The organism is Streptomyces sp. NPDC006435, from assembly GCF_040612315.1.
Classification (GTDB): domain Bacteria; phylum Actinomycetota; class Actinomycetes; order Streptomycetales; family Streptomycetaceae; genus Streptomyces.
The window spans coordinates 1-115343 of sequence record NZ_JBEXPY010000005.1 but is presented as its reverse complement, the minus strand read 5'-3'; the positions used below and the strand labels follow the sequence as shown (position 1 = coordinate 115343).

94 protein-coding genes and 3 tRNA genes are annotated in these 115343 nt (G+C 72.3%); 59 read left to right on the top strand and 38 right to left on the bottom strand.

Annotated features, from left to right (window positions below; translation table 11 throughout):
* The first annotated feature begins 227 nt into the window (after positions 1-227).
* The 3 genes from ABZZ04_RS08145 (at position 228) to era (ending at position 3738) form a co-directional block, all read left to right on the top strand.
* Positions 228-1625: a beta-xylosidase gene (locus ABZZ04_RS08145; RefSeq protein WP_356931367.1), complete on the top strand. Its 1398-nt coding sequence runs from the start codon at positions 228-230 to the stop codon at positions 1623-1625.
* A gap of 83 nt (positions 1626-1708) precedes the next feature.
* Entirely contained in the window at positions 1709-2677 is a 969-nt protein-coding gene (locus ABZZ04_RS08140; RefSeq protein ID WP_356931366.1) for a DUF916 domain-containing protein, read from the top strand.
* A gap of 38 nt (positions 2678-2715) precedes the next feature.
* Complete coding sequence (era, locus tag ABZZ04_RS08135) at positions 2716-3738, top strand: GTPase Era (protein WP_187438508.1); 1023 nt, start codon at positions 2716-2718, stop codon at positions 3736-3738.
* A gap of 117 nt (positions 3739-3855) precedes the next feature.
* On the opposite strand, the gene ABZZ04_RS08130 is transcribed toward era, so the two are convergent.
* Both ABZZ04_RS08130 and ABZZ04_RS08125 read right to left on the bottom strand, forming a co-directional pair.
* A complete protein-coding gene (locus ABZZ04_RS08130) occupies positions 3856-4122 on the bottom strand; it encodes a protealysin inhibitor emfourin (RefSeq protein WP_356931365.1) in 267 nt (88 codons plus the stop codon).
* 47 nt (positions 4123-4169) lie between these two features.
* The gene (locus ABZZ04_RS08125; protein WP_356931364.1) at positions 4170-5246 is read right to left on the bottom strand and encodes a M4 family metallopeptidase; all 1077 of its coding nucleotides are present in this window, start codon (positions 5244-5246) and stop codon (positions 4170-4172) included.
* 294 nt (positions 5247-5540) lie between these two features.
* On the opposite strand from ABZZ04_RS08125, the gene leuA reads away from it, so the two are divergent.
* The 4 genes from leuA (at position 5541) to ABZZ04_RS08105 (ending at position 9914) form a co-directional block, all read left to right on the top strand.
* Positions 5541-7328: a 2-isopropylmalate synthase gene (leuA, locus tag ABZZ04_RS08120; RefSeq protein WP_356931363.1), complete on the top strand. Its 1788-nt coding sequence runs from the start codon at positions 5541-5543 to the stop codon at positions 7326-7328.
* 241 nt (positions 7329-7569) lie between these two features.
* Complete coding sequence (locus tag ABZZ04_RS08115; RefSeq protein ID WP_356931520.1) at positions 7570-8241, top strand: TerB family tellurite resistance protein; 672 nt, start codon at positions 7570-7572, stop codon at positions 8239-8241.
* 68 nt (positions 8242-8309) lie between these two features.
* Positions 8310-9056 carry a DNA repair protein RecO gene (gene recO / locus ABZZ04_RS08110; RefSeq protein WP_356931362.1) on the top strand — a complete coding sequence of 249 codons (747 nt, stop codon included), beginning with the start codon at positions 8310-8312 and terminating at the stop codon, positions 9054-9056.
* Between the two features lie 36 nt (positions 9057-9092).
* Positions 9093-9914, top strand: coding sequence for an isoprenyl transferase (locus tag ABZZ04_RS08105; RefSeq protein WP_356931361.1), 822 nt, complete (start codon positions 9093-9095; stop codon positions 9912-9914).
* A 54-nt stretch (positions 9915-9968) separates the two neighbouring features.
* Here the strand turns inward: ABZZ04_RS08105 and ABZZ04_RS08100 are convergent, their stop codons facing one another.
* The 4 genes from ABZZ04_RS08100 to ABZZ04_RS08085 are packed head-to-tail and all read right to left on the bottom strand — an operon-like array spanning position 9969 to position 13172.
* Positions 9969-10403: a Fur family transcriptional regulator gene (locus tag ABZZ04_RS08100; protein WP_148835023.1), complete on the bottom strand. Its 435-nt coding sequence runs from the start codon at positions 10401-10403 to the stop codon at positions 9969-9971.
* Between the two features lie 59 nt (positions 10404-10462).
* A complete protein-coding gene (locus tag ABZZ04_RS08095; protein ID WP_356931360.1) occupies positions 10463-11371 on the bottom strand; it encodes a metal ABC transporter permease in 909 nt (302 codons plus the stop codon).
* Between the two features lie 2 nt (positions 11372-11373).
* Positions 11374-12156, bottom strand: coding sequence for a metal ABC transporter ATP-binding protein (locus tag ABZZ04_RS08090; protein ID WP_356931359.1), 783 nt, complete (start codon positions 12154-12156; stop codon positions 11374-11376).
* 38 nt (positions 12157-12194) lie between these two features.
* Positions 12195-13172 (bottom strand): metal ABC transporter substrate-binding protein, encoded by a 978-nt coding sequence (locus tag ABZZ04_RS08085; RefSeq protein WP_356931358.1) that lies wholly within the window; start codon positions 13170-13172, stop codon positions 12195-12197.
* Positions 13173-13393: 221 nt separating this feature from the next.
* On the opposite strand from ABZZ04_RS08085, the gene ABZZ04_RS08080 reads away from it, so the two are divergent.
* Positions 13394-14776, top strand: a complete 1383-nt coding sequence (locus ABZZ04_RS08080; RefSeq protein WP_356931357.1) for a glycine--tRNA ligase — start codon at positions 13394-13396, stop codon at positions 14774-14776.
* A gap of 254 nt (positions 14777-15030) precedes the next feature.
* A complete protein-coding gene (locus tag ABZZ04_RS08075) occupies positions 15031-15297 on the top strand; it encodes a DUF6243 family protein (RefSeq protein ID WP_356931356.1) in 267 nt (88 codons plus the stop codon).
* Between the two features lie 81 nt (positions 15298-15378).
* Here ABZZ04_RS08075 and ABZZ04_RS08070 read toward each other — a convergent pair whose 3' ends face one another.
* The gene (locus ABZZ04_RS08070; RefSeq protein ID WP_356931519.1) at positions 15379-16797 is read right to left on the bottom strand and encodes an MFS transporter; all 1419 of its coding nucleotides are present in this window, start codon (positions 16795-16797) and stop codon (positions 15379-15381) included.
* Positions 16798-16949: 152 nt separating this feature from the next.
* On the opposite strand from ABZZ04_RS08070, the gene ABZZ04_RS08065 reads away from it, so the two are divergent.
* On the top strand, positions 16950-17870 hold the full coding sequence (locus tag ABZZ04_RS08065; protein WP_356931355.1) for a helix-turn-helix transcriptional regulator: 921 nt from the start codon (positions 16950-16952) through the stop codon (positions 17868-17870).
* A 160-nt stretch (positions 17871-18030) separates the two neighbouring features.
* Here ABZZ04_RS08065 and ABZZ04_RS08060 read toward each other — a convergent pair whose 3' ends face one another.
* Entirely contained in the window at positions 18031-19512 is a 1482-nt protein-coding gene (locus ABZZ04_RS08060) for an MFS transporter (protein WP_356931354.1), read from the bottom strand.
* Between the two features lie 70 nt (positions 19513-19582).
* Here ABZZ04_RS08060 and dusB point away from each other — a divergent pair, with 70 nt between their 5' ends.
* From dusB to ABZZ04_RS08040, 4 genes are all read left to right on the top strand, one after another.
* On the top strand, positions 19583-20761 hold the full coding sequence (gene dusB, locus ABZZ04_RS08055) for a tRNA dihydrouridine synthase DusB (protein ID WP_356931353.1): 1179 nt from the start codon (positions 19583-19585) through the stop codon (positions 20759-20761).
* Positions 20762-21475: 714 nt separating this feature from the next.
* On the top strand, positions 21476-24214 hold the full coding sequence (gene ppdK / locus ABZZ04_RS08050; protein ID WP_356931352.1) for a pyruvate, phosphate dikinase: 2739 nt from the start codon (positions 21476-21478) through the stop codon (positions 24212-24214).
* A gap of 548 nt (positions 24215-24762) precedes the next feature.
* The gene (locus tag ABZZ04_RS08045) at positions 24763-25743 is read left to right on the top strand and encodes a winged helix-turn-helix domain-containing protein (protein WP_356931351.1); all 981 of its coding nucleotides are present in this window, start codon (positions 24763-24765) and stop codon (positions 25741-25743) included.
* Positions 25744-25956: 213 nt separating this feature from the next.
* The gene (locus tag ABZZ04_RS08040; protein WP_356931350.1) at positions 25957-26367 is read left to right on the top strand and encodes a VOC family protein; all 411 of its coding nucleotides are present in this window, start codon (positions 25957-25959) and stop codon (positions 26365-26367) included.
* 41 nt (positions 26368-26408) lie between these two features.
* On the opposite strand, the gene ABZZ04_RS08035 is transcribed toward ABZZ04_RS08040, so the two are convergent.
* Positions 26409-27338 carry an oxidoreductase gene (locus ABZZ04_RS08035; protein WP_356931349.1) on the bottom strand — a complete coding sequence of 310 codons (930 nt, stop codon included), beginning with the start codon at positions 27336-27338 and terminating at the stop codon, positions 26409-26411.
* 249 nt (positions 27339-27587) lie between these two features.
* Between ABZZ04_RS08035 and ABZZ04_RS08030 the strand changes: the two genes are divergently transcribed.
* On the top strand, positions 27588-28376 hold the full coding sequence (locus ABZZ04_RS08030) for a TSUP family transporter (protein ID WP_148834997.1): 789 nt from the start codon (positions 27588-27590) through the stop codon (positions 28374-28376).
* Positions 28377-28474: 98 nt separating this feature from the next.
* Here ABZZ04_RS08030 and ABZZ04_RS08025 read toward each other — a convergent pair whose 3' ends face one another.
* Both ABZZ04_RS08025 and ABZZ04_RS08020 read right to left on the bottom strand, forming a co-directional pair.
* Complete coding sequence (locus ABZZ04_RS08025) at positions 28475-29098, bottom strand: class F sortase (RefSeq protein ID WP_356931348.1); 624 nt, start codon at positions 29096-29098, stop codon at positions 28475-28477.
* A 101-nt stretch (positions 29099-29199) separates the two neighbouring features.
* On the bottom strand, positions 29200-29973 hold the full coding sequence (locus ABZZ04_RS08020) for a hypothetical protein (RefSeq protein ID WP_356931531.1): 774 nt from the start codon (positions 29971-29973) through the stop codon (positions 29200-29202).
* A gap of 738 nt (positions 29974-30711) precedes the next feature.
* Here ABZZ04_RS08020 and ABZZ04_RS08015 point away from each other — a divergent pair.
* The 4 genes from ABZZ04_RS08015 (at position 30712) to ABZZ04_RS08000 (ending at position 36504) form a co-directional block, all read left to right on the top strand.
* Positions 30712-31695, top strand: coding sequence for an ABC transporter permease (locus tag ABZZ04_RS08015; protein ID WP_356931347.1), 984 nt, complete (start codon positions 30712-30714; stop codon positions 31693-31695).
* Between the two features lie 97 nt (positions 31696-31792).
* Positions 31793-32632 (top strand): ABC transporter permease, encoded by an 840-nt coding sequence (locus tag ABZZ04_RS08010; RefSeq protein ID WP_356931518.1) that lies wholly within the window; start codon positions 31793-31795, stop codon positions 32630-32632.
* Positions 32629-34731 carry an ABC transporter ATP-binding protein gene (locus tag ABZZ04_RS08005; protein WP_356931345.1) on the top strand — a complete coding sequence of 701 codons (2103 nt, stop codon included), beginning with the start codon at positions 32629-32631 and terminating at the stop codon, positions 34729-34731. Before ABZZ04_RS08010 ends, ABZZ04_RS08005 begins: the two co-directional genes overlap by 4 nt.
* Positions 34732-34824: 93 nt before the next feature.
* The gene (locus tag ABZZ04_RS08000; protein WP_356931344.1) at positions 34825-36504 is read left to right on the top strand and encodes an ABC transporter family substrate-binding protein; all 1680 of its coding nucleotides are present in this window, start codon (positions 34825-34827) and stop codon (positions 36502-36504) included.
* A gap of 83 nt (positions 36505-36587) precedes the next feature.
* Here the strand turns inward: ABZZ04_RS08000 and ABZZ04_RS07995 are convergent, their stop codons facing one another.
* Complete coding sequence (locus ABZZ04_RS07995; protein ID WP_356931343.1) at positions 36588-37388, bottom strand: aminotransferase class IV family protein; 801 nt, start codon at positions 37386-37388, stop codon at positions 36588-36590.
* Between the two features lie 99 nt (positions 37389-37487).
* Positions 37488-41741, bottom strand: a complete 4254-nt coding sequence (locus ABZZ04_RS07990; protein ID WP_356931342.1) for an AAA family ATPase — start codon at positions 41739-41741, stop codon at positions 37488-37490.
* A 221-nt stretch (positions 41742-41962) separates the two neighbouring features.
* On the opposite strand from ABZZ04_RS07990, the gene ABZZ04_RS07985 reads away from it, so the two are divergent.
* Both ABZZ04_RS07985 and cutA read left to right on the top strand, forming a co-directional pair.
* Positions 41963-42589 (top strand): NAD(P)H-dependent oxidoreductase, encoded by a 627-nt coding sequence (locus tag ABZZ04_RS07985; protein ID WP_356931341.1) that lies wholly within the window; start codon positions 41963-41965, stop codon positions 42587-42589.
* 149 nt (positions 42590-42738) lie between these two features.
* Complete coding sequence (gene cutA / locus ABZZ04_RS07980; protein WP_356931340.1) at positions 42739-43080, top strand: divalent-cation tolerance protein CutA; 342 nt, start codon at positions 42739-42741, stop codon at positions 43078-43080.
* Between the two features lie 118 nt (positions 43081-43198).
* Here the strand turns inward: cutA and ABZZ04_RS07975 are convergent, their stop codons facing one another.
* A complete protein-coding gene (locus ABZZ04_RS07975) occupies positions 43199-43912 on the bottom strand; it encodes an ElyC/SanA/YdcF family protein (RefSeq protein WP_356931339.1) in 714 nt (237 codons plus the stop codon).
* Between the two features lie 154 nt (positions 43913-44066).
* Between ABZZ04_RS07975 and ABZZ04_RS07970 the strand changes: the two genes are divergently transcribed.
* On the top strand, positions 44067-45389 hold the full coding sequence (locus ABZZ04_RS07970; RefSeq protein WP_356931338.1) for a deoxyguanosinetriphosphate triphosphohydrolase: 1323 nt from the start codon (positions 44067-44069) through the stop codon (positions 45387-45389).
* Positions 45390-45527: 138 nt separating this feature from the next.
* Here ABZZ04_RS07970 and ABZZ04_RS07965 read toward each other — a convergent pair whose 3' ends face one another.
* A complete protein-coding gene (locus tag ABZZ04_RS07965) occupies positions 45528-46574 on the bottom strand; it encodes a helix-turn-helix domain-containing protein (RefSeq protein ID WP_356931337.1) in 1047 nt (348 codons plus the stop codon).
* A 272-nt stretch (positions 46575-46846) separates the two neighbouring features.
* Between ABZZ04_RS07965 and ABZZ04_RS07960 the strand changes: the two genes are divergently transcribed.
* The 3 genes from ABZZ04_RS07960 (at position 46847) to ABZZ04_RS07950 (ending at position 51560) form a co-directional block, all read left to right on the top strand.
* A complete protein-coding gene (locus ABZZ04_RS07960; protein WP_356931336.1) occupies positions 46847-48106 on the top strand; it encodes an FAD-dependent oxidoreductase in 1260 nt (419 codons plus the stop codon).
* 126 nt (positions 48107-48232) lie between these two features.
* Positions 48233-50143, top strand: a complete 1911-nt coding sequence (dnaG, locus tag ABZZ04_RS07955) for a DNA primase (RefSeq protein ID WP_356931335.1) — start codon at positions 48233-48235, stop codon at positions 50141-50143.
* Positions 50144-50396: 253 nt separating this feature from the next.
* On the top strand, positions 50397-51560 hold the full coding sequence (locus ABZZ04_RS07950) for an RNA polymerase sigma factor (RefSeq protein WP_356931334.1): 1164 nt from the start codon (positions 50397-50399) through the stop codon (positions 51558-51560).
* Between the two features lie 65 nt (positions 51561-51625).
* On the opposite strand, the gene ABZZ04_RS07945 is transcribed toward ABZZ04_RS07950, so the two are convergent.
* From ABZZ04_RS07945 to ABZZ04_RS07930, 4 genes are all read right to left on the bottom strand, one after another.
* Positions 51626-53557, bottom strand: a complete 1932-nt coding sequence (locus tag ABZZ04_RS07945) for an ABC transporter ATP-binding protein (protein ID WP_356931333.1) — start codon at positions 53555-53557, stop codon at positions 51626-51628.
* The gene (locus tag ABZZ04_RS07940) at positions 53557-55290 is read right to left on the bottom strand and encodes an ABC transporter ATP-binding protein (protein WP_356931332.1); all 1734 of its coding nucleotides are present in this window, start codon (positions 55288-55290) and stop codon (positions 53557-53559) included. The genes ABZZ04_RS07945 and ABZZ04_RS07940 overlap by 1 nt, the downstream gene beginning before the upstream one ends.
* 198 nt (positions 55291-55488) lie before the next feature.
* Entirely contained in the window at positions 55489-56934 is a 1446-nt protein-coding gene (locus ABZZ04_RS07935; protein WP_356931331.1) for an FGGY family carbohydrate kinase, read from the bottom strand.
* Between the two features lie 89 nt (positions 56935-57023).
* Positions 57024-57326, bottom strand: coding sequence for a YtxH domain-containing protein (locus ABZZ04_RS07930; protein ID WP_356931517.1), 303 nt, complete (start codon positions 57324-57326; stop codon positions 57024-57026).
* Positions 57327-57528: 202 nt separating this feature from the next.
* On the opposite strand from ABZZ04_RS07930, the gene ABZZ04_RS07925 reads away from it, so the two are divergent.
* The 4 genes from ABZZ04_RS07925 to ABZZ04_RS07910 all read left to right on the top strand — a co-directional run bounded on the left by ABZZ04_RS07925 (position 57529) and on the right by ABZZ04_RS07910 (position 61089).
* Positions 57529-57601 (top strand) — tRNA-Asn (locus ABZZ04_RS07925).
* 5 nt (positions 57602-57606) lie between these two features.
* Positions 57607-57679: transfer RNA gene (locus tag ABZZ04_RS07920), tRNA-Asn, on the top strand.
* 234 nt (positions 57680-57913) lie between these two features.
* Positions 57914-57987, top strand: a tRNA-Ile gene (locus ABZZ04_RS07915).
* A 207-nt stretch (positions 57988-58194) separates the two neighbouring features.
* Positions 58195-61089 (top strand): BTAD domain-containing putative transcriptional regulator, encoded by a 2895-nt coding sequence (locus tag ABZZ04_RS07910; RefSeq protein WP_356931330.1) that lies wholly within the window; start codon positions 58195-58197, stop codon positions 61087-61089.
* A gap of 15 nt (positions 61090-61104) precedes the next feature.
* Here the strand turns inward: ABZZ04_RS07910 and ABZZ04_RS07905 are convergent, their stop codons facing one another.
* On the bottom strand, positions 61105-61686 hold the full coding sequence (locus ABZZ04_RS07905) for a M23 family metallopeptidase (protein WP_356931329.1): 582 nt from the start codon (positions 61684-61686) through the stop codon (positions 61105-61107).
* Between the two features lie 711 nt (positions 61687-62397).
* Between ABZZ04_RS07905 and ABZZ04_RS07900 the strand changes: the two genes are divergently transcribed.
* The gene (locus ABZZ04_RS07900; protein WP_356931328.1) at positions 62398-64221 is read left to right on the top strand and encodes an ABC transporter ATP-binding protein; all 1824 of its coding nucleotides are present in this window, start codon (positions 62398-62400) and stop codon (positions 64219-64221) included.
* A gap of 156 nt (positions 64222-64377) precedes the next feature.
* Positions 64378-65643 (top strand): MFS transporter, encoded by a 1266-nt coding sequence (locus tag ABZZ04_RS07895; RefSeq protein WP_356931327.1) that lies wholly within the window; start codon positions 64378-64380, stop codon positions 65641-65643.
* Positions 65644-65680: 37 nt separating this feature from the next.
* Here ABZZ04_RS07895 and ABZZ04_RS07890 read toward each other — a convergent pair whose 3' ends face one another.
* The 3 genes from ABZZ04_RS07890 to ABZZ04_RS07880 all read right to left on the bottom strand — a co-directional run bounded on the left by ABZZ04_RS07890 (position 65681) and on the right by ABZZ04_RS07880 (position 69915).
* Complete coding sequence (locus ABZZ04_RS07890; protein WP_356931326.1) at positions 65681-67057, bottom strand: carboxyl transferase domain-containing protein; 1377 nt, start codon at positions 67055-67057, stop codon at positions 65681-65683.
* Positions 67050-68498 carry an acyl-CoA synthetase gene (locus tag ABZZ04_RS07885; protein WP_356931325.1) on the bottom strand — a complete coding sequence of 483 codons (1449 nt, stop codon included), beginning with the start codon at positions 68496-68498 and terminating at the stop codon, positions 67050-67052. The genes ABZZ04_RS07890 and ABZZ04_RS07885 overlap by 8 nt, the downstream gene beginning before the upstream one ends.
* A 208-nt stretch (positions 68499-68706) precedes the next feature.
* The gene (locus ABZZ04_RS07880; RefSeq protein WP_356931324.1) at positions 68707-69915 is read right to left on the bottom strand and encodes an MFS transporter; all 1209 of its coding nucleotides are present in this window, start codon (positions 69913-69915) and stop codon (positions 68707-68709) included.
* Between the two features lie 146 nt (positions 69916-70061).
* On the opposite strand from ABZZ04_RS07880, the gene ABZZ04_RS07875 reads away from it, so the two are divergent.
* Positions 70062-70493 carry an Lrp/AsnC family transcriptional regulator gene (locus tag ABZZ04_RS07875; RefSeq protein ID WP_073787381.1) on the top strand — a complete coding sequence of 144 codons (432 nt, stop codon included), beginning with the start codon at positions 70062-70064 and terminating at the stop codon, positions 70491-70493.
* Between the two features lie 74 nt (positions 70494-70567).
* Here the strand turns inward: ABZZ04_RS07875 and ABZZ04_RS07870 are convergent, their stop codons facing one another.
* From ABZZ04_RS07870 to ABZZ04_RS07860, 3 genes are all read right to left on the bottom strand, one after another.
* A complete protein-coding gene (locus ABZZ04_RS07870) occupies positions 70568-72133 on the bottom strand; it encodes a GAF domain-containing protein (protein ID WP_356931323.1) in 1566 nt (521 codons plus the stop codon).
* 20 nt (positions 72134-72153) lie between these two features.
* Entirely contained in the window at positions 72154-73191 is a 1038-nt protein-coding gene (locus ABZZ04_RS07865; protein ID WP_356931322.1) for a rod shape-determining protein, read from the bottom strand.
* Positions 73192-73492: 301 nt separating this feature from the next.
* On the bottom strand, positions 73493-73957 hold the full coding sequence (locus tag ABZZ04_RS07860; RefSeq protein ID WP_356931321.1) for a MarR family transcriptional regulator: 465 nt from the start codon (positions 73955-73957) through the stop codon (positions 73493-73495).
* Positions 73958-74157: 200 nt separating this feature from the next.
* Here ABZZ04_RS07860 and ABZZ04_RS07855 point away from each other — a divergent pair, with 200 nt between their 5' ends.
* From ABZZ04_RS07855 to ABZZ04_RS07845, 3 genes are all read left to right on the top strand, one after another.
* On the top strand, positions 74158-75177 hold the full coding sequence (locus ABZZ04_RS07855; protein WP_356931320.1) for an NADP-dependent oxidoreductase: 1020 nt from the start codon (positions 74158-74160) through the stop codon (positions 75175-75177).
* An 89-nt stretch (positions 75178-75266) separates the two neighbouring features.
* Positions 75267-75695 carry an organic hydroperoxide resistance protein gene (locus ABZZ04_RS07850; RefSeq protein ID WP_356931319.1) on the top strand — a complete coding sequence of 143 codons (429 nt, stop codon included), beginning with the start codon at positions 75267-75269 and terminating at the stop codon, positions 75693-75695.
* 129 nt (positions 75696-75824) lie between these two features.
* Positions 75825-76670: an EI24 domain-containing protein gene (locus tag ABZZ04_RS07845; RefSeq protein WP_356931318.1), complete on the top strand. Its 846-nt coding sequence runs from the start codon at positions 75825-75827 to the stop codon at positions 76668-76670.
* 22 nt (positions 76671-76692) lie between these two features.
* Here the strand turns inward: ABZZ04_RS07845 and ABZZ04_RS07840 are convergent, their stop codons facing one another.
* On the bottom strand, positions 76693-78648 hold the full coding sequence (locus ABZZ04_RS07840; protein ID WP_356931317.1) for an FAD-dependent oxidoreductase: 1956 nt from the start codon (positions 78646-78648) through the stop codon (positions 76693-76695).
* A gap of 118 nt (positions 78649-78766) precedes the next feature.
* Entirely contained in the window at positions 78767-79363 is a 597-nt protein-coding gene (locus ABZZ04_RS07835; protein WP_356931316.1) for a TetR/AcrR family transcriptional regulator, read from the bottom strand.
* 161 nt (positions 79364-79524) lie between these two features.
* Here ABZZ04_RS07835 and ABZZ04_RS07830 point away from each other — a divergent pair, with 161 nt between their 5' ends.
* Complete coding sequence (locus ABZZ04_RS07830; protein WP_356931315.1) at positions 79525-81996, top strand: glycoside hydrolase family 3 C-terminal domain-containing protein; 2472 nt, start codon at positions 79525-79527, stop codon at positions 81994-81996.
* A gap of 68 nt (positions 81997-82064) precedes the next feature.
* On the opposite strand, the gene ABZZ04_RS07825 is transcribed toward ABZZ04_RS07830, so the two are convergent.
* Together ABZZ04_RS07825 and ABZZ04_RS07820 are read right to left on the bottom strand one after the other, a co-directional pair.
* On the bottom strand, positions 82065-83063 hold the full coding sequence (locus tag ABZZ04_RS07825) for an aldose epimerase family protein (protein ID WP_356931314.1): 999 nt from the start codon (positions 83061-83063) through the stop codon (positions 82065-82067).
* An 11-nt stretch (positions 83064-83074) separates the two neighbouring features.
* The gene (locus ABZZ04_RS07820; protein ID WP_356931313.1) at positions 83075-83989 is read right to left on the bottom strand and encodes an SGNH/GDSL hydrolase family protein; all 915 of its coding nucleotides are present in this window, start codon (positions 83987-83989) and stop codon (positions 83075-83077) included.
* 349 nt (positions 83990-84338) lie between these two features.
* On the opposite strand from ABZZ04_RS07820, the gene ABZZ04_RS07815 reads away from it, so the two are divergent.
* Entirely contained in the window at positions 84339-84833 is a 495-nt protein-coding gene (locus ABZZ04_RS07815; protein WP_356931312.1) for a DUF3145 domain-containing protein, read from the top strand.
* Between the two features lie 199 nt (positions 84834-85032).
* Here ABZZ04_RS07815 and fabF read toward each other — a convergent pair whose 3' ends face one another.
* The 5 genes from fabF to ABZZ04_RS07790 all read right to left on the bottom strand — a co-directional run bounded on the left by fabF (position 85033) and on the right by ABZZ04_RS07790 (position 89937).
* On the bottom strand, positions 85033-86295 hold the full coding sequence (gene fabF / locus ABZZ04_RS07810) for a beta-ketoacyl-ACP synthase II (RefSeq protein ID WP_356931311.1): 1263 nt from the start codon (positions 86293-86295) through the stop codon (positions 85033-85035).
* Positions 86296-86373: 78 nt separating this feature from the next.
* The gene (locus ABZZ04_RS07805) at positions 86374-86622 is read right to left on the bottom strand and encodes an acyl carrier protein (protein ID WP_124717844.1); all 249 of its coding nucleotides are present in this window, start codon (positions 86620-86622) and stop codon (positions 86374-86376) included.
* A gap of 63 nt (positions 86623-86685) precedes the next feature.
* Positions 86686-87717, bottom strand: a complete 1032-nt coding sequence (locus ABZZ04_RS07800) for a ketoacyl-ACP synthase III (RefSeq protein ID WP_356931310.1) — start codon at positions 87715-87717, stop codon at positions 86686-86688.
* Between the two features lie 16 nt (positions 87718-87733).
* Complete coding sequence (locus tag ABZZ04_RS07795) at positions 87734-88648, bottom strand: ACP S-malonyltransferase (RefSeq protein ID WP_356931309.1); 915 nt, start codon at positions 88646-88648, stop codon at positions 87734-87736.
* Between the two features lie 89 nt (positions 88649-88737).
* On the bottom strand, positions 88738-89937 hold the full coding sequence (locus tag ABZZ04_RS07790) for a helix-turn-helix domain-containing protein (protein ID WP_283851443.1): 1200 nt from the start codon (positions 89935-89937) through the stop codon (positions 88738-88740).
* 118 nt (positions 89938-90055) lie between these two features.
* On the opposite strand from ABZZ04_RS07790, the gene ABZZ04_RS07785 reads away from it, so the two are divergent.
* On the top strand, positions 90056-90712 hold the full coding sequence (locus ABZZ04_RS07785) for a pirin family protein (RefSeq protein ID WP_356931308.1): 657 nt from the start codon (positions 90056-90058) through the stop codon (positions 90710-90712).
* A gap of 82 nt (positions 90713-90794) precedes the next feature.
* On the opposite strand, the gene ABZZ04_RS07780 is transcribed toward ABZZ04_RS07785, so the two are convergent.
* Positions 90795-91013, bottom strand: coding sequence for an EF-hand domain-containing protein (locus ABZZ04_RS07780; RefSeq protein ID WP_356931307.1), 219 nt, complete (start codon positions 91011-91013; stop codon positions 90795-90797).
* Between the two features lie 307 nt (positions 91014-91320).
* Between ABZZ04_RS07780 and ABZZ04_RS07775 the strand changes: the two genes are divergently transcribed.
* From ABZZ04_RS07775 to ABZZ04_RS07685, 19 genes are all read left to right on the top strand, one after another.
* Entirely contained in the window at positions 91321-92364 is a 1044-nt protein-coding gene (locus ABZZ04_RS07775) for a methyltransferase (protein ID WP_356931306.1), read from the top strand.
* Positions 92365-92397: 33 nt separating this feature from the next.
* Positions 92398-93894, top strand: a complete 1497-nt coding sequence (locus ABZZ04_RS07770; protein ID WP_356931305.1) for an FAD-dependent monooxygenase — start codon at positions 92398-92400, stop codon at positions 93892-93894.
* A gap of 20 nt (positions 93895-93914) precedes the next feature.
* The gene (locus ABZZ04_RS07765; RefSeq protein WP_356931304.1) at positions 93915-94241 is read left to right on the top strand and encodes a TcmI family type II polyketide cyclase; all 327 of its coding nucleotides are present in this window, start codon (positions 93915-93917) and stop codon (positions 94239-94241) included.
* Positions 94238-95518 (top strand): beta-ketoacyl-[acyl-carrier-protein] synthase family protein, encoded by a 1281-nt coding sequence (locus ABZZ04_RS07760; protein WP_356931303.1) that lies wholly within the window; start codon positions 94238-94240, stop codon positions 95516-95518. Before ABZZ04_RS07765 ends, ABZZ04_RS07760 begins: the two co-directional genes overlap by 4 nt.
* Positions 95515-96738: a ketosynthase chain-length factor gene (locus tag ABZZ04_RS07755; protein ID WP_356931302.1), complete on the top strand. Its 1224-nt coding sequence runs from the start codon at positions 95515-95517 to the stop codon at positions 96736-96738. The genes ABZZ04_RS07760 and ABZZ04_RS07755 overlap by 4 nt, the downstream gene beginning before the upstream one ends.
* Before the next feature lie 71 nt (positions 96739-96809).
* Positions 96810-97082, top strand: coding sequence for an acyl carrier protein (locus tag ABZZ04_RS07750; protein WP_356931301.1), 273 nt, complete (start codon positions 96810-96812; stop codon positions 97080-97082).
* A gap of 123 nt (positions 97083-97205) precedes the next feature.
* A complete protein-coding gene (gene fabG / locus ABZZ04_RS07745; RefSeq protein ID WP_356931300.1) occupies positions 97206-97991 on the top strand; it encodes a 3-oxoacyl-ACP reductase FabG in 786 nt (261 codons plus the stop codon).
* A 45-nt stretch (positions 97992-98036) separates the two neighbouring features.
* A complete protein-coding gene (locus ABZZ04_RS07740) occupies positions 98037-98996 on the top strand; it encodes an aromatase/cyclase (protein WP_356931299.1) in 960 nt (319 codons plus the stop codon).
* 3 nt (positions 98997-98999) lie between these two features.
* Positions 99000-100997: an SDR family oxidoreductase gene (locus ABZZ04_RS07735; protein ID WP_356931298.1), complete on the top strand. Its 1998-nt coding sequence runs from the start codon at positions 99000-99002 to the stop codon at positions 100995-100997.
* Entirely contained in the window at positions 100994-101779 is a 786-nt protein-coding gene (locus ABZZ04_RS07730; RefSeq protein ID WP_356931297.1) for an SDR family oxidoreductase, read from the top strand. Before ABZZ04_RS07735 ends, ABZZ04_RS07730 begins: the two co-directional genes overlap by 4 nt.
* 90 nt (positions 101780-101869) lie before the next feature.
* Positions 101870-103375 (top strand): acyl-CoA carboxylase subunit beta, encoded by a 1506-nt coding sequence (locus tag ABZZ04_RS07725; protein WP_356931516.1) that lies wholly within the window; start codon positions 101870-101872, stop codon positions 103373-103375.
* A 14-nt stretch (positions 103376-103389) separates the two neighbouring features.
* Positions 103390-103596 (top strand): acyl-CoA carboxylase epsilon subunit, encoded by a 207-nt coding sequence (locus ABZZ04_RS07720; protein WP_356931296.1) that lies wholly within the window; start codon positions 103390-103392, stop codon positions 103594-103596.
* A 55-nt stretch (positions 103597-103651) separates the two neighbouring features.
* Complete coding sequence (locus tag ABZZ04_RS07715) at positions 103652-104839, top strand: MFS transporter (RefSeq protein ID WP_356931295.1); 1188 nt, start codon at positions 103652-103654, stop codon at positions 104837-104839.
* Between the two features lie 38 nt (positions 104840-104877).
* A complete protein-coding gene (locus tag ABZZ04_RS07710; protein ID WP_356931294.1) occupies positions 104878-105471 on the top strand; it encodes an NAD(P)H-dependent oxidoreductase in 594 nt (197 codons plus the stop codon).
* 43 nt (positions 105472-105514) lie between these two features.
* Complete coding sequence (locus ABZZ04_RS07705) at positions 105515-106159, top strand: antibiotic biosynthesis monooxygenase family protein (RefSeq protein ID WP_356931293.1); 645 nt, start codon at positions 105515-105517, stop codon at positions 106157-106159.
* Positions 106160-106360: 201 nt separating this feature from the next.
* On the top strand, positions 106361-107044 hold the full coding sequence (locus tag ABZZ04_RS07700; RefSeq protein WP_356931291.1) for a hypothetical protein: 684 nt from the start codon (positions 106361-106363) through the stop codon (positions 107042-107044).
* A 156-nt stretch (positions 107045-107200) separates the two neighbouring features.
* Positions 107201-109048, top strand: a complete 1848-nt coding sequence (locus tag ABZZ04_RS07695) for a BTAD domain-containing putative transcriptional regulator (RefSeq protein ID WP_356931290.1) — start codon at positions 107201-107203, stop codon at positions 109046-109048.
* 177 nt (positions 109049-109225) lie between these two features.
* Positions 109226-110050, top strand: a complete 825-nt coding sequence (locus ABZZ04_RS07690) for an SDR family NAD(P)-dependent oxidoreductase (protein ID WP_356931289.1) — start codon at positions 109226-109228, stop codon at positions 110048-110050.
* Between the two features lie 95 nt (positions 110051-110145).
* Entirely contained in the window at positions 110146-111141 is a 996-nt protein-coding gene (locus ABZZ04_RS07685) for an alpha/beta fold hydrolase (RefSeq protein ID WP_356931288.1), read from the top strand.
* Here the strand turns inward: ABZZ04_RS07685 and ABZZ04_RS07680 are convergent.
* Both ABZZ04_RS07680 and ABZZ04_RS07675 read right to left on the bottom strand, forming a co-directional pair.
* Positions 111085-111732 carry a response regulator transcription factor gene (locus ABZZ04_RS07680; RefSeq protein ID WP_356931287.1) on the bottom strand — a complete coding sequence of 216 codons (648 nt, stop codon included), beginning with the start codon at positions 111730-111732 and terminating at the stop codon, positions 111085-111087. The genes ABZZ04_RS07685 and ABZZ04_RS07680 overlap by 57 nt on opposite strands.
* Before the next feature lie 462 nt (positions 111733-112194).
* Positions 112195-113655 carry a DHA2 family efflux MFS transporter permease subunit gene (locus tag ABZZ04_RS07675; protein ID WP_356931286.1) on the bottom strand — a complete coding sequence of 487 codons (1461 nt, stop codon included), beginning with the start codon at positions 113653-113655 and terminating at the stop codon, positions 112195-112197.
* Positions 113656-113800: 145 nt separating this feature from the next.
* Between ABZZ04_RS07675 and ABZZ04_RS07670 the strand changes: the two genes are divergently transcribed.
* Positions 113801-114454, top strand: coding sequence for a TetR/AcrR family transcriptional regulator (locus tag ABZZ04_RS07670; RefSeq protein ID WP_356931285.1), 654 nt, complete (start codon positions 113801-113803; stop codon positions 114452-114454).
* Positions 114455-114506: 52 nt separating this feature from the next.
* Positions 114507-115214 (top strand): SDR family oxidoreductase, encoded by a 708-nt coding sequence (locus ABZZ04_RS07665; protein WP_356931284.1) that lies wholly within the window; start codon positions 114507-114509, stop codon positions 115212-115214.
* Positions 115215-115343 lie beyond the last annotated feature (129 nt).

The window sequence follows — 115343 nt, the reverse complement described above, 5'->3', positions numbered from 1 at the left end:
ACCCGTACCGCAGAGCGGACCCGGACGCCCCGCGCCCACCCGGCGCGGGGCGTCCGTGCGTCCGGGGAGGCCGGGCCGACGGGGGCGGAACGCCGGATCTTGACAGTATCTGATGGTCCATCAGTCAACGTCCCCCGCTTGCCTTGACTTCTTTCGGGCCGGAGCCGTCAATGAGCCACCGCCGGCGCACACGAGCCGCTGCGCCGCATCCGGCAGGAGGGGGCTCCATGCGTCCGACCGTCCGAAGAACCGCCGTCCGAAGATCCGACTCCCGGGGAACCGCGGCCCGGGGGCGCCCCCGGACCGGCCGCCGCTGGGCCGCGGTGCTGGGCGCCGGGGCGCTCCTCGTCACCGGGGGAGGGGTGCTGGCGGCCCCGGCGCAGGCCATGCCGACCGCCTCGGTGCCGGTGGACTTCCCCACCCACTGCATCCCGCCGGACATCGCGGGCATCCCGCCGATCGACGGGACTACGAAGGCCGAGATTACCGTCGACAACTCCGCCCCCGAGGTGGGCGACACGGTCACGGTCACGTACACCGTCGTCGAACCGGCCGCGAGCAACCCGGTCGACCTGGCGCTGCCCGCCGACATCATGACGCCGACCGGCAAGGTCGTCGTCGGCGGTGCGCAGACCGCGAGCGTCACCGTCGCGGGCCCGAAGAAGAACGCCCCGGTGCCCGGCAAGGGAGCCTTCCCGTCGTTCTCGATGACCGGCACCTTCGAGGTCACCGCCCCCGGACGGATCACGCTCTCGCCCGGCGACTACAACATCCACACCAGCTACATCATGGAGCTGGACACCCCCTGCACGGTGACGAATCCGCCCGCCCCCGTCTCCCAGACGATCATCGCGACGGACGGCGGCGGACAGGTCAACGAGCGCGCCATCCGGCTCGGCGCCGCGTCCGGCGGCGCGGGCGAGGCGGTCACCGTCACCGGGTCGAAGTTCACCCCGGGCGCGGCCGTCACGCTCGCGGGCACGGCCGGTGACACCCGCACCGCCGACACCGCCACCGTCGAGGCGGACGGCTCCGGCGGCTTCAGCGGCCGGCTCACCGTCACCGACCCCGCCACCACCGGCATCGTGGCCTACGAAGGGGACGCCTGGGACCCCGCCCGGGGCGCGGGCCCGCAGCCGTACACCGTCACCGGTGGTGGCGGCGAGGGCCAGGAGGGCACCCAGCGGCTCGGCACGTCCGTCGAGGCGGGCACGCTCTCCATGGTCCAGGACGGGGACGCCGTCGAGATGTCGGCGGTCGACTTCGGCCGGGGCGGCGCCTCGCGCGGCAGCCTGCGCACGGTGACGGTCGAGGACTTCCGCGGCGGCCCCGCGGGCTGGTCCCTGACCGGAAGGGTCACCGACTTCACGGGTCCGGGCGGCGCCACGATCGACGCGTCCGCACTCGGCTGGACCCCGGTCTGCGCGACGAGGACCGGCAGCCCCAGCACCTGCGCGGCCGGCTCCGCAGGAACGGTCGGTTCCGGGGGCGCCACGCTGGCGTCCACACCCGACGGGCCCCTCACCGGCGGCGTGTTCACCGTCGACGCCCGGCTCGCACTGGACGTACCGGCGTACACCGCCCCCGGCGCGTACTCCGGCGTGCTCACCCTCACCCTCACGTGACCGAGCACTCCCGATCAACCGGTGGACCGGGCGCGCACCCGCCCGGACCGCCCCGTCCCGAGACCACCCGGGGGTTCCGAACCGTGCGCAAGCTGTCCGTACTCCTCCTGGCCGGCGCCCTCCTGCTGGCCGGCGCCCCCGCCGCCCACGCCGCGGACAACGGCAACTGGTCGGTCTACCCCGCCACCACCCGGGCCGGTCAGCGCCCGTACTTCTTCCTCTCCGCCGACCCCGGCGCCACGCTCACGGACAAGGTGACCGTCACCAACCGGACGGACCGGCCGCGTACCTTCCGGCTGTACGCCGCCGACGCCTACAACACCGCACGCGACGGCGGCTTCGCCGTCCGGTCCCCCGACGAGGGACAGCGCTCGACCGGGGCCTGGGCGAGGCCCGGCCGCGACCGGATCACCGTGCGGGCGCACGGTTCGGTCACCGTCCCGGTCACCATCACCGTCCCCGAGGACGCCGAACCGGGCGACCACCCCGGCGCGCTCGTCGCCCTGGACGAACACGTCGACCCCGCGGGCGGCGGAGCCGTCGCCGTGGGCATCCGGCAGGCCGTCGGCGCCCGGATCCACCTGCGGGTGAACGGGCCGACCATGCCCGCGCTCTCCGTGGAGGACGTCCGGATCGAGCACACCCGGCCGCTGGTGCCGGGCACCGGCCGGAGCCGGGCCGTCATCTCGTACACGCTCCGCAACCGGGGCAACGTCACCCTCGCCCCGAAGGTCGCCCTCCGGGCCGAGGGGCTCTTCGGCCGCACCCTGCTCGCCCGCGACCTCAAGAGGGTGCCCTCCGAACTGCTGCCCCGCCAGGAGGTCCGGCTGACCGAGCGGTGGGACGGTGCGCCGCAGCTGGAATGGGGCGAGGTCCGGCTGACCGCGAGCGCCCGCGACACCCGCGGATCGGCCGCCGCCGAGTACCTCGCCGTGCCCTGGGCCGTCGTCGGGGCCCTGCTGGTGGTCGTCGGCGCGGCGGCGGCGCTGTGGCTGCGGGCCCGTCGGCGCCGCGCCCGCACGGCCCGGGAGGAGGCCCGACAGGCCCCGTGACCTCCCTTGGTGCGGCGGGGCCGCCGGGATCGGGGACAATGGGCGCCATGAGCGTTCGACCTGACACAGAAGCCGCTGCGCAGAAGGGCGCGGACCGCGCCCCCCACCGGGCCGGTTTCGCCTGCTTCGTGGGCCGCCCCAACGCGGGCAAGTCCACCCTCACGAACGCTCTGGTCGGCAAGAAGGTGGCGATCACCTCCAACCGCCCCCAGACCACCCGGCACACCGTGCGCGGCATCGTGCACCGCGAGGACGCGCAGCTGATCCTGGTCGACACCCCCGGCCTCCACAAGCCGCGCACGCTGCTGGGCGAGCGGCTCAACGACGTCGTGCGCACCACCTGGGCCGAGGTCGACGTCATCGGCTTCTGCCTGCCGGCCGACCAGAAGCTCGGCCCCGGCGACAAGTACATCGCCAAGGAACTGGCGGCGATCAAGAAGACGCCGAAGATCGCCATCATCACCAAGACCGACCTGGTCGACTCCAAGCAGCTCGCCGAGCAACTGCTCGCCGTCTCCCGCCTCGGCGAGGAGCTCGGTTTCGAGTGGGCCGAGATCATCCCGGTCTCCGCGGTGAAGGCGGAGCGGGAGGGCGGCGCCGGCACCGCCAGGGACGGGGGCAGGGGAGCCGGACAGGTCGCCCTGCTGGCCGACCTGATCGCCCCGCTGCTCCCGGAGAGCCCGCCGCTCTACCCGGAGGGCGACCTCACCGACGAGCCCGAGATGGTCATGGTCGCGGAGCTCATCCGCGAGGCCGCGCTCGAAGGCGTACGGGACGAGCTGCCGCACTCCATCGCGGTCGTCGTCGAGGAGATGCTGCCCCGCGAGAACCGCCCGGCGGACAAGCCGCTGCTCGACATCCACGCCAACGTCTACATCGAGCGCCCCAGCCAGAAGGGCATCATCATCGGCCCGAAGGGCAAGCGGCTGAAGGACGTCGGCACCAAGTCGCGCAAGCACATCGAGGCGCTCCTCGGCACGCCGGTCTTCCTGGACCTCCATGTGAAGGTGGCCAAGGACTGGCAGCGCGACCCCAAGCAGCTGCGCAAGCTCGGCTTCTGAGCCGCAGAGCCGCAGAGCCGCAGAGCCGTCGGGCCGCGGAGTCGTCGGGCCGGGCGGGGTACGGCGGTGTCGCCGCTCCCCGCCCGGCCCGACGGCGTCAGCCGGGAGGAATCGGCCTCACGCGCCCTCCTTCAGCACGCGTGAGACCAGCGCCCGCTGCGCGTCGGTCAGCTTCGGGTCCGCGCAGTGGACCGTACGGTCGCCGACCGTGATCCGGTACCGGAAGCCGTCCGGCACGCCCTCGGGCGGGGCGTCGTGGCCCGAGGCGAGGGCCGACTCGGCCAGCGCCTCCCACTCCGGCGCATCGGACAGTCCGGCGGTGTCGACCTCGCGTCGCCGCGCGACACCGGTGAAACCGCCGGTCCTGCTCACCTGAATCCGCATGTGCTGTGTCCTCCGTCGCCGGGCGGGGCCGCTCGGGCCGGATCGCCCTACGCGGTCGGGACGCCCACCTCCGACCACGCCTTCAGGACGGCCTCGGTCTCGTCGCCCTCCCCGAAGCGGCTGCGGGCCGCGTCGACCGTCAGCCGGGCGAAGTCCGCGAAGTCCGCGTCCACGGCCAGTCGACCACCTGTGAGCACATCGAACCAGAGCTGCCCGGCGCGTTCCCACGCGTTGCCGCCGAGCGCCGTCGCCAGCAGGTAGAACGCACGGTTCGGGATGCCGGAGTTGAGGTGCACCCCGCCGTTGTCGTCGCCGGTGTGGATGTAGTCCTCCATCGACGCCGGCTGCGGGTCCTTGCCGAGCACGTCGTCGTCGTACGCGGTGCCCGGCGCCTTCATCGAGCGCAGGGCGACGCCCTGGACGTCCGGTGCCAGCAGCCCGGCGCCGATCAGCCAGTCGGCCTGGTCGGCGCTCTGGCCCAGCGTGTACTGCTTGACCAGGGAACCGAAGACGTCGGACATCGACTCGTTGAGCGCGCCGGACTGGCCGTAGTAGCTCAGGTTGGCGGTGTACTGGGTCAGGCCGTGGGTCAGTTCGTGGGCGATCACGTCGATGGCGACGGTGAAGTCCACGAAGATCTCGCCGTCCCCGTCGCCGAAGACCATCTGCTCGCCGTCGAAGAAGGCGTTGTTGTACTTCTCGTCGTAGTGCACGGAACCGATCAGCGGCAGCCCGTTGCCGTCGATCGAACGGCGGCCGTACGCCTTGAGCAGCAGTTCGAAGGTGGAGCCGAGGCCCGCGTACGCGCGGTTGACGCTGGCGTCCTGCGTCGGGTCCTCGCCCTCGCCGCGGACCTTGGTACCGGGCAGCTGGGTGCCGTTGCGGCAGTCGTAGAGCGTGCGGTCGGGCTTGTCGGACGCCTCGCCGCCGGTCGCGGGGGAGGCGGGCACGGTGACGACCGTGGCCATCTGGCGCCGGGTGCGGCGGGCCGCGTCGGCCTCCAGGGTGCGCCGGGCGGGACCGGCGAGATCGGGGTTGTCGGACTGGGACAGCTTGTCGAGGAGGTGGGGCGGAACGATGGTGCAGAAGACGGGGTGGAACCCGTGCTGAGACTGAGTCGGCATACGGTCGACTGTGACACCGGGTGACGGTGATGTCACTGGAACGGCTCAGGATTGACGAAATGGAGTGATCTGTCACTGTTGGGCGTTTCCTGTCGCCGGTCCCGCATACTGATACGGGACCGACGCATCAGGAGCCTCTCGGTTAACCTCGTCGCATCATGCGTTTCGGGCTGCTTCTTCTTAGCTGCCGCGGCGAGGGCCTGTAGTCGTAGGCCGACCCCCTCCCCGCGGAGTCTTGTGTTGCAGCGACACAGTCGGCCGTCCCATTGGTTGGACCCCGAGGAGCCGTACGCCATGACCGCCGCAGATCCCGCCCAGACCACCGCCGCGACCCCCGTCGGCCGCCCCACGCCGATCACCAACGCGACGCGGCTGCAGAAGCCCTCCGGGATGCCGATCCACAAGTACGGCGTGTACGAGGCCGTCGACATCCCCGACCGCACCTGGCCGGACAACCGGATCACCGTCGCCCCCCGGTGGCTGTCCACCGACCTGCGCGACGGCAACCAGGCCCTGATCGACCCCATGTCGCCGGCCCGCAAGCGCGAGATGTTCGACCTGCTCGTACGCATGGGCTACAAGGAGATCGAGGTCGGCTTCCCGTCCTCCGGCGAGACCGACTTCGCGTTCGTCCGCTCCATCATCGAAGAGGGCGCGATCCCCGAGGACGTGACCATCTCCGTCCTGACCCAGGCCCGCGAGGACCTGATCGAGCGGACCGTGGAGTCCCTGGTCGGCGCCCACCGCGCCACCGTGCACCTGTACAACGCCACGGCGCCCACCTTCCGTCGGGTCGTCTTCCGCGGCTCGAAGGACGACATCAAGCAGATCGCCGTGGACGGCACCCGGCTGGTCATGGAGTACGCGGAGAAGCTGCTGGGCCCGGAGACGATCTTCGGCTACCAGTACAGCCCCGAGATCTTCACCGACACCGAGCTGGACTTCGCCCTGGAGGTCTGCGAGGCCGTCTGCGACGTCTGGCAGCCGGAGGAGGGCCGCGAGATCATCCTCAACCTGCCCGCCACCGTGGAGCGTTCGACGCCCTCCACGCACGCGGACCGGTTCGAGTGGATGTCGCGCAACCTGTCGCGCCGCGAGTTCGTCTGCCTGTCCGTCCACCCGCACAACGACCGGGGCACCGCCGTCGCCGCCGCCGAGCTGGCCCTGATGGCCGGTGCGGACCGCGTCGAGGGCTGCCTGTTCGGCCAGGGCGAGCGCACCGGCAACGTCGACCTGGTCACCCTGGGCATGAACCTGTTCTCGCAGGGTGTCGACCCGCAGATCGACTTCTCGCAGATCGACGAGATCCGCCGCACCAGCGAGTACTGCAACCAGATGGAGGTCCACCCGCGCCACCCCTACGCGGGCGACCTGGTCTACACCGCCTTCTCCGGCTCCCACCAGGACGCCATCAAGAAGGGCTTCGACGCCATGGAGGCCGACGCGGCCGCCCTGGGCAAAACCGTCGACGACATCGAGTGGGCCGTGCCGTACCTGCCGATCGACCCGAAGGACGTCGGCCGCAGCTACGAGGCCGTCATCCGGGTCAACTCGCAGTCCGGCAAGGGCGGAATCGCCTACGTCCTGAAGAACGACCACAAGCTGGACCTGCCGCGCCGGATGCAGATCGAGTTCTCCCGGATCATCCAGGCCAAGACGGACGCCGAGGGCGGCGAGGTCACCCCGACGCAGATCTGGGCCACCTTCCAGGACGAGTACCTGCCGAACCCGGAGAACACCTGGGGCCGGGTGCGCATCCGCACCGGACAGGTCACGACCGGCGCCGACGGCCGGGACACGATCACCGTCGAGGCGACGGTGGACGGCGCGGACACCGTGCTGACCGGCACCGGCAACGGTCCGATCTCCGCCTTCTTCGAAGCGCTGCAGGGCATCGGCATCGACGTCCGCCTGCTGGACTACAGCGAGCACACCATGAGCGAGGGCGCCAGCTCCCAGGCCGCCTCGTACATCGAGTGCGCGATCGACGGAAAGGTCCTGTGGGGCATCGGCATCGACGCCAACACCACGCGTTCCTCGCTGGAGGCGGTCGTCTCCGCGGTCAACCGCGCCGCCCGCTGACCCGGTCCCTCCGGGGGCGGTGAGCCGCCCCCGGTCCGAACCCCGTCCACCCGTGTCCGGTGGGCGGGGTTCGGCCATCTCCGGGCGGTTGTCGCGATCGGGGTACTGACGTCACATCACGACTGTGGTTAACATCACGTTCACGCGGCAATGTTGCCGGAGGGGGCACCTCCCGTGCCCTTCGGGCCACGGGGGAGTTACGGAGGTGTTCGACGTGCGGTCAGCCCTGGGACGACGTGCCATGAAGCTGCGCATCTGCGGCGTCCGCACGGCCTGGGACCCCGTGGGCGACGGCGAGTTCTTCTGCCCCGGCTGCGGCGGCGACCGCAACTACCGCCGGGTCGTCGGCCGGCGCCGCTTCGCGGTCCTCGGCGTACCGGTGCTGCGGCGCGGCACCGTGGGCCCCGTCGTCGAATGCGCCGCCTGCCGGGACCGCTTCGGTACCGACACCCTCGACCACCCCACCACCACCCGGCTCTCCGCCATGCTCAGGGAAGCCGTCCACACCGCCGTGCTCGGCGTCCTCACCGCGGGCGGCGCCACCTCCCGCCCGGTCCTGGAGACCGCGGCGGCCATCGTGCGCGGCGCCGGATTCGACGACTGCACCGAGGAACAGCTGCGCACCGTCGTCGAGGTCCTCGCCGCCGACATCGGCCCCGCCCCCGACCCCACGGCCGAGGCGTGCGGAGCGGCCCTCGTCATCGAACTGCACGAGGCGCTGGGCCCCCTCGCCCCGCACCTGGCCGCCGCCGGACGCGAATCGATCCTGCTGCAGGCCGCCCGGGTCGCGCTCGCCGACGGCCCCTACGGCCCGGCCGAGCGCGAGGTGCTGACCACGATCGGCGGCGCGCTGCGGATCGGCGCCGAGGACACCGCCCGGCTCCTCGCCGAGGCGGCCCGCACCCCCTCCTGACGCCCCGGCCGCCCCCGGCCGGGCGGAGGACGGGCCGGGGAACCGTTTCCGTGCCGGACAATGGACCCATGAGCTTGTTCCGGGACGACGGCGTGGTGCTGCGCACGCAGAAGCTGGGCGAGGCCGACCGGATCATCACGATCCTGACCCGCGGCCACGGCCGGGTGCGGGCGGTGGCCCGCGGGGTGCGGCGCACGAAGTCCAAGTTCGGGGCGCGGCTGGAACCCTTCTCCCACGTCGACGTGCAGTTCTTCGCCCGCGGCAGCGAACTGATCGGCCGCGGTCTGCCGCTGTGCACCCAGAGCGAGACGATCGCCCCGTACGGCGGCGGCATCGTCACCGACTACGCCCGCTACACCGCGGGCACCGCGATGCTGGAGACCGCCGAGCGGTTCACCGACCACGAGGGCGAACCCGCCATCCAGCAGTACCTGCTGCTCGTCGGCGCACTGCGCACCCTGGCCCGCGGCGAGCACGAGCCGCACCTGGTCCTCGACGCGTTCCTGCTGCGCTCCCTCGCCGTCAACGGCTACGCCCCCAGCTTCGAGGACTGCGCGAAGTGCGGAATGCCCGGACCCAACCGGTTCTTCTCCGTCGCGGCGGGCGGCGTCATATGCGCCGACTGCCGGGTGCCCGGCAGCGTCGTACCCTCGGCTGAGGCCGTCACCCTGCTGAGCGCTCTGCTCAGCGGCGACTGGGACACGGCGGACGCGTGCGAGCCGCGTCATGTCAGGGAGGGGAGCGGACTGGTGTCCGCCTATCTGCACTGGCATCTGGAGCGCGGATTGCGCTCACTGCGGTACGTAGAGAAGTGACACAGGCAGATCAGGCACAGGGAGCGAGACAGTTTCATGGCAGTACGCGGGATGCTCGGCGGCCGTAACCGGCGCGACTACAAGACCCCGGAGCCGCACCCGTCCGGTGCCACGCCCCCGAAGATCCCCGGCGAGCTCGTGCCCAAGCACGTGGCCGTCGTGATGGACGGCAACGGCCGCTGGGCCAAGGAGCGCGGCCTCCCGCGCACCGAGGGGCACAAGGTGGGCGAGGGCGTCGTCATGGACGTCCTCAAGGGCTGCATCGAGATGGGGGTCAAGAACCTCTCGCTGTACGCGTTCTCCACCGAGAACTGGAAGCGGTCCCCGGAAGAGGTGAAGTTCCTGATGAACTTCAACCGGGACGTCATCCGCCGCCGCCGCGACGAGATGGACGAGCTGGGCATCCGCATCCGCTGGGTGGGCCGCATGCCCAAGCTGTGGAAGTCCGTCGTCCAGGAGCTCCAGGTAGCCCAGGAGCAGACCAAGGACAACGACAAGATGACGCTGTACTTCTGCGTCAACTACGGCGGCCGGGCCGAGATCGCCGACGCCGCGCAGCGCATCGCGCGGGACGTCGCGGCCGGGAAGCTGGACCCGTCCAAGGTCAACGAGAAGACCTTCGCGAAGTACATCTACTACCCGGACATGCCGGACGTCGACCTCTTCGTCCGCCCCAGCGGCGAGCAGCGCACCTCCAACTACCTGATCTGGCAGAGCGCCTACGCCGAGATGGTCTTCCAGGACGTGCTCTGGCCGGACTTCGACCGCCGCGACCTGTGGCGGGCCTGCCTGGAGTACGCCCAGCGCGACCGCCGCTTCGGCGGCGCGGTGGAGGCGTCGCAGCAGCCCGCGGGGTGAACGCGGAGGGGCCCGGGGCATGCCGCCCCGGGCCCCTCGGCCGTGTCCGTGCCGTCACTCCTTCGTGGCCGCGCACTCCGCGCACGTACCGAAGATCTCCACGGTGTGCGCGACGTTCACGTACCCGTGCTGGGAGGCGATCGTCTCCGCCCACTGCTCCACGGCGGGACCCTCGACCTCCACGGCCTTGCCGCACATCCGGCACACCAGATGGTGGTGGTGGTCCCCGGTCGAGCAGCGGCGGTACACGGACTCGCCGTCCGTGGTGCGCAGCACGTCCACCTCGCCCGCGTCGGCGAGGGACTGGAGCGTGCGGTAGACGGTGGTCAGCCCGACGGAGTCGCCGCGGTGCTTGAGCACGTCGTGCAGCTCCTGGGCGCTGCGGAACTCGTCCACCTCGTCGAGCGCCGCAGCAACCGCCGCCCGCTGCCGGGTGGACCGGCCACGTACCGGGGCCGCGTTCGTTCCACTGATCGGCGCCGTCGCCACAGCAGCCTCCTCGTGTCGCCCGTACCTGTGTCGGGCCATTGTGCCAGCCCGCCGGGGCCTCAGACCCGGAGATCGTCCGCGGCGGGCCGGGCGTCCGGCACCTCCGTCGCCGACACCTCCAGGGTGCACTCCCGGGCCGCCGTGTCGCCGAGGCGGGCGCGCCTCCTGGCCAGCGGGGTCGCGAGCACCGTCAGCGCGACGAAGACCGCGATGGCCAGCAGCACGATCGTCGCGCCGGGCGGGACGTCCTGGTAGTACGAGGTCACGGTGCCGGCCAGGGTCACCGCCGTGCCGATGGCGACCGCCAGCACGAACGTCACCTTGAAGGACCGGGAGATCTGCTGGGCGGCCGCGACCGGCACCACCATCAGCGCACTGACCAGCAGCAGCCCGACGACCCGCATCGCCACGGTGACGGTCACCGCGGCGGTGACGGCGACCAGCAGGTTCAGCGCGCGCACCGGCAGCCCGGTGACCCGGGCGAACTCCTCGTCCTGGCTGACCGCGAACAGCTGCCGCCGCAGCCCCAGCGTCACCAGCAGCACGAAGGCGGCCAGCAGGCAGATCGCGGTGATGTCCTCGGGGGAGACCGTGGCCAGGGAACCGAAGAGGTACGAGGTGAGGTTGGCGTTGGAGCCGGTGTCGGAGAGGTTGATCAGCAGTACGCCGCCCGCCATGCCGCCGTAGAACAGCATGGCCAGCGCGATGTCGCCGCGGGTGCGCCCGTACCAGCGGATCAGCTCCATCACGACGGCGCCCGCGACGGCGACGGCCGTGGCCATCCACACCGGGCTGGTGGAGAGCAGGAAGCCGAGGCCGACACCGGTCATCGCGATGTGCCCGATGCCGTCGCCCATCAGGGCCTGGCGGCGCTGGACGAGGTAGACGCCGACGGAGGGGGCGATGACGCCGACCAGTACGGCGGCGAGCAGGGCCCGCTGCATGAAGGGGGGTTCGAGGAATTCCATGATCAGCTCAGCAGTCCCGTCCGGACGGGCTCGGAGGCCGCGTGGGGGTGTACGTGGTCGTGGCCGGGCAGGGCGTGCTGGCCCAGCGCCTTCGGGGGCGGCCCGTCGTGCATCACACAGCCGTCGCGCAGCACGACCGCGCGGTCGATCAGCGGCTCCAGCGGGCCCAGCTCGTGCAGCACGAGCAGGACCGTGGTGTCGGCCGCGACCTGTTCGCGCAGGGTCGAGGCGAGGATCTCCTGGCTGGCCAGGTCGACGCCGGCCATCGGCTCGTCCATGATCAGCAGCTCCGGTTCGGCGGCCAGCGCACGGGCGATCAGCACCCGCTGGTGCTGTCCGCCGGAGAGCGCGTCCACCGAGTCCTTGGCCCGGTCGGCGAGGCCGACCAGCTCGATGGCCCGGTCGACGGCGGCCCGGTCGGCCCGGCGGAGCAGGCCCAGCCGCGCCCGGGACAGCCGTCCGGAGGAGACGACCTCGTGGACCGTGGCGGGGACGCCGCCGGCCGCCGTGGTGCGCTGGGGCACGTAGCCCACGCGCGCCCAGGAGCGGAAGCGGCGCAGCGGGGTGCCGAACAGTTCGACGGAGCCGCCGGTGAGCGGGACCTGGCCGATGACGGAGCGCACGGCGGTCGACTTGCCCGAACCGTTGGCGCCGAGCAGGGCGACGACCTCGCCGCGATGGACGGTCAGGTCGATGCCGCGCAGCACCGGGCGCGCGCCGAGCGTGGCCGTGGCGCCCCGCAGGGCTATCACGGGGTCGGGCGTGGTGCTTCCGGACTCGGGCATGGACGCCTCCGATGCTGCTGTGGCGGGTGTTGCGTGGGTCACTTCGCGCCGAGCGCCTTCTGGAGGGCCGCGAGGTTGGACCGCATGACCTCGGTGTAGTCGGCGCCCTCGGACTTGTCCGTGATTCCTTCGAGCGGGTCCAGGACATCGGTCCTCAGACCGGTGTCCCGGGCGAGGGTCTTCGCGGTCCGGTCGCTGGCGAGCGTCTCGAAGAACACGGTGGTGGCCCCGTCCTTCTTCGCGATGGTGTGGATCTCGTCGATCCGGGCGGGGCTGGGCTCGGCCTCGGGGTCGACGCCGGCGATGCCCTCCTGGAGGAGGCCGTAGCGCTCGGCGAGGTAGCCGAAGGCGGAGTGGGTGGTGATGAAGGTCCTGGTGGCGGTGGTCCGCAGCCCGTCCTCGAACGCCTTGTCCAGGCCGTCGAGCTCGGTGACCAGGGCCCGGGTGTTCTTGCGGTAGTCCGCGGCGTGGTCCGGGTCGGCCTTCTCCAGGGACTTGCCGACGCCCTCGGCGACCTCGGCGTACTTCACCGGGTCCAGCCAGACGTGGGGGTCGCCGCCGGCCTCGTCGCCGTGTTCGTGACCGTGCTCGTCGCCCTCGGCCCCGTGGTCGTGGTCGTCGCCGCCGGTCTCGGTGCCGTGCTTCTCCAGCGTGGTGAGCGTCGCGGCGTCGACGGCGTCCTTCGCCCCGGACTGCTCGATGGCGTCGTCCACGGCGGGCTGGATGCCCTTGAGGTACAGGATGTAGTCGGCGTCGGTGAGTCCGCCGATCTGCCGCGGGCTGAGCTCCAGGTCGTGCGGCTCGACGCCCGGCTTGGTCAGCGTGGTGACGGAGACGTGGTCGCCGCCTATGCGCTCGGCCAGGAACTGCATCGGGTAGAACGAGGCCACCACGTCCAGCTTGTCGCCGTTCTTGCGGTCCGCGGCGTCCGAGGAGGAGCAGGCGGTGAGGGCCGTGAGGCCGAGGGCGACCGCTCCGGCGATGGCGGCGGTGGGTATGAGGCGGCTTACGTTCATGACAGTCATTTTCAACAAAACTGGAAACGATTGTCAACAAGCCCGATGAGATGACCATGTGACCGGCAGTGGTGACCGGCCGTGCCGATACCGATTTGATCGGAGGGGCGTGCCCGCCGGTAATCTGAGGTATTCGCCCACACGCCTCCTGAACACCACCCCCCACCGAGGCGCTTCGCGTCACCCCTGTCCGTTTTCGTCGTCGTAATGAAGAGAGCACCGTGGCCGCCGACAAGATCGACTCCATCGTCAGCCTGAGCAAGCGCCGTGGCTTCGTCTACCCCTGCAGCGAGATCTACGGAGGCCAGCGGGCCGCCTGGGACTACGGGCCGCTGGGCGTCGAGATGAAGGAGAACCTCAAGCGCCAGTGGTGGCGCTACATGGTCACCGCGCGCGAGGACGTGGTCGGCATCGACTCGTCGGTCATCCTGGCCCCCGAGGTCTGGTCCGCCTCCGGCCACGTCGCCACGTTCACCGACCCGTTGACCGAGTGCACCTCCTGCCACAAGCGCTTCCGCGCCGACCACCTGGAGGAGGCGTACGAGGAGAAGCACGGTCACGCGCCCGCGAACGGCCTGGCCGAGCTCAACTGCCCCAACTGCGGCAACAAGGGCACCTTCACCGAGCCCAAGCAGTTCTCGGGCCTGCTCTCCACCCACCTCGGCCCGACCCAGGACTCCGGCTCGGTCGCCTACCTGCGCCCCGAGACCGCCCAGGGCATCTTCACCAACTTCGGCCAGGTCCTGCAGACCTCGCGCAAGAAGCCGCCGTTCGGCATCGCCCAGATGGGCAAGTCCTTCCGCAACGAGATCACGCCGGGCAACTTCATCTTCCGCACCCGCGAGTTCGAGCAGATGGAGATGGAGTTCTTCGTCAAGCCGGGCGAGGACGAGGAGTGGCAGCAGTACTGGATGGACCAGCGCTGGAACTGGTACACGGACCTCGGCATGCGCGAGGAGAACATGCGCTGGTACGAGCACCCGAAGGAGAAGCTCTCCCACTACTCCAAGCGCACCGCCGACATCGAGTACCGCTTCCGCTTCGGCGGCAGCGAGTGGGGTGAGCTGGAGGGCGTCGCCAACCGCACGGACTACGACCTCAAGGCGCACTCCGAGGCCTCGGGCACCGACCTGCTCTACTTCGACCAGGAGGCCGGCGAGCGCTGGACCCCGTACGTCATCGAGCCGGCGGCCGGTGTCGGGCGCGCGATGCTCGCCTTCCTCCTCGACGCCTACATCGAGGACGAGGCGCCCAACGCCAAGGGCGTCATGGAGAAGCGCACCGTGATGCGTCTCGACCCGCGCCTGGCGCCGGTCAAGGTCGCCGTCCTGCCGCTGTCGCGCAACCAGCAGCTGTCGCCGAAGGCCAAGGGCCTCGCGGCCGACCTGCGGAAGAACTGGAACATCGAGTTCGACGACGCGGGCGCCATCGGCCGCCGCTACCGCCGTCAGGACGAGATCGGCACCCCGTTCTGCGTCACCGTCGACTTCGACACCCTCGACGACAACGCGGTGACCGTGCGCGAGCGCGACACCATGAAGCAGGAGCGCGTCTCCCTGGACCAGATCCAGGCGTACCTCGCCGCCCGCCTCATCGGCTGCTGATCCACCGCACCACCCACGAAGCCCCGGTTCCCGCACGGAGCCGGGGCTTCGGCGTGCCCGCACCCACGTCCGGGCCTGCGCCCGGCCTGGCGAAAAGCGGGTGCGACGACGGAGCGGGCCGGGGTACGGTGCCGCCATGTATTCGTTCTTCCAGATCTACGAGTGAGAGCGCGGCGGGTCCGACCACCCGCCGCTCACCGGACTGAACCCAGGTCGCCCCAGACCTCACTTCGCACCATGAACGGGAGAACACCGTGGCCAAGAGCCGCAACAACCTCCTCGGCGTGGGCGGACAGCGCAAGAAGCTGTCCCGCGCCGACCAGCAGGGCGTGGGCTCCGCCCGCGTCACCGACCGCAAGGCGGCGGCCGACCAGAAGCAGGAGCTGCTGCGCAGGATGCGCGAGCGCGCCCAGCCGGGCACGGCCCCCGCGTCGCCGGAGGCACAGCCGGACACCGCGGACACCGCGGACGCCTCCGCGCAGCCGGACGCCGCCGGACAGGACGCGTCGGACCGGGGCTGACGCTCTCCGCACCATCCGTACGACCGTGGGCCCGGATCACCAGGTGATCCGGGCCCACGCCCGTTGCCCGACGCTCCGCGCTCACGCCACCCGGCGCGGCAGCCGCAGACTGAGCAGCGTCGTCAGCACGATCGCGGCCAGCTGCACCAGCAGCGTCACGACCAGCGCGTCCCGCATGCCCGAGCCCGGGACCAGCGAGAGGAACAGGGTGCCGAGCGTGGCCACGCCCAGCGCCAGCGACGCCTGCTGGGTCGTCGTCATCACCCCGCCGCCGACCCCGGCCCGCGCGGCCGGTACGCCGGAGAGCACGATGCGGAAGAGGACGGGCAGCTGGAGCCCCTGCCCCAGCCCGGCGACCGCCACGCCCGGCAGCAGTCCCAGCGGCCCGAGGCCCGGCCACCTCCCCCACACCGTGAGCACGAGCACCAGCACACCCGCCGCCTGGATCAGCCCGCCGGCCGTCACGACCCGGCTGCCGTACCGCCGCACCAGCCGAGGACCGGCGAGCGACGCCACGAAGAAGGCCGCCGCCATCGGGGCCAGCGCCAGTCCCGCCGCCGCCGGACCCAGCCGCAGCCCCTGCTGGAGGGCGACCGCGATGACGAACATGAAGCCGCCGAAGCCGATCGAGAACGGCACCACCAGGGCCAGCCCGCGCCGCAGCGACTCCAGCCGCAGCAGGCTCGGCGGCACCAGCGGCTCCCGCCCGAGCCGGTCGGCCCGCAGCTCGACGCGGTAGAAGGCGTACGCGGAGAACGGGAACAGGGCCAGGCAGACCCAGGTCCACACCGGCCACCCGGCCGCGCGCCCCTCCGTCAGCGGGGCGAGCAGCGTCACCAGCGACGCGGTCAGCAGCAGCGTGCCCGGCACGTCGACGGGCGAGGGCCGGTCCGAGCGGGTCTCCGGCACCGCGCGGGCGGCCAGCACCAGCCCCACCGCCGCCACCGGCACGTTCACCAGGAACACCGAACGCCACCCCGCGCTCTGGCCGAACACCGAGGACAGCGGTGCGGCGGCGACGAGGACCCCGCCGAGCATCTGGCCCGCGACCATGGAGAGCCCGGCGGTCGCCCCGTACAGGCTCATCGCCCGTGCCCTGCGGTGTCCCGAGGTGGCCGCCTGGATGGTGGCGAGCACCTGCGGCAGCATCAGCGCGGCCGCCGCCCCCTGCGCGACCCGCGCCCCGACGAGCGTCCAGGCGTCCGGGGCGAGCCCGCAGGCGAGCGAGGTGATGCCGAAGGCGGCCATGCCCAGCAGGAAGAGCCGGCGCCGCCCCACCATGTCGCCGAGCCGGCCGCCGACCACGAGGAGCACGGCATAGGCGAGGCCGTACCCCGCGACGACCAGTTCGAGCACGGCGGGACCGGCGGCCAGGTCGCGGTCGATCGTCGGCAGGGCGACGTTCACGATGAAGAAGTCGATGAGCGGCAGCGCCGCACCGAGCAGCACGGTGAACAGCCCGAGCGCACCGAGGACCGGCGCGGAGCGGTCGTGCCGCACCGCGGCGGGGGAGGGGGCGATGCCTTGTGTCCGTACGGTTGATTGACTCACGCCACCGAGCGTCGCCGCTCGCCCAGCCTGGTACCAGAGTGTCCTTATCCTGGTATCAGGAGCACCAGGTACGGGGTCGGCCCGTTCGGCACGCTGGAGGCATGACGACGATGGCGCAGAACCCGCCCGGGGCACCGGGGACGCGACCGGCCCCGGCACGGCACGAACTCCCGCGCCCCGCGGAGCAGTCCGCGCCCGAGATCCGCCGCCACGAGCTCGCGGACTTCCTGCGCAGCCGCCGCGAGCGGATCACCCCCGAACAGGTCGGGCTGCCCCGGGGACCGCGCAGGCGCACCCCCGGACTGCGCCGCGAGGAGGTCGCCCAGCTCTCCGCCGTGGGCGTCACCTGGTACACCTGGCTGGAGCAGGCCCGCGACATCCAGGTCTCGCCCCAGGTCCTCGACGCCCTCGCCCGCGCCCTGCTGCTCGACCCCGGCGAGCGCGGCCACCTCTTCTCGCTGGCCGCCGCCGTCGACCCGTCGCCGGGCACGGAGTACCCGAGCGTGACCCCGGCGCTGCGCCGGATGCTGGAACAGCTGGACCCCATCCCGGCCTGCGTCCAGAACAGCCGCTACGACATCCTCGCGTACAACAGGACCTACGCCCGGCTGCTCTGCGACCTGGACGCGGTCGCCCCCGAGGACCGCAACTGCATGATCCTCGCGTACACCGATCCGCAGTGGCGCTCCTCCGTCGTGGACCTCCCCGGGGTGACCCGGCTGATGGCCGCCAAGTTCCGCAGGGCGATGGCCGAGCACCTGGCCGAGCCCGCGTGGAAGGCGCTCCTCCAGCGGCTGGAGCTCTTGCCGGAGTTCCGGGAGATCTGGGCGCGGCACGAGGTGGTGGGCGCCGGCTCCCGGACCAAGGTCTTCCGCAACGCCCACGTCGGACTGCTCCGTCTGGAACACACCGACCTGTGGCTCGGCCCCTCGTCCGGGCCGCGCATGGTGACGTACGCCCCCGCCGACGAGGAGACCGCGCAGCGGCTGCGGCGCCTCCGGAGCCTGTCGGACGACCTCTGACGGGGTGACCGACAGCCTTCGGGCCGGGCGATCGACGGCGTTCGGCCCGGACGACCGACGACCGGACGACCGGCGGCCTTCGGGCCGGACGACCTCTGACCGGGCGGCAGGCGGCCGGGAGGCCGGCCCCCGGTGGAGGCCCGGCCGTCGGTGGGGCCCTTCAGGACCTGGAGTCCGCCGAGGTCCGGTCCCCGGCCGGGGAGGACTTCGGCTCCAGCCGTTCCGCGGTCCGCCGGGCCGTCTCCCGTGCCCAGCGCCCGCTGGTCAGCGCCCCCACCAGCAGCACGCACAACCCGCACCCGCCGATGATCCACCAGGCGGGCTTGCTCGCGTCCACGAAGGCGGTGGCGTACGCGGCGCCGCGCGGCGACCCGGTGCCCGCCACCCCCGCCGCCAGCACCGCACCGATCACGGCGACCCCGAGCGTCCCGCCGATCTGCCGGCTGGTCGAGGCGACCGCGGCCGCCACCCCGGCCTGCGCGCGCGGCATCCCGGAGACGGCGGTGTTGGTGATCGGCGCGTTCACCATGCCGAAGCCGAGCCCGAACAGCACGAAGCCGGTGAACAGCAGGGTGTCGTCCGTCTCCGCGTCGAGCGCGGCGAACAGCACCCCGCACGCCGTCATGGCCACGCCCGCCACGAGCAGCGGCAGCCGGGGCCCACGGCTGCCGACGAGCCGCCCCGAGAGCGGCGCGCAGACGAAGGTGAGGGCCGCCATCGGCAGCATGTACAGACCTGCGTGCAGGGCGCTCAGCCCGCGCACGTTCTGCAGGTACAGGGTGTTGAGGAAGAGGAACCCGCTCAGCGCGGCGAACGAGCAGACCGCGATGGCGGTGGCGCCGCTGAACGGGGCGCTGTGGAAGAACCGCAGGTCGATGAGGGGCTCGGCGCGCCGGGGCTCGTACAGCAGCAGTCCGGCGAGCGAGCCCGCGGCGAGCGCGGCGAAGACCAGGATGCGGGCCGAGGTCCAGCCCGCCGAGGGCGCCTCGATGATCGCGTACGTCAGCGAGCCGAGCAGCCCGATCACCAGCAGCTGTCCCACCGGGTCGGGGCGGCGCGGCCGAGGGGCGCGGGACTCGGGGACGTAGCGCCAGGTGAGCAGGAACGCGGCGATCCCGACCGGCAGGTTGACCCAGAAGATCGACCGCCAGCCGACCGAGTCCACCAGCAGACCGCCGACCAGCGGTCCCGCGGCCATGGAGATGCCGACGACACCGCCCCACACCCCGATGGCGCGGGCCCGCTCGCGCGGGTCGGTGAAGGTGTTGGTGATGATCGACATCGCGACGGGGTTGAGCATCGAGCCGCCCACCGCCTGCACCATCCGGAACGCCACCAGCGACTCCAGGTTCGGCGCCAGCGAGCAGAGCAGCGAACCGAGGGTGAACAGGACGAGCCCGGCCTTGAAGACCTTCCGGCGCCCGATCCGGTCGGCGGTGGAGCCCGCGAGCATCAGCAGCGAGGCCAGGACGAGGGTGTAGGCGTCGATCGTCCACTGCATGCCCGCGACGGTGGCGTGCAGCTCCTTCTGCATGGCGGGCAGGGCGACATTGAGCACGGTGTTGTCGAGGCTGACGATCAGCAGGCTCATGCAGCAGATCGCCAGTACCAACTGCCGTCGGCGGGGGCTCAGCTCAGGCATACATGGATAGTACGTTTAACTAACGAACTCCGCCGGTGGGCCGCCTCGCCCGGTACGCGACAATGGAGCAATGACCACGCTCGCCCCCTCGCCCCCGCAGCTCCGGATCGGCCCGCACACGGTGCAGCCGCCCGTGGTGCTGGCCCCCATGGCCGGCATCACCAACGCCCCCTTCCGCACCCTGTGCCGGGAGTTCTCCGGCGGCAAGGGGCTGTTCGTCAGCGAGATGATCACCACGCGGGCGCTGGTCGAGCGCAACGAGAAGACCATGCAGCTCATCCACTTCGACGCGAGCGAGACCCCGCGCTCGATCCAGCTGTACGGAGTGGACCCGGTCACCGTCGGCAAGGCCGTCCGGATGATCGTCGACGAGGACCTCGCCGACCACATCGACCTGAACTTCGGCTGCCCGGTCCCCAAGGTGACCCGCAAGGGCGGCGGCTCGGCCCTCCCGTACAAGCGGCCGCTGCTGCGCGCGATCCTCAACCAGGCGGTCTCCAACGCGGGCGACCTGCCGGTCACCATCAAGATGCGCAAGGGCATCGACGACGACCACACCACCTACCTGGACGCGGGCCGGATCGCGGTCGAGGAGGGCGTCACGGCCGTCGCCCTGCACGGCAGGACGGCCGCCCAGCACTACGGCGGGACCGCCGACTGGGACGCCATCGCCCGGCTCAAGGAGCACGTCCCGGAGATCCCCGTCCTCGGCAACGGCGACATCTGGTGCGCGGACGACGCGCTGCGGATGATGCGTGAGACCGGCTGCGACGGCGTGGTCGTGGGGCGCGGCTGCCTGGGCCGGCCCTGGCTCTTCGGCGACCTGGTGAACGCCTTCGAGGGCGCGGGGGAGAGGGCGTCCGGCGCGGACGCGCCCCGTACCGGCGCGGCGCCGGGGCTGCGCGAGGTCGCCGACGTCATGGTGCGGCACGCGACGCTGCTCGGAGAGTGGATCGGCGACGAGGCGCGGGGCGTGATCGACTTCCGCAAGCACGTCGCCTGGTACCTCAAGGGCTTCTCGGTCGGCTCCGAGATGCGCAAGAAGCTCGCGGTCACCTCCTCGCTGGAGGAGCTGGCCGGGCAGCTCGCGGAGCTGGACCTGGACCAGCCGTGGCCGGACGGCGCGGACGGGCCGCGCGGGCGCACCTCGGGCAACAACCGCGTGGTGCTGCCGGACGGCTGGCTGAAGGACCCGTACGACTGCGCGGGCGTCAGCCCGGACGCGGAACTGGACACCTCGGGCGGCTGAGACCGCCGGGACCGGCCGGGACCGGCTCCGGGGGTGACCGGGAGAACGGTCGGGGGCGGTCGGGGACCGGGTGAAGGAGGCCGGGAGGCGGCGTCCGGGAACGCTCCCGGGCCTCCCCTTCCGGGACTCCTCCGGTCCCTCTGGGCACGCGGCGCCATGGGCACCGCGTGCCTCTTCTTTTGCCCCGCTCATCTGAGCGCTTCATTCGGCGGGATTCGGCGACGGTTCGGTCGGAACGTGTCTCGAACCCATCGGGAACGGGCGTCGCACCCCGGGTTGGATCACGCTCGGCTCACTTCCGATGATCGCTACGTGACCTCCTCCCGCCGATCAGGCGTCCGGATGGTGACATCTGAGCGTCGTCCGTAGAGTGATTCTCGCCACCCTGAGAGCTTCATCGCTCAGATGAGCGTAATTTCGAGAACTGCATTTCTCAAATGATGGCACTGGGTGCCAGGAGGTCTCACTTTGATCGATCGACGCTTCCAATGCGCATGGTGATCAATGTGAGGGAATCTCGCCACGTTACGTGTTTATGTGTTCAAGAGTTGTATGAATGATGCCGATCGGGAGGGAGATCGTGTCACTTTCGATCTGCTGGCGGACGGGTGGTTGAGACCTCATGACGCGCAAGTGGACGTACCCAGACACCTTCGATCTGGGTATGTTCCTCGCCGTCAGGGCAGCCACCGCGTCCTCGAGGAGTCGAGACCCGTGTCGGAAAACAAAGATCCCCAGGTAACCACCCCGGAGACCCAGGGCCAGAAGTTCGTCTACGACTTCACCGAGGGCAACAAGGATCTGAAGGATCTCCTCGGCGGCAAGGGCGCGAACCTCGCCGAGATGACCAACCTCGGTCTCCCCGTCCCTCCGGGCTTCACCATCACCACCGAGGCCTGCAAGGTCTACCTGGAGAGCGGCGCGGAGCCGGCGGAGCTGCGCGACGAGGTCAGCGCGCACCTCGACGCCCTTGAGACGCGGATGGGCAAGAAGCTCGGCCAGGCCGACGACCCGCTGCTGGTCTCGGTCCGCTCCGGCGCGAAGTTCTCGATGCCCGGCATGATGGACACGGTCCTCAACATCGGCCTCTCGGACGAGTCCGTGGCCGGTCTCGCCACGCAGGCCGGTGACGAGCGGTTCGCCTGGGACTCCTACCGCCGGCTCATCCAGATGTTCGGCAAGACCGTCCTCGGCGTCGACGGCGAGCTCTTCGAGGAGGCGCTGGAGGCGGCGAAGGAGGCCAAGGGCGTCACGGTCGACGTCGACCTGGACGCGGCCGACCTCAAGAAGCTGGTCAAGCAGTTCAAGAAGATCGTCGTGCGGGACGCCGGGCGCGACTTCCCGCAGGACCCGCGCGAGCAGATGGACCTGGCCATAAAGGCGGTCTTCGACTCGTGGAACACCGACCGGGCCAAGCTCTACCGCCGCCAGGAGCGCATCCCCGGCGACCTCGGCACCGCCGTCAACGTCTGCTCGATGGTCTTCGGCAACCTCGGCCCCGACTCCGGCACCGGTGTCGCCTTCACCCGTGACCCGGCCAGCGGCCACCAGGGCGTCTACGGCGACTACCTGCAGAACGCGCAGGGCGAGGACGTCGTCGCCGGCATCCGCAACACCATGCCGCTCGCCGAGCTGGAGTCGATCGACAAGAAGTCGTACGACCAGCTGATGCAGATCATGGAAACCCTCGAGACGCACTACAAGGACCTGTGCGACATCGAGTTCACCATCGAGCGCGGCCGGCTGTGGATGCTCCAGACCCGGGTCGGCAAGCGCACCGCCGGTGCCGCCTTCCGGATCGCCACCCAGCTCGTCGACCAGGGCCTGATCGACGAGGCCGAGGCGCTCCAGCGGGTCAACGGGGCGCAGCTGGCGCAGCTGATGTTCCCGCGCTTCGACGAGGACGCGAGGACCGAGCTGCTGGGCCGGGGCATCGCCGCCTCGCCGGGCGCCGCCGTCGGCAAGGCCGTCTTCGACTCGTACACCGCGGTCAAGTGGTCCCGTTCCGGCGAGAAGGTCATCCTGATCCGCCGCGAGACCAACCCCGACGACCTCGACGGCATGATCGCGGCCGAGGGCATCCTGACCTCGCGCGGCGGCAAGACCTCGCACGCCGCCGTCGTGGCGCGCGGCATGGGCAAGACCTGTGTCTGCGGCGCCGAGGACCTGGAGGTCGACACCAAGCGCCGTCGGATGACGGTGGGCGGCCGGGTCATCGAGGAGGGCGACGTCGTCTCCATCGACGGCTCCACCGGCAAGGTGTACCTCGGTGAGGTCCCCGTCGTGCCGTCCCCGGTCGTCGAGTACTTCGAGGGCCGGATGCACGCGGGTGCCGACGACGCCGACGAGCTGGTCGCCGCCGTGCACCGGATCATGGCGTACGCGGACCGGGTGCGCCGGCTGCGGGTGCGGGCCAACGCCGACAACGCCGAGGACGCGCTGCGGGCCCGCCGCTTCGGCGCCCAGGGCATCGGCCTGTGCCGCACCGAGCACATGTTCCTCGGCGAGCGCCGCGAGATGGTCGAGAAGCTGATCCTTGCGGACACTGACGTCGAGCGCGAGGCGGCGCTGGACGAGCTGCTCCCGCTCCAGAAGGCCGACTTCATCGAGCTGTTCGAGGCGATGGACGGGCTGCCCGTCACCGTGCGGCTGCTCGACCCGCCGCTGCACGAGTTCCTGCCGGACATCACGGAGCTGTCGGTGCGCGTCGCGCTCGCCGAGTCCCGCAAGGACGCCAACGAGAACGACCTGCGCCTGCTCCAGGCCGTGCACAAGCTGCACGAGCAGAACCCGATGCTGGGCCTGCGCGGCGTGCGCCTCGGTCTCGTCATCCCGGGCCTGTTCGCCATGCAGGTGCGGGCGATCGCCGAGGCCGCGGCCGAGCGGAAGAACGCCAAGGGCGACCCGCGCGCCGAGATCATGATCCCGCTCGTCGGCACGGTCCAGGAGCTGGAGATCGTCCGCGAGGAGGCCGACCAGGTCATCGCCGAGGTCGAGGCCGCCACCGGCACCCGGCTGAAGCTCACCATCGGCACGATGATCGAGCTGCCGCGCGCCGCGCTGACCGCCGGTCAGATCGCCGAGGCCGCGCAGTTCTTCTCCTTCGGCACGAACGACCTGACCCAGACGGTGTGGGGCTTCTCCCGCGACGACGTGGAGGCCTCGTTCTTCACCGCGTACCTGGAGAAGGGCATCTTCGGGGTGTCGCCGTTCGAGACGATCGACAAGGACGGCGTCGGCTCGCTGGTCCGCAGCGCCGTCGCGGCCGGCCGGGCCACCCGCCCGGACCTGAAGCTCGGGGTCTGCGGCGAGCACGGCGGCGACCCGGAGTCGGTGCACTTCTTCCACGAGGTGGGTCTGGACTACGTGTCCTGCTCCCCGTTCCGCATCCCCGTCGCCCGCCTCGAAGCGGGCCGGGCGGCGGCGGAATCGCAGGGCAGCGACAGCCGCTGACCCGACGACGCGGTCCCTGACCCGACAGCGCGGTCCTCGACCCGACACCGCGGTCCCTGACCCGGAGCCGCCGCCGGAACACCACCCTCACCGGCCCGGCGGCGGTTCCGGAACCCCGGAGGCGGCGACACCCTGTGCGGGGGTGTCGCCGCCTCGCTTTGCCCCGGGGCAATGTCTGTTCGAAGGTCGGCCTTTTCTTCGCCCATTCATGGGTTCGTTCAATCGCTGGTTCGTTCAATACGCAAAGAAGTGGGCTGGAAGGGCCGGGACGCGGTCCATGGATCCCCACCCATGGACCGCCCCGGGGTTACCCCCATCGGGTACGGAGCCGCACCGTCGCGCACCGCCGCCGAACGAGCAAAACCCCCCACGGCCTTCACTCGCTCTTCCGGTGGCTCCGGATACGCACCCGACGTCGTACAGCTTTTCGGGTGACATGCCCCGAGGGCGAGGCGTTTCACCTGTGGCCGAAACCTCGTGGTGACGTGCTGTTACGGGTCGCATACTCTTGGGCGGGGGTAATTGCAGGTGCAACAGGTGGGGGCCCGGTGCTGCGTATCCATATGTCCGGAGTGGACCTCTCCAAGGTGAGGATGGCCACCCGGCCGGATGCACTGTGGGAAACCATTCTGAGTTTTCACCGCTTGCGGGACCGGCGCGGTTCCGCGGTGTTCGGGAAATGGCGTACGGAAACCCGGCCCCGGCTGAGTGGTGAAGTACGCCTGCTGGCCGCCGTGATTCCACCGCGCGGCTATTTTCCGGATTTTCTGACGCCTTCTCAGGAAGGCGGCGAGCCCTACGGCATCGACGCCGGAATGGAGGCCCTGCGCGGCACGTCGCCCGCCCGCGTCCGCGCCGAGCTCGCCCTGCTGTCCGCCGAACGCCGCGACGCGGCCCGCTGTCCGGGCGGCGACGAGGGGGAGATCGCCCGGCTCGTCGGCGCCCTGCGCGGCTACCACCGCGCCGCGATCGAGCCGTACTGGCCGCACATCCGGGCCAGCGTCGAGGCCGACCGCGCCATACGCGGCCGCGCGCTCCTGGACGGCGGCGCGCACGAACTGCTCGCCTCCCTGCCGCCGATGATCCGCTGGCGGGCGCCCGTGCTGGAGGCGGACTACCCCGTGGACCGGGAGATCCGGCTGGACGGGCGGGGGCTGCTGCTCCAGCCGTCCTACTTCTGCCGCGTCACCCCCGTCGTCTACCGCGACCCCCGGCTCCCACCGGTCCTCGTCTACCCCGTCACCCACTCCAGGGCCCCCGTCTTCGCCGAGCCCGAACCCGGCCCCTGGCTCGGCAGACTCCTCGGCAACACCCGCTCCACCGTCCTGAACGCCATCGGCAACGGCTGCACGACCAGCGAACTGGCCCTGCGCGCCGGGGTCTCCCTCGCCTCGGCGAGCCAGCACGCCTGTGTGCTGCGCGAGGCGGGCCTGATCCACACGATGCGGCACGGCGGTTCGGTCCTGCACACGCTGACCCCGTTGGGCGGATCACTGCTCCGGGGCGGCGCCCCGCTCGCCATGTCATGAGGCGCACCCGCCGGGCCCGTCGGCCGTGTGGCGGGGCCCGTCGACCGCACCAGCCGGGCCCGTCGGCCGCATCGCCGGGCCCATCGACCCGTGGCGAGAAAACTTCTGCGGATTTCCTTCGCCGACGGCGATGAGTTCCGGGAAGCCCGGCCGTCTACCTGTCGTACACGCTCGAACAACAGCGTTCGGGCAACAACAGAGAGCGAAGCGGCCATGTCTCGGATGATCTTCGTCAACCTGCCGGTCAAGGACCTCGAAGCGACCAAGTCCTTCTTCGGCAAGCTGGGCTTCTCGTGCAACCCGCAGTTCAGTGACGAGAAAACCGCCTGCCTCGTCATCAGCGACACCATCTTCGCGATGCTTCTCTCCGAGCCGCGCTTCAAGGAATTCACCAAGAAGGAGATCGCCGACTCCTCGAAGTCCGCCGAGGTGATCCTCGCCCTGAGCGCCGACAGCCGGGAGGAGGTGGACCGACTGGTCGACGCCGCCCTCGCCTCCGGCGGCTCGCCCGCCAACGAGACGATGGACTACGGCCACATGTACGGCCGTTCCTTCCAGGACCCGAACCACCACATCTGGGAGGTCGTGTGGATGGACCCGGCCGCCGTCGAGGCCCAGGGCTGAGGCCGACGGCCGATGGCCGATGGCCCGCGGGGGACCGGGTCTCAGGAGGAGAGCCCCGGGTACGTCACCCCCGTGAGCTGCTCGGACGCCACCCAGAGCCGCTCGCTCGCCACGTCGTCCAGCGTCCAGCCCGCCCGCCGGGACGGGGCCGGCGCACCGCGCCAGCCCAGCAGGCCCGGCCCGGTGAACGAATCGGGGGACGCACCGGGCGCGGTGGCCGCGTACAGCGTGGGCAGCGCACCCATGGACGCGGGCTGGGCGATGATCCGGTTGCCGAACCCGAACACCCGCTCCACCATCCTGCGGTTCTCCATCCGGGCGGCGGCGGTCTGCAGGTTGGTCGACGCGTATCCCGGGTGCGCGGCGGCTGCCACCAGACCCGATCCGGCCCTCGCGAGCCGCCGGGCCAGCTCGTGCACGAAGAGCAGATTGGCCGTCTTCGAGCGGGCGTAGGCGATCCAGCGGCGGTAGTTCCGCTCGCTGTTGAGATCCCCCATGTCGATGTTCGACAGGGCGTGCAGCCCGCTGGAGACGCTCACCACCCGCGCCCCGGGCGTGTCGAGGAGCCTCGGCAGCAGCAGCCCGGTCAGGGCGAAGTGCCCGAGGTGGTTGACGCCGAACTGCCGCTCGAAGCCGTCGGCCGTCTTCCCGTACGGGAGGGCCATCACGCCCGCGTTGTTGATCAGCAGGTCGATCCGCTCGGGCACGCGCTTCTCGGCGAACTCGCGCACGGACGCCAGATCGGCCAGGTCGAGCGGTACGAACTCCACGTCCGCGCCGGTCACGGCCGTCCGGATGCGGGACTCGGCCGCCCTGCCGCGCTCCTCGTCGCGGCAGGCGAGCAGCACCCGCGCGCCGCACCGGGCCAGCTCCCGCGCGGTGCACAGGCCGAGCCCGCTGTTGGCTCCGGTGACCACGGCAGTGCGGCCGCTCTGGTCCGGGATGTCGCTCGCGTTCCAGCCCTTGCTCATGGCCCAAGCGTACGGTGGCGGGGCCCCGACCGGACCGGTGCGGTCCGGGGCTCGTGACCGGCCGGGGCCGCGCGGGACAGGGCGGACGGGCGTGCGGCGCGGGCGGTGCGCCGGGCGTGTGGCGGCGCGGGTGTGGCACCGGGCGTGTGGCGGCGCGGGAGTTCGGGAACCTCAGAACCGGCTCAACTTTCCCGCTGTCCGGCCGAAGTGGTTGGACGGGGCACGCATCGCGTCCATAAGGTCGCGCTCATGCCCGACATAACGCTCACCGCTCTGATCGTCCTCTGCCTCGCCGCCGCCGCGGCCGGCTGGATCGACGCGGTGGTGGGCGGTGGCGGGCTGCTCCTGCTGCCCGCGCTGCTCCTGGGCCTGCCGCAGGTCCCCGCCGCGCAGGTGCTGGGCACGAACAAGGCGGTCGCCATCGTCGGTACGTCGGGCGCCGCCGTGACGTACGTGCGCAAGGCGCCGGTCAAGGTCGCGACGGCCCTGCGGATCGGGCTCGCGGCCCTGGCCGGGTCGATGGCGGGGGCGTTCTTCGCCGCCGGGATCAGCAGCGATGTGCTCCGTCCCGTGATCATGGTGGTGCTGCTGGCCGTCGCGGCGTTCGTGATGCTGCGGCCCTCGTTCGGCAGGACCGCGGACGACGACGCGCGGCGCGAGGCCGGCCGGGCCCGTACCGTCGCCGCCATCGTGCTGGTTGGCGGCGGGATCGGCTTCTACGACGGGCTGTTCGGGCCGGGCACGGGCACCTTCCTGGTGCTGGCCCTGACCGCGGTGCTCCACCTCGACCTGGTGAACGCGTCCGCCACCGCCAAGATCGTCAACGTCTGCACCAACGCGGGCGCGCTGGCGATGTTCGCGTACCAGGGTAGCGTGCTGTGGCAGCTGGCCGCGCTGATGGCGGTGTTCAATCTGGCGGGCGGGCTCGTCGGGGCGCGGATGGCGCTCAGCAGGGGCAGCGGCTTCGTCCGCGGCGTACTGCTGGTCGTGGTGTTCTCGCTGGTCGCGAAGCTGGCGTTCGACCAGTGGGCGGGCTGAGGGCCCGCCGGACGGCCCATCCGGCCGCGGACCGCCGGACCGGCTCCGCCCGGCCGCCCGGCCGCAGGCCGCCGGGACCGGCTCGGGGCGGCGGGGGCTCAGCGCACGTCGGTCAGATGCGCGTACGCGACCACGTTGCCCTCGTACCCCGTCTTCTCCGAGAAGCCGCCGCCGCAGGTGATCATCCGCAACGAGGCGTAGGGCGAGGCGCCGTACACCCGCTCGTCGGGGAAGTCGTCGTTCTCGTAGACCTCGATCGCGTCGAGCGAGAAGACTGCGGTGCGCCCGTCCTTGCGGACCACCTCGACCGTGCTGCCCTTCTGCAGGGCGCCCAGGTCGTAGAAGACCGACCTCCCCTGCGCGTTGTCCACGTGACCGGCGACGATCGCGCTGCCCAGGGAGCCCGGGGGAGTGCCGTCGCGGTACCAGCCGACGACATTGCGGTTCCCGGCCGGCGGCACGTCGAGACTGCCGTCGGGGCCGAGCCCGAGACGCATCACCGGGGCGTCGACCCGGATGCTCGGGATGCGCAGGCGTACGGGCTCCGAGGGCCGCAGCGGCTGGGCGAGCGGCGAACCGGGCTGGAGCTCCGGCCCGCCCGCGAAGCCCTGGGCGGTGGTCGGCCCGGGCGGCACCAGCTGGGTGTCGGAGCCGTTCCGGACCAGCCAGACACCGACCAGCGCGGCGATGACCAGCAGCCAGCCCTTGGCCTTCTGGGACACGGTCGTCCTCCGGGTGACGGAAACGGGAACGGTCCCGTCCCGGTGGCGCGCGGCCACCGGGACGGAACGCTGGGCGGTACGGAGACGTGAATCCGCCTCCGTCAGCCGGCTCCCTGCGTGCCGCTCGCCCGGCGACGCAGGAGCCAGGCTCCGCCGACGGCGGTCACGGCGAGAACGCCGGCGCCCGCCGCGATCTGGGTGGTGTCGGACCGGACGCTGCCGCCGACTCCTGTTTTGACGTGCCCGGTCGGGCCGACCGGCGTGGTCGAGGGCCGGTGGCCGGACGACGAGCCGTCGTACTCCGAGGACGAGCTGTCGTGCCCGGACGAGGAACCGTCGTGCTTCGCCGGGTCCTCCCCGCCGGAAGAACTCCAGTCGTCACGGCCGGACGAGGAGCTGTCGTGCCCGGACGACGAACTGTCGTGGCCGGATGACGAGGAGCTGTCGTGCCCGGACGGGTTGTCGCGCCCGCCCGACTCCTCGTCCGCCTTGTCTCCCTTGTCCGTCTTCTCGCCGCGGCCTCCCTCGTTCTCCTCGTCCCCGGAGGCGTTGTCGTGCACGCCCGGCAGGCCGAGCCCGGAGAAGGCGTCGAGACCGCCCGCGGAGTCGAGCAGCGAGGGGGCGTCGAGTCCGGAGAGCGCGTCGAGCCCGAACTGGGCGTCGGCGCCCGACCCGGCGACCGTCTCGTCCGAGCCTCCCTCGTCGGCGGGCTGCGTCACCGGCTCCTCGGCGGTCCGGGACAGGGCGCTCGCCGAGCCGGTCCGCAATGCCCCGGTGTCACCTGCGTACGCGGTCGGACCGGCGGTGAAGAGGCCGAGCGTGGCTATGGTGACCGCCGAGGCGGCGGTACCGGTCACTAGGCGGACAGGACGCATGGTGGGGTTCCTCCGGCGATGGGGGCGAGTCGGTGTGTCCTGGCTCCGAGCTAACGGGCGTGTCGCCATCCATGCCTGCTGACACCGAGTCAGCTTTCACTCGATCGGACCGGCGCGGCGGCCTTGCCAGAACGTGATCGCGCAGGTCACGGCGGTAATCGAAGGTGGCGGGAGGGGGCTTGCTCCGTCCGGTGCCGATCGGGTGACGGCCCCCTCGGGAGAAAGTGGCGTACGTCACATGCATGATGGTGCGGGAGGCGGGCACACGTCTGACACCCCCCACGGGACGGCGCAGCAGGGCCGCCCCAGGCCGCCGCCCCCATCGGGACCGTCCCCCCAGGACCCGGTGGGGGCGGAGCCGTTCCCGGGCCGGCGGAATCGCCCCCCCCGGGATCGGCGAGGCGCGGAGCCGTTCCCGGGCCGGCGGGGGAGTCGCCCCGGCCTGCGGAGGGGGCCGCCCCGGGCCTGCGGGCGGGGTCGTTCCGTAGCGGTCCGGACCGTGCCGTGCACGTTCCGTCACGGCGGCGGGCTTTTGCTGCGGCGGTATTTCGTCCGCATGGCGACCTCGTGGCGGGACCGCCCGAAACCTGGTGTCCGCTCAAAGGTGCAGGTCAGGCTGGTGATCGCACATTCGTGCTCATGCTCCGTACGAAGAAAGTCCCCGCCGCACATGTACACGTCCACCAGACCAGGCATCCCGAGGATGCGTCTTCTCCGTGCGGTGAGGAGGTGCCGCTCGTGGTGCGCCATGTGACCCGCAAGGCGGTGGGCTGGCTCCTGATGATCGTGGTCGCGACCAACGCGACCTACTTCCTGGCCAGTTGGTTCCTGGACCCGCGGTCGAACTTCAAGGAGCTGCGGCCGGTCCGCACCGAGGACCAGATCGCCCGGGCCCTCGAACCGTACAACCTGAGCCCGCAGGAGCCGCTGGTGCACCGGTGGTGGGACTGGCTCACCTCGGTGGTCCTCCACTTCGACTGGGGGAAGTCGCCCACCGGCGTCTCCGTCAACGGGGAGATCGGCTACCGGGCGCTCATCAGCGGGGAGCTGGTCATCGGCGCGACCGTCCTGTCCGTGGTCATCGGCGTCTCGCTGGCCGTGTACACCGCGTCGCGGCAGTACGGCTGGGCCGACCGGATCTCGCAGGCCGTGTCCATCGCGGTGTTCAACATCCCGACCTCCGTCGCCGCGCTCGCCGTGGTCTTCGTCGCCATCTGGCTGAACCAGCACGCCGGGATGGACTTCCTCTACGTCGCCGGGGAGAACTCGCCCGACGTCGAGGGACTGCTCCCGACGATCGGCGACCGCCTGCTGCACCTGATCCTGCCGACCCTGAGCCTGACGCTGATGGGCTACGTCGGCTACCACCTGACGCAGCGTTCGCTGCTGCTGGACACGATCGACGCGGACTTCGTGCGCACCGCCCGGGCCACCGGACTCACCCGGGCCGCGGCCGTCCGCAGGCACGCCCTGCGCGCCGCGCTCATCCCGACGGCGACCTCCGTGGCGTTCGGCATCCCGGCCATGTTCACCGGCGCCGTCATCACCGAGACGATCTTCGGCTGGAACGGCATGGGCCGCTACTTCATCCAGACCATCGGAAAGAACGACGTGCACGGCACGGTCGCGACGGCGGCCTTCGCCGCCGCGCTGACCGCGATCGGCGCGATCCTCGCGGACGTCGCCACGGTCTTCCTCGACCCCCGAGTGAGGGTGAACTGACGTGGCGACGGACATCGGAACCGAGACACCGCCGGCCGCGAACGCGCCGTCGGCCCCGGCGAAGGACGCGCCCCGACTCGGTCTCGGCCGGCTCTACCTGCGACGCTTCCTGCGCAACCGCCTCGCCGTCGCAGGGGTGGTGATCTTCGTGCTGCTGGTGCTCTTCAGCGTGTTCGGCGGCCTGTTCACCCCCTACACCCACTCCGACGCCGACTTCGCCGCGCTCACCCGGCCACCGAGCGGCACCCACTGGTTCGGCACCAACCAGGGCGGCAACGACGTCTACGCCTCCGCCGTGCACGGACTGCGGCGCTCCCTGGCGATCGCCGTGAGCGTCTCCGTCCTGACCGTCGTCGTCGCCGCGGTCATCGGCTCCAGCGCCGCGTACTTCGGCGGCCGGGTGGAGAAGGCGGTCCTCGCCGTCATCCACTTCCTGCTGGTCGTCCCCTCGTTCCTCATCCTCGCCCTGGTCTCCCACCGCCTCGCCGGCGACTGGCGGGTCCTCGTCGTCGTGCTCACGGCGTTCGGCTGGATGTCCACCGCGCGGGTCATCTGGTCCCTCGCGACCTCGCTGCGGGAACGGGACTACGTGAAGGCCGCCGAGTTCATGGGCATCGGCGCGCCGCGCATCATCCTGCGCCACATCATTCCCAACCTCGGCTCGCTGCTGATCGTCAACCTGACGCTCGGCGTCGTCGCGACCGTGCTCGGCGAAACCGCCCTGTCCTTCCTGGGGTTCGGCGTCCAGACCCCGGACGTCTCCCTCGGCACGATGCTCGCGGACGGGGCGGGCACCGTCACCAGCGCCCCGTGGCTCTTCGCCTTCCCCGCGGGACTGGTCGTCCTGCTCACCGTCTCGATGACCTTCGTCGGCGACGGCCTGCGCGACGCCCTCGACCCCACGTCCGTGACCGGAGCGGCAGGAGGCCGACGATGACCACCACCACGACGACCCCCCGTCCCGGCGCCCCGGCCCCCGCCGGCACCGCCCCCGTGCTCTCGGTGCGGGACCTGCGGGTCTCCTTCCCCTCGGAGGCCGGACCCGTCGAGGCGGTGCGCGGCATCGGCTTCGACCTCCTGCCGGGCCGGACCCTCGGCATCGTCGGCGAGTCCGGCTCGGGCAAATCGGCCACCGCGATGGCAGTCATGGGCCTGCTGCCGCCCTCCGCCGAGGTACGGGGGCGGGTGCTGCTCGACGGACGCGACCTGATCGGCCTCGACGACAAGGAGCTCTCCGGGATACGGGGCAACTCCATCGGCATGGTCTTCCAGGACCCGCTGTCCGCGCTCACCCCGATCTTCTCCGTGGGCAGACTGCTCTCCGACGCCCTGCGGGTCCACCGCGACCTGACGAAACGGGCCGCCCGGGAACAGGCCGTCGAACTCCTCGACCTGGTCGGCATCCCCGACCCGAGGAGCCGGGCCAGGTCGTTCCCGCACGAGTTCTCCGGCGGCATGCGCCAGCGCGTCGTCATCGCGCTGGCCATCGCCAACCGGCCGTCCGTCCTGGTCGCGGACGAGCCCACCACCGCCCTCGACGTCACCGTGCAGGCCCAGATCCTGGACGTCCTGCGGCTGGCGCAGAGGGAGACCGGGGCCGGACTCGTCCTCATCACGCACGACCTCGGGGTCGTCGCCGGGCACGCGGACGACATCGCCGTCATGTACGCGGGCCGGATCGTGGAACGGGCGGGCGTGGACGAGCTGTTCCGCCGGCCCACGATGCCGTACACCGCGCGGCTGCTCGCCGCCGTGCCCACCGTCGACAGCGGCGTCCACCGGCCCCTCGTCCCGATCGGCGGGGAACCGCCCGTCCTCGTGGACCTCCCGGCAGGCTGCCCCTTCGCGAGCCGCTGCGCCGTCGCCCGCGACGACTGCCGGGCCGACGAGCCCGAGCTGCGCGAGATCACCGGGCACGGCCACGCGGCCTGCCTGCGCGCGGACGAGATCGCCGCCGGGACCCTGGACCCCACCGGGGACACCGGACCGGCCGACCCGCCCGCCGACTTGTCGGACGGGCCGGGCGGGCGGGCCACCGGCGATGTGGTGCTCAAGGTCGAGGACCTGGTCAAGACCTTCCCGGTCACCAGGGGCGCCGTCCTCAAGCGCCGGGTCGGCACGCTGCACGCCGTCGACCGGGTGAGCTTCGAACTGCGCGCCGGGGAGACCCTGGGGCTGGTGGGCGAGTCGGGCAGCGGCAAGACCACCACCCTGCTGGAGGTCCTCCGGCTGAAGCGGCCCGAGGGCGGCCGGATCGAGGTCGACGGCACCGACGTCGCGACGGTCGGCACCACCGCGCGGGCCCGGGAGCTGCGGCGGGACGTGCAGATCGTCATGCAGGACCCGATGGGGGCCCTGAACCCGAGGCTGCCGGTCTTCCAACTGCTCGCCGAACCCCTGCGGGCCATCGGACGGGACCGCGAGTCGATCGGCTCCCGCGTCCACGAACTGCTCGCCCTGGTCGGCCTGGACGCCTCGGTGGCCGACCGCTTCCCGGCCGCGCTCTCCGGCGGCCAGCGCCAGCGGATCGGCATCGCCAGGGCCCTGGCCACCGAGCCGAAACTGCTCGCCCTGGACGAACCGCTCTCGGCCCTGGACGTGTCGGTGCAGGCCGGGGTGATCAACCTGCTGGCCCGGCTCAAGCGCGAACTCGGCCTCGCCTACCTCGTGGTCGCCCACGACCTGGCCGTGGTCCGGTACGTCTCCGACCGCATCGCGGTGATGTACCTGGGGCAGATCGTCGAGACCGGGGGGACGGAAGACCTTTTCTCCGACCCGAAGCACCCCTACACCCGGGCGCTGCTGTCGGCGATCCCGGTGCCCGACCCGCGGCGGGAACGCACCCGCGAACGCGTCGTGCTGCGGGGCGAGCAGCCGAGCGCCGCCCGCCCGCCCGCGGGCTGCGTCTTCGTCGACCGCTGTCCGCTGTACCGCCTCGCCGGGGAGGACGTGCGCGAACGCTGCCGCACGGAACGCCCCGCGCCGACGGCGGTGGCCGGGCGGCCCGGCCACCAGTACGCCTGTCACGCCGTCTGACCCGGCCCGCGGCACGCCGGGGCGCCGCCGCCCCCCCCGCCCACGAACACAGTTCGTCCCCCGTACCACCGAACCAGAAAGAACCCTTCCGCCATGCGCGCAAGACTCGCCCTGCCCATCGCCCTCGTCGCCGCCGTCTCGGTCGCCGCCACCGCGTGCGACTCCTCAGCCGGGAAGGACGCGACGGACCCGGCGAAGGGCACCCCGAAGACCGCGTCGGCCGCGGCCGACTACAACCCGGTGCCGTACGACCGGATCAAGGACGGCGGCACCTACACCACCGCCGGGACCTTCGACGACCAGGGCAACCCGTTCAACGTCAACGCCACCCTGACCGCGGCCCGGATCTGGGCCTGGTACAACGCCGACGCGATCACGTACTCGCCCACCGGAGAGGTGCAGTACAACCCGGACTACTACAGCGACGTGAAGGTCTCCGTCGAGGGCGGCCGGCAGACGGTCACGCTGACCATCAACGAGAAGGCCGCCTTCAACGACGGCACCCCGATCGACTGGACCGCCATCGAGGCCACCTGGAAGGCCAACAACGGCTCGAACAAGTCGTACGACGCCTCGTCCACCGACGGCTACGACCAGATCACCTCGGTCCACAAGGGCGCGAACGCCAAGCATGCCGTCATCGAGTTCAAGGGCGTCAACGCCGCCTGGACGACCCTGTTCACCACCTTCCTGCACCCGAAGGCGGCCACCGTCGCCAACTTCAACAAGGCGTACGTCAAGAAGGCCCACCCGGAGTGGGGCGCGGGCCCGTACACGGTCGGCAAGTGGGACACCCACTCGGGCGGCGTCACCTTCGTCCGCAACCCGAAGTGGTGGGGCAAGAAGGGCAAGCTCGACAAGCGCGTCTACGTCAACCTGGAGTCGACCGCAGCGGTCAATGCCTTCAAGAACGGCCAGCTCGACTACACCTCGGCCGTCGACGCGGAGAGCCTCAAGCAGGTCAAGGGGCTCAAGGGGACTGAGATCCGCAGCGGCGGCAGCCCCTTCGAGTACTCGCTCTACTTCAACACGAAGTCGGCGAACCTCTCGGACAAGGCCGTCCGCAAGGCCATCCAGCAGAGCATCGACCGCTCCCAGATCGCGAAGATCCAGTTCCAGGGGCTGGACCACAAGGAGCCGCTGCCCGGCTCGGCGTTCCTGTACAGCTTCCAGAAGGGCTATCAGGACAATGTCGCGGCCGTGCTGAAGTACTCGCCGGACGAGGCGAGGAAGACCCTCGACGCGGCCGGCTGGAAGCCCGGCGGCGACGGCATCCGGGTCAAGGACGGCAAGCGGCTCCAGGTCGGCTACACGATCCTCGGCGACGAGCCGCTGGACAAGGCCGTCGCCGGTGCCTTCACCGCGATGCTGAAGCCGGTCGGCGTCGAACTCGTCGTCAAGAAGGCCGACCCCGCGGACTTCTCCGAGATCCTCAGCGAGCGCAGGTTCGACCTCTTCCTGTCGGGGAACCGCTCCATGGACCCGTTCGGCGCCCGCTACCTGTGCGACTTCTACTGCTCGGACCGTGACTCCAACATCACCGGCTCCGGCACCCCGGCCCTGGACGAGGAGATCCGGGCCACCGCCGACATCGCGGACCTCGACGAGCAGATCGCGGCGGCCAACGAGGTCGAGCGGAAGGCGCTCCAGCAGTACGCCTTCCTGCCGCTGTTCAGCGGCCCTTCGACCTACAGCGTGAAGAAGGGCCTCGCCAACGTCGGCGCCACGATCTTCCACAGCCCGCTGCCGGAGACGATCGGCTGGGAGAAGTAGCCCGCACACATCCGGTCCCGGTCCCGGTCCCGGTCCCGGCGCGGTCGCCCGACCGCGCCGGGACGTCAGACCGCGCCGGGATGTCAGATCGCGTCCAGGGGCGCCGCGTCGTACACCCGCCCGATCCGCGCCATCAGCTCCTCGTCCACCGCGAACTCCGTGCCGTCGATCCGCCGGACCGGCGCGATGCCCTGCGAGCTGGTGAGGAACGCCGAGCCGAACGCGGACAGCGTGTCCAGCGTCACCGGGCGCCGCACGGACTCCGTCCCCGCACCGGGCAGGCCCCGCTCCAGCAGCGCCATGGTGATGCCGATCAGGCACGGCGCGTCGGGCCAGACCACCGAAGTGCCGTCCCAGAAGCCGATGTTGGTGATCGCCCCTTCCGTCACCGTGCCGTCCGGCGCGGTCAGCAGGGCCTCGTCGAAACCGGCACGTGCGGCCAGCCGCGCGTAGTACGTCTGGCCGAACTCCCCGGGGCGCTTGATGTGCGGCACGGTGCGGACGTACGGGACGGACATCAGGGCGTGCGGTTCGGCGGACTTCCGGGCCGGCCCGCGCACCGTCACCATGACGGTGGTCTCCTCGTCGCCCGGGGACAGGAAGCCGTGCACCCGGACCGAGGCGTCCCGCACCCCGGCACCGTCCAGCGCGTGCCGGACCAGCCCGCGGACCCGCTCCCCGTCCAGCGGCCGCTCGAACAACTCCCGGTTCGCGGCGTCCAGCCGGGCCAGATGCAGCGCGAGACCGCGTACCTTCCCGTCCCTGACCTGCATGGCGGTGAAATGGCCGTAGCCGAGGAAGGCCGGAATCCGCAGGTCCTCCTCGGTGGCCGGTCGCCCGTCGAACTCGGCGTACGGAAAGGGCTGGGGCGGGGGAGTCGTCATGCCCCCACCGTAGGGCCGGGGGCCGGGGGCCGGGGGCCGGGGGCCGGGGGCCGGGGGCCGGGGCCGGGGCCGGTCAGGACGGTTCCGGTGCGTGCGTGGTCAGGAACACGGCGGTTCGTCGGGCGTGCCCTCGGGCAGCAACTTGCGCTCGGCGGCGGTGTAGTCCCGCCCGGCGGCGTCGCAGAGCGCCCGGAACTGTGACTCGGGCCGCAGGTCGAAGCTCTGCTTCACACCTTTCGACTCGACGGTCAGACGGTGCCCGTCGAGGTGGAGCAGGCCCGGTGGTACAGGCATCGAGAAGTTGTCACGGCTCTTCTTCGGGTCGATGAAATGGAGGCGCTTGTCGCGGAAGGCGACAACACGCCCGTCCGCTGTCAGACCGGCGAGCTGGTCCTCCGTCTTCCACGACACGGGCGGTGCGACCGACTTCCGGCTCGACACGTTCCAGACCTGCGCCCGGGTGTCGGTGTTGACGACCGCGAGGTGCGTGCCCGCCGGGTCGAAGACGAACGACGCGGGGTACTGGGCGGCGGGCGGCCCCGTGGTGATGGGCATCCTGCGCAGTGTGGTCACGAGCCGGGAGTCGCGCAGATCCCACACCAGGACCGCGTTGCGCCCGATGGTGGAGCCGAATGTCGCCGTCGCGACCTGCCCGGGGTGCTTCGGTCTTGCGGCGAGCTGAATGTTTCCGAAGTGGACGTCGTCCCCGCTGCCGCCGTCACGCGCGTCCCGGTGGATCGAGAAGGGGCGCGTCGTCACCTTCCCGGTGGCGGTGTCCACCCGCGCCAGCCGGGCGTCGGCGGAGACGACGGCGATCTCGCTGCCGCCGACGCCGACCACAGCCATGACCTGGTCGAAGTCCGGCAGCGCGTCGGTCAGGGGAGTGGACCGTGACCCGGCGTCGTCCATCGAATGGGAACGGAGGAGTCTGCCGTTTTCCCCCCACACCACCAGCCGTTGGGAGTCAGCGGTCCACGCCGCCGTCCAATCCCTCGCCCAGCCTTTCGACCGGATCGGCCGGGGAAGGCGGAAGGACCGAATCCGCTCGCGGCGGGAAGTGTCCAGGACACTGATCCGCCCATCCGCGAGCCGGGCGAGGCGTCCCCCGTCGGGAGACAGCGTCTCCACGCTCTCTTCCAGCCGGCCGGACCGGAAGCGCTCGCCGCCGACCGGTTCGGCCCGTGCTTCCAGCAGGGTCGACCCCAGGATCGCCAGGACCGTCGGCCCTTCTCCCTCTCCCGGGACGACGGCGATCTCCGGCCAGTTCCCGAAGCCGGCACTGGGGAGGCGGGTGTGGTACGCGCGGCTGCCGCGTACGTCGAGCAGAAGGATCTCCACGTACTCCAGCTCCGCGCCCGTGCCCGGTTCGACGGTCGCCATGTCGTAGGTGTAGCGCTCGGTGACGTCGTACTGGAAAGCGCTGGACGCCTCGTACGCACGCCCCGGTGTCCGGCCGAGTTCCAGCGCCTTTCCGGGTTCGTCCCTCTCGGGAGCGACGAGGTTTCCGCCCTCCCGGAACCTCGCGTGCCCCGAAGCGTTCACGTTCCTGGAGTACAGCAGACGTCCGGACGAGAGGTCCCGCACCTCCACGGTTCCCTCGCCCTCCCCAGGAGCGGGAATGACCGCCACGGAGTCCGCGTCGGAGGTGAACGCCACATCGCCCAGGCTCTTCCCCAGCGCGATCCGGTGGGTCGCCCCCGGCCCGTCGTCGAGGCCGGTCCCCCATACGTCCACGAGGGCCCTGCTGCACCGCTTCCCGGCGGTGACGCACCCTTCGGCGGGGACGATCCCCAGGAGGAGCCGGCTGCTGTCGCTGCTGAAGTCCAGCCTCGTGTCCATGCCTCCGCGGAGTTCGTAGGGGCTGCTCGTCAGTACCGCGGGGCGTTTCGCGCCGTCACCGCCCGTCCGCCACAGGCGGACGTCCCCCGTGGGGACGGCGGCCGCGACGAAGCGCCCGTCGGGGCTCATCACAACCCGCAGATCGCCCGCGGGGACGTCGCCGAGTTCGCGCGCGCGGCGCTCACCGCCCGGGGCACCGGTGACCACGGTCAGCGCCGACTGGCCGCCCGAGACCTCCGATTCCACCACCAGCGTCCGGCCGTCGTCGCTCGCGGCCAGACTCTCGACGTCGCCGCGCCACAGGTCCGGATACGAGCCCGTGACGTACTGCCCCCGCACGTACTGGTTCATCAGCGCCTGCCGGCTCTGCGGGGTGTCCGCCGCGTGCCACGCCGCCAGGGCCAACTGCAGTGCCGTGCCCGGATCGTCGGGCGGGCGCTGTTCCGCGGCCTGGGCGAGGAGGCCGGACGCCTGGGTGCGCAGCTGCCGCTCGGTGTCCCGGAGGCTCCGGTACGTGATGAACACCAGGACGACCGCGAGAGCGGTCAAGGTGGCCAGCACCGCCACGGCGGCCTGCCGCAGACGGGTGCCGCGCCGTGCGTGCCGCCTGCTGAGGCGGACGTACTCCCGCTCGGCCGCCGGGATGTCGTCCGGGTCGGGGTGCTCGGCCATCCGGCGTTCCGCCTCGGCCAGGTCCGTGCCGCCGAGGAGGCGGGCGGGCTCGCGCTGCTGGGACCGCCAGCGGTCCAGGTCGGCGCGCACCTGCTCCTGCCAGAGGCGGAAGTCGCGGGACTCGGTGAGCCAGCGCCGGAGGCGGGGCCAGTGGACGGTCAGGGCCTCGTGCGCCAGGTCGACGATCTCCTCGTGCCCGTCGCCGCCCGGCGCGTGGGAGAGGACGACGAGCTTGTCCGGGGCGAGCCTGCGCGCGATCCCGACGAGCTCCGGGGCGAGGTCGGCCGCGCGGGTCGGCCTGCGGGTGAAGGCGTCGCCGTCGCCCGGGCGGGCGAGCTGGACGAAGAGCCGCCGGGCGAGGCCCCGTTCGGACTTCGACAGCTTCTCGTAGGCGTCGTCGGCGGCACCGACCAGCGCGCCCGCGACCCCGCCCAGCCCGTCGTACGCCGCGTGCGTGAGCATGGCCCGGCTGCGCCGCCGCCACAGCTCGGTCAGCGCGAACTGGACCAGCGGCATGCGGCCGGGCTCGTCGCCCGCGTCCGCGACGATCCGCTCCGGCAGGCCCGCCTCGAACCACAGCCCGGGCACGGCGTCGACCGGTGCGGTCACCGCCCGCCCGAGGTCCTCCGGGGCCAGTGGTGCGAGGAACCGGACGGCCTCGCTGACGAGGTCGGAGGTGTCGGCCGTGATCAGCGCGTCGAGGGACCCGGGGCGGGCCGTCGCGACGACCCGCAGGCCCCCGCCCGCCAGGCCGTCCAGCAGGCCGAGGAGCGCCCGGCCGGCATCGGGCCCGGCGCTCACGTACTCCTCCAGCTGGTCCACGAAGAGGACGTGGCCGCCGGAGCCCCCGCCCCGGGCCAGCACCCGGGCGCGCAGCTCGGCGGCGAAGTCGCCGTTCGCCTCCAGCAGGCCCGCCAACTCCTCGGCCCGCACGAGGCGTTCGACCTCGCCCAGCTCCGGCTCCAGCACCCCGGCCAGCGCCCGTGCGACGACCGCGGCGGGGCGCACCCCCGGCACGGGCCGCAGCTCCGTCACGCCCGCCCCGGCCGCCCGCAGACGGGGCAGCACACCGGCGCTCACGAGCGACGACTTGCCGCACCCCGACGGCCCGGCCACCAGCGTCAGGGAACGCCCGCGGACGGCGGCGAGCAGCCGCTCGGTGTCGGCGTCCCGGCCGTGGAAGAACTCGGCGTCGTCCCCGGTGAACGCGGTAAGCCCCCGGAACGGGCAACGCGGCACCAGCGTCGCCTCGTCGACCAGATCGGCCGAGGGCAGCAGATACGCGGTGCGCTCCTCCACGTGGGCGGCGACCGTCATGCCGACGACGCCGTCCTGCGCGTCGTCCCAGACCGGCGCCCCGCTGAAGCCCTTCACGACGCGCGGACCGGGCTCCTCGGTCTCCATCTGCACCCAGCCGGACCCCAGCCCGGCGCGCAGGGTGCCGTGGGCCCAGACACCGTGCCCCGCGTCGGCCGGGAACCCCATGGTCCGGAAGGGGTGTTCCCACACGTCCGTCCCGTCGACCAGCGGTGCGGGCCGGGTGCCCCCGACCGGTCCGTCGAGCCGCAGCAGTGCGACGTCGCCGCCGCCCGCGCGCCAGGACTCCACAATCGCGCGCGTCCGGGGGCGGCCGGCGACCAGGGGGAAGTCGATCTCGACGGCCCGGTCGGGCGGCTCCTCGGGACCGGTCCCCGGCAGCCCGAGCGCTCTGGCGACGACATGCGCACAGGTGCACAACACGTCGCCGGCGACCAGGAATCCGGCTCCGACCACCCTGCCGTCGCCCGCGTACACCCGTGCCTGCGACGCCTCCAGGGCGTCGCTCCCCCGTAACACAGCCATGGACAGCCCCTCGCGGATCCCGGACGGCGATGTGGCGATGTGTCGTACCCGTCGAACCGGCGTCTTCGGGGCATCACGGTACGCACAACTTCCGTGCGGAACACGTGTTTCGGCGGATTGCCGGTCAACCCGGCCATCAGGGAGGGGAGGAACGGGGGATCCGGTGGGACCGGATCGAACGGGCTTGACCTCAACCATGGTTGACGTAAGAGCCTCTTCGCATGGAACTCACCGAAGCACCCGTGTCCACCGTTTCCACGACCGGCTCCACCGCGCCCCTGAAGGTCGCGGTCATCATCGCCAGCAACCGCGAGGGGAGGTTCGCCCCCGTCGTCTCCAACTGGTTCCTCTCCCGCACCGCGGACCGCCCCGACATCGAGACGGACGTGATCGACGTCGCGGAGCTCGACCTCCCGGTCGCCCTCTCCTACCGGCCCGACCCCGACGCGCAGGCCCGGCTCGCGGCCGTCTCGTCGAGGCTGGCGGCGGCCGACGCCTTCGTCGTCGTCACCCCCGAGTACAACCACTCCTTCCCGGCCCCGCTGAAGAACCTCATCGACTGGCACCGCGACGAGTGGCAGGCCAAGCCCGTCGCGTTCGTCTCGTACGGCGGGGTGTCCGGCGGGCTGCGGGCCGTCGAGCACCTGCGGCAGGTCTTCGCGGAGCTGCACACGGTCGGCATCCGCGACACCGTGTCCTTCCACAACGCGGGCGCCCTGTTCGACGACGAGGGCCGGCACCTGGACCCGGCGGGCTGCGACGCGGCGGCCAAGGTGCTGCTCGACCAGCTGGTCTGGTGGGGGCACGCGCTGCGCGACGCCAAGGCCGTGCGCCCGTACGGCCACTGACCGCGGGCGGTGCCGGGCCGGGCCGTCCGCCCGGCACCCGGCCGTCGTGCCGGTCGCGCGGCGCCGGGCCGTTTTCCGCACGACAATCGGGGCAGGGGCGGGGCGTCCCGCGGCGGCCCGGCCGCAACCGACCCACGAGGGAGCCGAGAGTGACGACGACGTCGGCATGGCTGACCGTACTGACCACGACGGACAGCGAGGAGAAGGCCCAGGCCCTGGCCCGGGGCGTGGTGGAGGCGCGGCTCGCCGCGTGCGCGCAGATCTCCGCGCCCGTCACCTCGGTCTACCACTGGCGGAGCGCCATCGAGACGGCGAAGGAGTGGCAGCTGCTGTTCAAGACGACGGCAGAGCGGTACGACGAACTGGAGGCCCATCTCCGGGAGGCGCACGACTACGAGACCCCGGAGATCATCGCGATCCCGATCCTCCGGGGGAGCGCCCGCTACCTCGCCTGGGTCTCGGCCGGGACCGCCCCGCTCACCTCCCTGTGACACCGGGCCCGACGGCACGGACGGACGAAGGCACGGCCGGACGAAGGCACGGACGGGGTACGGACGGCACGGCGGTGCGGCCGGGGCGGCGGCGGTACGGACGGCGCGGCGGGTGGGGCTACTCCCCGTCCTCCGCCGCCAACGCCCTGCCGATCCCGGGCTCCCGCGGCCCCAGGAAGTGCGGATCGGGCCTGAACACCGCGTCCAGCGCCGCCTTCCCCGCCGCGAACACCTCCCGCGTCCCGCCGTAGTACCAGGTCGCGTCGTGCACGGCGTCGACGCCGACGCCGTACGCGTCGATACCGGCGGTCCGGCACAGCGCGATCGCCCGGCGGATGTGGAACCCCTGGCTCACCAGCACCGCCCGGTCGACCCCGAAGATCTTCTTGGCCCGTACGCAGGAGTCCCAGGTGTCGAACCCGGCGAAGTCGCTCACGATCCGCCGGTCCGGGACGCCCCGCTCCCTGAGGAAGGTGCGCATGGCCTCCGGCTCGTCGTACTCCTTCCGGCTGTTGTCGCCGGTCACGAGCACGACCTTCACCTTCCCGTCCCGGTACAGCTCGGCGGCGGTCCGCAGCCGGTTCGCCAGGTACGGCGACGGCCTGCCCTGCCACAGCCCCGCCCCGAACACCACGGCCACCTGCTGGGCGGGCGCGTCCGCGACCGTCCTGACGCGGGCGTCGGCGACGGTGTACATCCAGGTCGCGGGCGCCAGCGCGGCCACGCACGCGAGCATCACCCCCTGCACGGCCCGCCGCTGCCCGCGCCGTGTCCGGGGAAACCTCGGCCGCAACCGCCCGAGCAGCCGCAGTCCCGGCCGTTTCATCCGCATGGAGTCCCTTCCTTCCGCGCCGGGGGCCGCCGCCCCCACCTGATCGGACGACCGGCGGACCCAAAGGGTTGCGAATCGGGCGGACGGGTTCGGACGGGCGGCCCGCGCAGCCGCCTGATCCCGCTCGCCGGACCGGCCGTCTACTGTCGGAACCATGGACGGTACGCAGGGCCACGGCACGGACGGCACGCAGGGCCACGGCACGGCCCCCTACGGCCCGGCGGACGCCGAGCGCTGGGACACCGAGCCGGACAAACGGCCGGGCCGCACCGCCTTCCAGCGCGACCGCGCCCGGGTGCTGCACTCCGCCGCGCTGCGTCGGCTCGCCGGGAAGACCCAGGTGGTCACCCCCGGCACCCGCGGCCACGCCTGGGACGCCAGCCCGCGGACCCGGCTCACCCACTCCCTCGAATGCGCCCAGGTCGGCCGCGAGCTCGGGGCCGCGCTCGGCTGCGACCCCGACCTCGTCGAGACGGCCTGCCTCGCCCACGACCTGGGCCACCCGCCGTTCGGGCACAACGGCGAGCAGGCGCTCAACGACTTCGCGTCGGACTGCGGAGGCTTCGAGGGCAACGCCCAGTCGCTGCGGCTGCTGACCCGGCTCGAACCCAAGCGCTTCGTGCCCGACACCCGGACCGGCGCACTGGTCAGCGTCGGCCTCAACCTGACCCGGGCCGCCCTGGACGCCGCCACCAAGTACCCCTGGCCGCGCGGCGCGCACCCCACCGACCCCGGCTCACCGAAATTCGGGGTGTACGAGGACGACCTGCCGGTCTTCTCCTGGGCCCGCAGGGGCGCGCCGGAGAACCGCAAGTGCTTCGAGGCCCAGGTCATGGACTGGTCCGACGACGTCGCGTACTCCGTGCACGACTTCGAGGACGGGCTGCACGCCGGGCACATCGACCCCGGCTGCCTCTACGCCGAGCCCGAACGCGACGAGATCTGGGCGGTCGCCATCGGCCGCTACGTCCCGGCGGACACCGACCCCGAGGAACTGGCCGAGGCCCTCGACCGGCTCATCGACCAGGACTGGTGGCCGCACGGCTACGACGGCTCCGCCGTCGCGCAGGCCCGGCTGAAGGACGCCACGAGCCAGCTGATCGGCCGGTTCTGCCTCGCCGCCGAGAGCAGCACCCGGCAGGCGTACGGCACGGGCCGCCTCGGCCGGTACGCCGCCGAGCTCGTCGTCCCCCGCGAGACCCGCAACGAATGCGCGGTCCTCAAGGCGGTCGCCGACCGGTACGTCATGCAGCGCGCCGAACAGGAGGCGATCCGCGCCGACCAGCGGATCGTCATCGCCGAGCTGGCCGCCGCACTGACCGCGCGCGCCCCGAAGGGGCTGGAGCCGCAGTTCCGGGCGCTGTTCGACGCCGCGCCCGACGACCGGGCCCGCAAGCGGGTCCTGGTCGACCAGATCGCCGCCCTCACCGACGCGTCGGCCCGCTCCCTGCACGCCTCGCTCGCCCTGCGCCCCTGACCGGCCGCGCCGGTCCGCTCCGGCCCGCTCCGGTCCGCGCCGCGCCGATCCGGTCCGGGCCGCGTGGGACGTCCCCCCGCCGTTCCCCGCCCCACCGGACCCGCCGGACCCACCGTTCCCCGCCCCCCGACGCGGCCCTCACCCCGCTTCCCGGTCGGCCCTCCGCCCGACTCCGCCCGGGGGACACTCGTCCATCAGCGCGTCGCCCAGCAGCGTCCGGCGGTGGATCACCGCGGAGCCCTGCCGCTCCGAGGCGACCAGCCCCGCTTCCCGCAGCACCGTCGCGTGCCGGCTCGCCGTCGACAGGGTCAGCCGCAGCACCGCGGCCAGCTGCGTCGTCGTCATCGGCCGCTCCAGCACGTCCAGCGCGGCGGCCCGGGAACGGCCGATGAGCCGGGCCACTCCCGGTGTCCGCGAACCGGCGTCGCGCCGTGCGGCCCTGGACCGCTCCAGCCAGCCCGCAGCCGGGGACAGCGGATGGACCAGCACCTGCGGCAGCCCGGGGTCGGCCAGCATGACCGGGTGGCGCACGCAGAAGAACGCCGGGACGATCGTGAGCGGCCGGCCGTTCAGCGGCTTGTCCCGGGACACCGGGTACGGGGCCTCCAGCAGCCGGCTCTCGTTCCGCCAGTCCAGGTCGGGGCCGTAGCTGGCGAGCAGGCCGCTGCTGCCCGAGCCCAGCGCCGCCCGCGCGCGCACCGGCCGGTCGGTTGCCACCGCGGCCCGGATGTCGTCCGCGTACGGCTGGACCGCCACCGCGTACGTGCGGCGCAGCGCCTCGCCCAGCCGTCCCAGCGCCCGCCGGTCACCGCCCGCGAGCAGCCGCGCCCCGCCCGGCATCCGGCCGGGCGGGTGGAGCATGGAGATCTCCCGGTCCAGTTCGGCCATCGGGGTCGACAGCACCCGGTCGATGCCGGTCTCCAGATCGGTGTCGCCCTGCCCCGGGGTCAGGAAGTCCGGGAAGAACGCGGCGTGCGGGCACAGCCGGGTCAGGGCGGTCACCGTTCCCCCCAGGCCCGCCCGCGCGATCGCCGCCCGGACCTCGCGCCGCCACGGGTCGAAGACCACCGCCGCCTGCCGGTTCTGCAACAGGTGCAGGGCGAGCACGAGTTCCCACATCGGATCCGGGCCCGGTGCGACCCGCAGCCGGTTCAGGTCCTCGCTGGTGAAGTGGATGCGTAGCATGCGCCCCCCGCACGTCCTGTCCTCCGCGCCGCCCCGGGGCCCCGTCGGGCCGTCCCCACCGGCGCCGGATTCCCACAGTAGCCAGTCGTCCCGGCCGGGCAAACGGGATCGGGCCCGTCTGCGAGCCGCGCCGCGGGCCGCGGGCCGCGGTAGCAGACTGGGACCGACCACTGGGGGTGACCTGATCGGGGTACACCCTCTTTCGTCATCACGCTGCGTGCGGGACGCTCGCAGTTGGCGGCGACGCGAAGCAAGCACCGAGGAGGCATCAAGTGGTCGACGCACATCGGACGTTCGTCATCGTCGGCGGAGGACTGGCCGGAGCGAAGGCAGCGGAGACCCTCCGGGCGGAGGGTTTCAGCGGCCGGGTGATCCTCCTCGGCGACGAACGCGACCATCCGTACGAACGGCCGCCGCTCTCCAAGGGCTACCTGTCCGGCAAGGAGGACCGCAACAGCGTCTTCGTCCACGACACCGCCTGGTACGCGGGCGCCGAGATCGAGCTGCACCTGGGCCAGCCCGTCACCTCGCTCGACCGGGAGGCCCGCTCCGTACGGCTCGGCGACGGCACCGTCGTCCACTACGACAAGCTGCTGCTCGCCACCGGGGCCGAACCGCGCCGCCTCCCCGTCCCGGGCACGGACCTGGCCGGCGTCCACCATCTGCGCCGCCTCGCCCACGCCGACCGGCTGCGCAACGTCCTGACCTCGCTCGGCCGCGACAACGGCCACCTGGTGATCGCCGGGGCCGGGTGGATCGGGCTGGAGGTCGCGGCGGCGGCCCGCGGCTACGGCGCCGAGGTCACCGTCGTCGAACCGGAACCGACCCCGCTGCACCAGGTCGTCGGCCCCGAACTCGGCCAGATCTTCACCGACCTGCACAGCGACCACGGGGTCCGCTTCCACTTCGGCGTCCGCCTCACCGAGATCATCGGCCAGGACGGCCTGGTGCTCGCCGTCCGCACCGACGACGGAGAGGAGCACCCCGCCCACGACGTCCTCGCCGCGATCGGCGCCGCCCCCCGCACCGCCCTCGCCGAGACCGCCGGGCTCGCCATGGCCCCCCGCGCGGACGGCGGCGGCATCGCCGTGGACGCCTCCCTGCGCACCAGCGACCCGCACATCTTCGCCGCCGGTGACGTCGCCAACGTGGCCCATCCGCTGCTCGGGTCCCGGCTGCGCGTGGAGCACTGGGCGAACGCGCTGAACAGCGGCCCGGCCGCGGCCCGCGCCATGCTCGGCCAGGAGGTGAGCTACGACCGGGTGCCGTACTTCTTCTCCGACCAGTACGACCTCGGCCTGGAGTACTCCGGCTGGGCGCCGCCGGGCAGCTACGACCAGGTGGTCATCCGCGGCGACGCGGGGAAGCGCGAGTTCATCGCCTTCTGGCTGAAGGACCGCCGGGTGCTGGCCGGCATGAACGTCAACGTGTGGGACGTCACCGAGACCGTGCAGGGGCTGATCAGGGCCGGCCGGCAGGTCGACCCGGACGCGCTGGCGGACCCGTCGGTGCCGCTGGACGCCCTGGGCTGAACCGCGCCCGGTACGCCGGACCCCGCCCGGTCCCCCCGGGCCGCGCCCGGCGTACCGGAGCGGCGGGTTCCGCGGATCACAGCGCCGCGCGGTCCGGCTGTCCGCCCCCACCCGTAGAATTCACCCGTGGCAGGCAGGATCAATGACGACGATGTGAAGGCGGTACGGGACGCGGTCCCGATCGACGCCGTCGTGTCCGAGTACCTCCAGCTGCGCAACGCGGGCGGTGGCAACCTCAAGGGGCTCTGTCCGTTCCACGACGAGAAGTCCCCCTCCTTCCAGGTCAGTCCGAGCAAGGGTCTCTTCCACTGCTTCGGCTGCCAGGAGGGCGGCGACACGATCGCCTTCGTGATGAAGATCGACCACCTCTCGTTCTCCGAGACGGTCGAGCGGCTCGCCGCCAAGGCGGGCATCACCCTGCGCTACGAGGAGGGCGGGTACAACCCCTCCCACCAGCGCGGCGAGCGCATCCGGCTGGTCGAGGCGCACAAGGCCGCCGCCCGGTTCTACGTCGAGCAGCTGGAGAGCCCCGAGGCCGAGATCGGCCGGAAGTTCCTCGCCGAGCGGGGCTTCGACCAGGCCGCCGCCGCCCACTTCGGCGTCGGCTACAGCCCGGCCGGCTGGGACCACCTCACCCGCTACCTGCGCGGCCAGGGCTTCAGCGACAAGGAGCTGATCGCCTCCGGCCTCTCCCAGGACGGCAGGCGCGGCCCCATCGACCGCTTCCGCGGCCGGCTGATGTGGCCGATCAGCGACACCGCCGGCGACGTCGTCGGGTTCGGCGCCCGCAAGCTGCGCGAGGACGACAACGGACCGAAGTACCTCAACACCCCCGAGACCGCGATCTACAAGAAGTCCCAGGTGCTGTACGGCATCGACCTGGCGAAGAAGGACATCGCGAAGTCCAGCCGGGCCGTGGTCGTCGAGGGCTACACCGATGTCATGGCCTGCCACCTCGCCGGGGTCACCACCGCCATCGCCACCTGCGGCACGGCCTTCGGCGGCGACCACATCAAGATCCTGCGCCGGCTCCTGATGGACAACGGCAGCGCCCGGGTGATCTTCACGTTCGACGGCGACGCGGCCGGCCAGAAGGCCGCCCTGCGGGCCTTCGAGGACGACCAGAAGTTCGCCGCCGAGACGTACATCGCCATCGCCCCGGACGGCATGGACCCCTGCGACCTGCGGCTGGTCAAGGGCGACGACGCCGTGCGCGACCTGGTCGAGCCGCGCACCCCGCTCTTCGAGTTCGCACTCCGCCAGATCGTCTCCAGGTACGACCTGGAGACCCCGGCGGGCCGCGCCGCCGCGCTCGACGAGGCGGCCCCCGTCGTCGCCAAGATCAAGACGGGCAGCGTGCAGCGCGAGGTCGCCGTCCAGCTGGCCGGCTTCGTCGGCATCCTGGACCAGGAGTACGTGGTGCACCGGGTCAACCAGCTCGCCCAGTGGGCCCGCGGGCGGGGCGGCGACCGGCGCGGCCCCGCACGGCCCGCCGCGCGGGGCGGCGACCGGCACCAGGAGGTGCAGGCCCCCGTGACCCCGTCCGGCCCCGCGCTCAACCTCCGCAGCCCCGCCCACCGCACCGAACGCGAACTGCTCAAGCTCGCCCTGCAAAAACCCGAGCTGGTCTCGCCCGCGTTCGACGCCTACGGGGCCGACGAGTTCACCGCCCCGCCCTACGCCGCCGTGCGCCAGTGCATCGAGGAGGCGGGCGGCGCCGAACAGGGCCTCGCCGACAGCCGCGAGTACCTGGTCCGGGTGCTCGACGCGACGCCCAATGAGACGGTGCGCAACCTCGTCACCGAACTGGCCGTCGAGGTCTTCCACGGCAAGAGCATCGACGAGACCTACGCGGGCATGCAGCTCGTCCACGTCCGGCTGCGCGCCGTCGACCGCCGGATCGACGACGTCCAGAGCAGCCTGGCCCGGCTCGGCAGCAACGTCGCCCCGGACCACCTGGCCGCCGCGCAGAACGAGGTCTGGGTCCTCCAGCAGTACGCCCGGAGCCTGCGCGGCAACGGGGCCGCCGCGCTCTGACGTCCGGGGGCTTCGCGGAACCCGCGCTGGTGGGCGGCGATCCGCTCGTGGCCGCCGCGCTCTGACGCCCCGGGTGCTCCCGCGGTAACCGCCCGGTCACGGAACGGACTCAGAAAGTCCCCGCACGCCCCTCGTGACGGGGATGTGTCGTGCCCCACACTGAGGGCGGTGCCTGAGTCATCGGAACGCGGCCGGTCCACCGAACGGTGGCCCGCACCCGCGGTCCGGCAGCGATCACCTGGAGGTCGCCCCCGTGCAGACCCGGACCAAAACCGAGCACATCTCGGCCATCCCCGCGCAGAACCGGGCCGTACGGCATCCGGAGGCCGCGGTGGAACCCCCGCCCGCACCGGTCGACCCGCCGGACCCGCCGGAAGCGCTCGCGGAGGACCCGCCCGAGGTGCTCGCCGAGGAGCCGCCGGAGGCGCTCGCGGAGGAGTCCGAAGCCCCGGAACCGGGGCCGGGACGAGGACCGGGGCAGGGGGCGCGGAACCGTCCGGAGACCGGCACCACCTCCTCCGACCTCTTCCGCCAGTACCTGCGGGAGATAGGGCGGATACCCCTGCTCAGCGCCGCCGAGGAGGTGGAACTCGCCCGCTGCGTCGAGGCCGGGCTCTTCGCCGAGGAACGGCTCGCGCGCACCCCGGACCCCGACACCCGGCTGGCCGTCGACCTCGACCGGCTGGTGGTCATGGGGCGGATGGCCAAACGCCGCCTCATCGAGGCCAACCTCCGCCTCGTCGTCTCCGTCGCCAAGCGCTACATCGGGCGCGGGCTGACCATGCTCGACCTGGTCCAGGAGGGAAACCTCGGGCTGATCAGGGCGGTCGAGAAGTTCGACTACACCCGGGGCTACAAGTTCTCCACGTACGCGACCTGGTGGATCCGGCAGTCCATGTCCCGCGCCCTCGCCGACCAGGCGCGGACCATACGGGTCCCGGTGCACGTCGTCGAACTGATCAACCGCGTCGTGCGCGTCCAGCGCCGGCTGCTCCAGGAACGCGGCTGCGAACCCACGGCCGAGGAGGTCGCGGCCCAGCTCGACCTCACCCCGGAACGGGTCGGCGAGGTCCTGCGGCTCGCCCAGGAACCCGTCTCGCTGCACGCCCCGGTCGGCGAGGAGGACGTCGCCCTCGGCGACCTGATCGAGGACGGCGACGCCGCGTCCCCGGTCGAGTCCGCCGCCTTCCTGCTGCTGCGCGAGCACCTGGAGGCGGTGCTCTCCACCCTCGGCGAACGCGAACGGAAGGTGGTCCAGCTGCGCTACGGGCTGGCCGACGGGCGGCCCCGCACCCTGGAGGAGATCGGCCGGATCTTCGGCGTGACCCGCGAACGCATCCGCCAGATCGAGTCCAAGACGCTCGGCAAACTGCGGGACCACGCCTTCGCCGACCAGCTCCGCGGCTACCTCGACTGATGCGCGCGAGGGCCCGTGCCACCGGTCGGCGGCACGGGCCCTCGGGGGCCGAACGGGCGGTTCGCCTAGTCGACTTCGGCGACCGCCTGGGCGAACTGCGCCGAGTACAGCCGGGCGTAGGCGCCCCCGGAGGCCAACAGCTCCTCGTGCGTGCCCTGTTCGACGATCGAGCCGTTCTCCATCACCAGGATGACGTCGGCGTCCCGGATCGTGGAGAGCCGGTGCGCGATCACGAAGCTCGTGCGGCCGTGCGCGAGGCGCGCCATCGCCTTCTGGATCAGCACCTCGGTCCGGGTGTCGACGGAGCTGGTCGCCTCGTCGAGCACCAGGATCACCGGATCGGACAGGAACGCGCGGGCGATCGTGATCAGCTGCTTCTCACCCGCGCTGACCCCGGTGCCCTCGTCGTCGATCACCGTGTCGTAGCCGTCCGGGAGGGTGCGGATGAAGCGGTCGGCGTGGGCCGCCCGCGCCGCCTCCTCGATCTCCTCGCGGGTGACCTCGCGCGAGGCGCCGTACGCGATGTTGTCCGCGATCGAGCCGCCGAACAGCCAGGTGTCCTGGAGGACCATGCCGATCGACCGGCGCAGGTCGTCCCGCGACATCTTCGCCACGTCCACCCCGTCGAGCGCGATGCGCCCGCCGGTCACCTCGTAGAACCGCAGCAGCAGATTGACCAGGGTGGTCTTCCCCGCGCCGGTCGGGCCGACGATCGCGACCGTGTGGCCGGGCTCGACGTCCAGCGACAGGTTCTCGATCAGCGGCTTGTCCGGGTCGTAGCGGAACGACACCTTCTCCAGCGAGACCCCGCCCAGCAGCTTCCCGGGCCGCTCGGCCTTGCCGGGCCCGGGGTCGGCGCCCTGCTCCTCGGCGTCCAGCAGCTCGAAGATCCGCTCGGCCGACGCGACGCCCGACTGCACCAGGTTCGCCATCGAGGCGACCTGGGTCAGCGGCATCGAGAACTGGCGCGAGTACTGGATGAACGCCTGCACGTCACCGATGGACAGCGCGCCCGACGCGACCCGCAGCCCGCCGACGACGGCGACCAGCACGTAGTTCAGGTTCGACATGAACATCATCAGCGGCTGCATGATCCCGCTGTTGAACTGGGCCTTGGAACTCGCCTCGTACAGCGCCTCGTTCTGCTCGGCGAAGTCCTTCGCGGACTCCGCCTGCCGCCCGAAGACCTTCACCAGCGTGTGCCCGGTGTACATCTCCTCGATGTGGGCGTTGAGCTTGCCCGTGACCTGCCACTGCTGCACGAACTGGGGCTGCGAGCGCTTGCCGATCCTCGTCGCCACGACCACCGAGAGCGGCACCGTCACCAGGGCCACCAGGGCCAGCAGCGGCGAGACCCAGAACATCATGATCAGGACGCCGACGATGGTGAGCAGGGAGTTGATGAGCTGGCCCATCGTCTGCTGCATCGTCTGCGAGATGTTGTCGATGTCGTTCGTCGCCCGGCTGAGCACCTCGCCGCGCTTGGCCCGGTCGAAGTACGACAGCGGCAGCCGCGACAGCTTCGTCTGGATGTCCTCGCGCAGCTGGAATATGACCCGGTTGATGATCCGGATCGACAGCCGGGTGGCCACCAGCATCAGCAGCCCGGCCCCGACGTAGATCGCCAGCGCCAGCAGCAGCACGTCGCCCACCGCGCCGAAGTCGATGCCGTGCCCCGGGACGAAGTCCACCCCGGACAGCATGTCGGCGAGGCCGCTGTCGCCGTCGCGCATGCGCGCGATGGTCTCCTCCTTGGTCGCCCCCTCCGGCATCTGCCGGCCGACGAACCCGGCGAAGACCAGGTCGGTCGCCCGGCCGAGGATCTTCGGCCCGATCACCGACAGGGCGACGCTCACCGCGCAGGCCGCCAGCATCATGTAGAGCGGGATCTTCTCCGCCTCGAAACGCTTCAGCAGCCGTTTCGAGGACCCCTTGAAGTCCATGGAACGGTCGGTCGGCGCCCCGCCCGCCATCATGCGTCCGCCAGGACCGGCCATCACGCGGCCTCCGCTTCCGTCAGCTGGGAGAGCACGATCTCCCGGTACGTCTCATTGCCGGCCATCAGTTCGTGATGGGTGCCGGAGCCGACGACCCGGCCCTCGTCCAGCACCAGGATCCGGTCGGCCTCGCGGATGGTGGACACGCGCTGCGCCACGATCACCACGGTCGCGTCGGCGGTCTCCCGGGCCAGCGCGCCGCGCAGCGCGGCGTCGGTCGCGTAGTCCAGGGCCGAGAACGAGTCGTCGAAGAGATAGATCTCCGGCCGCTGCACCAGCGTCCTGGCTATGGAGAGCCGCTGCCGCTGCCCGCCGGAGACATTGGTGCCGCCCTGCGCGATCGGCGCGTCCAGGCCGTGCTCCAGGCCCTCGACGAACTCCTTGGCCTGGGCGACCTCCAGCGCGTGCCACAGCTCCTCGTCGGTCGCGTCCGGGTTCCCGTACCGCAGGTTCGTCGCGACCGTCCCGGAGAACAGGTACGGCTTCTGCGGGACGAGGCCCACGGTCTTCGCCAGCAGGACCGGGTCCAGCGTCCGCACGTCCGCGCCGTCCACCAGCACCTGGCCGTCCGTCACGTCGAACAGTCGCGGCACGAGCCCCAGCAGCGTCGACTTGCCGCTGCCCGTCGACCCGATGATCGCGGTGGTCTCGCCGGGGCGGGCCACCAGTTCCACCGACCGCAGCACCGGCTCCTCGGCGCCCGGGTAGCGGAAGTCCGCGCCGCGCACCTCCAGGTGGCCGCGGGCGCGCAGCTCGCGGACCGGCGCGACCGGCGGGACCACGCTCGACTCCGTCTCCAGGACCTCCTGGATGCGCTCGGCGCACACCTCGGCGCGAGGCACCATCATGAACATGAAGGTGGCCATCATCACCGACATGACGATCTGCATCAGATAGGCGAGGAAGGCGGTCAGCGCGCCGATCTCCATGCCGCCGCTGTCGATGCGGTGGGCGCCGAACCAGAGCACGGCGATCGACGAGACGTTCACGACCGTCATCACGGTCGGGAACATCAGCGCCGTCAGCCGGCCCGTGGCCAGCGCCACGTCCGTCAGCTCGGTGTTGGAGCCGCGGAAACGCTCCTCCTCGTACTCGTCGCGGACGAAGGCGCGGATGACCCGGTTGCCGGTGATCTGCTCGCGCAGCACCCGGTTCACCGTGTCGAGCCGCTCCTGCATCGTGCGGAACAGCGGGCGCATCCGCTTCACGATCAGACTCACCGAGATGCCCAGCACCGGCACCACCGCGAGCAGCACCGCCGACAGCGGGACGTCCTGGCCGAGCGCCATGACGATGCCGCCGACACACATGATCGGGGCCGACACCATCAGGGTGAACGTGGTCAGCACCAGCATCTGGATCTGCTGCACGTCATTGGTCGTACGGGTGATCAGCGAAGGAGCCCCGAACCGCCCGAGCTCGCGCGCCGAGAACGACTGGACCCGGTCGAAGACCGCGGCCCGCACGTCGCGGCCGAGCGCGGAGGCGGTACGGGCGCCGTAGTGGATGGCCCCCATGTTGCAGACCACCTGGCCGATGCTGACGGCGATCATGATGGCGCCGAATTCGAGGATGTAGCCGGTGTCCCCCTCGACGACGCCGTTGTCGATGATGTCGGCGTTCAGGGTGGGGAGGTAGAGGCTGGCACAGGTCTGCAGCAGCTGGAGGAGGACCAGCAGAGCGATGGGTTTCTTGTACGGACCGAGATGGGCCCGCAGGAGTTTTATGAGCACGCGTGTCTCTCGGATGTCGGCAGAGTGCGGGAGTCGACCCATTTTCCGGCACCGTCGGCCGCGACTGCGAGTAATTTTACTCAAGACCAGGTCAAAAAAAAGACCGAGTACACAGTCGGTGGGAGCCCTGCCGCGCGCCCGGTCCGACCTGGTGCCGCGCACCAGGTCGGACCGCGCCCGCGCACGCTCGGCGCGTGCTCAGCGCACGGTGTCGAACGCCCCCGGATGGATCCGGTCCCGGGTCGTCACGTACTGCTGGCGCACCGCCTGCCCGACCGCCAACTCCTCGCCCGGCTCCAGCACCTGCGCCGCGGCGCCCTGCCAGGCCGGGGGGACGAGCGGATCGACCGTGCCCTGCGAGGCGCCCAGCGCCCAGGCCGCCTGCCGGGCCGCGCCCAGCGCCGCGTACTCGGCGGGCTGCGGCACGACCACCTGCGTACCGAAGAACGCGGGCGCCAGCCCCTGCACGGCGGGCAGCTCGGCCGCCGCCCCCAGCAGGAACACCCGACGCACCTCGACGCCCCGGCCGCGCAGCACGTCGAGCGCGTCGGCCAGCGAGCACAGCATCCCCTCGAACGCCGCCCGCGCCAGGTGCTCCGGCTTCATCGACTCGCGCCGCAGCCCGCACAGCGTCCCCGCGGTGTGCGGCAGGTGCGGGGTGCGCTCGCCCTCCAGGTAGGGCAGGAGCACCAGCCCGGAGGCGCCCGGCGTCGACTTCAGCGCCAGCGCGGACAGCTCCTCGATGTTGTCCAGGCCGAGCATCTCGGCGGTTCCGCGCAACGCCCGCACCGCGTTCGACGTGTGCACCACCGGCAGGTGCATCCCGGTGGCGTCCGCGAACGACGTGATCATCCCGGCCGGGTCGGACAGCGCCCCGTGGTGCACCGCCATGACCGAGCCCGAGGCGCCCAGCGACACCACCGCGTCGCCCACCCCGACCCCGAGCCCGAACGCCGCGGCCATCGTCTCGCCGGTCCCCGCGGAGATCAGCAGCCCCTCGGGCGTCGTCCCGGCGGTCCCGGAGGGGCCGAGCACCTCGGGCAGCGCGGCCTGGTGCCCGAGCGCGAGCTCCACCAGATCGGGCCGGTAGGAGCCGCTGCCCGCCGACCAGTAGCCGGTGCCGGAGGCGGCGCCCCGGTCGGTGGTCCGCCGGGCGGGGCGCCCCAGCAGCTGCCACACCAGCCATTCGTGCGGCTGCAGCACCGCGGCCACCCGCTGCGCCGCCTCCGGCTCGGTCCGCGCCAGCCACCGCAGCTTCGCCACCGGCTGCGCCGCCTGCGGCACCGAGCCGACCGCCTCGGCCCAGGGCTGCCGCCCGCCGAACAGGTCGATCAGGTCCACGGCGGCGGCCTGCGCCCGCTTGTCGTTGCCGACCAGTGCCGGCCGCACGGGGTTGCCCTGCTGGTCCAGCGGCACCAGGCCGTGCTGCTGCGCGGAGACGCCGATGGCCTGCACGCCCTCCAGCAGCCCGCCGCCGGCGGCCTCGCCGAGCGAGAGCAGCCAGGCCTGCGGGTCGACCTCGGTGGCCTTCGGATCGACGGGGTGCGCGGCGTACCCCCGGCGCAGTACGGCGCCGGTGTCCGCATCGCAGACGACGATGTGCGTGAAGGCGGAAGAGCTGTCCAAGCCCGCGACTATCCCCATGCACAAGATTCTGCCGCACCACCGGAGCTTTTCAGTACCGGATGACGCGGCGCCGTCGCAGGCGGCCCCGGGGTCCGGGGCCCCGGCGCTCAGGTGTTGGAGGTGCCCCAGTCGTCCTCGGCGCCGTCGCGGGCGCGGTCCCGCAGCGAGCGCATCCGCTCGGCGACCGGGGCGGGCACCTTGGCGCCCACCTTGTCGCTCATCGCGTGGTACGCCTTTCCGGCCATCTGCCGGCCGTTCTGCGCGGCGGACTCGGCGGTGTTGCGCACGGCCGGGTTCTGCGCGAACCGGCGGGCGGACTCCTTCATCTGTTCGTAGCGCTCGCGCCCGGCCCGTGTCCCGATCACGTATCCGAGGGCCAGTCCGGCGATGAACGTGAGCCGGTACCGCATGGCTGCCACCCTTCCTTGCTCAGTGCGACGCTCGTGCGACGTGTGCCGGACGTGTGCCGTCCGGCTGCCGGAGGGCGCCGGAGGTCACCCCGGGGATACCGATTGGCAAAGCACCCCCCTGCTTGCGCTAATGTATGTGTCGCAGCGAACGCGCGCCGCCCGGCATCCGCCAGGCAGGTAGGGTTCGGTGCACACGCAGCAATCCCCTGTAGCTCAATTGGCAGAGCAGCCGGCTGTTAACCGGCAGGTTACTGGTTCGAGTCCAGTCGGGGGAGCGCGATCCCCTGTAGCTCAATTGGCAGAGCATTCGGCTGTTAACCGGAGGGTTACTGGTTCGAGTCCAGTCGGGGGAGCGGAACGGAAGAGGGCCCCACGGGGTCCTCTTTCGCATGCCCGTCGCCGTTCGGCGCCGTGATGCGTGGGGGGTGCATGTGACTCTTTCGGGGTCTGTTTCGCCCCTTCCGGAACCGGGCAGCCGTCGGTGCGGTCCTCATGGTCAGGTGAAGCCGACCATCCGGAGCGAGAGATCGTATGACCGGCTATGCTGCGGCAGACGGCGCGCACACTTGTACGCGCCACGCCGAAAAGGGGCGGTAGCTCAGCCGGTTAGAGCAGCGGACTCATAATCCGTCGGCCGTGGGTTCGAGTCCCACCCGCCCCACCGAAGTTCCCCAGGCAGAATCGTTCTGACCTGGTGAAACATAAGGGCCCCCATCTCGATGGGGGCCTTTTGCGTCGGCCGGGGCCGTGGGGACGGCCGGTGTCCGGCGGCCCGGCGGACCCGAAGGGGACGGGCCGCGAATCCCTGTGCGAGCCCCCTGGACGCCAGTACCCTGCTGCTTGTCGCGAACCTGCCATGGAGGCGTGCATGGGGGAGCCCCTCTTCGGAGTGCTGGGGCCGCTTCGGGTGGGGACCGGGGGTGCCGCCGTCCCCGTCGGCGGCCTCAAGCCCCGGGCGGTTCTGGCCACCCTTCTGCTGCAGCCCGGGGGCTTCGTCTCGCTCGACGTCCTGACCGAGGTCCTGTGGCCCGGCGGTGCGCCCCGGTCGGCGGTGGCCAATGTCCGCACCTACGTGCGCACGCTGCGGAGCGCCCTGGCGGCGGCGGGGGTTGCCACCGGCGGGCTGAGCACCCGGCCCTCGGGCTATTCGCTCGACGTCCCGCCCGAGGACGTCGACACGCTGCTCTTCGAACGGCGCCTCGGGCGGGCCAGGGCGGCCCGCGACCGGGGCGAGGATGCCGCGGCCCTGCGCGGCTACGAAGCGGCCCTCGGCCTCTGGCGCGGCGGCGTCCTGCAGGACCTCCCCGCCAGCGTGGTGTGGGACCCGGCGGTCGTCAGGCTGGAGGAGACGCGCTCGGCCGCGGTCGGAGAATGTCTCGAAGTGCGGTTGCGCCTCGGGGACCACGCGCCCCTGGTCGCGGAGTTGAGGTCCCGGCTCGTCGAGAACCCGCTGCGCGAGGACCTGTGGCAGATGCTCGTGCGCACGCTGCACCGCACGGGCCGTACCCCCGAGGCCCGGTCCGCGTACGCCGAGGCCGAGCGGGTGCTCGCCCATGAGCTCGGCATCGAGCCGAGCGCGCCGCTGCGGGCCATGGGGGAGGAGCTGAACGGGTACGGGCACTTCGGCAGGAGCCGCCCGGCGGAGCCCGCGCCGGTGTGCCAACTGCCGATGGACATACCCGACTTCACCGGCCGCGCCGAGCAGATCGGGTCACTGGAGCGGCTGTTGTCGGGATCCGGTCGGCAGCCGGTCGTCGCGGTCCTCTCGGGGCCGCCGGGTTCGGGCAAGTCCGCGCTGGCGGTGCACGTCGCGCACCGGGTGCGCGGGGCCTTCCCGGACGGCCAGCTCTTCGTCGACCTGGGCGGCATGAGCGACCGGCCGCGCGAGCCGGGCGACGTGCTCGCCGAACTGCTGCGCGCCCTGGGGGCCCTGGACAGCACGATGCCGGCCGAACCGGGCGAGCGGGCCGCGCTGTTCCGCTCCCGGCTGGCGCAGCGCCGGTTCCTGATCGTCCTCGACGACGCCGCCGACGGCGCGCAGGTGCGCCCCCTGCTGCCCGGCACCGGCGGCTCCGCCGTCCTCGTCTCCTCGCGCCGCCGGATGCCGGACCTGCCGGCGCACCACTGCCCCCTCGGCATGATGGGGCCAAAGGAGGCCCGCGAACTGTTCGGCGGCATCGTCGGGGCGGACCGGCTGCACGCCGAGGAGGCGGACGCCGAACGGGTGCTCGCCGGCTGCGGCTTCCTGCCGCTGGCCGTCCGGATCGCCGGCTCCCGGCTGGCGAACCGGCCGGGCTGGACCGTCGGCACCCTGGCCGACTCCCTGGACGACGAGCGCGGACGCCTCGACCAGCTCCGGACCGGGGAGATGGAGGTACGGGCGAGCGCCGAGCCGAGCTACCGGCACCTGCCCGAGTCCGCGGCGGCGGTCTTCCGGGCCTTCGGCGAACTGGGCGACGAACCGGTGGCGGGCTGGCTCGTCGCCCAGGCGGTGGGCCGCGCCGACGGCGTCGTCGGGGAGCTGGAGACGCTGCTCGACGAGCATCTGATCGAGGCGGCCGGAACCGACGGCCTGGGGCTTCAGCGGTACCGCATGCACGACCTGCTCCGCTGCTACGCCCGGGAACTGTCCGAGGCGGACGGCTCCGGCGGGGGCCGCCGGAGCCGGATCCGGGTGGTCGACGGCCTCATCGCCCTGGCCCGGTTCGCGAACTCGGCGATGCCCACCCGTTTCCTGGGCGTGCTCGGCGAACCCGGGACGCCGACCGGTCCGGCGGCCGCCCTGGCACCGGTGGTGCGCGCCCTGCCCGTTGAATGGTTCGAGACCGAACGCCGCACGCTGGTCGGGGCCGTGGAGTCCGCGCTGCGGCTCGGCCGGGTCACCCGGGCCGCCGACCTGGCGATCGAGCTGGCGGGCTTCTTCGACATGCGCTTCCACCACGACGACTGGCTGCGGACCCACCGGCTGGTGCTGGAGGCGATGCCCGACCCGTCCGACGCGCGGGCCGCCGCGCTGCTGCGCAACCTCGGCCAGCTCCACCTGTACCGGGACCGGTACGTCGACGCGCTGATCTCCTTCGGCCGGGCGCGCACGATCTTCGCCGGGCTCGGGCACCTGTCCGGCGAGGCGGTCGCGGCAGTGGGCATCGGGTCGGCGTACCGGTTCCTGGGCAAGGCGGATGCCGCCCTGGCGGCGTTCACCGACGCACTGCACCGCTTCGGCAAGGCGGGCGACCGGCACGGCGAGGCGGTCACCTGCAACGCGATCGCCTCGGTGTGGCTGCAACGACGGGACCCCGCCGCCGCGGCGCCCTGGCTCGACGGCGCGCTGGAGCTGTCCCGCGAGATCGGCGACCGGCACCGGGAGGCACAGGTGCGCCGCAGGGTCGCGGTGCTGCACGAGCAGCGGGGCGAACCGCACCGCGCGCACGCCGAGTTGGGGCGGGCGCTGGGCATCCTGGACGAGCTCGCCGACCTGCACTGCGCGGCGTTCGTGCAACAGGCCATCGGGGAGCTGTTCCTGCGGCAGGGCGACGCGGGAGCGGCCTCGGCGCCGCTGGTCGACGCGCTCGCCGTGCAGCAGCGGCTCGGTGACCGGGCCGCCGCCGCACGCGTCGCCGGCCTCCTCGGCGAACTGCACCACGCGGCGGGCCGGAGGCACACCGCGCTGCGCTACTTCCACCGCTCACTGTCGACGTGGCGCCGGCTCGGAGCACGCGACCAGGCGGAACTGGTGCGCGCGAGGCTGCGGTCGTTGGGCTGACGGGGCGTCGGTCCCTCAGCCGCACCCGTTGGCACTGACCTGGTACCGCTTCAGATGGTCGGACCAGGTGACGCCCTGGACGACCGCGACGACGACCCGGCCGTCGTGGATCTGCTCGTAGTGCAGGTGCGGGGAGAGGTCGTAGAGCGCGGACGACGCGCCTACCTGTCCGATGACGCGGCCCCGGCCCACGTGGTCGCCGCGCCGGACGTCACGGGTCCTCAGATGCGAGTACCGGGTCTGCCAGCCGTTCCCGTGGGCGATCACGACGGTGTTCCCGTAGCCGGTGCCGGTGGAGTAGTACGAGGCCACGACCTCGCCGCCCGCGCTGGCGAGCACCCGGCGGCCGAAGTCGTTCGGGCTGCCGCCGGCGTCGTAGTGGTTCCAGTCGATCGAGTGCGCCGGGCTGTGCCCGTCCCAGTTGCTGCCGAGCCACTTCTGGCCGCAGCGGAACGGCATTTTGAAGACGGGTCGGCTCGCGCCCGCCGTGACGTCCGACGAACCGGCCCGCGACGCGGCCGCGGCGTCGGGAGCCAGTACCGCGAGGGTGGCCGTGGCGCCGATGGCGGCCAGAAGCCGGCGTGCGTGTCTCCGCATGTTCCCTCTCCTTGTCCTCGGTGACCGAGCGATTCAAGGAGGTGGGCATACAAAGCGGATACAACCGCGGCGTCCGGTGGACGGCGCCGTGCCGTCCGGAGAGGTGCTCGGAGAGTCATCGACAGGTAACTCTCCGGTGGAATGTGACGATTCACGGCTTTTAATGCTGATTGTGGCTTGTACGACTTGTTGGTCGTAGGGGGTGGACGTAGTGTCGGAAGTGCCGCTGCAGAAGCAAGGAGTGGCACAGCATCCTCCGAAGGAGGCGAAGATGAACGTACGCAGCATCTTCGACCACAGGGACAGGGGCCGCGGTCGAGGCGGACGTGGATACGGACGCGGATACGGTCGCGGACGTGGACGCGGATTCCGTGACTACGGCTACGACGACTACGGCTACGGCTACGGCCGTCGTGGACGTGGGTGGGGTTGCTGACCCCCCATCCCTGACGCCAAACCCAGCCCGAGGCAGGCTCGCGCGCATCGCGCGGGTCCGCCTCGCGGTTTTGGGGCCCGTACCCGCGGGAGGACCGCGGCCCCGACGCCCGGGGCGTGAGTCCATGCCCCCCGGTACTTCTGTGACCCCAGTACTTCTGTGACATGACAGTACTTCTGTGACATGACGCCCACGACCTCTGTGACGTGACGCCCATGCGCCTTCGCGGTTCGTTCCAGCGTTCAGCCCGTACCGAAGAGCCGCCCCGGGACTCGGTGACGGACATTCCGATCCGTACCGACCCCATCGGCATCGTGGCGGCGTTCCGGCGCTTCTGGCCGTTGACCAGAGGGGACCGGCGCTGGCTGATCGTGGTCTTCCTGTGCGCCATCCTGGCCGCCCTCGCCGAGACCGTCACGGTCCTGCTCTTCGCCGAACTCACCGACACCGCCCTGCAACGGGGCGACGTCAGTGCCTTCTGGAAACCCGCGGGCCAGTGGCTCGCCGTCGCGGTCGCCGGTGCCGTGGTGGGGTATCTGGGCAGCTCGCTCGCGGTCTGGACCGCCGAGCGCTTCGTGCTGCGGCTGCGGGCCCGCGTCTTCGGCCACATCCAGACGCTGCCGCCGCACTTCTTCCAGCGCAATCGCCGCGGTGACCTGGTGGAACGGCTGACCGGCGACGTGGAGGCCATCGAGGCGCTGGTGGTCTCCGGCATCGTCGGCGCGGCCTCGGCGCTGTTCGGCACCATTTTCTACGCCGGCGCCGCCCTGATGCTGCGCTGGGACCTGGCCCTCGCCACCTTCGTCATGGTTCCGCTGCTCCTGATCGTCACCGGCCGGTTCGCCGGGCCCCTGCGCGCGGTGTCCCGGCGCGGCCGGGCGGCGGACGGCGCCATCACGGCGGTGGTCGAGGAGACGCTGGTCAACGTCGTCATGACCCAGGCGTACAACAGGCAGCAGGACGAGGAGAACCGGCTCGCGGACAAGGCGGGGGTACGGCTGCGGACCGCGGTGAAGGCCGTCCGCCTCACCGAGTTCTACGAGCAGTTCGTCGAGGTCCTCGAAACGATCTGCGTCCTGACCATCATCGGCCTGGGGGCGTGGGAGATCTCCGCGGGCCGGATGACCCTCGGCGAACTCCTCGCCTTCGCCGCCTTCATCGGCTACCTCTACCCGCCGATCCGCTCGCTGGGACAGCTCGGCCTGACCGCCACCGCGGCGACCGCGGGGGCCGAACGACTGCTGGAGATCCTCGACTCCCGGACCTCCGTCACCGACCCGGCCTCCTCCGTGCCCGAGCCGCCCCGGAGCCGGGCGCTCGGCGAGGTGGAGGCGTCCCACGTCTTCTTCCGCTACCCCAACGGCACCGAACCGGTGCTCCGGGACCTCTCGTTCACCGCGAGTCCCGGGGAACTCGTGGTCATCACCGGGCCCAGCGGTGCGGGCAAGTCGACCCTGGCGGCGCTGCTGCTGAGGTTCTACGACCCAGACTCCGGCAGCATCCGGCTGGACGGAGTGTCGGCGGACCGGCTGCCGCTGACCCACCTCCGCCGGAACATCACGCTGCTGCCCCAGGACACGCTCGTGCTGCACGACACCATCGAGGAGAACATCGGCTGCGGGCGCCCGGGCGCGAGCCACCACGACGTCGTGGAGGCCGCCCGGGCGGCCGACGCCGACGCGTTCATCCGCGCCCTGCCGAAGGGATATGACACAGTCATATCCACCGGCACCCCCCGGTTGTCCGGCGGCCAGTTGCAGCGCATCGCCATCGCCCGCGCCATGCTGCGCGACGCCCCCGTGCTCCTGCTCGACGAGCCCACCACCGGGCTGGACCGGCTGGCCGCACGACGCATTCTCACCCCGCTGCGACGACTGGCCCGGGGCCGCACCACCATCGTGATCACCCACGACCTGGCCCTCGCCGCGGACGCCGACCGCGTCCTGGTCCTGGACGAGGGGCGGCTGGTGGAGTCCGGCACGCACGCCCAGCTCCTCGGCAACAGCGGCCTGTACGCCACGCTCTTCGAACGCCGCACCCATCAGCACGACGGGGCCGAGCACCGGTCCGCCGAACCGTCAGGAGTCCACTGGAGCTGAGTACCGCACCCCCGAACGGGCCGCCCGCCGCGGGACGGTGACGGGCCGGGCGGTCCCCCGCGGCACGCGCGGTGGCCGGAAACCGGCGGCGGGTGCGCACGGCCGGAAACGGGCCGCGCCCGGCGGCGGCCGGGACACCGCCCGTTACCATCCGCTGTGACCGAAACGACCGAAGGACCCGCCCGTCGCACCCGAATATTCGCCGATCTGACCCCGCTGAGGACCTCTCCCGACTACCGGCGTCTCTGGTTCGGGAACACGGTCTCCTGGATCGGCCAGGGGATGACGTCGCTCGCCGTTTCGCTCCAGGTCTACGACATCACCGGATCGGCCTTCTCGGTCGGGCTCATCGGTTTCTGCTCGTTCCTGCCGCTCGTCGTCTTCGGACTGTACGGCGGCGCCGTCGCCGACACCCTCGACCGGCGCAAGCTGGGGCTGGTCAGCGCGTCGGGCTCGTTCGCGCTCTCCGTCGTCCTGCTCGCCGCCGCCGTCGCCGGGGTGGAACAGGTGGGGCTGCTGTACGCGGTCGTGGCCCTCCAGGCGGCCTGCTTCGCGGTCAACGCACCGGCCCGCAGCTCGATGATCGCCCGGCTGCTGCCGGCCGAGCAGCTGCCCGCGGCGAACGCCCTCAACTCCATGACCAGCACCACCGGCATGCTGGCCGGGCCGATGCTCGGCGGACTCGTCGTCGGCTGGTGGGGCTACCGGGCCGCGTACACCGTCGACGTCATCACCTTCACCGCCTCGCTGTACGCGATGTGGCGACTGCCCGTGATGCTCCCGCAGCGCGAGGAGGGCTCGGGGGACAAGCGGGCGTCCGTCGCGGACGGGCTGCGCTTCCTGGGGACCAGGCCCAATCTGCGGATGACCTTCTTCACCGACCTGTGCGCCATGGTGCTGGCCCACCCCCGGGCGCTGTTCCCCGTCGTCGCCGTCCTCTGGTACGGGGGCGACGCGAAGACCACCGGGCTGCTGGTCGCCGCCCCCGCGCTGGGCGCGCTGCTCGGCGGGGTGTTCTCCGGATGGCTGGGCCGCGTCCGGCGCCACGGCCTCGCGGTGCTGCTGGCCGTGGCCGGCTGGGGCGCGGCCGTCGCGGTCTTCGGGCTGACCCGTCAGCTCTGGCTCGGGCTGATCTTCCTGGCGCTCGCCGGGTGCGCGGACAACACGTCGATGGTCTTCCGCAACACCATGCTCCAGACGGCCGTGCCGGACGAGATGCGGGGACGGCTCCAGGGCGTGTTCATCGTCGTCGTGGCGGGCGGGCCCAGGCTCGGCGACTTCCTGGCCGGATCGGTCTCCGACCTGGCCTCGCCCGGCCTGGCGGTGACCGGGGGCGGGATCGCCTGCGTCGTCGCCGTGACCCTGCTGGGGCTGCGGTGGCGCGGGTTCGCACGGTACGACGCGCAGAACCCGCAGCCATGACGCCGCCGGACGGGAAGGGCGACGCCCCGCCCGTGACTCACCCCCGCGACGAGCCCCCGTCCCCGTCCCCGCTGCCGTCCGGAGCCGGACCCACCACCGAGCGGGCGAAGCCCAGTTCCACCAGGTCCTGGGGGCGCAGCCGCAGCTGGTCCGCCGTGGCCCGCACCTCCTTTGGCGGGCGCTTCAGGATCGCCGCCGCCAGTTCCGGGGCGATGACCGAGAAGTAGCTGTCCCGGGTGACATGGGTGTTCCCCGGGGAGGCCAGCGCCAGCGCGCCGCCCGAACCGCCCTCGCCGATCACCAGGGTGGTGACGGGCACCCGCGCCCCGGCCATGGCCGCGAACGCGTCGGCGATGGCGGCGCCCGCCCCGGCCCGCTCCGCCGCCGCGTCGTTCGCCGCGCCCGGGGTGTCGATCAGGGTGAGCACGGGCACCCCGAGCCGGTCCGCCAGCCGGATCACCCGGGCCGCCGTGCGGTAACCGGCCGGGAGGGTCGCGGTGCCGCACTGGGCGACGTACGCGACCGAGCGGCCGTCGCGCCGCCCGAAACCGCACAGCAGCCCCGGGTCCGTACCCCCGCAGCGGTCGCCGCGCAGCGGGAGCCGGTGCTCGAAGTACGCGTCCAGATACGCCTCGGCGCGCGGCCGGGACGCGGCACGCGCCTGCCGGACCGCGTCCCATCCGGTCGCCGGGAGACCGGTGGCGGACAGGGCGTCCGGCACCGGGGCGGGCCGGGGCGAGGACTCCGGGGCGAACGCCCGCAGCCAGCCGGCCACCGTACCCGGCAGCTCCCCGGACGGGACGACCGCGTCGATCTGGCCCGAGGCCAGCTGCCCCTCCGCGGTGTACGCGTGGGGGTCCGCGTCGGCGGGCCGCACCCGGGAACCGGCGAACCCGACCTGGGCGCCCGGCAGCGCCAGGATCACGTCGGCGCCCGCGCCCAGCGTGGCCCAGCCGCCGCCGGTCGTCGGATCGCGCAGGACCGCGAGCTGCGCGGGGCCCGCCGCCCGCAGCCGGGCCGAGGCCCCGGCCACCCGCTGGAGCTGGGTCAGCGCGACCATGCCCTCCTGCATCCGGCTGCCGCCCGTCGCGATGAGCGAGACGAGCGGCAGCGACCGGGTCCGGGCGGCCTCGTACGCGGCCACCAGCCGGTCCCCGGTGCGCTGCCCCAGCGAGCCGCCCAGGAAGCCGAACTCGAACGAGACCAGGACGCAGCGCTGCCCGCCGACGGTGGCGAGGCCGTGCACGACGGACTCCGCCTCGCCGGTACGGGCGGCGGCGCGGGCCCGGGAGTCCGCGTACCCGCCCCAGGACAGCGGCCCGTCCCCGGTGCTGTCGGTGCCGTCGCCGGTGAGCTCCTCGAACTCCGTGGTGAGCGCCGCGATCGCCGCTCTCGCCGTCAGCCGCTCAGGCATGGAGCGACCTCTTCATGATCTTGCCGAGGTCGTTGCGGGGCAGCGCCTCCAGGTAGCGGACCGCGCGGGGGCGCTTGTGCGGGGACAGCTGGGCGGCCACGTGGTCGGCCAGCTCCTCGCCGGACGGGGGATCGGCCGGGTCGACCGGCACCACCCAGGCGACGATCCGCTCGCCCAGGTCCGGGTCCGGCTCGCCGGTGACGGCGGCCTCGCGGACCCGGGGGTGGTCCAGCAGAGCGTTCTCGATCTCGCCGGCGCCGATCTTGTAGCCGCCGCTCTTGATCAGGTCGGTGGCCTTGCGGCCGACGATCCGCACGTAGCCGTCGGGGTCGCGGGTGGCCATGTCGCCGGTGCGGAACCAGCCGTCCGCGGTGAGCGCGGCGGCCGTGGCGTCGGGGCGGTTCAGGTAGCCGATGAAGAGGTTCGGGCCGCGCACCTGGATCTCGCCGATGGCGCCGGGGTCGGCGAGGACGGTGCCGTCCTCCTCGACCAGCCGGAGTTCGACGCCGCGCAGGGGCGCGCCGACCGTGCCGGGGCGCGGCTCGCCGTCGGCCCGCACGCCGGTGTTCATCAGGGTCTCCGTCATGCCGTACCGCTCGATGACCCGGCGGCCCGTCGCCGCCGCGATCCGCTCGTGGTCGTGGACCGGCAGCGCGGCCGAGCCGGACACCAGCAGCCGGGCCCCGGCCAGCGCCTTCGCCAGCCCGTCCGCGCCCGGTGCCGCGCCGTCGAGGGCCTCGGCGAGCCGGTGGTACATCGTCGGCACGCCGAAGAGCATGGTGCCGCCGCACGACAGCTCCCGGGCCACCCCCTCGGTGCTGAACCGGCCCAGGTGCCGCACCGAGCCGCCCCGGCGCAGCGGCCCGAGCACGCCCAGGATCAGGCCGTGCACGTGGAACAGCGGCAGGGCGTGGACCAGCACGTCGTCCCCGGTCCACCGCCAGGCGTCCTCCAGCGCGTCGAGCGACGCGGCGATCGCGCGGCGCGGCAGCACCGCGCCCTTGGGCGGGCCCGTGGTGCCGGAGGTGTAGACGATCAGCGCGGGGGACTCGGGGGAGGGCTCGGGGAACTCGGCGCGCGGGCCCTCCCCGGCCGTGTCGACGTCGATGCGGTCCAGCGCTTCGAGCACCGGCGGGAGCGTGTCGTCCGCCCCGGCCAGCACCACGGACGGGGCGCTGTCGGCCACGATGTGGGCGAGTTCGCGGGTGCCCGTCCTCGGGTTCAGCGGCACCGCCGGCACCCCGGCCCGCAGCGCGGCCACGACGGCGACCACCGTGGCGGGGGTGGGCGTGGCCCATACGGCGACCCGTCCGGCACCCGCGAGACGCCCGGCGAGTGCGGTGGACGCGGCGGCCAACCGGTCGTAGGTCATGGCGTGTTCGCCGAATCGGACGGCTTCCCGGGTCGAACCGTCGGACGGCACAGACAGAAGAGGAGTCACCCACCGCACCCTAGCGAGGTGGCGGGCCCCACCACCCGCCGTACGTTCCGTGACGCCGCGCACACGTCCCGGCCGGAGCGCGTGCGCGGGCGCGCGGAACGGCCCGCGGACGCCCGGGGCCGCGGACGCCCAGGACCATGGACGCCCAGGGCCGCGGACGTCCATGGCCATGAGGGCGCGTGCGTGCCCCGCATGCTCCGGGCGGGCCTCACTCCCGCCGGACGTTCCGCATCCGGCCGTACGCGTACACGCAGCCCGCGAGCGCCAGGTCCGACAGCAGCATGAAGCCGATCGAGTACGAGTCCTTCGCGCTGTAGATCGCCCCCATCACCAGCGGCGGCACGAAACCGCCCAGGCCGCCCATCGCCCCGACGATCCCGGTCACGCTGCCCACCTGCGCCTGCGGCGTCACCTGGGAGACCAGGGCGAAGATGCTGCCGCTCGACGTGCCCAGGCCCGCCGCCATGCAGAGCAGCGCGATCGTGCCGCCCGGGGCCAGCGGCGGGTCGAACGCCTGGACGATCGCCATCAGGGCCGCCAGGCCGAGCGCCACCGCCGTGACCAGGGCCGGGTGGACGCGGTCCGACAGCCAGCCGCCGATCGGCCGGAAGACGACCGTGACCAGGGCGAACCCGGCGGCCTTCGTGCCGGCGTCGGTGGGCGACAGGTCGTACCAGGTCTTCAGGTACGTGGGGAGGTAGACGCCGAACGCGACGATTCCGCCGAAGCCGATCGCGTACAGCGCGGACAGCTCCCAGGTGACCCGCAGCCGCCCCGCGCCGGCCAGCCGGCGGCCGAGGGACTCCTTCGGCACCACCCGGTCGGGCCGGTCGGCGACCAGTACCGCGGCCAGTGCCGCGTAGACCACGAGCGCCGCCGCGACCACCAGGAACGGCAGGTTGTCGCCGTGCTCGGCGATCCGCGGGGTGAAGTACCCGGACAGGGCCACGCCGCCCATGCCCATCCCGAACACCCCGAGCGCGAGGCCCCGCTTGGCCGGGGGGAACCAGGAGTTGACCAGCGGGATGCCGATCGCGAACGTGGTGCCGCCCAGGCCCAGCAGGAAGCCCACGGCGAGCATCGCGCCGTACGAGTCCCTCGCCGGGATCAGCAGCAGCACGGGCACGACGGTGAGCGCCGAGACCAGCGGGAACATCAGCCGGGCGCCGTACTTGTCGGTGAGCGCGCCGACCGGCACCCGGCCCACCGAACCGACCAGCACCGGCACCGCGACCAGCAGCGACTGCTCGAACGAGGACAGGGCGAGCCGCTCCTTGAAGTCCCCGGCCAGGGGAGCGATCAGATTCCAGGCCCAGAAGGTCAGCCCGAATCCGATCGTGGCCATCACGAGGTTGCGGTAGGCGGCCGCGGACGGTGCGTCGACCGGGGCGGAAGCCTGCTTGACAGCGGTATCCACCCCCTCAGTCAAGGGCGTGGGGCGATCGCGGGCCCGTCGGAATGGGCCATGCGTGGCAACGCCGCCGGGGCCGGGACGCCGGTCCCCGGGCGTCCCGGCCGCGGCCCGCACCGTCGCGAACCGGACAAAGCTGAGACAATCGCAGTATGGACCGGCTGGACAGAGAGATCCTCGGCATCCTCCAGGAGGATGCCCGGATCTCGTACCGCGACCTGGGCGTGCGGGTCGGGCTCAGCGCCAACGCCGCGGCCGACCGGGTGCGGCGGTTGCGCCGGGACGGCGTCATCCGGGGCTTCACCGTGATCATCGACCCGGCCGCCGACACCCGCACCGGCCTCGTCGTCTTCATCGACGTGACGCTGCGGATCGACACGACCAACGAGACGTTCGAGCGGGCGGTGCTCGCCCTGCCCGGCATCACCGAGGTGGTCCATGTGACCGGCGGCCACGACTACCTCGTACGGGCCACCGTCGCCGACACCGCGGCCCTGGACGGGCTGCTGCGCAGGCTCAAGCGTGAGGCCGGCGTCGCGCACTCCAACACCCGGGTCGCGCTCAGGGCGGCGCCCGCGCGATGAGGGGCCGCGCGACGTGACGTGACGGGGGGCCGCGTGCCGGGGAGCCGTGCGACGAGGGACCGGGCGGGAGGCGGTCAGAGCGGTTCCTGCCAGGTGAAGGTCGCCGGGCGCGAGCCGTCCTCCTCGCGGCCGTCGTCGGCGACCGTCAGCCGGACCGCGGTCCGCCCGTCCGGGAGGGCGGCCGTCGCGTCCACCTCCACCTCGATCGCCGACACCCCGGCCCGCCGGTCCGCGGCGGCGAGGGCGCCCCGCAGCGCGGTGAGCAGCCGGCCGGCCGCGGGATCCCGGACCAGGGCGTCGACCGCCCCGGTGAAGTGCACCGACGGCTGGAAGCCGAGCACGACGGAGGCGCCACCGGTTTCCCGCAGCACCCGGCCGCGAAAGGTGGTGGGCGCCTCGGCGGGCGGCTGCTGGAGGGCGAAGATCGTCGTCCGCACCTCCTGGATGGTGGAGTCCAGCTCGTCGACCGCCCTGCCGAGCAGCTCGTCCGTCTCCGGGGCGACGGCCCTGCGACGGGTCGACTCCAGCATCATCTCGGTCGCGAACAGCCGCTGCACCACGAGGTCGTGCAGATCGCGGGCGATCCGGTCCCGGTCCTCGTACACCGCCAGCTGCTCCCGGTCGTGCTGGGCGGCCGCCAGCACCAGCGCGAGTGCGGCCTGCGAGGCGAACTGCGAGGCCAGCAACCGGTCCACGGCCGTGTACGGGCGGGCGCCGCGCCGCCGGGGCAGGGCGAGGGTGCCGATCAGCCGGCCGCCGCTGCGCAGCGGCAGCATCATGCTGGGTCCGAACCGTGTCCGCACATGCGTCGTCATCCGGGGATCGGTGGCCGAGTCCTCGACGAACACCGGCTCCCCGCCCAGCAGTTGGACCAGCACGTCGGAGCCGGGCTCGATGGTCGTGCCGACGAGGCCGGCCGGGTCGTCGAGGGTGGACGCGGTGACGATCTCCATGCCGCCCTCCGCGTTCGGCTGGAGGATGACCCCGGCGGACGCGTCGGCCAGCACCCGGGCGCCCTCGGCGACGGTCGTCAGCGCGTCGGCCGGGTTCCCGCCGCTCAGCAGCGCGGTGGTGACGGCGGCGGCCCCCTCGATCCAGCGCTCCCGCTGCCGGGCCGCCTCGTACAGCCGGGCGTTGGCGATCGCGATCCCGGCCTGCGAGGCCAGCGCCTTCAGCACCGCCGCGTCCGCGTCGGTGAAGACGCCGACGCGCTTGTTGGTGAGGTAGAGGTTGCCGAAGACCTGGCCGCGCACCCGGATCGGCGCCCCGAGGAAGGACCGCGCCGGTGGATGGCCGGGCGGCAGCCCGCAGGAGCGCGGGTCGGCGCCCAGGTCGTCGGAGCGCACCGGCTCCGACGCGCCGACGAGGATGCCGAGCATCCCCGAGTGCCCGTCCGGGAAGTCGCCGATACGCCGCCGCTCGGCCTCGTCGAGACCCGAGGTGAACAACTCGCCGATGGCGCCGCGCTCCTGGTCGAGCACGCCGAGCGCGCCCTGCCGGGCCCCGGTCAGGGCGGTCGTGGTGTCCACGATCTGCTGGAGGGTGGCCCGCAGCCCGAGGTCGGTACCGATGCTGAGCACCGCCTCCAGGAACATCGGCAGCCCGGACGCCGCGGGCGGGGGTTTTGTCTCGTCGGGCATGTGCCGCGCCCCCCTCGTGCTCAGCAGGCGAGCGGGTCGAGGACCATCGGCTCGATCCGGCCGTCCAGCATGGCGCCGAGCCCCAGCACCGCGCAGACGTCCGGCCGTTCCGCGATGTGCACCGGCATGCCCGTCGCGTCCCGCAGCATCTGGTCGAGACCGGGCAGCAGGGCGCTGCCGCCGACCATCATGATCCCGCAGTCCACGAGGTCGGCCACCAGGTCGGGCGGACAGTCGCGCAGGATCTTGCCGAGCCCGTCCAGGACGCCGGTGAGCGGGGCGTGGATGGCCTGGCGCACGGCCGCCGTCTCGACCCGCACCGAGCGGGCCAGGCCCGTCGCCACGTCCCGGCCGTGGATCTCGGTCGTGGCGGGCCCCCGCGAGGTCAGGCCGCTGCCGCTGAGCGCCAGTTGCAGCGGGCGCACGGACTGGCTCGGCAGCATCAGCGCGTGGTGCTGGCGCAGGTGCTGGATCACCGCGTGGTCGATGGCGTCGCCGCCGACCGGGATGCGTACCGCGCTCACGATCGAACCGAGCGAGAGCACCGCGATCTGGGTGGTCGCCGCCCCGCACACCATGATCATGGTCGCGGTCGGCTGTTCCACCGGCAGCCCGCAGCCGACGGCCGCCGCGATCAGGGTGTCGATCAGCTCGACCCGCCGGGCGCCGAGCCCGACCAGGGTCTCCACGGAGGCCCGCTGGGCGAGCGGATCGCTGTCGTGCGGGGTGCAGGCGGCGGCCCGCAGCCAGGGCTTGCGGCGCAGCTGGCGGCGGAGCTTCTCGCCGAGCAGATGGCGGAGCATGCGCTGGGCCATCTCGATGTCGACGACGGTTCCGCCGGAGACCGGGCGGGCCACCCGGATGTAGTCGGGGGTGCGGCCCGTCATCTGTTCGGCGAGCGCGCCGACCGCGATGAGCGACCCGGTGCGCGTGTTCACCGCGGCGACGCTCGGCTCGTCCACGACGAGACCGAGCCCCTTGACGTACACGCGGGTCCGGGCGGCCCCGAGGTCGACGGCGACATGGCAACGGCGCAACTGCTCAAGACTGACGGTCACGGCAGGTTCTCCCGGGAGCGCGGACGGGTGGGCACCGGCCGGGCTGCGACCGGTTCTCTCTCGCATGGTGCGCCCTGGGCCGCCGCGGCGCGCGCTGGGAGGCGCCGGAGGAGGGTACGGAGCTGACGCCCCGACAGAAGGCGTGCGGAACGGTGGGGCGCGGCGCGGGGCGGCGGTACGCCCCGGACCCGGGATTCCCCGGCCGGCCCGCGCCCCGTCCCCGCCCCGGGCGATACGCCCCCGTCCCCGCCCGGCTGTCGTCCGTCGGAGGGACCGACCGCCCCGGCCGGCGAAGGGTCCGTCAGCCGCGGGAGGGGCCCGGCTGCTCCGGCAGGAGATCCGGGCCGCCCAGCATCCGCCGCAGCAGGTCCCGCAGCAGCGCGCGGTCCCCGTCCGACAGCCGGGCCAGCGGCTCCCGTGCGAAGGTGAGCGACTCGCGCAGCTCCCGCGCGATACGTGCGCCCTGCTCCGTCGGGGCGGCCAGCTTCACCCGCCGGTCGGTGGGGTCGGGCCTGCGCTCCACCAGGCCGCGGACCTCCAGCCGGTCGACGATGCCCGTGACGTTCGACGGCTCGCACTTCAGCTTCTGGGCGATCCGGCGCATGGGCATCGGCTCCAGCACGAGCAGCCCGAGCACGCGCGCCTGCGCGCCGGTGAGCGAGTGGGCCGCGGCGGCCTCGTCGTACTCCTCGTAGTAGCGCGCCACGACGGTACCGATGAGCTCGACGACTTCGAGGGTCAGAGGGTCTGTCCGGTGGGTGGGCATGACACCCAGGATAGCCGGTTGCTTGACAAGATGAAATATTCAGGAGCATGGTTGTTTCATGTCCTGAAGTATTTCGTCCGCCGGACCGGTGACGGGCCGGGGCGGGCCGGGCCCGCACGGACCCGGCCCCGGAGGGCCCGGCCCCGCGGACGGAGCTTCTCCCGCTCCGTGAGTCATGAGCCATTGAGGAGAACCGAGTCATGTCCGCAGCACTTCCCACGTCCGGCCGCGAATGGCACCTCGTCGCCCGCCCCCACGGCTGGCCGGAGGCCGAGGACTTCGCGCTGCGTGAGGTCCCGGTCACCGCCCCCGGCGAGGGCCGCGTCCTGGTCCGCAACCGGTACTTCTCGGTCGACCCGTACATGCGCGGCCGGATGAACGACGTGAAGTCGTACGTCCCGCCCTTCAAGCTCGACCGCCCCATGGACGGCGGCGCGGTCGGCGAGGTCATCGCCTCGAACGCGGAGGGCATCGAGGTCGGCGACCACGTCCTGCACGGCCTCGGCTGGCGCGAGTACGCCGACGTCCCGGCCGGGCACGCCGTGAAGGTCGACCCGTCCGTCGCCCCGCTCCCCGCCTACCTCGGTGTGCTCGGCATGACCGGGCTCACCGCCTACGCGGGCCTCTTCGACGTCGCCTCCTTCAAGGAGGGCGACGCCGTCTTCGTCTCCGGCGCGGCCGGCGCGGTCGGCAGCCAGGTCGGCCAGATGGCCAGGCTCAAGGGCGCCTCCCGGGTCATCGGCTCGGCCGGATCCGACGAGAAGGTCAAGCTCCTCGTGGAGGAGTACGGCTTCGACGCCGCCTTCAACTACAAGAACGGCCCCGTGGTCGAGCAACTGCGCGAGGCCGCCCCCGACGGCATCGACGTCTACTTCGACAACGTCGGCGGCGAGCACCTCGAAGCGGCGATCTCCGTCCTCAACACGCACGGCCGCGTCACCGTCTGCGGCATGATCGCCCAGTACAACGCCACCGAGCCGACGCCCGGCCCGCGCAACCTCGCCCTCGTCATCGGCAAGCGGCTGCGCATCCAGGGCATGCTCGTCAGCGACCACTCCGACCTCCAGCCGCGGTTCGTGCAGGAGGTCGCGGGCTGGCTGGCCTCGGGCGAGCTGAAGTACCGCGAGACCACCGTCGAGGGCATCGAGAACGGCTTCGACGCCTTCCTCGGTCTGCTCCGCGGCGAGAACACCGGAAAGATGATCGTCTCCCTCGCCTGACGGCCGCTCCGGCACACCCGTTACTCTCATCGGCAGGCCGTCGCGATCGTGGGCGCGAGTCGCGGCGCACAGCAGGAGGAATCCTCAGCATGACCATTCAGGACATCAACGTCCTCTACACCGCCGTCGCCACCGCCGAGAACGGCCGTGACGGCCGCGTCTCGTCCGACGACGGCAACCTCGACGTCGTCGTCAACCCGCCCAGGGCCATGGGCGGCAGCGGCGCGGGCACCAACCCGGAGCAGCTCTTCGCGGCGGGCTACAGCGCCTGCTTCCAGGGCGCGCTGGGCGTCGTGGCCCGTCAGGAGAAGGCGGACATCTCCGGCTCCACGGTGACCGCCGCGGTCGGCATCGGCAAGACCGCCGAGGGCGGCTTCGGCCTGGAGGTCGCGATCACCGCGACCATCCCGAACGTCGACGCCGACACCGCGCGGGCGCTCGTCGAGAAGGCCCACCAGGTGTGCCCGTACTCGAACGCCACGCGCGGCAACATCAAGGTCGAGCTGTCGGTCGCCTGATCCGTCCGCCCGCTCGGGCCGGGGCCGCATCCCGCAGGGGGTGCGGCCCCGGCCGTTTTCCGGAAGTCCCGGGCCGTCCGGTCCCGGCTTCCTGTTCGAAGGCCCCGCCGGTCCCAGTACGCTGACGCCATGCGTGATCTTGGGGTGGGCTTCGGCTACTTGATAAAGGGACAGCGCTGGGTCGGACGGCACGGGCGCTGGTTCGGTTTCGGGCTGCTGCCCGGACTCGTCACGCTCGTGCTGTACGTGGCGGCGTTCGTCGGTCTCGGGTACGGCGCCGACGACCTGGTGGGCTGGGCGACCCCGTTCGCCGACGACTGGTCCTCGCCCTGGCAGGGCCTGCTCCGCACCACCCTGACCGTGCTGGTCTTCGGCCTCGGCCTGTTCCTCGCCGTGATCACGTTCACCGCCGTGACGCTGCTGGTCGGCCAGCCCTTCTACGAGTCGCTGTCCGAGCAGGTGGACCGCACCGAGGGCGGCGAGGTCCCCGAGTCCGGGCTGCCGCTCTGGCGGGAACTGTGGATCTCCGCCCGGGACAGCGTCCGCGTCCTGGTGCGGGTGGGGCTCTACTCGGCGCTGCTCTTCGCCCTCGGGTTCGTCCCGGTCGTCGGCCAGACCGTCATTCCCGCGATCGGCTTCTGCGTCACCGGCTACTTCCTCGCCGAGGAGCTGACCGCCGTCGCGCTCCAGCGCCGCGGCATGGAGTTGAGGAAACGGCTCGTGCTGCTCCGCAGCCGGCGCGCGCTGGTCCTCGGCTTCGGGGTGCCGCTGGCACTGGTCTTCCTGATCCCGTTCGTCGCGGTGTTCCTGATGCCGGGCGCCGTCGCCGGGGCCACCCTGCTGGCGCGGGACCTGGTGCAGGCCGACGGCGGGGCCCCCGACGACACGGCCGGGGACGACGCGGCCGACGGCGCCGGGGACCGGGCGCGGGGCGGGAACGGGGCGCCGAACCCGTACGCCCCCGACCGGGACTGAACCGCCCCGCCCCCGGCACCTCCTAGGCGGTGTGCACCTCCAGCGCCGACCTGACCGCCGACTCCAACGCCCCCTCGATCCAGGCCGGCTTGATCGAGGTGTGGCAGCCCGCGAAGTGCAACGGCCCCTCGACCGACCGCACGTCGGCGAACAGTTCGGTGTGCTGGCCGGGCAGCAGCACCGACGCCTCGCCGTACGCGTACGGGTCGCGCATCCACGACTGGGTGGCGCCGACGCCGGTGTAGAACACCTCGACGCGCTGCCCGTACACGTCCTGCACCCCGGACAGGGAGAGCGGATAGCGCTCGTCGTCGTCCAGCGAGTCCCACTTCAGCGCGTCGTCGGACCAGCTGTACGAGGCGAGGAGGACCCCGCCCGCGCTGCCCTCGACCGGGTGGGACGGCTGGAACATGAAGCGGTTGGGGTTGTCGGTGACCGAGCCGCCGCCGATGACGTGCGCAGCCTCGGGCTGGCTGCGGGCGGTGGCCCGGTGCGCCGCGTAGTGCACGCGCTGGTCGGGCGGGATGTGGCCGGGCGGCACCGAGGGGTGGGCGCCCAGCAGCGAACCGTCGGCCGGTGCCCTGCCCAGCCGGTAGGCGTCGTACAGGCCCGGCTTGATCCTTTCCAGCTCGGTCTTCCAGTCCTTCTCCTCGAACTCCCACCAGCGGCGGCTGAATTCGAGCAGCACCTTGGTCGCCGCGTCGTAGTGGATCTCGGTGATCGCGCGCCGCTTGCCGTACGAGAGCAGGGGCGCGACCGGGATGTGGCGCAGCCCGGAGAACGGCACGGTGACGATCGCCCGGTCGCCGGTGAACGTCTGGCGCACCAGCGGCCTGCCGTCGCGGCCCTCGGACACCGTCTCGACCCGGACGCCGTCCTCGCCGTGGCTGATCCGGGTGGCCCGGCGGTCCAGCCGCACCAGGTCCTCGACCCGCTCGTACATCGCGTCGGCGAGGACGCCCGTGCCGCCCGGCAGCTCGAAGAACGCGGTGTCCGGGCTGATCAGGGAGGCCCCGATGAAGCTGTGCACGAAGGCGAGATGGAGCCGGGAGGTGAGGTTCTCCACCGTGCCGACGAGGTCGACGGTGCGCTCGTCGAGCTTGGCGGCCTCGGTCAGGAACCGGAACATCGACCAGTGCCCGTACCGCTGGATCACCCGGGCCCAGCCCTCGACCAGCTCCCGGCCCTCCTTGCCCTCGAACTCCTTGCGGACCGGGGCGAACGCCTCGCGCACGATCGTCGCGGCGGGCTTGTCCTCGAACTCGGCGGGGACGCCGAACGAGCGGTTGACCGCCTGCGGCTTCCTCGCGTAGTCGGCCTTGCGCATCCGGACGCCGTTGACGTGGATCCAGGTGTGGTTGACGGGCCGCCCCTCGGCGTCGACGTCCACCAGGTGGAAGCGGCGGCGCTTCAGGTCGAGGCTGTCGATGAGCCCGGTGACCAGCGGATGGCTGTCGGGAATCCGCATGGCGCCGGCCTCGGCGTACTGCTTCGGGTCGGCGAACGGCGCCTTCGCGTTCTCGTGGCCGCCCTTGCGGAAGGTCTTGATCCGGCCGCCGACGCGGTTGCCGTTGGCCTCGATCACGGTGACGGAGTGCCCGGCCCCGCGCAGCAGATGGGCGGCGGTGAGCCCGGCCGGGCCCGCGCCGACGATCAGCACCTTCTTGGGAGGCCTGCCGCTGCGCGGCAGGCCCTTGGACAGCAGGATGTCGCGGTAGCGGGGGACCAGCGGCTGGTCCTGCTCGTCGCGTACGAGGATGGCGCGGGCGACGTCCAGGCAGGTGTTCCAGTCCGACGCGGCGGCCGCGGGCGCGAGCGCGGTGCCGGAGCCGGGAAGGGCGTCGGCGGCACCCGGCGCGGCGGCGTCCGCGGTACCGGCCGCGCCCGCGGCCAGGGCGGCGGCACCGGCGGCGGCGCCGGTGAGCAGGGTGCGGCGGGAGGGCAGGCCGGACGAGGGCCCGGGGGGCTCGGAAATCATGCGGTCAACCCTGGGACCCGGCGGAGGTCGGTCTACGCCCGGACGCGCGTAGACCGACCGGAAATCACCCGCAGGTGCTCTGTTGCGTTCACCGTACTGACGCCCCCCGAGGGGCACTTCACGGGGGAGGGGGCTGCGGCGCCTCCGGTCCGTCCGGCCGCAGCAGGGCCAGGAAGTCCTCGAACGCCGCGGGCATGTCCACCGAGTCCGGATCCAGCAGCCACTGGTACTGGAGCCCGTCCAGCACCGCCACGAGCAGCGGCGCCGCACGCTCCGGCGTCAGCCCGCCCGGCAGCCGCTCGCCGTGCTCGGCGCGCAGTATCGCCGTCATGCTCGCCCGGACCTGGGTGTAGCGGCGGGTGAAGAACTCCCGCGCGGGATGACCCCCCGTCACGCTCTCGCCCAGCAGCGCCGAGAACGTCTGGACGATGCCGGGACGCATCGCGTTGTACTCGACGAGGGAGGCCAGCAGTTCGATCCGCCAGACGCCGTCGCTCCGCGTGCCGCCGCCGGTGTCCCACTGGTCCCGCTCCTCCAGCACCGCGACGAGCAGCGCCTCCTTGGTCGGGAAGTAGTGCAGCAGGCCCTGCTGGCTGAGGCCGACCCGCTCGGCGACGGCGCTCAGGGAGGCGCCGCGGTAGCCGCGTTCGGCGATCACTTCGAGAGCCGCCCGGACGATCTCCGCCCGCCGCTCCGTGCTTCTGGCCCGCGCCATCTCCCCGGCCCCTTCCGGCACGCCATCGGTCCCGTACCCCCGGACCGCACCGTACGCCATCCCTGAAAATAACGGAATGATGACGAAACCTACCGATCCACCGGTTACGGGGGCGAGTATGGAGGCGTCCATCGCAGGAAACCCGACGAGGAGGTACGGCCGTGGCGGACACGTCCACACCCAGCAACCCCGATGCGGTCCGCGAGGCCGCGGTCGAAGCGGCGCTCGCCGTGCTGGGGCTCGACGACAAGGCCCGGCTCCTGGCCGGTCAGGACATGTGGTCCCTGCCCGCGATCCCCGCCGTCGGGCTGCGCTCCCTGGTGATGTCCGACGGGCCGATCGGTGTCCGCGGCGTCTCCTGGAGCGCCGACGACCCGTCCGTCGCGCTCCCCTCGCCCACCGCGCTCGCCGCGACCTGGGACCCGGCCCTGGCCCGCCGGGCCGGCCGGCTGCTCGCCCAGGAGGCCCACCGCAAGGGCGTGCACGTGCTGCTCGCCCCGACCGTCAACCTCCACCGCTCCCCGCTCGGCGGACGCCACTTCGAGACGTACAGCGAGGACCCGTACCTCACCGGCGAGATCGGCACCGGCTATGTGCGCGGGGTGCAGGACGGCGGCGTCGGCACGACCGTCAAGCACTTCGTCGCCAACGACGCCGAGACCGACCGCTTCACCGTCGACAACGTCGTCGCCCCCCGCGCGCTGCGCGAGGTCTACCTGGCCCCCTTCGAACGGATCGTCAGGAACGCCCACCCCTGGGGCATCATGTCCGCCTACAACCGGGTCAACGGCTCCACCATGACCGAGCACCACCACCTCCAGAACACGGTGCTGCGCGGCGAGTGGGGCTACGACGGCTTCGTCGTCTCCGACTGGCTGGCCGCCCGCTCCACCGTCGGCGCCGCCCGCGGCGGACTCGACGTCGCGATGCCCGGCCCCAGGACGGTGTACGGGAAGGCGCTCGCCGACGCCGTACGGGCCGGGGAGGTCGAGGAGTCCGTCGTCGACGGCGCCGTGCGCAACGTGCTGCGGCTGGCCGCCCGGGTCGGCCTCCTGGACGGCGCCCCGCCCGTCGTCGACCCGGCCGCGCGCCCCGGCACCCTCGACGGCGACGCCCTGGCCCGCGAGATCGCCCGCCGCTCCTTCGTCCTGGTCCGCAACGAACGCGCCGCCCTGCCCCTGTCCGCCGGCGCCGTCCGCCGGATCGCGCTCAGCGGGGCGCTCGCCCGGGACGCCCGGGTCCTCGGCGGCGGCTCCGCCCAGGTCTTCCCGCACCACGTCGTCACCCCGCTGGACGGCCTCGCCGCGGCCCTCCCCGACGGGGTGCTCGACTACCGGGTCGGCGCCGACCCGAACGACGAACTCGTCCCCGCGGGGAAGGGCTTCGAACTCCGGGCCGTCTGCCGCGACGCCGACGGCACCGTCATCGGCTCCGCCCCGCTGCACGACGGCACCCTCCAGTGGCTCGGCGACGACCTCCCCGCCGGCGTCACCCGCGAACGGCTGCACAGCGTCGAGATCACCGGCACCTTCGTCCCGCGCGACAGCGGCGAGCACGTCTTCGGCACCCGGGGCACCGGGGCGCTCACCCTCACCGTCGCGGACGAGACCCTGTACGACGGCGTCCACCGGGTCACCGGCTCCGCCGACCCCGGCGAGGCGTTCTTCGGCAACCCCCTGGAGCGCGGCCGGATCACCCTCGCCGCCGGCGAACCCGTCCGCGTCTCGCTGCGCCAGGTCCCCGAGACCCTGGCCGAGGACGGGCCGATCCTCGGCGTCTCGTTCTCCCTCTGCCATCTCGGCCCGCGCCGCGACCCCGACGAGCTGATCGCCGAGGCCGTCGAGGCGGCCCGCGGCGCGGACGCCGCGATCGTCGTCGTCGGCACCACCGAACGCGTCGAGTCCGAGGGCTTCGACCGCACCGACCTGAGGCTCCCCGGCCACCAGGACGAACTCGTCGCCGCCGTCGCCGCCGTCAACCCCCGCACCGTCGTGGTCGTCAACTCCGGCTCCCCGGTGGAACTCCCGTGGCGCGAGGAGGTGGCCGCCGTGCTGCTCGGCTGGTTCCCCGGCCAGGAGGCCGGCCACGCGCTGGCCGACGTCCTGCTGGGCGCCGAGGAACCCGGCGGCCGGCTGCCCACCACCTGGCCGGTCGCGCTCGCCGACGTCCCCGTCTCCGCCACCACCCCCACCGACGGCGAACTCCACTACGACGAGGGCGTCTTCGTCGGCTACCCGGCCTGGGAGAAGGCCGGCACCGCGCCCGCCTACCCCTTCGGCCACGGACTCGGCTACACCACCTGGGAGTACGAGAGCCTGGTGGCCGGCCAGGACTCCGTCACCGTCCGCGTCCGCAACACCGGCACCCGGCCCGGCGCCGAGACCGTCCAGGTCTACCTGGCGCCCCGGCCCGCCGACGCCGGCCGCCCCGCCCGCCGGCTGGCCGGCTTCGCCCGGGTCGAGGCGGCCCCCGGCGAGAGCGCGGACGCGGTGATCGCGCTGGAGCGGCGCGCGTACGAGATCTGGGACGAGGAGGCGTACGACTGGGTCCTGGTCCCCGGCGAGTACGAGGTGCAGGCGGCCCACTCGCTCGGCGACGTGCGCCGCACGGCGGTCGTCGAGATCGAGGAGTAGCGGCCCGGTACGGCGGAACCCCCGGGCGGCGCCGGTCGCCGCCCGGGGGTTCCGCCGTACCGCCCCGGTCAGCGCACCGAGAACCCGTACACGGTCGTCGAGACGAACTCCTCGCCCGGCCGCAGCACCGTGCTCGGGAACTCCGGCCGGTTCGGGGAGTCCGGGAAGTGCTGGGTCTCCAGCGCGACCCCGGCGCACGGGCCGAACGGCCGCCCGTCGAAGTGGTCCGCCGTGTACAGCTGGAGGCCCGGCTCCGTCGTCGCCACGGTCAGCACCCGCCCCGAGCCCGCGTCGTACAGCTCGGCCACCGGACCCGGACCGTCCGCGTCCAGCACGAAGTTGTGGTCGTAGGACGGGCCGAGCGCACGCGGCGTCCGGAAGTCGAACCGGGTGCCCTCCACCGGCAGGAACTCGCCCGTGGGCAGCGACTCGGCGTCCACCGGGGTGATCCGCCCCGCCGCGATCCGCAGCTCCTGCCCCAGCGCGCTGCCGCGGCCGGCGCCCGCCAGGTTCCAGTACGTGTGGTTCGTCGGGTTCAGCACCGTCGGGGCGTCGGTCGTGGCCCGGTACGTGATCCGCAGTGCCCCGCCCTCGTCCAGGGTGTACGCCGCCGACATCGCCAGCCGCCCCGGGAAGCCCTCCTCGCCGTCCTCGGAGACCAGCAGCAGCTCGACGCCGCCGGCCGCCTCCCGGGCCCGCCACACGCGCTTGTCGAAGCCCCTGGCCCCGCCGTGCACCTGGTTGCGTCCCTCGTTGGGCGTCACCCGGTGGGTACGGCCGTCCAGTTCGAACCGGGCCCCGCCGATCCGGTTCGCGTACCGCCCGACCAGCGCGCCGAAGTACGGCCCGGTGAACGTCTCGTACCCGGCGAGGTCCGGCAGCCCGAGCGCGACGTCGGCCCGCGTCCCGTCCCGGTCCGGCACCTCCACCGACTGCACGATGCCGCCGTACGTCAGCACCCGCACCCGCGTGCCGTCCCGCTCCAGCGTCCAGCGGTGCACCGGGGTGCCGTCCGCGAGGGTGCCGAACTCTTCCGTGCGCACAGCCGCGCCCGAACCAGTGATCATGGTCGACGACCCTACGCGGGCGGCCGGGCCGCCGTGACGTTGCGGTACGCGATCTCCGCCAGCCGCGCCTGCCCGTCCCGCCCCGGATGGAACCAGTCCCACCGGCTGAGCTGCGCACCGGTGAACGGGTAGTCGAAGACCGCCCCGCCGTCGTAGCGGCAGCGCAGGTCCTTCGCGCAGACCTCCCGGAGCACCTCGTTGTACGCCACGACCCGCTCGCGCACCGAGTCCCGCCGGGCCACCGCCGCCGCGCCCATGTCGTCCGCGTCGCCCAGCATCGACCGGCAGATCCCCAGCTTCCAGATCTGCTTGCCCAGCGGGTTCCCGCGCCCCGTCGACCAGAGCCGCTTCAGGTCCGGCACGCTCGACACGTACACCTGGGCCTTCGGGGCCCCGGCCCGCAGCCGGCGCATCGACATCTCGAAGGACGTGCGGAAGTCGTCCACCGGCGTCATGTACCGGGCCGAGTCCCGGCAGGCGTCATTGGCGCCGATCATCACCGTCACCAGATCGGGTTTCTCCTCCGCGGCCAGCGCCATCTGCTCCGGCAGCTGTGCGATCCGGGCCCCCGTCTCCGCGTGGTTCCAGCTCCGGGCCGCGGCCTTCGACGACCCCAGCAGCCGCACGGCCAGGCTGCGCACCGCGCCGTCCGTGCCGGTCGACCACGACACCTCCGGGCAGTCCGTCAGCACCGAGCAGGCGTCGAAGCCCCGGGTGATGGAGTCGCCCACGGCGGCCACCGAACCGGGGCTGCGGTCCCACGTCGGAGCGGGTCTGGCCGATGGCTTCCGGCCGGCCGCCGCCCCCTTCGTCGTCCCGTCGTGTCCGGAGTCACAGCCGGACAGAGCGGTCGTGCCCAGCAGTGCGGCCACCGCCAGGACGGCCGCCGCGGTACGCGACCGACGGTGGACGGAACGATCCTGCATCCTCGGGTCCTTTCGCTCATGCCCCCGGCGACCCCGTGCGGCACCGGTCGGAAGGCCCCGCCGCCCCGGCGGGTGAAAGCTGCGCGAATGATGTGCCCGGGACCGACCGTACGTCACACCCCGGGCGCCCCCGCGCGGTAGCTTTTCCTCGTCGAACCAGCGGCGCTTCCCCGGCCCGGCTCCACTCGGGTGGCATTCCGGAAATCACACCACGTCACATACTTTCCTTTTTCAGGAGTTTCACCCCGATGCTGTTTACTGATGACGGCCTCGGGAGCCGGCCGGGAAGAGGCGGCACGGGCGCGAGGCCGCTGGGGAAGGCGAACTTCGTCCCACACTGGAGGTCCCGGTGACGTCACGTGGAGTTCTGTACGTTCACTCCGCACCGCGCGCGCTCTGCCCCCATGTCGAATGGGCGGTGGCGGGTGTCCTCGGGGTGCGGGTCCAGCTGGACTGGATCAGACAACCCGCGGCCCCCGGCACCTGGCGGTCCGAATTCTCCTGGCAGGGCCGCCCCGGCACGGCGTCCGAGCTGGCCTCCGCACTGCGCGGCTGGGACCTGCTGCGGTTCGAGGTGACGGCCGAGCCGAGCTCCGCCGCGGAGGGCGAGCGCTACAGCTCCACCCCCGGCCTGGGCATCTTCCACGCCGTCACCGGGGTGCACGGCGACATCCTGGTGCCCGAGGACCGGCTGCGGGCGGCGCTCGCCCGGTCCGCGCGGGGCGAGACGGAGCTGCAGGCCGAGATCGCCAAGCTGCTCGGCAAGCCGTGGGACGACGAGCTGGAGTCCTTCCGGCACGCGGGCGAGGGCGCGCCCGTGCGGTGGCTGCACCAGGTGGTGTGAGGGCCGCGAACGGCCCGGAACGGGCCCCGGGGGGCGTGCGGCACGGGGGAAACACCCACCGGGCGCCCCCGGAACGCTCCCGTGCAACCGAAGGCCTTCCTCCCGCGAAGAACTCCTTCCCGCAGCCGAAGAGGCCCGCCTCCCCACGAGGGGGAGGCGGGCCTCCTGACGACCGGACCGACCGGGCCGGGGCCGCGGGTCAGACGCTGCGGAACGCCAGGACCACGTTGTGCCCGCCGAAGCCGAACGAGTTGTTGATCGCGGCGATCGAACCCTCGGGCAGCGGTCGCGGCTCGTCGCGCACGATGTCCGCCTCCACGGCCTCGTCGAGGTGGTCCACGTTGATCGTGGGCGGGGCCATCCGGTGGTGCAGCGCCAGGACCGTCGCGACGGTCTCGATGCCGCCGGCGCCACCGAGGAGGTGCCCGGTCATCGACTTCGTCGCGGAGATCGCGACGTGGTCGAGGTCGTCGCCCAGCACCTTGCGCAGGGCCTTCAGCTCGGCGACGTCGCCCTGCGGCGTCGAGGTGGCGTGCGCGTTGAGGTGCACGACCTCGGACGGCTTGAGGTCCGTCTGCTCCAGCAGGTTCTCCATCGCGGCGGCGATGCCGCGGCCGGTCGGCTCGGGCTGCGCGATGTGGTGCGCGTCCGCGGACAGGCCCTGGCCCAGCACCTCGCAGTACACCTTGGCGCCACGCTTCGCGGCGTGCTCCGCGGACTCCAGGACGACGACGCCCGCGCCCTCGCCGAGGACGAAGCCGTCACGGCCGGTGTCGTACGGACGGGAGGCCTTCTCGGGCTCCTCGTTGTTCTTGGACATCGCCATCATGTTGGCGAACGCGGCGATCGGCAGCGGGTGGATCGCCGCCTCCGTGCCACCGGCGAGGACCACGTCGGCACGGCCGGTGCGGATCATCTCGACGGCGTACCCGATCGCCTCGGCGCCCGAGGCGCAGGCGGAGACCGGCGTGTGCACACCGGCCTGGGCGTTGACCTCCAGGCCGACGTTGGCCGCCGGGCCGTTGGGCATGAGCATGGGAACGGTGTGCGGGGAGACGCGGCGTACGCCCTTCTCCTTCAGCACGTCGTACTGGTCGAGCAGGGTGATCACGCCGCCGATGCCGGAGGCGATGACCGAGCCCAGCCGCTCGGGCCGGATCTTCTCGTCCTCACCGGCCTTGCCGGTGAAACCGGCGTCCGCCCACGCCTCGCGGGCCGCGATCAGCGCGAACTGCGCCGAGCGGTCCAGCTTGCGGGCGAGCGGGCGGGGCAGTACCTCGCCCGGGTCGACGGCCGCGAGGGCGGCGATCCGGACAGGGAGTTCGGCGAAACGTTCGCCCTCGAGAGGCTTGACGCCGGAACGACCGGCCATCAGACCTTCCCAGGTCGACGCCGAGTCGCCACCCAGCGGAGTGGTTGCGCCGATACCGGTGACGACCACGGTGCGATTGGTCGAGTTCACTGGAAAATCTTCTCCACGTGTAGAGGGTCGTGAATCAGCGGCGCCACCGCTGGGTGGCGACACAGGAGCCGGGGCCGATCAGCCCTGGTGCTTGAGGATGTAGTCGGCAGCGTCGCCGACCGTCTTGAGGCCCTTGACGTCGTCGTCGGGGATCTTCACGTCGAAGCGCTCCTCGGCGGCGACGACGACCTCGACCATGGACAGCGAGTCGACGTCCAGGTCGTCGGTGAAGGACTTGTCCAGCTGGACGTCCTCGACCGGGATCCCGGCGATCTCGTTGACGATCTCGGCGAGACCGCTGACGATCTCTTCCTGGGTGGCGGCCATGATGGCTCCTTCGGTGTCTATTTACAGGGTTTCGGACGTCCGGGCCGGAATGGCCTGGTGTGCCTAGGGGAGGGTAACGACCGTCGCGGCGTAGACGAGACCCGCCCCGAAGCCGATGACGAGCGCGGTGTCCCCGCTCTTCGCCTGACCGGTCGCCAGGAGCCGCTCCATGGCGAGCGGGATCGAGGCGGCGGAGGTGTTGCCGGTGGTCTCCACGTCACGGGCGACGGTGACGCCCTCCGGCAGCTTCAGGGTCTTCACCATCGAGTCGATGATCCGCATGTTGGCCTGGTGCGGAATGAAGACGTCCAGGTCTTCCGGGCTGATCCCGGCCGCGTCCAGCGCCTGCTGGGCGACCTTCGCCATCTCGAAGACGGCCCAGCGGAAGACCGCCTGGCCCTCCTGCGTGATCGCCGGGAACTTGATGTTGCCGTCCCGGTCGAGCGGCAGCTTCGAGACGTCGCCGGTGTGGAAGTCGTTCCACGGCACGGTCTGCTTGATCGTCTCGGACTTGTCGCCCTCGGAGCCCCAGACGGTCGGCCCGATGGCGGGGACGTCGGAAGGTCCGACGACGACCGCGCCGGCGCCGTCGCCGAAGAGGAAGGCCGTCGCGCGGTCCTCCTTGTCGGTGAGGTCGCTGAGCCGCTCCACGCCGATGACCAGGACGTACTCCGCCGAGCCCTCGACGATCATGCCCTTGGCCAGGGTCAGTCCGTAGCCGAAGCCCGCGCAGCCGGCCGAGATGTCGAAGGCGGCGGGCTTGCCGGCCCCGACCCGGTGGGCGATCTCCGTCGCGATGGCCGGGGTCTGCTTGAAGTGCGAGACGGTGGAGACGATCACGGCACCGATCTGCTCGGCCCTGATCCCGGCGTCCGCGATGGCCTTGCCGGACGCCTCCACGGACATCGCGGCCACGGTCTCCTCGTCGGAGGCCCAGTGGCGGGTGGCGATGCCGGAGCGCGAGCGGATCCACTCGTCGGACGAGTCGATCGTCTCGAGGATCACCTCGTTGGGCACGACCCGGGTCGGGCGGTAGCCGCCCACACCCAGGATGCGTGCGTACGGGGCGCCCTGACTGGGCTTGATCTTCGACATGCTCTTTCGGGGCTCCTTAGGCGCTCGCGTGCTCGGAGATGAGCGCGCGGGCCGCTTCGAGGTCGTCGGGGGTCTTGAGCGCGAGCGTCTTCACGCCGGGCAGCGCGCGCTTGGCGAGCCCCGTGAGCGTGCCACCGGGGCACGCCTCGATGAGAGCCGTGACGCCCAGCTCCTTGAAGGTCTCCATGCACAGGTCCCAGCGGACCGGGTTGGCCACCTGGCCGACCAGCCTGGAGATGACCTCGTCGCCGGTGGCCACGGCCTTGCCGTCGGCGTTGGAGACGTACGTCACGGTCGGGTCGGAGACGTCGAGCCCTGCGGCGGCCTCGCGCAGCCGGTCGACGGCGGGCGCCATGTGGTGCGTGTGGAACGCGCCGGCGACCTTGAGCGCGACCACGCGGCGCACGCCCTCGGGCATGTCCTCGGCCAGCGCGGCGAGCTGCTCGACGGTGCCGGCGGCGACGATCTGGCCGGAGCCGTTGACGTTCGCCGGGGTCAGCCCGAGCTTCTCCAGGTGCGCGACCGAAACCTCGGGGTCGCCGCCGAGCAGCGCCGACATGCCGGTCTCGGTGACCGCGGCGGCCTCGGCCATGGCGAGCCCGCGGGTCCGCACCAGGCGCAGCGCGGCGTCGTCGTCGATGACTCCGGCGAGGGCGGCTGCGGTGATCTCACCGACGCTGTGACCTGCGACGACGGCCGGAGAGGCGTCGAGCGCGGCAGCGGAGAGCAGACCGGCGGCGACCAGCAGCGGCTGCGCCACCGCGGTGTCACGGATCTCCTCCGCCTCGGCCTTGGTGCCGTAGTGGACGAGGTCGAGCCCGATGGCGTCGGACCAGGCCGCGATGCGGTCTGCGGCACCGGGGAGGTCGAGCCAGGGAGTCAGGAAGCCGGGCGTCTGAGCGCCTTGGCCGGGAGCGACGAGTACGAGCACTCTCACACTCTCTCTTGTGAACGGTCCGGAGCACCCGTGGGGACAGGGACCAAGAACCGTATGGGGAATTGTTGATGTCCGACAAAAGTCTAGGACTGCGGATCTCTGGCGGCCAAGCGTCCCAGGATCAGGGCGATCCGCAACGTGAACGCCGAGCGGACATCGGAAGGCGACCATCCGGTGACGTCTGTCACACGTCGGAGCCGGTAGCGCACGGTGTTGGGGTGAACGAAGAGCATTCTGGCCGCGCCCTCCAGGCTGCTCGCCTGCTCCAGATACACACTCAGTGTTTCGAGGAGGGCGGAACCCGCTTCTTCCAGCGGTCTGTAGATCTCCTCCACCAACTGGTCCCGGGCGGCGGGGTCGCCCGCCATCGCGCGCTCCGGCAGCAGGTCGTCGGCCAGCACCGGTCGCGGGGCGTCCTGCCAGGCACCGCACGCCCTGAGCCCGGCCGCCGCGGCCTGCGCGGACCGGGTGGCCGCCAGCAGGTCGGGCACCACGGGCCCGGCGACGACGGGGCCCGCCGCGTACGGGCCGATCAGCGACTTGGCGACGTGCAGCGGGTTGTCGCTGCCGCCCGCGATGACCACGAGGCGGTTGCCGAGCACCCCGGTGAGGACCTGGAGCTTGGCGTGCCGGGCGGCCCGCCGGATCGCCTCCACGGTCAGTTCGCTGTCGCCGTCCGGGGCGGTGCCGAGCACCACGCAGACGTGCTCGGGGGAGTTCCAGCCGAGCGCCGCGGCGCGTGACACGGCGCCCTCGTCGGCCTCGCCGGACAGCACCGCGTTGACCACGAGCGATTCCAGCCGGGCGTCCCAGGCCCCGCGGGCCTCGGCGGCCTGCGCGTACACCTGGGCGGTGGCGAAGGCGATCTCCCGGGCGTAGACGAGCAGCGCCTCGCGCAGCACCGATTCGTCACCGGGCGCGGCGACCTCCTCGATCGCGGCCTCCATGACCTCGATCGTGGTGCGCACCATCTCGACGGTCTGCCGCAGGGTGATCGCCCGGGTCAGCTCGCGCGGAGCGGTGCCGAACACATCGGTGGAGATGGCCTGCGGGGTCTCCGGATGCCGGAACCACTCGGTGAACGCCGCGATGCCGGCCTGGGCCACCAGACCGATCCAGGACCGGTTCTCCGGTGGCATCGCCCGGTACCAGGGCAGCGATTCGTCCATGCGGGCGATCGCGTTGGCGGCCAGCCGGCCGGAGGACTGCTCCAGCCGTTTCAGGGTCGCGGCATGCAGGTGGGCGTCGTTCGCAGCGGGCTGCTCAGGATCGGGTCGGGGCACGAGACAAGACTGCCTTATCGGGCGACAGGCACGGAGGGGCGGGGCCGCCGCGGGTCGTACCGGCGGGTAGTGGCGGGCGGTGACGGATGCCCCGCACCGGCCGGGCTACCGTGGACCGGTGATCTCCGTACAGCGTTCCGAAGACCGTTTCCGGGGCGGGGACGAGGCGGCCGGCATCGAATCGCTGCACGCGTTCTCGTTCGGCACCTTCTACGACCCCGACAACCTCCGCTTCGGTCCGGTCATGGCCGTCAACGAGGAGCGGCTCGCACCCGGCGCGGGCTTCGAGGAACACCCGCACAGCCATACGGAGATCGTCACCTGGGTCGTCGAGGGCGAGCTGACCCACCGCGACTCCACCGGTCGCGCCACGGTCGTGCGGCCCGGCGACCTCCAGCACCTCAGTGCCGCCTCCGGGGTGCGTCACGTCGAACGGAACGACGGGGACGTCCCGTTGACGTTCATCCAGATGTGGCTGGCGCCGCTGGAGGCGGGCGGCGAACCCGCATACGGGATCGTCCCCGGCCCCGACGGAGCCACCCCGTACGCACTGCCCGGGGCCGGTACGACCCTCCATGTGCGCAGAGTCGCCGAGGGGGAGCGCGCGCCGGTCGTGGACGCGGCGCGCCTGTACGTGCACGTCGTACGGGGACGGATCGTCCTGGACGGTGAGGAGCTGGGGCCCGGCGACGCGGCCCGGATCGTCGGTGCGAAGGGCCTGGAAGCGGTCGCGGTGACGGCGGCGGAGCTGCTGATCTGGGAGCTGGCGGGCTGAGCGGCCGGTTGCCCGGCTCCCGCATCCTCCGGCGGTCCGGGCCGACCGGGTCCGGCACCTTCACGTGCCGGACCCGACGGTGTCAGCGGTTCATGCCCGCCCAGAACTCCTCGAAGGACATCTTGCGGTCGCCGTCGGTGTCGAGGGAGTCGATCAGCGCCTGAGCCTGCGACTCGGTGATCTCCGAGCCCTCCAGCTCCGCCACGACCTTCCGGTACTCCTCCGCGGTGACCTGGCCGTCCCCGTCGATGTCGTAGCGCTGGAAGACCTTCCGCGCCGCCGTCTCCACGATGTCTGCCATGTGTTCCGCCCCTCTGTGATCTCTGTCGACGGCCCCAGATTATCCGTCGGCCTCCCCGGCCCCGCCGCCGGTGACGGAGCGGTGCCCGGCAACGGCGCTCCCGCGATCCGGGGCCCGCGCGGCCGGAGCGATTCGCGGGCGATATCCGCCACCGGGCACGGGAAGTTTCCGCATGCGCGGTGCCCCATTCGTTTTGAGCGACTTTTGGTCGCCCCAAGGGCGGTCGCTGTGAGGATCTGAAGAGCCGGCGCGTACGTCGAGACGAGGACGGCGGCTGGTGGCCCGTCAGCTATCGGAGGAGCCCCGAATGAGTGACCAGAACATTTCGGCAGAGGAAGAGCTTTCTCCCGGCCAGATCATGGGGGTTCTGACCGGTTACTGGCAGGCAAGGATTCTGCTGACCGCGGCGTCGCTCGATCTCTTCACCTCGCTCTCCGGGGAACCGGCCGGTGCGGAGCGGGTGAGCGAGCGGCTCGGCCTCCGCATGCCGGGGGCGAGCGACTTCCTGCTGGCCCTCTCCGGCATGGGTCTCCTGGAGGCGGACGAGGACGGCACGTTCCGCAACTCGCCTGCCGCGGAGCAGTTCCTGGTACGTGGGCGCCCTGCTCACATCGGGGGCTACCTCCAGTTCTGCGAGCGTGAGCTGAACCCGGCCTGGGACGGTCTCGGCGCGGCCCTGCGGACGGGATCCCCGCAGAATCCGGCGGCGCGCTCCGGCAATCCGTACGACGCGCTGTACGCGGACCGGGAGGCGACCGATTCCTTCCTGGAAAGCATGGACATGCTCAACACTCCGCTGCTCCGGCGGGTGAGCTCGCTGGACTGGAGCCGGTACGGCTCCTTCGTGGACGTGGGCGGGGCCCGCGGAAATGTCGCACAGCACCTCGTGCGGGAACATCCCCATCTCGACGGCGGGGTATTCGACCTGCCGCCTTTGGAAGGTGCCTTCGACGACTACATGAATTCCCTCGGCGGTACGGCGAAGGAACGCATTGTCTTTCACGGCGGGGATTTCTTCGAGGACCCGCTCCCGGAGGCCGACGTCCTCATATTCGGTCACGTGCTCCACAACTGGAGCGTCGAGAACCGGCGCACACTGCTGCGCAACGCGTATTCCGCGATCCGGCCCGGCGGCGCCGTCATCGTCTACGACCCGATGGTGAGCGACAGCAGGCCGCCGCTGTACGCGACGCTGGCGGCACTGAGCATGCTCGTGTGGTCCGCGGGGGGCGGCGAATACGCGGTCGGCGAATGCCACTCCTGGCTGAAGGAAGCCGGATTCCGGCCCGAGATGGTGGGGCCCGGGAACACTCCGGACGATGTGCTGATCATCGGTCACAAGGACAGCTGAGCATTCGTCGTGTCGCCGGTTGAGGAGAGGCAGATGGATGCATCCGTCATCGTCGTGGGAGCAGGCCCCGCGGGTCTTGCGCTCGCCGGAGAACTGCGGCTGGCCGGGACGGACGTAGTGGTCCTGGAGCGGCTCGCGGGACGCTCCGGGCAGTCGCGGGGCATCGGGCTCACACCGCGCACGGTCGAAGTCTTCGACCAGCGCGGTCTGTTGCCCCGGTTCGGCGACATCGAGATGAGCGGCGTCGGGCATTTCGGCGGGATTCCCCTGGACTTCGGGGTCCTGGGCGGCGGGGACAGGGCCGCCAAGGTCGTACCGCAGTCCGTGACCGAGGCGGTGCTGGAGGACTGGGCCCGGGAACTGGGGGCGGACATCCGGCGGGAGCACGAATTCCTCGGGCTGACGGACGACGGGGACCGGGTCGAGGTGCGGGTGCGCGGACCGCGGGGGGAGGAGCGCCTCACCGCACGCCACGTGGTGGGCTGCGACGGCGGCCGGAGCGCGGTGCGGAAAGCCGCGGGCTTCGACTTCCCCGGCACACCGGCCACCACGGAGCTGTTCCTCGCCGACGTCCGGGGCGTCGACCTCGAACCGCGCATGGTCGCCGACCGGGTCGGCGACGGCATGGTGATGGTCGCCCGGCTGGAGGGCGGAATCCACCGCGTCATCGTCGCCGAGCGCGGCGCCCCGCCCCGGCGCCGCACCGCCCCGCCGCCGTTCGGCGAGGTGGCCGACGCGTGGAAGCGGCTCACCGGCATCGACATCTCGCACGCCGAGCCGGTGTGGATCAGCGCGTTCGGCGACGCCACGCGCCAGGTCACCGAGTACCGCCGCGGCCGGGTGCTGCTCGCCGGGGATTCGGCCCACATCCACCTCCCGGCGGGCGGCCAGGGCATGAACACCGGTGTCCAGGACTCGGTGAACCTGGGGTGGAAGCTCGCGGCCGTGCTGCACGGCACCGCGGACCCCGCGCTGCTGGACACGTACCACGGCGAACGGCACGAGGTCGGACGCCGGCTGCTCGTCAACACCCGCGCCCAGAGCCTCCTGCTGCTCGGCGGCGAGGAGGTGCAGCCGCTGCGCGACGTCCTGACCGAGCTGACCCAATACGAGGACGTCGCCCGTCACTTCGCGGCCAAGGCCAGCGGCCTGGACATCCGCTACGACGTGGGCAGCGGCAACCCCCTGCTGGGCAGGCGGATGCCGCGGCTCGCACTGCTCCGGGGCACGACCCGGACGTCCAGCACCGAGCTGCTGCGCCCCGGTCGCGGGGTGCTGCTCGACCTGGAGGACACACCGCGGCTGCGGCGCCGCGCCGCCGCCTGGACGGACCGGATCGACGTGGTCACCGCAACCCCGCTGGGGCCGGCGCCCGCCGGTGTTCCGGAGGGGACCGGTTCCGTCCTGCTGCGCCCCGACGGCTACGTGGCCTGGGCCGCGCCCGGCAGCCACCACGACCTTCCCACGGCGCTGGAGCGCTGGTTCGGCCCGGCCGCCCGGCAGCCGGTGCCGGCACGCCGGACCACCTGACTCGAGGAAAGAGGTTCACGATGCACAGCACCCTGATCGTCGCCCGGATGGAACTCGGCTCCGCCGAGGAGGTCGCCGGCCTCTTCACCGGGTTCGACGCCACCGAGATGCCCCACCGCATGGGCACCCGGCGGCGCGAGCTCTTCTCCTACCGGGGGCTCTACTTCCACCTGCAGGACTTCGAGCGGGAGAACGGCGGGGAGCGGATCGAGGAGGCCAGGACCGACCCGCGGTTCGTGCGGATCAGCCAGGACCTGAAGCCGTTCATCCAGGCGTACGACCCCACCACCTGGCGTTCGCCCGCCGACGCGATGGCGCAGCGGTTCTACCACTGGAGCGCGGAGTGAGCGGGGGCAGCGGCCGGCGAGTCGTCATCACCGGCATAGGGGTCACCGCCCCCGGCGGGGCGGGGACCGAGGAGTTCTGGCAACTGCTCGCCGACGGACGCACCGCCACCCGCCGGATCTCGCTCTTCGACCCCGCGCCGTTCCGGTCGCAGGTCGCCGCCGAAGTGGACTTCGACGCCGGGGCGGCCGGGCTGACACCGCAGGAGATCCGGCGCATGGACCGCGCGGCCCAGCTCGCGGTGGTCACCGCGCGCGAAGCGGTCGCCGACAGCGGACTGCCCTTCGAACAGCTGGACCCGACCCGCACGGGCGTGACCATCGGCAGCGCGGTGGGCGCCACGATGGGCCTGGACGAGGAGTACTGCACGGTGAGCGACGGCGGGCGGCTGGAGCTCGTCGACCACACCTACGCCGTGCCGCACCTGTACGACTACATGACCCCCAGCTCGTTCGCGGCGGAGGTGGCCTGGGCGGTGGGCGCCGAAGGCCCCGCCTCGGTCGTCTCCACCGGCTGCACGTCGGGGCTCGACTCCATCGGGTACGCCACCGAGGTGCTCCGCGAGGGGGCGGCGGACGTCATGATCGCGGGCGCGACGGACGCGCCGATCTCCCCGATCACCGTGGCGTGCTTCGACGCGATCAAGGCGACCACGCCGCGCAACGACGACCCCGAGCACGCCTCCCGGCCCTTCGACGCCAGTCGCAACGGCTTCGTCCTGGGGGAGGGGTCCGCCGTCTTCGTCCTGGAGACGGCGGAGAGCGCGCGGCGGCGCGGTGCGCACGTCTACGCGGAGGTGGCGGGCTACGCGACCCGCTCCAACGCCTTCCACATGACCGGGCTGCGCCCCGACGGCAAGGAGATGGCGGAGGCGATCCGGGTCGCCATGGCGCAGGCCCGCGTCAACGCCGACGAGATCGACTACATCAACGCGCACGGCTCGGGCACGAAGCAGAACGACCGGCACGAGACGGCGGCCTTCAAGCGCAGTCTCGGCGATGCCGCCCACCGGATCCCCATCAGCTCCATCAAGTCGATGGTGGGCCATTCCCTAGGCGCGGTGGGCTCCATCGAACTCGCCGCTTCCGCACTGGCGATGGAGCACCACACCGTCCCGCCCACCGCCAACCTGCACACCCCCGACCCGGAGTGCGATCTGGACTACACCCCGCTGACGGCCCGCGAGCGGCGCATCGACACCGTGCTGTCCGTCGGCAGCGGATTCGGCGGGTTCCAGAGCGCCGTGGTGCTCGCCCGGCCCGACAGGAGCGAACGATGACCGACGTCACCACGGTCGTGACGGGACTCGGCGTGGCAGCACCCAACGGTCTGGGCCTGGAGCCGTACTGGTCCGCCGTCCTCGCCGGGCGCGGGGGCATCGGCCCGGTCACCCGGTTCGACGCCTCGGGCTATCCGGCCCGGCTGGCGGGCGAGATCGAGGGGTTCGCCGCCGAGGACCACCTGCCCAGCAGACTGCTCCCGCAGACCGACCGCATGACCCGACTGGCCCTGGTCGGCGCCGACTGGGCGCTCCAGGACGCCGGGATCGTGCCGGCGGAGCTGCCCGAGTACGACATGGGCGTGATCACGGCCAGCCACTCCGGCGGATTCGAGTTCGGCCAGAACGAGCTGAGGGCGCTGTGGAGCAAGGGCGGCCGCCATGTGAGCGCGTACCAGTCCTTCGCCTGGTTCTACGCCGTCAACAGCGGCCAGGTCTCCATCCGGAACGGGATGCGCGGCCCCAGCGGGGTCGTCGTCAGCGACCAGGCGGGCGGCCTGGACGCCCTGGCACAGGCGCGCCGCCAGATCCGCAGGGGCACCCCCGTCGTCGTCTCCGGCGCCGTCGACGCCTCCATCTGCCCCTGGGGCTGGGTCGCCCAGTGGGCGAGCGGCCGGATCAGCCGGGGCACCGACCCGGCCCGGGCCTACCTGCCGTTCGACGACGAGGCGGCCGGACACGTGCCGGGGGAGGGCGGGGCGCTGCTCGTCCTGGAGGAGGCCGGGCACGCGCGGGAACGGGGCGCCCGCCGGGTGTACGCGGAACTCGCGGGCCACTCGGCCACGTTCGACCCCCGGCCGGGCAGCGGACGGGGCCCCGCACTCCAACGCGCCGTCGAGCAGGCCCTGGGGGACGCCGGCACCGTACCCGCCGAGGTCGACGTCGTCTTCGCGGACGCGGCCGCGGTACCCGGGCTGGACCGTGCCGAGGCGGAGGCGATCACCAAGGTGTTCGGACCGCGCGGGGTGCCCGTCACCGCGCCCAAGACCATGACCGGGCGGCTCTATTCCGGCGCCGCGCCGCTGGACGTGGCCACGGCGTGCCTCAGCATCCGGGACGGCGTGATCCCGCCGACCGTGCACAGTTCGCTCTCCGCCGCCTACGACCTCGACCTGGTGGTCGGCACGCCGCGCGCCGCGACCGTGGGGACCGCGCTGGTACTCGCCCGCGGCCACGGCGGCTTCAACTCGGCCGTCGTGGTGCGCGCACCACGCACGTGACCGTCCTCCGGGCACGAGGCACCACCCCGATCCACCCCTTCCCCACTTCGACCGCCGCACGGAGGACAGCCATGCCCGCTGCCGTTTTCACCCTGGACGCCCTGAAGCTGATCCTGCGCACCGGCGCGGGCACGGACGAGGGCGTCGACCTGGACGGCGACATCCTGGACACGGATTTCGAAGCGCTGGGCTACGAGTCCCTGGCGATGCTGGAGACCGGCAGCCGCATCGAGCGCGAGTACGACATCACCCTGGACGAAGAGGCCCTGGCCGAGGCGCGGACGCCGCGGGCCCTGGTCGCTTTCGTCAACGAGCACCTCGCGGCCGTCACCCGGCGGGCCTGACCGCGCCCCTGCCCCTTTCCCCGCAGGACGCACACAGCCGCATCCGGCGTACGCAGTCGCATCCGACGGATTCAGCCGCATCCGACGCACGCAGTCGCATCCGACGCATTCAGGAGAGAACGCATGACCGAGAACACCTCCAGGGTCGCCCTGGTGACCGGTGCCACGAGCGGAATAGGTCTGGCGGTCACCCGGCTTCTCGCGCAGCACGGACACCGTGTGTACCTGTGCGCGCGGACGGAGGACGCCGTGGCCCGCACGGTCGGGGAACTCCGGGACGAGGGCCTGGAGGTGGACGGCACGGCGGCCGACGTGGGCTCCAAGGAAGACGTCCGGCGCCTGGTGGCGGCGGCCGTGGAGCGGTTCGGGACGATCGACGTGCTGGTGAACAACGCGGGCCGGAGCGGTGGCGGGGTCACCGCCGACATCGCCGACGAGCTGTGGTTCGACGTCATCAACACCAACCTCAACAGTGTCTTCCTGGTGACCCGGGAGGTGCTGAACGCGGGTGGCATGCGCGAGAAGTCCCGCGGCCGGGTCATCAACATCGCCTCCACCGCGGGCAAGCAGGGAGTCGTCCTCGGCGCCCCCTACTCCGCGTCCAAGCACGGTGTGGTCGGCTTCACCAAGGCCCTCGGCAATGAGCTCGCGCCCACCGGCATCACGGTCAACGCCGTCTGCCCCGGTTACGTCGAAACCCCCATGGCCCAGCGGGTGCGCCAGGGGTACGCAGCGGCGTACCGGACCGACGAGGAACAGATCCTGCAGAAGTTCAGCGCCAAGATCCCGCTCGGCCGCTACTCCACCCCGGAGGAGGTGGCGGGTCTCGTCGGATACCTCGTCTCCGACACGGCGGCCTCCATCACGTCGCAGGCCCTCAACGTCTGCGGCGGCCTGGGCAACTTCTGACCCCGGTCGCGCCGCGAGCAGCCGGAACCCATGAGGAGCTGAATCATGACAGCAGAGCAGACCGCGCCGATGACACGCGAGGTCGAGCACGAGATCACCGTGGCCGCCCCGGCGGAGGACGTCTACCGCCTCCTCGCCGAGGTGGAGAACTGGCCCCGGCTCTTCCCGCCGTCGGTCCACGTGGACTACGTGGAGAAGAACGGCGACGAGGAACGCATCCGCATCTGGGCCACCGCCAACGGCGAGGCGAAGAACTGGACGTCGCGCCGCCGGCTGGATCCGGAGAACCGGCGCATCGAATTCGCGCAGGAGGTCTCCGCCCCGCCGGTGGCCCGGATGAGCGGCACCTGGATCCTGGAACCGCAGGGCGGGCGGCAGTGCCGGGTGCGCCTGCTCCACAGCTACCGCGCCGTCGACGACGACCCGGACGGCCTCGCCTGGATCGACCGGGCGGTGGACCGCAACAGCCGCACCGAGCTGGCCGCGCTGCGGGAGAACGTGGAGCTGGCCGCCAACTCCGCCGAGCTGACCCTCTCGTTCGAGGACAGCGTGGAGATCGCGGGGTCGGCCAAGGACGTGTACGACTTCATCAACGAGGCCCAGTTGTGGGTCGAGCGCCTGCCGCACGTCTCCGGCGTCCGGCTCACCGAGGACACGCCGGGTGTGCAGAAGCTCCGCATGGACACCGTCGCCAAGGACGGCTCCACGCACACCACCGAGTCGGTGCGGGTCTGCTTCCCGCACCGCGGCATCGCGTACAAGCAGACCACGCTGCCCGCGCTGATGTCGCTGCACACCGGTCACTGGCGGTTCGAGGAGCGGGGCGACGGCATCACCGACGCCACCTCCCAGCACACCGTGGTCGTCAACACCGCGAACATCACCCGGATCCTCGGCCCGGACGCCGGGGTCCCGGAGGCCCGGGCCTTCCTCCGCGAGGCACTGGGCACCAACAGCCGGGCGACGCTGGGGCACGCCAAGGCGTTCGCGGAAGCGCGGCGTTGAGCGATGGCGGCAGCAGCGGGGACCGAAGCCGATGTCCTGGTGGTCGGAGCAGGCCCGGCCGGGCTGCTGCTGGCCGGAGAGCTGAGCGCCGGGGGAGCGAGGACCCTGGTCCTGGAGGAGCTCCCCGGACCGACCGGGGAATCCCGGGCGTCGATCCTGCACGCCAGGACCATGGAGATCTTCGCGGAGCGGGGCGTCCTGGACCGCCTGGGCTCCTTGCCGGACGGGGGCCGCGGTCATTTCGGCGGCCTCCCGCTCCCTCTCGGGGAGGCCGACCCGGATCACCCGTACGCGGGGCAGTGGGAATGCCTGCAGAGCCGTCTGGAGCCGGTCCTGGAGGAGTGGGCGACCGAGCAGGGCGCGGAGATACGCCGCGGCCACCGGGTCACGGGACTGACCCGGGGCGCGGACCGGGTGACCGTCGAGGCGTCCGGCCCCGACGGCACCTCCCGGCGGTACACCGCCCGCTACCTGGCCGGCTGCGACGGTGCACACAGCACGGTGCGGCGCCTCGCGGGCTTCGAGATGGCGGGGGAGGACGCCACCCGGGAGATGCTCCGCGCCGACGTGCGGGGCATCTCCCTCCCGGACCGGCGCCTGCGCCGGTATCCGGGTGGTACCGCCACCGCCCACCGGCGCGCCGACGGCACCACCCGGCTGATGGTGCACGACAACAGCCGCCCGCCCTCGCACCTCGGCCGTGCGCCCGAGTTCGCGGAGGTCGCGGCGGCCTGGGCGCGGGTGACCGGTGAGGACATCGGCGCCGGTACGGCCGTCTGGCTCGACTCCTTCGACAACTCCAGCGCACAGGCCCGCCGTTACCGCGACGGGCGCGTCTTCCTGGCGGGTGACGCCGCCCACGTCCAGATGCCGGTGGGCGGCCAGGCCCTCAACCTCGGACTCCAGGACGCGGCGGCCCTGGGACCGCGGCTCGCCGCGCGGGTCACGGGCGACTGTACGGACGAGGCGCTCGACGCCTACCAGGGCGAGCGGCATCCCGCCGGGGCCCGCACCCTCGCCAACATCCGGGCACAGGCCCAGCTGCTGTTCGGCGGATCCGAGCTGGACGGCCTGCGGGAGGTGTTCGGGGAGCTGCTGGAGAAGGAGCCCGTACGCCGCCACCTGGCGCGGACGATCAGCGGCCTGGACTCCCCGCCCGCACCCCCCGCGGTCCGCCGCGACCCCCGCTCCACAGCCCCCCCGAAGCGCTCGACGACACACGGAAGGCCCACCATGGACAGGCTCACAGGGAAAACGGCGTTGGTCACCGGCTCCAGCCGGGGCATCGGCCGGGCCGTCGCCGTCCGGCTGGCCCGCGAGGGCGCCCTGGTCGTGGTGCACTGCGCGAGCAACGAGGACGCCGCACGGGAGACCGTGACGCAGGTGGAGAAGGAGGGCGGCCGGGCCTTCGCGGTCCGCGCGGAGCTCGGGGTCCCCGGCGACGTCCACGAACTGTTCGTGGGACTGGAGCGGGGGCTGAAGGAGCGCACGGGGGACACGGCGCTGGACATCCTCGTCAACAACGCCGCGGTCACCGCCTCCCAGGGCACCGCGCCCGAGGACGTGACGGCGGAGCAGCTCCAGCGGTACTTCGCGGTGAACGCGATCGCCCCGTTCCTCATCGTGCAGCGCGCCTCGCGGAACATGCCCGACGGCGGCCGGATCATCAACATCTCGTCCGCGCTCACGCGTTTCGCCGAGCCCGGACAGGCGGCGTACTCGATGACCAAGGGCGCCGTGGAACAGCTCTCCCTCCACCTGGCGAAGCACCTCGCCCCGCGGGGAATCACCGTGAACAGCGTGGCCCCCGGCATCACCGACAACGGCGGGCCGGCCTTCGACATCCCGGAGGTCGTGGAGCAGATGGCGCAGATCTCCGCGTTCAAGAGGGTCGGCCGGGCCGGGGACGTGGCCGATGTGGTGACCTTCCTCGCCACCGACGAGGCCCGCTGGATCACCGGCGCCTTCGTCGACGCCAGCGGCGGGACCCTTCTCGGATGAGCGGGAGGAATGCCGTGACGGACCACGAATCCCCGCGCGTCGCGCTCGTCACCGGCGCCAACAAGGGCATCGGATACGCCACCGCGCGCCGTCTCGGAGAGATGGGCCTCCGCGTCTACCTGGGGGCCCGGGACGAGAACCGCGGCCGGGAGGCAGAGTGCGCACTGCGCGCCGAGGGAATCGACGCGCACGCCGTACGCCTCGACGTGACCGACGAGTCGTCCATCGCCGCGTCGGCCGAGCGGATCGGCGCGGCGGAGGGGCGCCTCGACGCCCTCGTGAACAACGCCGGCACGGGTGCCCCGCAGACGCCGCCGAGCCGGACCTCGGTGCACGACGTCCGAAGGACGTACGAGACGAACGTCTTCGGCGTGATCGCCGTGACCAACGCCATGCTGCCGCTGCTGCGCCGCTCCGGTGCGGCACGGATCGTGAACGTCAGCAGCGTGCTCGGCTCGCTCACGCACGCCGCGGCCCTGGAGGACCCCACCGGCGTCTTTCCCCCGGGGGTCTTTCCCGCGGTGCTCGACTACAACACGTCCAAGGCCGCCCTCAACGCCGTCACCATCACGTACGCCAACGAACTGCGCGCGGAGGGCATTCTCGTCAACGCCGTCTCGCCGGGCTTCGTGGCCACCGACATCAACGGCCACCGGGGGCATCTGACCCCGGAACAAGGCGCACGCATCCCCGCGCTGCTGGCGACGCTCGGCGACGACGGACCGACCGCCGCCTTCGTGGGGGAGGACGGCTCCCCGGCCGGCCGGAGGCTGGCGTGGTGACCCCATGCGCCGACGGGAGGAAGCAGGTGAACAGTGACCGCGCGACCGACGCACACCGGACCGCTCGATGAGCTGAACCGGATCAAGGAAATGGCGCGGGAGGGAACCGACCCCCGGGCGACCGAACGGCAGCACGCCAAGGGAAAACTCACCGCGCGGGAGCGGATCGACCATCTCCTCGACAAGGGGAGCTTCACCGAGGTGGAGCCCCTGCGCCGGCACCGGGCCACCGGCTTCGGCCTGGAGGCGAAGCGCCCGCACACCGACGGGGTGGTGACCGGCTGGGGCACGGTCGAGGGCCGGACGGTCTTCGTCTTCGCGCACGACTTCCGGATCTTCGGCGGGGCGCTCGGCGAGGCGCACGCGGAGAAGATCCACAAGATCATGGACATGGCCGTCGCGGCGGGCGCCCCGCTGGTCTCCCTGAACGACGGCGCCGGGGCCCGGATCCAGGAGGGCGTGTCCGCACTCGCGGGCTACGGAGGCATATTCCGCCGCAACACCCGGGCCTCCGGAGTCATCCCGCAGATCAGCGTGATGCTCGGGCCGTGCGCCGGAGGTGCCGCGTACTCCCCGGCGCTCACCGACTTCGTGTTCGCGGTGCGCGGCATCTCCCAGATGTTCATCACCGGGCCCGACGTGGTGCAGGCGGTCACCGGTGAGGAGATCTCGCAGAACGGCCTGGGCGGCGCGGACGTCCACGGCACGACCTCGGGCGTGGCCCACTTCGTCCACGACGACGAGGAGACCTGCCTCGGCGAGGTGCGCTACCTGCTTTCCCTGCTGCCCGCCAACAACAGGGAACTGCCTCCCGCGGTGCCGGGCGTCGATCCCGCCGACCGCCCCTGCGAGGCGCTGACCCGCATCGTCCCGGCGGACCCCGGCCGGAGCTACGACGTCCGGGCGGTGATCGAGGAACTGGTGGACGACGGCGAGCACATGGAGGTGCACGCCGCCTGGGCCCCCAACCTGGTGTGCGCCCTGGCCCGGCTGGACGGCCAGACGGTCGGCATCGTCGCCAACCAGCCCGCGGCGACCGCCGGGGTGCTGGACATCACCGCCTCCGAGAAGGGCGCCCGCTTCGTCCAGTTCTGCGACGCGTTCAACATCCCGATCGTCACCCTGGTCGACGTGCCGGGCTTCCTCCCGGGCGTCCGCCAGGAGCACGAGGGCATCATCCGGCGCGGGGCCAAGCTGCTGTACGCGTACTGCAACGCGACGGTCCCCCGGGTCTCGGTGGTGCTGCGCAAGGCGTACGGCGGCGCGTACATCGTGATGGACTCCCGCTCCATAGGCGCCGACATCGCGCTCGCCTGGCCCGGCAACGAGATAGCCGTGATGGGGGCGGAGGGCGCCGCCAACGTGGTGTTCCGACGGGAGATCGCAGCGGCGGAGGACCCCGGGGCGACGCGCCTGCAGAAGATCGAGGAATACCGGCGGGAACTGGTGCACCCCTTCTACGCGGCCGAACGCGGCCTGGTGGACGACGTGATCGACCCGCGGGAGACCCGGACGGTGCTGATCCGCTCGCTCGCCATGCTCCGCCGCAAGGAATCCGACCTGCCGCGCCGCAAGCACGGCAACCCGCCGCAGTGATGGAGGCACGGGCCATGAACGGAGCTGTGCACGATGCGGTTCTGCTCCGCGTCGAGAAGGGGGACCCGAACGAGGAGGAACTCGCCGCGCTCACCGCGGTGCTCCTGGCCCGCGCGGGCGACGCCACGGCCGGGGACGGCTGCCGTGCCCAGTGGCCGGGCCCGTCCTGGCGCAGACCGGAGCGCATGGCCGTGTTCGTGAACCCCCGAGCGTGGCGGTGAGGCGGCGATGACGGCGGACGGCCGCGCGACCGTGCCGACGGACGGACCGGAACCCATGGGACGGAGGGGCGGCAGGGGCCGATGGGCCCTGCTGTTCATCCTCTCCGGGAACATGCTGCTCGACGCGGTCGAGGTGTCCGTGGTGCTGCTGGCCCTGCCCACGGTGGGCGAGGACCTCGGCCTGTCCCTGCTCGCGGTGCAGTGCCTCATGAGCGGTTTCGCCCTGGGGTTCGCGGCCCTGCTGCTCGTGGGGAACCGCCTCGCGGCACGGTGGGGCAGACGCCGCACCTACCTCGTCGCGATGGCGGTCTTCGCCGCCGCCTCGGTGGCGGGCGGGATGGTGGACGGCGGACCACTGCTCGTCGCCACCCGTGTGGTGAAGGGCGCCTGTGCCGCGCTGACCGCGCCCGCCGGGCTCGCCATCATCTCCACCGCCTACCGGGAGGGCCCGCAGCAGCGCAGGGCGATCTCCGTCTACTCCATGTTCGGCGCCACGGGATTCACCGCCGGCCTGCTCCTCTCGGCCGCACTGCTGACGTGGAGCTGGCGCTGGACGTTCTGCTTCCCCGCACCCGTCGCCCTCGCCCTCCTGGTCTTCGCGGCCCGGAGGATCCCGGCCGATCCCGAGGCCGGGCGGGACGTCCGGACCCGGTCGTCCGCGATGCTGCGCAACGGCCCGCTCCTGCGCTCCGCCGCCGGGGCGGCCAGCCTCAACGGCACCTACGCCGGTCTGCTGCTGCTCGTCACCTTCCAGCTCCAGCAGCGCCTGGGCTGGCCGCCCTGGCAGTGCGCCCTGGCGCTGCTGCCGGCGTGTGTGCCGCTGATGGTGACGGTGCCCTTCGCGGGGCGGCTGGTCGCCCGCGCGGGGACGGGCCGGCTCATCGCGCTCGGCGCGTTCGCACCGTTCCTGGGCTGCGCCCACTACGCCTGGCGGGCCGGTGACCCCTCCTACTGGACGGCCGTCCTGCCCGCGCTGGTGCTCGTGGAGACCGGCTTCGTGCTCGCCTTCGCCGCACTCAACATGCAGGCGACGGCGACCGTCCCGCCGGCCCTGCGCGGCCGGGCCGTGCCGCTGTACCAGACGGGGGTGCAGCTCGGTGCCGCCGTCGTGCTGCCGTCGACCGCGCTGCTGCTGACCACGGGTGACGGCATCCGGCCCGCGCTGGTGCTGCTCACCGCCGTCGCCGGTGCCGGTCTGCTCGCCGCGCTGTCCGGCCCGCGCGCCGCGGCGCCGTCCGTCTGAACCCGACCCACCCGCACGCCACTTCGAAAGGCTGTTTCGTGTACAGGAGTCCCCTGCGTCTCGTCGTCCTCCTCGGCAGCGTCCGTGACGGCCGTTTCGGTCCCGCCGTCGCCGAGTGGTTCCTCGCCCTGGCGCGCACCCGGACCGACCTCGATGTCGATCTCATCGACCTCAAGGAACACCCGCTGCCGCTGGCCATGCCCGGATTCGCCGGAACACTGCACGAGGACGACGCCCGCCGGCGGGAGCGGCTGGCGGCCCGGCTCGCCGCGGCGGACGCATTCGTCGTGATCACCCCCGAGTACAACCACGGCTTCCCGGCCGCGCTGAAGAACTTCCTCGACTGGTTCCTCGACGAATGGGCGGCCAAGCCGGCCGGCTTCGTCTCCTACGGCGGAACGGGCGGCGGGCTGCGGTCCGTCGAGCAGCTGCGTCAGGTCTTCGCCGAACTGCACGCACTCACCGTGCGCGACGGAGTCAGCTTCCACAACGCCTGGGAACGGACCACCGAGGACGGGCGGCTGGACGGTTCGGAGGCCGGTGAGTCGGCGGCCAAGGTGATGCTCGACGAACTGGTGTGGTGGGGGCGGGCGTTGCGCCGGGCCCGCACCGAGTCCCCGTACCCGCGGTGAGCGCACGACGTCCCGCGGACAACGAACGGAGAGGAGCAACGAAATGAGCGATGCGGGTTCCCCGGCGATGCCGGACGTCCGGCGTCCCGATGCGGCGGCGGTCTTCGTCGGCCTGCACCACGTCCCGGGCCCGGCCACCGCGCAGACCGTGCTGGAACGGACGGAGGAGGCGTGGCGCGACGGCCCCTGGCCCGCCGGAGTCCTCTCCGCCAGCTGTTACCTGAGTACCGAGGGGGACACCGTCCTCACCTATGTGCAGTGTGCCGACCGGGACGCCCACCGGCGTTTCACCGAGGCGCTGTCCGGGCCGGCGGGCGGCGGCGCGGTGGAGTACCGCGTGCGCGCGAGCGTGGTGGCGCGGGGCACCGCCGGGCCCCCGGCCTGCGTGGTGGTCGCCACCTTCGACGTGGACGGGGCGGAGCGGCAGGACAAGGTGATCGACAACCTGCTGACCGCGCTCGACGGCCCCGCGGCGGAGCGGCCCCCCGGCATGCTGTCCGCCAACTTCCACGTCAGCGCCGACGCCACACGAGTACTCAACTACGCGGAGTGGACGTCGGACGCGGCGCACCAGGCGTTCCTGGACAGCGCCGCGCACGTGACCACCCGGCGGGTCAGCGGCGCCGTCCCCGGAGTGCGGCCCATCGGGTTCAAGCGGTACCACCTGCACTGCGGCATCGGCCGCTGAACCGCAGCCGCCGGTTCCGAAGCGTCCCTGGCGATCCCGTGCAGGAGATCTGACATTTATTTGACACTCGTGCACGGAATTGCACGGCGTCTGTTCTTCCCCGGAAACATTTCATCGGGGCGCCATTGGAAAACATGGTGCCTCCGCCCAGTATGGAATCCGCAGCATGCTGCGGGCCCCTTTTTTGATGAGGAGCTGGCCATGTCCCAGAGTTCTGGTCCCCTTCCGGTGATCGACCGGCCGGATGTCGAGGCGGTGCTTGTGGAGGTGATTGTCACCGAGGGGCGCGAGACGCAGCAGTCCGTTCTCGACGGGATTGCCGAGCACTGGCGGTCGCGTCCCTGGCCCGGCGAGCTGCTCTCGGCCAGCTGCTACCGCAGCACGGACGAGAAGTCGGTGCTCACCTACGCCCAGTGGACCTCCCGCACGGCGTTGGACACGTCGCTGGGGGAGGAGCGCAGCATCTCCCGCCCGGCGCCGGACGGGGGCGTGGCGGGCACGTCGCCCCGGGGCGCCGTGCCGTTCCAGCTCTACCGAGTGGTGCGCGGCGGGGCGCTCACCGAACCGGAACCGGTGCCCCGGTGCTTCCCGGCCGCGGTCTTCCCGATGGCCGGGGCGGAGGCCGCCCGGCAGTGGATCGACGGGCTGCTGGCCGCGGAGGAGGAGACGGAGGGCGAGGAGCGCGCCTACCCGGGTGCCATTGCCGCCAATTTTCATGTGAGCCTTGACGGGAGCAGTGTGCTGGTGCTTTCCGAATGGGCCTCGGAGAAGGAGGCCGCCGACCATATCGACGAGGTGATCGAGCCGCTGCTCGAAGCGGCGGGCGGGGGTGACGCGGGGGCTCGCTACACCCATTGCCTGACATTGTCCGGACCGGCCGTCTGAGCCGGTGGGGCGCGGTCGGCACACGGTGTCCCGCGCCCCTCGCCCGCATTCTCGCGGGCGATATCAGGAATTCATAGCGGGGAGCTCATGCATTTTGCCGTTCTTGGTCCGGTGGAGGTCCGAGGGGACCGTGGCCCCTGCGAGCCCGCGTTCCCCATGAGCCGTCAGGTGCTGTCGCTGTTGCTCGTCCACGCCAACCGGATGGTGTCGATGGACAGCCTGGTGGAGGAGCTGTGGGGGGAGAACCCGCCGAAGCTCGCCCGGAAGACCGTGCAGACGCACATCTATCACCTGCGCAAGGCGCTCCGGAACGGTGACGGGGGCGGGGCACGCGTGGAGACGGGGCCACGCGGTTACCGGATCCGGCTGGAGCCCGCGCAACTGGACCTGTGGCGCTTCCAGGAGCTGTGCGCCCAGGGACGGGACGCGCTGCGGGCGGGCCGGGCCGAAGAAGCGGCCGAGGCGTCCCGCGCGGCGCTCACCCTGTGGCGGGGGCCCGCGTTCTCGGGCACCGCGGTGGGGCCGCTGCTCTCCGCCCAGCGAGCCCGGATGGAGGATCTGCGCATGAGCGCGCTGGAGCAGCGCATAGAGGCCGAGCGGAAGCTGGGACGACACCGTGAACTCCTCAGCGAACTCAAGGGGTTGGTGCTCGATCACCCGCTGAACGAAGTGCTGACCGGGGAGTTGATGCGGGCCGCGGTGCGCTCGGGGCACCGGCAGACGGCTCTCGACGCCTATCGGCGGCTGCGCGCCGCCATGGTCGAGCAGCTCGGCCTGGAGCCCTCGGCCGAGATCCGGGAGCTGCACCAGGGGGTGCTGGAGGACGCACTGGTGCCCGAACCGCGTCCCGCGCCGCGGACGGCGGAGGCGGGCCGACTCCCCGCGGGCCTGGCGGGATCCGTGGCGCCCGCGGAACTCCCGCCGCCCACGGCCGACTTCACCGGACGGCGGGGCGAACTGGCCCGCGTCGTCGCGGCAGCCGGGCCGGGAAGCTCGGGGCCCGGGGACACCCCGGCGGTACGGGTCGTGGTGGTGATGGGCGGAGTGGGCGCCGGCAAGACGGCGACCGTCGTGCAGGCCGCTCACCGGATGCGCTCCCGCTACCCCGACGGGCAGCTGTTCGCGACGCTGCACCGTCCCGACGGCAGCGCCGTCTCGCCCCGGGAGGCGCTCACCTCGCTGCTGCTGTCGTCCGGGCACCCCGGACAGTGGCTGCCGGAGGGGGTGGAGGACCTGGCCCGGCTCTACCGCAGCTGGACCTCGCAGCGGCGCATGCTGGTGGTGCTCGACGACGCGTACTGCCCGCAGCAGGCGCGACCGCTGCTGCCCAGCAGCCCCGGCTGCGCCGTGCTGATCACCTCCCGCTGGCGCCTGGAGGGGCTGCCCGGCGCGGTCACCCGGGTTCCGCTGCCGGGGCTGCCGCGCGAGGAGGCGGTCGCCCTGCTCGGCAAGGTGGCCGGGGAGGAGCGGATCGCGCGGGAGGAGCAGGAGGCGGCGGAACTGGCCCGGCTCTACGGCGGACTGCCCCTCGCGCTGCGGGCGCTGGGGGAGCGGCTCGCGGCACGGGCGGACCTGTCGGTCGGCGGCCTGCTGCGCCGGGCTCGGCACGAGGAGGAGCGGCTGAGGCTGCTCCAGGGACCGCAGGGCGATTTCCTCGTCCGACTGGGGCAGGCCCATCTCCGGCTCCCGGAGCCGGAGCGCGAACTGCTCGCGCTGCTCTGCCGGTTGCCCGGTCCGGTGCGGGAGGCGGAGCTGGCGACCGCCATGGAGCGTTCGGGGCTGTGCGCCGCGGACCTGGGGCACCTGGTGGAGTCCCTGAGCTCCTCGCACTTTCTGGAACTGCACGAGTGCGGCGAGGGCACGGCCCATGCCGTCCCCGACCTCGTCCGCCTGGCCCTGTGCCGGTCGCTGCGGGCGGGAGGAACGGCCCCGGCCCCGCCGGCGCCCGGCCCGGGGCCCGCGAAGCTCCGGATGCCGCCCGTCCTGGCGGGCGTGAGCAGATGAGCCACCGACCCGTCCGGAGAGGACCCCGCCCCCTTCGGTGATACCGATGAAGCATTCGATATGAACCGTACGGTTCAAAAAAATGTCTGCGTCGGTTGTGAAAAGGGTGCGGGGGTCTCTAGGTTGAGGTACGGCCTCACAGTGCCGCGTCGAGCTACGAGAACGAGGAGAACGCCGGTGAAGCACATCGTCATCCAGGGCGGGACCGACGGGATGGGGCGGGCCACCGGGCTCGCCTGTCTGGAACGGGGGGACGCCGTCACCGTCGTCGGGCGTGACGAGGGGAAGGGCAAGTCCTTCCTGGCCGCCGCCGCGGAGCTGGGCGCGCGGGAGCGCGCCTCCTTCATCCGCGCCGACCTCAGCCTGATCAGCGAGAACGAGCGGGTCATCGCGGAGGTCGAGAACGCGTACCCGGCCGTGGACGCCCTCGTGCTCTGCGCGCGCCACTACCTCTCGCGCCGGAGGGAGACCGCCGAGGGGTACGAAGCCACCTTCGCGCTCTTCTACCTGAGCCGGTACCTGCTGTGCCACGGACTGCGCGGCCTCCTGGAGAAGGCCGAGCGGCCGGTCATCCTGAACGTGGCCGGACCGGGCTCCCCGGTGGGGGAGATCCACTGGGACGACCTGGAGTTCACCCGCGGCTACGACGGACTCGTCGCCCAGATGCAGGGCGGCAAGGCGAACGACCTGCTCGGCGCGGCCTTCGCGGACAGGTACGGGGCCGACCGCACCCGCTACGTCCTGATCAACCCCGGCTCCGTCTCGACCGGATTCTCCGGCGAGTACGACGCGGAGACGCAGCGGCACATCGACATGATGAAGCGGGTGGCGAAGCCCGTCGCCGCCGGAATCGTGCCGATCGTCGAGGCGCTCTACGCTCCTCCCGCCGAACCGTTGAGCGCCCTCGTCGAGGGACGCCCGATGAGCGTGCGGGACAAGTCCTTCGACATCCACGACGCGCGCAGGCTCGACGAGCGCACCCGGGAACTGCTCTCCCGCTGAACGGACCGCCGGGGCGGCCGAGCCGCCGCGGCGCCGATGCCCGGTCCTGCCCGCGGGGCCGGGCACCGCACCGGGCGCTCAGGGACCGGTGCTCCGTGAGCACTGCCGGAACCGGACGATACGGAGTCCTCGTGGTCCAGCCGCCGTTGTCCCCGGACGCCCCCGTGGCCGCCGCGGACGACCTGGTACGCGCCGTCGAACTGGATGCGGGGGGCCTCACCCTCTCCGGACTGCTGGCCGTGCCGCGCGACGTCCCGCCCCGTGCCGTGCTCGTGGCGCTGCACGGGGCGGGGATGCGCGCCGGGTACTTCCACGGCCCGGCGGACGCCTCCACCTCCCTCCTCTCGCTCGCCGCCGCCTGTGACTGCGCGGCGCTCGCGCTGGACCGTCCCGGATACGGCAGCTCGGCCGCACAGGTGCCGGAAGGACTCGGCCTGACCGCGCAGGCGGAGCACATCCGGCAGGCACTGGCCGCCCACGGCCGGCAGTACCCGACGGGCGGGGGTTATTTCCTGGTCGGCCACTCGCTGGGCGGCAAGGTCGCACTCGCCACCGCGGCCGGCTGGGAGGGCGGGGACCTGCTGGGGGTGGACGTGTCAGGCATCAGCGACCGCTGGGCCGTCCCTCCGGAGAGCCGCACCGGCGAGGGCATGCGCCGCGCGCGCGGTCTGCACTGGGGTCCGCTCTCCCTGTACCCGCCCCGCACCTTCCGGTCGGCCGAGCGGCTCGTCGCCCCGGTCCCCGCCCGTGAGGCGGCAGAGATCCCCGACTGGCCACGCGTCTACCCCGAAGTCGCGCGCCGGGTGCGGGTTCCGGCACGCTTCGCCTTCGCCGAGCACGAACGCTGGTGGCGGTGCGACGAACGGACGGTACGGGCGATGGCGGACCGGCTGGCCGCGCCCCTGGTGCGTACCGAACACGTGGCGGCCGCCGGACACAACATCAGCCTCGGCCGCGCCGCCCGCGGATACCACCTGCGCGTTCTCGCCTTCCTGGAGGAGTGCCTGGCCCGGGCCGAGGGCGCAGCGACGGCTCTACGCCTGCACGAGACGGAAGCCGACACCCCTGACCGCGATGATCCACCCGGTTGAACCGAGCTTCCTGCGCAAACTGTTGACGTGGGTGTCGATGGTGCGACTGCGGCTGATGTCGGTGTCGTGCCAGATCCGCTGAAGGATGTGGTACCTGGGGACGACCTCCCCGGGCGAGGAGGCCAGGAGGTGGAGCAGGTCGAACTCCTTGCGGGTGAGGGCGACGGTCCGGCCGTGCAGCCGGACGACGCGCGTGGCCTGATCGATGGTCAACGGACCCAGCCGGGCGCTGGGCCGGGGTGCCGGAGCAGGACGGGCCCGCCGCATCACCGCCTCCACCCTGGCCAGGAGCTCCCGGAAGCCGTACGGCTTCACCAGATAGTCGTCCGCTCCGGCCTGGAGCCCCAGGACGCAGTCGAGTTCACTGCCGTGCTCGGTGATCGCGAGAAGGGGCGTGTTGCACGTGGCGGCAATGGTCCGGCACACCTCCAGACCGTCCAGGTCCGGCAGGTCGAGATTGAGGAGCACCACCTCGGCACCGGCGTGCTCCCGCAGGGCGGCGCCCCCAGTGGTGACGGCGCGTGCCCGATGCCGGTGCATCTGCAGACGCCGGGCCAGATCGTGCCCCGCGCTCTCGTCGCCGTCCACCACGAGGAAGTTCCACGAGGCGCTCGACAGGGGGACGCAAGGGCTCGGAATGTCTGAGTAGGAGTGTTGTGCTGTCAACCGGGATACCTGCACTTGCTCTCCTGTGGCCGAGTACGCGGACACGGGCAAGGTGGGCGCCGATGCGCTGTCGCGACGGCTCTGCGCCGTATGTGCACGAGGGGCCGGGCACATGCGTTCCTCCGTCCGAGCTCTTGCGGCGCTGCCCAGGGAAGCGTTGCATGCGCAAGCCACGCAGTCGTCGTCGATATCACTAAGGTTGACCTCCTCGGTGATGCGCCGCACCACCCGGGCACGCGCCGGACGGCTGCCGCGTCCCCGCCCCACCAGGGCGGCCGGCGGGCCCGTCGGGGACGACGGAGGCCGGGGACGCGTGGAGCGTCTCCGGCCTCTCGCCGTCGAGCCGCCCTCGGCAGTCGATGCCGAGGAGGAGCGTGCGGTCCGCTCTCACTCCACGAGCGCCTGGCGGGGCTCGCTTCCGGAGACCTCTGCCGGGGCCGGGGCCGCCTTCGGGCGCCCGGGGAGCAGCGGGCTGGCGGCCAGGATCACCACGGCGACGGCGAAGACGAACCAGTAGGCGTGCTGGAAGCCGCTGATGCCGCTCCCCGTGACCCCGCCCGTACCGGCGGCGGCGAGGATCAGGGCGACACAGGCGACACCGAGCGCCCCGCCGAGCTGGTTGAGGTTGTAGAGCACGGAGCTGCCCTGCGGCACCTTCTCCGGCGGCAGCGTCCGGTACAGCGACCCCATGGTCGGTGCGCCCACGGCACCCAGGCCCAGGCCGATGGCCAACGCGGCCACCGCGGACCAGACCTCGCCGCTCCCGCTGCCGAGGCGGGTGAGGACGACCGCGCCGGCCGCAGCCAGCACCGCCCCGCCCTGGACCAGCCGGCGCGCGCCGAGCTTGTCGCTCAGCCGTCCGGCGAGGGGCATCGCGAGCGCCGAGCCCAGGCCGAGCGGCGCCACCAGCAGCCCCGCGGCGCGCGCCCCGTGATCGTGGATCACCTGGTAGTAGAGGGGCAGGGCGAAGAGGCCGGCGTACGTGCCCAGACCCACGAGGCCCTGCACGGTGACGCTGGCGGCGAAGCTGCGGCTGGTGAAGAGACGGACGTCGATCAGCGGCTCGGTGCGCCGGGCACGCAGCGCGTGGAGGACGTACACGAGGAGCAGGAGGAGGCCGGCGGCCAGCGGGACGAGCACCGCGGGCGTGCCGAACGTGGCCTTCTCGCCCGCCTGTGTGAGCGCGTACACGGTGGCCGCGAAGCCCGGGGCGAGCAGCGCGGCGCCGAGGACGTCGAGCGGTGCCCCGGACTTGTGCCCACCGGCGGGCTCGGAGGGGATGACCCGCAGGGCGAGCAGGACGGCGATGATGCCGATGGGCAGGTTGATGTAGAACATCGCGCGCCATCCCAGGCCCTGGAGCACGATGCCGCCCAGAACGGGACCGAGGACGGGCCCGAGCGAGAGCACGACCCCCATCATCCCCATGACGCGTCCGGCCCGGCCGGGCCCGGCCGCCCGGGCGAGGATGACCAGCACCAGCGGGTCGACCACGCCGGCGCCGATGCCCTGGAGGACCCGGAAACCGATCAGGCTCGCCATGTCCCAGGCGAGCGCGGAGGCGAGCGACCCCACCAGGAAGACGGCGAGCCCGAAGAGCCAGAGCCGCTTGACGCCGAACCGGCCGACGGCCCAACCGGTGATGGGGATGGTCACGGTGAGCGCGAGGAGATAGCCGGTCGAGGCCCAGCTGATGGCGCTGAGGGAGCTGTGGAACTCCTCGGCGAGTGTGTCCGCCGCGACGGTGACCATGGTGCTGTCGAGGATCCCCATGATCCCGCCCAGCAGAGTCACACCGATCAGCCGCAGCAGGGCGGGATCCAGGCGGTCATCCCTGACTTGAGACATGTCTTCCCACTCCGTTGCACGCAAGGTGAAATAATTTGAACCGCATGGTTCAACCTAGCCATGAACGACGATGCTCTGCAACCATGTAAGCCATTTCTTTGAACCCTGCGGTTCAGTAAGCGGTTCTTGGCGGTACCATGGCGGGGTGAACGGAGCCAGAACCCCAGAAGCGAGCAGGCGCACCGTGTCACGCGGGCGCATCGACAAGCGGCAGGCGATCCTCGAAGCCGCGTTTCGGACCTTCGCTCGGGACGGGTACGGGCAGTCGTGCGTGCGGGAGATCGCGGCCGAGGCCGGCGTGGCCAAGCCCACCGTGTACAACCATCTCGGCGACAAGGAAACCCTCTTCCGCGAGGCGATGCAGGCGGCCGTCGGGCGCACGACGGCCGACGCGCTGGCCGCGCTCGAATCGCTGCGCGAGCCGGACGGCGAGGTGCGCGATGCGCTGGAGAACGCCGGGTACGGGCTGCTGCGCAGCCACTGCTGCGCGGACTTCCAGGCGCTGCGCTGGCTGCTCCATGCCGAAGCCGCCCGTTTCCCCGACCTGCTGGACGACTTCCAGCGGAACGGCGCGGAGCGCCTGCACGAGGCCCTCGCGGACCGTCTGGCCCGGCTCGCGCTCGGCGGCCGACTGAGCATCGGCGACCCCGACCGGGCCGGCGAACAGTTCCTGGCCCTGCTGACCGGCCCCATGGAGCGGCGGTCCCGGCTGGCCACGCGCGAGGTCCCCGACACCGAGCTGCGCTCCGTCGCCCACGCCGCGACCGACACCTTCCTGTGCGCCTACGCCGCTTCTTAGCCCGGCGGGCGACTCGCCCGTGACCGAGCAACTCCTGGGAGACATCGGAACCATGACCACCACCTTGATAACGGGTGCCAACAAGGGGATCGGTCTGGAGACCGCCCGGCAGCTCGTCGAGGCGGGCCACACCGTCTTTCTGGGGGCCCGCGACCCCGAACGGGGCCGGATCGCGGCGGAGCGGACCGGGGCGTCGTTCCTCGCGCTCGACGTGACCGACGAGGCGTCGGTCGGGGCGGCGGCACAGGCGTTGGGCGAGCGCGCCGGGTGCCTCGACGTCCTGATCAACAACGCGGGAATCACCGGGCGGTTGAAGGAGGCTGCCGAGCTGACGGTGGAGGACGTCAAGGAGGTCTACGAGACCAATCTCTTCGGCGCGCTCCGGGTCACCCAGGCGTTTCTCCCGCTGCTGCGCAGGAGCGATTCCCCGGCCGTGGTGAACGTGAGCAGCGGCCTGGGGTCCCTCGCCATCGCCGAGGAGCCCGAGCGCTACACGTCGCTGCTGCCCGCCTACTACCCGAGCCTCGGCTACAACTCCTCGAAGGCCGCTCTCAACATGCTCACCGCGCAGTACGCGAAGGCATTCCCGGACATCGTGTTCAACGCCGTCGACCCCGGTTGGACCGCCACCGACCTGAACGGGCACACCGGTCTCCAGACCGTCGAGGAGGGCGCCGGGATCATCGTGCGCATGGCGTTGCGGGGCGGTGACGGCCCCACGGGCGGCTTCCACGGCAACTCCGGTCCGATGCCCTGGTGACGCACGTGCCCCGGGCCCTCGCACGGCGCCCGTCTCAGTCCTTGATCTCGCAGATGACCGCGCCGGAGGAGATGGAGCTGCCGACCTCGGCGGTCAGGCCCTTGACGGTGCCGGCGCGGTGGGCGTTCA

Coding starts and splice junctions, on each gene's coding strand:
- ABZZ04_RS08145 (WP_356931367.1), top strand. CDS start 228: ATGCGTCCGACCGTCCGAAGAACCGCCGTCCGAAGATCCGACTCCCGG.
- era (WP_187438508.1), top strand. CDS start 2,716: ATGGGCGCCATGAGCGTTCGACCTGACACAGAAGCCGCTGCGCAGAAG.
- ABZZ04_RS08130 (WP_356931365.1), bottom strand. CDS start 4,122: ATGCGGATTCAGGTGAGCAGGACCGGCGGTTTCACCGGTGTCGCGCGG.
- ABZZ04_RS08125 (WP_356931364.1), bottom strand. CDS start 5,246: ATGCCGACTCAGTCTCAGCACGGGTTCCACCCCGTCTTCTGCACCATC.
- leuA (WP_356931363.1), top strand. CDS start 5,541: ATGACCGCCGCAGATCCCGCCCAGACCACCGCCGCGACCCCCGTCGGC.
- ABZZ04_RS08115 (WP_356931520.1), top strand. CDS start 7,570: ATGAAGCTGCGCATCTGCGGCGTCCGCACGGCCTGGGACCCCGTGGGC.
- recO (WP_356931362.1), top strand. CDS start 8,310: ATGAGCTTGTTCCGGGACGACGGCGTGGTGCTGCGCACGCAGAAGCTG.
- ABZZ04_RS08105 (WP_356931361.1), top strand. CDS start 9,093: ATGGCAGTACGCGGGATGCTCGGCGGCCGTAACCGGCGCGACTACAAG.
- ABZZ04_RS08095 (WP_356931360.1), bottom strand. CDS start 11,371: ATGGAATTCCTCGAACCCCCCTTCATGCAGCGGGCCCTGCTCGCCGCC.
- ABZZ04_RS08090 (WP_356931359.1), bottom strand. CDS start 12,156: ATGCCCGAGTCCGGAAGCACCACGCCCGACCCCGTGATAGCCCTGCGG.
- ABZZ04_RS08085 (WP_356931358.1), bottom strand. CDS start 13,172: ATGAACGTAAGCCGCCTCATACCCACCGCCGCCATCGCCGGAGCGGTC.
- ABZZ04_RS08065 (WP_356931355.1), top strand. CDS start 16,950: ATGACGACGATGGCGCAGAACCCGCCCGGGGCACCGGGGACGCGACCG.
- ABZZ04_RS08060 (WP_356931354.1), bottom strand. CDS start 19,512: ATGCCTGAGCTGAGCCCCCGCCGACGGCAGTTGGTACTGGCGATCTGC.
- dusB (WP_356931353.1), top strand. CDS start 19,583: ATGACCACGCTCGCCCCCTCGCCCCCGCAGCTCCGGATCGGCCCGCAC.
- ABZZ04_RS08040 (WP_356931350.1), top strand. CDS start 25,957: ATGTCTCGGATGATCTTCGTCAACCTGCCGGTCAAGGACCTCGAAGCG.
- ABZZ04_RS08035 (WP_356931349.1), bottom strand. CDS start 27,338: ATGAGCAAGGGCTGGAACGCGAGCGACATCCCGGACCAGAGCGGCCGC.
- ABZZ04_RS08030 (WP_148834997.1), top strand. CDS start 27,588: ATGCCCGACATAACGCTCACCGCTCTGATCGTCCTCTGCCTCGCCGCC.
- ABZZ04_RS08020 (WP_356931531.1), bottom strand. CDS start 29,973: ATGCGTCCTGTCCGCCTAGTGACCGGTACCGCCGCCTCGGCGGTCACC.
- ABZZ04_RS08005 (WP_356931345.1), top strand. CDS start 32,629: ATGACCACCACCACGACGACCCCCCGTCCCGGCGCCCCGGCCCCCGCC.
- ABZZ04_RS08000 (WP_356931344.1), top strand. CDS start 34,825: ATGCGCGCAAGACTCGCCCTGCCCATCGCCCTCGTCGCCGCCGTCTCG.
- ABZZ04_RS07995 (WP_356931343.1), bottom strand. CDS start 37,388: ATGACGACTCCCCCGCCCCAGCCCTTTCCGTACGCCGAGTTCGACGGG.
- ABZZ04_RS07990 (WP_356931342.1), bottom strand. CDS start 41,741: ATGGCTGTGTTACGGGGGAGCGACGCCCTGGAGGCGTCGCAGGCACGG.
- ABZZ04_RS07985 (WP_356931341.1), top strand. CDS start 41,963: ATGGAACTCACCGAAGCACCCGTGTCCACCGTTTCCACGACCGGCTCC.
- ABZZ04_RS07975 (WP_356931339.1), bottom strand. CDS start 43,912: ATGCGGATGAAACGGCCGGGACTGCGGCTGCTCGGGCGGTTGCGGCCG.
- ABZZ04_RS07970 (WP_356931338.1), top strand. CDS start 44,067: ATGGACGGTACGCAGGGCCACGGCACGGACGGCACGCAGGGCCACGGC.
- ABZZ04_RS07965 (WP_356931337.1), bottom strand. CDS start 46,574: ATGCTACGCATCCACTTCACCAGCGAGGACCTGAACCGGCTGCGGGTC.
- ABZZ04_RS07945 (WP_356931333.1), bottom strand. CDS start 53,557: ATGGCCGGTCCTGGCGGACGCATGATGGCGGGCGGGGCGCCGACCGAC.
- ABZZ04_RS07935 (WP_356931331.1), bottom strand. CDS start 56,934: ATGGGGATAGTCGCGGGCTTGGACAGCTCTTCCGCCTTCACGCACATC.
- ABZZ04_RS07930 (WP_356931517.1), bottom strand. CDS start 57,326: ATGCGGTACCGGCTCACGTTCATCGCCGGACTGGCCCTCGGATACGTG.
- ABZZ04_RS07910 (WP_356931330.1), top strand. CDS start 58,195: ATGGGGGAGCCCCTCTTCGGAGTGCTGGGGCCGCTTCGGGTGGGGACC.
- ABZZ04_RS07905 (WP_356931329.1), bottom strand. CDS start 61,686: ATGCGGAGACACGCACGCCGGCTTCTGGCCGCCATCGGCGCCACGGCC.
- ABZZ04_RS07890 (WP_356931326.1), bottom strand. CDS start 67,057: ATGCCTGAGCGGCTGACGGCGAGAGCGGCGATCGCGGCGCTCACCACG.
- ABZZ04_RS07875 (WP_073787381.1), top strand. CDS start 70,062: ATGGACCGGCTGGACAGAGAGATCCTCGGCATCCTCCAGGAGGATGCC.
- ABZZ04_RS07870 (WP_356931323.1), bottom strand. CDS start 72,133: ATGCCCGACGAGACAAAACCCCCGCCCGCGGCGTCCGGGCTGCCGATG.
- ABZZ04_RS07860 (WP_356931321.1), bottom strand. CDS start 73,957: ATGCCCACCCACCGGACAGACCCTCTGACCCTCGAAGTCGTCGAGCTC.
- ABZZ04_RS07855 (WP_356931320.1), top strand. CDS start 74,158: ATGTCCGCAGCACTTCCCACGTCCGGCCGCGAATGGCACCTCGTCGCC.
- ABZZ04_RS07850 (WP_356931319.1), top strand. CDS start 75,267: ATGACCATTCAGGACATCAACGTCCTCTACACCGCCGTCGCCACCGCC.
- ABZZ04_RS07845 (WP_356931318.1), top strand. CDS start 75,825: ATGCGTGATCTTGGGGTGGGCTTCGGCTACTTGATAAAGGGACAGCGC.
- ABZZ04_RS07840 (WP_356931317.1), bottom strand. CDS start 78,648: ATGATTTCCGAGCCCCCCGGGCCCTCGTCCGGCCTGCCCTCCCGCCGC.
- ABZZ04_RS07835 (WP_356931316.1), bottom strand. CDS start 79,363: ATGGCGCGGGCCAGAAGCACGGAGCGGCGGGCGGAGATCGTCCGGGCG.
- ABZZ04_RS07825 (WP_356931314.1), bottom strand. CDS start 83,063: ATGATCACTGGTTCGGGCGCGGCTGTGCGCACGGAAGAGTTCGGCACC.
- ABZZ04_RS07820 (WP_356931313.1), bottom strand. CDS start 83,989: ATGCAGGATCGTTCCGTCCACCGTCGGTCGCGTACCGCGGCGGCCGTC.
- ABZZ04_RS07805 (WP_124717844.1), bottom strand. CDS start 86,622: ATGGCCGCCACCCAGGAAGAGATCGTCAGCGGTCTCGCCGAGATCGTC.
- ABZZ04_RS07800 (WP_356931310.1), bottom strand. CDS start 87,717: ATGTCGAAGATCAAGCCCAGTCAGGGCGCCCCGTACGCACGCATCCTG.
- ABZZ04_RS07780 (WP_356931307.1), bottom strand. CDS start 91,013: ATGGCAGACATCGTGGAGACGGCGGCGCGGAAGGTCTTCCAGCGCTAC.
- ABZZ04_RS07775 (WP_356931306.1), top strand. CDS start 91,321: ATGAGTGACCAGAACATTTCGGCAGAGGAAGAGCTTTCTCCCGGCCAG.
- ABZZ04_RS07770 (WP_356931305.1), top strand. CDS start 92,398: ATGGATGCATCCGTCATCGTCGTGGGAGCAGGCCCCGCGGGTCTTGCG.
- ABZZ04_RS07765 (WP_356931304.1), top strand. CDS start 93,915: ATGCACAGCACCCTGATCGTCGCCCGGATGGAACTCGGCTCCGCCGAG.
- ABZZ04_RS07755 (WP_356931302.1), top strand. CDS start 95,515: ATGACCGACGTCACCACGGTCGTGACGGGACTCGGCGTGGCAGCACCC.
- ABZZ04_RS07750 (WP_356931301.1), top strand. CDS start 96,810: ATGCCCGCTGCCGTTTTCACCCTGGACGCCCTGAAGCTGATCCTGCGC.
- fabG (WP_356931300.1), top strand. CDS start 97,206: ATGACCGAGAACACCTCCAGGGTCGCCCTGGTGACCGGTGCCACGAGC.
- ABZZ04_RS07740 (WP_356931299.1), top strand. CDS start 98,037: ATGACAGCAGAGCAGACCGCGCCGATGACACGCGAGGTCGAGCACGAG.
- ABZZ04_RS07735 (WP_356931298.1), top strand. CDS start 99,000: ATGGCGGCAGCAGCGGGGACCGAAGCCGATGTCCTGGTGGTCGGAGCA.
- ABZZ04_RS07730 (WP_356931297.1), top strand. CDS start 100,994: ATGAGCGGGAGGAATGCCGTGACGGACCACGAATCCCCGCGCGTCGCG.
- ABZZ04_RS07725 (WP_356931516.1), top strand. CDS start 101,870: ATGGCGCGGGAGGGAACCGACCCCCGGGCGACCGAACGGCAGCACGCC.
- ABZZ04_RS07720 (WP_356931296.1), top strand. CDS start 103,390: ATGAACGGAGCTGTGCACGATGCGGTTCTGCTCCGCGTCGAGAAGGGG.
- ABZZ04_RS07715 (WP_356931295.1), top strand. CDS start 103,652: ATGGGACGGAGGGGCGGCAGGGGCCGATGGGCCCTGCTGTTCATCCTC.
- ABZZ04_RS07705 (WP_356931293.1), top strand. CDS start 105,515: ATGAGCGATGCGGGTTCCCCGGCGATGCCGGACGTCCGGCGTCCCGAT.
- ABZZ04_RS07700 (WP_356931291.1), top strand. CDS start 106,361: ATGTCCCAGAGTTCTGGTCCCCTTCCGGTGATCGACCGGCCGGATGTC.
- ABZZ04_RS07695 (WP_356931290.1), top strand. CDS start 107,201: ATGAGCCGTCAGGTGCTGTCGCTGTTGCTCGTCCACGCCAACCGGATG.
- ABZZ04_RS07675 (WP_356931286.1), bottom strand. CDS start 113,655: ATGTCTCAAGTCAGGGATGACCGCCTGGATCCCGCCCTGCTGCGGCTG.
- ABZZ04_RS07665 (WP_356931284.1), top strand. CDS start 114,507: ATGACCACCACCTTGATAACGGGTGCCAACAAGGGGATCGGTCTGGAG.